This window comes from Bradyrhizobium sp. HKCCYLS1011, from assembly GCF_051167795.1.
Classification (GTDB): Bacteria; Pseudomonadota; Alphaproteobacteria; order Rhizobiales; family Xanthobacteraceae; genus Bradyrhizobium.
On sequence record NZ_JBNPTT010000018.1, the window covers coordinates 1 to 83,110 of the forward strand.

Genomic DNA, 83,110 nt, shown 5'->3' on the forward strand with positions numbered 1-83,110 from the left:
CCAGGGCCGCAACAGCTCCGCCGCGCACGCCTCGCCGCCGACCAGCAGCGTCTTCAGATCCGGCAACGATGTGACAGGCAATGCCGCCAACGCGGCCGGCGGCAGCAGCACCGTGGTGATGCGTTGCGTCAGCAGCAGCTCGCGCAGCGGCTCGCCCGGCATCAAATCGTGCTGGGCAGCCAGCACCAGCGCCGCGCCCACCCGCCAGCTCATCACCAGGTCCCACACCGCCGCATCGAAGCTGAGCGAGGCGAACTGCAGGATCCGGTCGGTCTCCTCCAACGGCAGCTGTGAGAGCTGCGCATCGGCCAGGTTCATGATGCCGCGATGGCTGATCATCACCCCCTTGGGCCTGCCGGTCGAGCCCGAGGTGTAGATCACATAGGCCAGGTGATCGGCATCGACACCGCTCAGGGGCAGTGTGTCCGGCTGCTCGGCAATGAGCGGCCCATCGGCATCGAGCCGCACCAGCCTGGCGCTGGACGCCGGCAGACGCTCCACCACCGCCCGCTGGGTCAGCAGCACCGGGACCCTGGCATCCCCCAGCATGTAGGCCAGCCGCTCGGCCGGATAGCGCGGGTCGAGCGGCAGGTAGGCCCCGCCGGCCTTGAGGATGCCGAGCATCCCGACGACCATGTCGAGCGAGCGCTCCACGCAGAGACCGACGATCACGTCGGGCCCGACGCCAAGTCCGCGCAGATGATGCGCCAGCTGGTTGGCCCGGCGGTCGAGCTCGCCATAGCAGAGCTCCTGATCCCCTAGCACCACAGCAACGGCATCGGGCCGGCGTGCGGCATGCGCGGCGAACAGCTCATGCAGGCAGACATCCTGCGGATAGCTCGCCGCCGTCGCGTTCCAGTCCACAATCAGCTGCCGCCGTTCGGCTTCGCTCAGCAGTTCAAATTCGGACAAGCGCCGATCCGGCGCCTGGACGACTTCGTCAAGAAGTCGCATGAAATGGCCGACCATGCGCTCGATCGTGGTGCGGTCGAACAGATCGGTCGCATATTCGAGAGAACACGCGATGCCGGACGGCCCCTCATGCACATACAGCGTGAGGTCGAATTTCGTCGTCAGATGCACTTCGTCGGCGTCGATCCGGCTGACGCTGAGATCCGGCAGCTCCAAGGATTCGAACGGCATGTTTTCGAACGACAGACAGGCCTGGAACAATGGCTGCCGCGATAGGTCCCGTTCCGGCTGCAAAGCGTCGACAAGCTTCCCGAACGGAAGATCCTGGTGCGAGTACGCCCCGAGCGCAGTCTCCTTAATGCGACCGAGCAGATCCTTGAACGTGGGATTGCCGGACAGCTCGCAGCGCATGACCAGCATGTTGACGAACATCCCCGTCAGGTCTTCCAGCTCCGGCCGCGAACGACCTGCAACCGGAGACCCGAGAAGAACGTCCTGCTGACCGCTGTAGCGGGAAAGCAGCAGTGACAAGCTCGCGAGGAAAACCATATACAAGGTCGCATCCTCGCAACGCGCCAGCGCCGTCAGCTGCGCGGGCAGCTGACCCGAGATGACGAATGGAACTGTCGCGCCGGCAAAGGACTGTACAGGCGGCCGCGGCCGATCGGTCGGCAACTCGAGTATCGTCGGCGCATCGGCAAGCCGATTTCGCCAATAGTCGATGTACCGTCCGAGAACGTCGCCATCGAGCCAGCTGCGCTGCCACAGCGCATAGTCGGCGTATTGAACGGTAAGGCTCGGCAGCGATGCAGACTGCCCGTCCATCTCGGCGCGATAGAGCAGCCCAAGCTCCCGAAGCAGCACGCGTAGCGACCAGCCGTCCGAGACGATGTGGTGCATGTTGATCAGCAAGACATGCTCGCGCTCGCCCAGCTTGACGACCATCGCCCGCAGCAACGGTCCGGTGCGAAGATCGAAGGGCTGCTTGGCGTGATCATTCATCAGCAGCCGCAACTCGACTTGCTGCTCCTCGCTTTCCAGCGCAGAAAGATCGATAAGCGCGATTCCGAAAGGTTGCGCCTCCTCGATCACTTGAGCGCCATGGCCATCCACCAGCTCAAAGTGCGTTCGCAGGTTCTCATGGCGGCGCACGATCTCGGAGAAGCCGTGCTCCAAGACAGACACATCCAAGACGCCCTCAAGTCGAAGCGCGCCGGCCATGTTATAGGCCGCTCCCACGCTCTCGACCTGATCGAGAAACCAGAGCTGTTCCTGAGCGAATGATAAAGGAAGCGGCCGAGGCCGCGCCGCAGCGACGAGTGGCGGAGCAATCAGCCCTGTCTGCTGCCGTTGCGCCTGATCGAGCTTCACCGCCAGCATCCGGATCGTCGGCGCTTCGAACACGGTACGCAGCGGCAGGGCCGACTGGAATGCGACATTAATCCGGGCAATCAATTGCGCCGCGATCAAGGAATGGCCGCCCGATGCAAAGAAATTATCGTCGACGCCAGGACCTTCCACCTGCAGCACGTCGCACCAGATCGCGAATAGAAGCTCCTGCACGGCACTTGCGGGCGCCGCGCGCTGATCCCCTGACGACGCGGTCGGCTCCGGCAAGGCGTCACGGTCGATCTTCCCGTTCGCCGTCAGCGGCAGGGACTCGAGCATGACGATATGCGAAGGCACCATGTAGTCCGGGAGCGAGCTTCTCAAATGCTGTCGCAGCGCATCTGCAGAGACCGCCTGATCCGCAGTTGCGGCTACGTAGGCAACCAGTTGCTTGCCGGTGATGCCCTCGCGTGCCAAGACCGTTGCTTGCGCGACCCGATCATGCTGCCGCAATGCCGCTTCGATCTCACTCAGCTCGATGCGGAAACCGCGGATCTTCACCTGTCCGTCGCGTCGCATCAGATATTCGATGCAGCCATCGGCACGGCGGCGCACGATATCGCCGGTCGCATAGAGGCGCCCACCCGGCTGGCCAAACGGATCAGGAATGAATTTTTCGGCCGTCAGAGCCGGCCGTCCCCAATAGCCATGGGCGAGGCCTGCGCCGCCCACATAAAGCTCGCCAGCCACGCCAAGGGCGACGGGCGCAAGCGCGGCGTCGAGGATGTAGCAAGTGCTGTTGGCAATCGGCCCACCGATGGGAACCGTCCGCGCGTCTGCGGCGACGGCGCTCACCTCCATCCAGGTGCTCACGGTCGTGCCCTCGGTGGGCCCATACAGGTTCAACAGTCTCTGCGGCGCTCCTCGCGCAAGCACCGCGCGTACGGCGTGCGGGTTCGCCGCTTCGCCGCCGAACAGCACGTCCCGCACCTGCGCGAAAACATCGGGGACCTCCTGCGCCAGGCCGTTGAACAGCGCCGTGGTCACGAACACGACATCGAGACGTCGCTCCCTGACCACCGTCGCCAGTCTGGCCGGTGCGAGTGCCGTCTCCCGATCAATGACAACGATGCTGCAGCCGTTGAGCAGCGCGCCCCACAATTCGAACGTCGCGGCATCAAAGGACGGGCTGGATAGATGGCTCACCCGGTCGCCCGGCGAGAAACCGATATAGTTGGTCCCGGTCACCAGGCGCGCAATGGCCCGATGCGGCACAGCGATGCCCTTGGGCACGCCGGTCGAGCCCGACGTGTACATGATGTAGGCCACCGCCTCGGCGCCAAGTGCAGCCGGAGGCTTCGCCTCGGTGTAGGGCGCGTCGGTCGTATCTAGCAACGGCAGCCCGGCCTGCGCGAATCCGCCGGGAGCAACGACGACTGCGGTCAGGCCGGCATCCTTGGCCATGAACGCCAGTCGGTCCTCCGGGTAGTTCGGATCGAGCGGCACATAGCAACCGCCCGCCTTCACGATCCCGATCATGCCGGCGATCAGGCCGGCGGAGCGTTCGCCGGAGAGACCGACGGCAGCGCCAAGCCCCACCCCGAGCCTGGACAACCCGACTGCGATGCCGTTGCTCCAGGCATTGAGCTCGCGATAGCTGATCACGCGCGTGCCATCGTCCACCGCGACCGCATCCGGACGGCGCGCGACGTGATCGGCAAAGATCTCGTGCAAGCCCCGATCATCCGGATAGGGTCGTGTCGTGTTGTTCAGTTCGACAACAAGCCCACGGCGTTCCAACTCGCTGAGCAGCGGAAGATCGCGGATCCGGCAATCGGGATCGGCAACGATCGCATCCAACAACTGATGAAGGTGGCGTCCCAGCCGCTCGATCGTGCTCCGATCGAACAATTCGGCCGCATATTCGATCGCGACGTCGAAGCTGTGTTTCGCATCATAGGCGTGGACAGTCAGATCGAATTTAGTTTGCTTGTTCTCGGCGGGGATCGGCGTGAGCTGCAAGCCGGGAATGACGAGGCCCTCGAACGGCGCCTGTTGGAGCGCAAACATGACCTGGACCAGCGGATGGCGGGCCATCTCGCGGTCCGGCTGAAGCGCCTCGACGAGTCGTTCGAATGGCAAGTCCTGATGGGCATAGGCGTCGAGCACCGTGGTCTTGACCTGTCGCAACAGGTCTCTAAAGCTCTGACGGCCGGAGCAGTCTGCGCGCAGCACCAGGATGTTGGCGAAGAAGCCGATCAGATCCTGGAGTTCGTGGCGACGCCGGCCGGCGACCGGCGAGCCGATGAGAATGTCCGACTGACCGCAGTAGCGCGACAGCAGCAGCTGAAATGCAGCCAGCAGCACCATGAAGAGAGTGGCATTTTCTTCCCGCGCCAGGTTCCGAAGTGCTGATACGGTCGGTCGCGAGACCGAAAACCAATGATGGGCGCCGGCAAGGGTTGCCCCTGATTGCCGTGGCCGATCGGTTGGCAGATCAAGCTGGGGAGGCGCGCCTGCCAGGCGCTCCGTCCAATAGGAGAGCTGTCGTTCGAGCACATCGCCGCAGAGCCACTGCCGTTGCCAGATTGCGTAGTCAGCATATTGCACCGGCAGCGGTTCGAGCGGGGACGGCTTGCCCGCGCGGAAGGCCTGGTAGAGCGTGGTGACTTCGCCAATCAGCACCTCCGACGACCAAGCATCGGAAATGATGTGATGGACGGCGAGCAGCAGGAGGTGACGTTCAGGCGCAAGACGGATCAACCGGGTGCGGAACGGCGGCGTCGCGCTGAGATCGAACAGTTCAGCGGCATGGTCGCGGCGTTGGCGATCCGCTTCCGCGCTCTGCATATGCACAGGAAGACGTGACAGGTCGACGAGGTCGAGCCGATACGACGTTGGAGGCTCGATGACCTGGATCCCGCGCCCCCTGACGGTCTCGAACCGGGTCCGCAAGATTTCGTGGCGTCGAACGATTTCGGCCAGGGCCAGCTCGAGGGCTTTCGTATCGAGCGTGCCTTCCAGCCGAATGGCGACCGCGATGTTGTATGAGGATCCTACGCCGCCGAACTGCTCGAGAAACCAGAGGCGTTCCTGGGCAAATGACAACGGCAATTCGCCCGTGCGTTGAGATACGATCGGCGGTAGCTCGCTGCCCAGCGAGCGGACTTCTTCGAGGAATGTTGTGATTTCCTGCTGGCGTGCGCGGATTTCGGCGATCCGTTCCCGTGTCATCACGCCCCGAGGTGCGCGGTAACGCACCTGACCGTTCTCGGACCAAATCTGGACACCGTCGCGCCGCAGCACGGAGAGCAGATTTTCGATCATCAGATGATTCCTTCCTCGAGCTCCGCTTCGACCACCGACGGCCGCGCATTCGCCCAACCGAGCACGTCGACCCGGTCGGCAAGCTGGCTGAGAGTCGCGGTCTCGAACATCGCCCTGAGCGGCACTGTCACCTGCAACTCCCTTTGCACGCGGGCGATCGCACGTGTCGCTGACAGCGAATCACCGCCGAGCGCGAAGAAGTTGTCGGTGACGGAGATGTGGTCGCGCTTGAGCACCTCACGCCAGATCGCAGCAAGGGCTTCTTCCGTGGCGTTGCGTGGCGCGATGATCTCTGTGCTGCCCTGCCAATCGGGCGCCGGCAGCGCGTTGCGGTCGAGCTTGCCGTTCGGCGACAGCGGCAGGCGGTCGAGCCTGACGATCGCCGACGGCACCATGTGATCCGGCAGCATCTGCTGCAGATGCCGGCGCAGTGCGTCCGCCTCGAACGGCGCCTCGGCGCATATCGTCACATAGCCGACCAGCCGGCGCTCACCGCTGTCCTCGCGCACCACCACCGCCGCCTGCTCGACAGCTTGATGCGCCGACAGCGCCGCCTCGATCTCACCGAGTTCGATGCGGAAGCCGCGCAGCTTCACCTGATGGTCGATGCGGCCGAGATAGTCGAGCGCGCCGTCAGGGCGCCAGCGCGCCAGATCCCCGGTGCGGTACAGACGCTCGCCGGATGCGAACGGATTTGGCACGAAGCGCTCGGCGGTCAGCGCGGGTCGTCCGAGATAGCCGCGGGCGACACCGATCCCGCCGATATAGAGCTCGCCGGCTACGCCGATCGGAACCGGCTCCAACCGATGGTCCAGCACATAGAGCTGGATGTTGCTGATCGGACGGCCGATCGGCACCTGCGTCGCTGCTGGATCAAGCCGGCACCGCCAGGCGCTGACATCGACCGCTGCCTCGGTCGGGCCATAGAGGTTGTGCAGCCGGCACGAGGGGAGCAGGCTGAGGAAGCGGTTCTGCGTCTCCACAGCCAGCGCCTCGCCGCTGCAGATGGTGTCGCGCAGACTGCCGCAGCGAGAGAGATCCGCCGCCTCCAGGAACGCCTGCAGCATCGACGGCACGAAGTGCAGGATGGTGACGCCGGTCTGGTCGATCAGCTCAGCCAGATAGGCCGGATCCTGGTGGCCGCCGGGGCGCGCGATCACCAGCTCGGCGCCGTGCGCCAAGGGCCAGAAGAACTCCCACACCGAGACGTCGAAGCCGAACGGCGTCTTCTGCAGCACCCGGTCGTCAGACGTCAGTCGATAGGCGTCCTGCATCCAGGCCAGCCGGTTGACGATGCCGCGATGGGCGTTCATCACCCCCTTGGGCTTACCCGTCGAGCCGGAGGTGTAGATCACGTAAGCGAGGTTGTCGGGAGAACAGTCACTTACCGGTGCTGTCTCCGGATGACGCGCGATCTCCGGCCAGTCGGCGTCGAGCTGAAGCACGGTCGCCTCGCTTGCTGGCAGACGGTCGATGAGCCTCTCCTGCGTCAGCAGCATCGGCGCCTTGGCATCATCGAGCATGTAGGCCAGCCGCTCGGCCGGATAGCCGGGGTCGAGCGGCAGGTAGGCCCCGCCGGCCTTGAGGATGCCGAACAGCGCCACCACCATCTCGAACGAGCGCTCGGCCAGGACGCCGACCACGACATCGGGGCCGACGCAGAGCTGCTGCAGATGATGCGCCAGCTGGTTGGCGCGGCGGTCGAGCTCGCCGTAGCTGAGCGTTGCGTCCTCGAAGCGCAGCGCGATCTTCTCCGGCGTCCGTGCCGCCTGGGCCGCGAACGGCGCATGCAGCAGGCCTTGCGGGGTGTTCGCCGCGGTGGCGTTGAACGCGCTCACCACCTGATGCCGCTCGTCCTCGCCGAGCGGCGACAGCGCCGCCACCGGCCGCGCGGGATCGGCGACGATCTCGCCCAGCAGCCGCGCAAAATGGCCGGCAAGGCGCGCGATCGCGTCGCGATCAAAGCGGCCGGCGTCGTACATGATCTTCATCGTCGGCGCTTCGCCAATGGCGACTTGCAGCGCGAGTGGATAGTTGATGCGATTGACCGCGCGGATCATGTCCATACGGATAGCCCGCTCTCCACCTCCTGCCGACATCTCGTCCGGGTAGTTCTCGAACACCGCGATGCTCTCGAACAGCCGCGTTCCAGCTGGCACCTCGCTCCAGCGCTGCACCTCCGCAAGCGGGCTGTACTGATAGTCCGTCAGCTCAGTCTGCCGCGCCTGGATGCCGCGCAACCAGTCTTTCACTAACCGCTCACTCGGTAGCGCGACGCGCAATGGCAGCGTGTTGATGAAAAGCCCGACCGTGCGCTCCACCTCAGGCAGATCAGCCGGACGACCCGATACGGTGACCCCGAACACGACATCGCTGCTGTCGCTGTAACGACCGAGCAGCAGCGCCCACACCCCCTGCACCACCGTGTTGATCGTCAGCCGATGCCGGCGCGCGAAACTCTCCAATGCGTCGATGCCGACCGGCAGCTTCTTGTCATGCTCGGCGTATCGATCCTGGTCGGACGCCACGTGCGACACATGACCGAATCCCAGAGCTGTGGGTGCCTCAAAACCGGCGAGCCGCTGGCGCCAATAGGCTTCGGCTACCGCCATGTCCTGCCGCTGCAGCCAGGAGATGTAGTCACGGAATGGAGGCACCGGCGTCAGCTGCGGCTGCTCGCCCCGAGACAGCGCAGCATAGACGGCGAAGACCTCATTCAGAAGGATGGGGATCGACCAGCCGTCGAAGAGAATGTGATGACAGCACCACAGCAGACGGTGGTCTTGATTCCCAACCCGGCCGAGCGACAGGCGCATCAGCGGCGGACGCGCAAAATCGAAAGGTCTGGTGTCTTCGGTCTCCAGAGCCGCGAGCTGCGCCTCCTGCTCAACCGCAGAAAGGCTGCGCCAATCATAATAGGCGAACGGCAGCACCGCCTCGCGCAACACCACCTGCAGCGGCACCGTCAAATCCTGGCCGACAAAGGCTGAGCGCAGCACCGTGTGGCGCGCGACGACAGCTTCCCACGCGCGGCGGAATGCGTCGACATCAAGCTGGCCGACAAGACGGCAACTCAGCGTCGTGACATAAGTCCGCGACTCCGGCTCATAGAGGCTGTGGAACAGCATGCCCTGCTGCGTCGGCGTCAGCGGATAGATGTCTTCGACCAGCGCATCATCGCCGGCGGCCCGACGGACGCGCTCCAGATCGGCATCGGAGATGTCGCCGATCCGGAAGCCCGGCCGGAGGTCAGCCGCTTCGCGCGGCGATGCCAGCGCAACCTCGTCAGGCGCAGATGCAGGGGCCGACGACGCGGCCGCGGCAGCAAGCGCCGCAATGGTTTGGTGCTCGAAAATCTGTCGCGAGGTCAGCTTCAGTCCCGCCCGGTTGGCGCGAGCCACGACCTGGATGGATTGGATCGAGTCCCCGCCGAGCTCGAAGAAGTTGTCGTCGACGCCCACCTGATCGAGTTTCAGGATGTCGCACCAGATCGACGCCAGGATCTGCTCGCTCGGCGTGCGCGGCGCGACGAGCCGGCCGATCTCGGGCCGGCCTTCCGGCGCCGGCAGCGCGATGCGATCGATCTTGCCGGCCGGTGTGAGCGGCATGGCCTCGAGCGTTACGATCGCTGCCGGCACCATGTGATCCGGCAATCGGCGCTGCAGCGCGTGGCGCAGACGCTGACCGAGCCGGTGAGGCAGCGCTGCCGCGCCGGGATCATTGGCGTGAGCGCGATCGGGTCGGCGCAGCAGCTGCGGCAGCTGGATGGGTACTGCACTCCGGCTGCGCTCGACGAAGACAACATCGAAGCCACCATCCGGCGACGCCGATGTCCAGCTCACGCGCACATCATAGCCGTGCTGTTCACCGAGTGCCCAGAAGGCTTCGGGATCCTCACCAACCAGCATAAGATCCGCCTCGACAGCCGACAGCGTGGCAAGCCTGGAACCAGGTTCGCGGGATTGCAGCCATTGCAGCTGGGCCAGGTGCTGCGCCAGACGCCGGTTCGGCACCCGCAGCAACGCGATGCTCGCGGGACGTGGCCCGCCAAGCATGGCGGCAAGCTCGGCGAGCGAACTCGTCGTCCAGTCCAGCGATTGCGCTGGCGGCTGGGGCATCTCGCCCCCGATATGCAGTATGACGTCGTAGCGATAACGGGTGAGCTCGTTATCGAATTGTCCGCGCTTGAGCAGGACCTCGACTGCCGAGATCCTCGGAATGTCATCTTGCAGCGCCAAGAAGAACGCCGGGTCGATCGCGAGCTCTGTCTCCCGCTTTGCCGCGTTCGCGGCACGAGTCATGATCTCCTCGGCGCGGGAGCTTGCGCTCGCACGCGCGATCTGGATCGAGGCATGAAACGCGGTCAATAGACCGAAATGTCTGATATCGCCGACGAAGATCCGGCCACCGCCGGTGACCAGGGACGAAGCACCGGCGAGCACCTCGCGCAGATAGTTTGCATCCGGAAAATATTGCGCGACCGAATTGATGATGACGGTGTCGACCGACGCCGGCACCATGTCCGACAGCGCGGTCGCCTCGCGCTGGGCCAGTTCGACATGAGCGAGCTCGCTCCGCTGTTTGGCCCACGCTCGCAAACTGCCGATTGCCGCCGCGGAAATATCGGTGCCGCGATAGACGCGACTGATCGGCGCCAGGTGCTGTAGCAGAAGGCCAACGCCGCAGCCGATTTCGAGGACTCGTTCAGGCTGCAATGCAGCGATACGCTGTACGGTGGCCGTGAGCCACTCGGCCATCTCCGGCTCGGGAATCGGCGCGCCGGTGTAGCTGTTGTTCCAGCCGACGAAGCTTGGCGCCTTTGCCTCCGGTGTCACGCCATAGGTCTCGTCGAACAACGTCTGCCACTGGGCGACGCTGTCGTTGCCGTCTGCCGTGTCCTGGTGCCGTCGCTCGGCTTTGAGCCGCTGAAGGTCGGGCACCACATAGGCGACGAGCCGCTTGTTGCCTGGCGCGTCCTCGCGCGCAATCACCGCGGCCTGCTTGACACAAGGCTCCGATTGCAGGGCCGCTTCGATCTCACCAAGCTCGATGCGGAAACCGCGCAGCTTGACCTGGTGATCGAGGCGTCCAAGAAAATCCAACTCGCCATTGGCGCGCCAACGCACGAGATCGCCCGTCCGGTACAAGCGTTCACCGGGAGAAGAAAATGGGTTCGGCACAAAGCGCTCGGCGGTCAGACCAGGGCGGAACAGATAGCCGCGCGCCAATCCAGCCCCGCCGATATGGAGCTCACCGGGCACGCCAACTGGAACCGGCTCGAGATGCGCGTCGAGCACATAAACGCGAGCGTTCGCCAACGGACGGCCGATCGGCGGCGTCCGCTGGTCGCCCACGCAGGGGAACACCGTGGTACAGACGCTTGCCTCTGTCGGTCCGTAAGCATTGAGCACGACGCGCTCGCCAAGCCAGGGCGAGATCAGTTCGCCGGTGCAGGCTTCACCGCCCACGAGCAGCGTCTTCAAATGCGGCAACGCTTCCCGCTTCAGCGCTGCCAGCGCGGAAGGCGGCAGCAGAACGGTGCCGATCCGTTGCTGCTGCAGAAGCGCGGCCAATGGTTCGCCCGGCAGCATCTCGTGACGATCCGCGATCACCAGCGCGCCGCCGGTTCGCCAGGTCATCAGCAATTCCCAGACGGCTGCGTCGAAGCTGAGGGATGCAAACTGCAGGACCCGGCTTCCTGGTGCGATCTGCAACGGGGCGAGCTGCGCCTCGGCCAGATTCGCCGCGCCGGCATGCGGAATCATGACGCCCTTCGGCTGTCCGGTGGATCCCGAGGTATAGATCACATAGGCCAGATCGGCAGGGTCGACGACGGCGGCCGGCGCATCGGTCGGCAGGCGCACAATATCGGGCCAGCTCTCGTCGAGACACATGAGCTTGGCATGGTCGGGCGGAATCCGATCGACCAGCGCGCTCTGCGTAAGCACCAGCGGTACCTGCGCATCGGCAATCATGTATGCAAGCCGCTCGGAGGGATAGTTGGGATCCAGCGGCAAATAGGCCGCGCCCGCTTTCAGGATGCCGAGCACCCCGACCACCACATCGAACGACCGTTCGAGGCAGAGTCCGACGATGCTGTTGGCGGCGACCCCAAGCTTGCGGAGATGGCGGGCCACCTGATTGGTCCGGCGGTCGAGCTCGGCATAGCTCAACTCCTCGCCGCGGCAGATCAGCGCAGGCGCGTTCGGCGTCCGCCTCGCCTGGGCAGCGAACAGCTCGTGCAAAGTCGGGTAAACCGGCTGCGTCGCGGTCGTCGAATTCCAATCGACCAGAATCTCTTGGCGTTCCGCGTCCGACAGCAACCGCAATTGCGATAGCCGTGCCTGCGGATCGGCGACAGCACCCTTGAGCAACTGCATCAAGTGGGATGCGAACCGCCCCGCTGTCGAGGCATCAAACAGATCGGTCGCATAGACGAGCGACCCGACCAGCCGACCGTCCACCTCCGTCATCGCAAGCTCGATGTCGAACCTCGCCGCGATCTCCTCATCATCGAAGCGTTCGACCTCAAGGCCGGGAAGCGTCATCTGTTCGAGCGAGACGTCCTGCAATACGAAGACGGTCTGGAAGATCGGCTGCCGGCTGAGGTCACGCACCGGCTGCAGGGCGTCGACGACCTGCTCAAATGGAAGATCCTGATGGGCATAGGCGCCAAGCGCGGTCTGCTTGACACGTTGCACCAGGGCCCGAAACGATGGATCATCCGCGAGATCGCTCCGCAGAGCCAACATGTTCACGAAGAATCCGATCAGCTGCTCGGTCTCGACGCCTACACGTCCAGCGATTGGACTTCCTACAACAATGTCGTTTTGGCCACTCCATCGCGCCAACAGCGCCTTGAAGCCCGCGAGCAGCACCATGAACAACGTCGCGCCTTCACGCCGCGCCAATACAGTCAGCGCGCTGGTGAGCTCGCGATCGAGCACAAACTGATGCTTCGCGCCGCGGAAGCTTTGCGCGGCCGGGCGCGGCCGATCGGTCGGCATCTCTAAGCCCGCCGGAGCGTCCGCGAGCCGCTCGCGCCAATAAGCGAGTTGCGGCTGCTGCACGCGCGTCGCCACCCATTGTCGGTGCCAGACGGCATAGTCCGCGTAGTGAATCGGCAGCTCAGCCAGAGGCGAGCCACGGCCTGACGAATATGCGCCGTAAAGTGCTGCGAGCTCGCGGAACAGCACACCGACGGACCAGCCGTCAGAGATGATGTGGTGCATCGACAGCGCCAGGACGTGATCCTGCGCGTCGAGGCTCAACAGTGCGACACGCAGGAGACGATCACGGGTGAGATCGAATGGCTCCTCCATCAGACCGCGTGTTCGTTGCTTAGCTTGAGCATGCCCAACCGGCTCGGCAACAAGATCAATGCGCCAAGGCGGATCGATCTGCTGGCTGGCCGTACCATCTCGCATCACGATGCGGGTACGGATGGCTTCGTGTCGCCGCACGACCTCGGTCAGCGCCGCCGATAGCGCAACGGGATCCAACGCACCCGTCAGACGGACCGCCAGACCGATGTGATAGGCCGGCCCTAGCCGGCCCAGGCGGTCCAGGAACCAGAGCCGCTCCTGCGCAAAGGAAAGAGGCAGCTGCAGCTCGCGCGAAACCGTCGGAATGCGGTTCGACAGATGCTCCAGACTACGCCTCACCTTTCGTCGCAACAGCTCCCTTCTTCTATCTTTAGTTGTATTTATTGACGTAGTCTCGGGAGAAATCTCGTGCGTCGACAAGTCCATTGGTCGTCTGCTCCTAAGCTCGGATACTCGGCCTGACGCGCCGTCCGCGCGGCAACGGCTCAAGCATTGGCTGTCATATGAGCGATCACGATCTCAGATCATCATCGCCGGCGGTGGTCTTGCGCTCCTGCCCCTCGGCGCAGTCGTTCTCGTCGTTCGATGTAACGCCGAGAAATCGAGTGCACCGGTCAATCAGACCGCATGTGAGCCTATCTCGCGCGCGACATCTTCGTCGCCCATCCGAGCCACCTCGTCGGCGAGGCGCTGCACGGCATCCGCGTTGGCCCAAAGCGGAGAACCACGCAGCCGCACGCGCAGTGCCTCCGCCAGATCGGCGCAGCTGCAGTCCTGCCACAGCATTCCAGGGTCGATTTCGATCATGAAATCGCTCTCGAGTCTGCTCTTGATTTTCATGAGTCCGAGCGAGGTCACGCCCAAGGACATAAGCGTCTCGCGGCGATCAAGATCATCGATATTGACTCCGATCAGATCGCCGAGGACTTGAGCCAAGTAATTCTTGATCGATCGGATCTGATTCGCTTCTCCCTGCTCCCTCAGCTCGAGCAACAGTTCGATCGCGTCGATTTGATCGCCCTTCATCGATGCGAGTTCATCCTCACTGCGCCACTCCGCACGGATCGGCAACGATCCATCGAGCAGCATCTCGCGAGTCCTGGACCTTTGGATCTTGCCGCTCGATGTTTTCGGAAGCGCACGGTGACGCGTCAACACGATGCGGTCGAGGTCAATTCCGCTGCTGGCGGAAATGGCCGCCCGCACGTTCTCCAGAAGAGATTCAGCGTCGCCCACCGCCCGCTTCGGCTCCTCGATCACCAGCACGGCGCGCTCGGTCACCTGATCGGATAAAGTAAAAGCGGCGGCTTCCGCAATTTCGGAGGCGGTATCGCGGGCCTTCGTTTCGAGATCCTGCGGATAAAGATTTTGGCCGCGAATGATCATGACGTCCTTGATGCGGCCGCTCACGTAGAGCGCTCCGTCGCGCATGAAGCCGAGGTCACCCGTTCGCAAGAACGGCCCCTCTCCGGTGGCGAGCCGGGCTTCGAACACGCGCGCAGTCTCCTCCGGGTTACGCCAATAACCGGGTCCCGTCGTGGAGCCGTCGATCCAGATTTCACCGACATTGTCAGGCGCGCAGCGCTGCCTCGTCTCCGGATCAACGATCAAAATGCGGTGTTCGGGCGACGGTACGCCGCAGGAGGGAACGCTATACGCATCGTGCTGATCCCGGGCCGGCATCAAGCTATGTTGCCGGATAGCCGATGATGAAACGACGGTGGTGGTCTGCCCTATTCCGACCGGGCCGCCGGACACCAGCAGCGTTGCTTCTGCGAGACCGTAAAACGGGCACATCGATTGAGGCCTCAATCCATAACGACCGAAGCGGTTCGCAAAACCGTTCATGGTCTGCGGCTTGATCGGCTCGGCGCCACACCCTGCAACAGCCCAATGACGCAAATCGAGACCGGCGCACTCCTCTTCCGAAATCTGACGAAGACACAGATCATAGGCGAAGTTCGGCGCGATACTGACGGTCCCGCCATACTGCGAGATCGCCTCGAGCCATCGCACCGGACGGGCGACGAACGCCGCCGGAGGCATCAGGACCGACGTGATGCCGTTATAGATGGGCGTGCAGAGTCCGCCGAACAGGCCGAGATCATGGAAATGCGGGACCCAGCTGACCCAGACCGACTGATTATCCAGCGCAGTTTGCCTGCCGAGCAAGAAGGCGTTCCGTGCAGCGTTCCCATGCGTCACCGTGACGCCGCGAGGAATTCCGGTCGAACCTGAGGTGTATTGCAGGACGCAGACCTCGTCCGGCGACGGCATAACCACGTCGTCGCTGTGAACCTCGTCGGCCGGAAGGAGATCGGTTACAAACATCTCGATCGCACAATTCAGCTCGGACAGGATGCTGCCGATCCGCGGCTCCAAATGCGATGACGTCAGGATCGTGGTCGGCTCAGCATTATCGATCAGCGCTGCGATGATCTGACTGCTTCCCGACCTTCGAGGCGGGCTCAACGGCACAGCAATCGCCCCGGCGTAAAGCGTAGCGAAGAATGCAACTACGAAGTCGAGACCAGGCGGGTAGATCATCAACACGCGATCACCGCGACCAATGCCTCTCGCTCTCAAACTGCTCGCTATTCGGACAGCAGCGAGATCGAGCTCAGCAAAATTGAGATCGATCCGTGCCGACGACACAGGAAGGAAGCGTAAGGCAAGCCGTTCTGGCGCATGGCGCGCGTTCCATCGTAGTGCCTCGACTATCGTGACCGCATTGCTCGAATCCATCATCGGCATGTACTCCCGGCCGAAATCCTCGATGATGCCTGCCACCCTCTGATGGCAGGCACGATTCATCGCCTCGATCACCGCCGGAGACGGCGACCGACAAACGTCGTGATTTGACAGAGCGCGCTGAGATTGGCTGCGACCAAATGCACCAGCGCAGATGTCGGCTTTACGCAGCCTACGCAGCAACCCCGCTCTCGGGACTTCCGATTTGGAACGGGACCGAGACCTTCACGCTGGAAACTCTTCTCGAGGATCCGACGGAACGGGTCGCAACACGATTAGGAGGATATGTCACCGCGTGACTGCTCCCACATTTGGGACACCACCAGCCGTACTCATGATTAATCCTCCATCTTGACGGCACTATTACGCACGACGCGCATCACCATTCAGGTTTACGCAAAGTGCGCAAAAATCACATTTTTACTACTCGACTCTTGATTGTATCTCTTGCGACCGGATGTCACATCCCGCGCTCTGCACCCTCGGCCATACGCTTGCGCAAGCTCAACGGCCTCATGTCGGTCCAGACATCTTCAATATATTGCAGGCATTCCGCCTTAGGGCCGCGCTTGCCGACTTCCCGCCAGCCGGCCGGAACCGCCTTCTCCGCGGACCAGATCGAATATTGTTCTTCGCCGTTTATGACAACGAGATAGATCTCTTCGTTTGACTCGCTCTGCATGGGCATCGGAACATCTCACTCTTATTGCCGACCTAAACCGTTGATCGAAAGATTCGCGCTGCCAAGAACCGGCGGCGCGATTAGTTAACACCACGCGCTCACATTGACCCTAACAAATGTACAAATTGGTGGCACGCGCGATCATATCGCCGTGTTTTGATGATCTAAGTACGATTCTAACGATACATCTGCAGGTTGCTTGCATGTATTTCGTAATAAGAAGCAGTTGGATCATGCAAATTGATCTGCAAGCGATCTTACTATCGATGCGACAACTCAATGACGACGGAACAAATGTCGGCGGCGAGATGATGTGGACAAGAGCAGAAACGAAGCATTGGAGAACTCATGCCGGTGTTTGATGCAGAGTCTTCGAGACGAACAACACCAATGCACGTTCGCCTCTATTGTTTCCCGCATGCAGGCGGAACCGGAAAATTATTCCGCAGCTGGCAAGATCAGTTGCAGCCTGGCATCGAAGTTTGCGCAGTCGAATATTCCGGACACGGAACCCGGATCAACGAACCGCTGCTCGACACCATTGGACAACTCGCGCAATCGACCGTCGAGGAGATCGGTCGCTGTCGGAGCGGATCATTTGCGCTGCTCGGTCACAGCATGGGAAGCCTCGTTGCGTTCGAGACATGTCATCTGCTTGCAGAGCGACGTCTGCCGATGCCATCGCTGCTCATTGTGTGCGGCCATCGTGCACCAAGAGTTCCACGCTTGTCCGCGGCGACGCATGACGCGCCCGACGCCGAATTCCTCACGCATCTTCGTGAACTCGGGGCCACGCCTCCAGAGGTGTTTGGTACGCCAGACCTGCTCGAATTGATGCTGCCGATCTTGCGCAGCGACTTCCGCGCCTGTGAGACCTATCAGCCCCCGAATCGTCCGCGCCTGTCGGTTCCGATCGCAGCCTATGGCGGATTGAGGGACAAGGAGACAAGCAAAGAGGCGCTGCTCGCCTGGGGCGAGCAGACGACGGGCCGGTGCACGGTACGCATGTTTCCAGGTGATCACTTCTTTATTGGCGACAGCGCTGGGAATGTCGTCCTGCCCTTGAAGCGAGATCTGCTGGAAGCTGTTGCAGCCGAGCAGCACAGCCACTGACGCCAGGCGCGGGCCGAACGCACACTGTGCCATTGTTGAACCCGATCGGGCGCATGTCGTTATCGACATTGTGTTGCTTTAAACCCGAGATCGGACCTCGACATCGATGAGCAGAAGCCGGCGACCGCCACACGACAGCCAAGCGGCTCGCCTGTGGCCCCTGCTCGCCGTCAACTTCTTCATGGCCGACATGCAGTCGGGCATCGGTCCCTTCCTCGGCGTATTTCTGATCGAGCGCGGCTGGACCAGCGGCTTGATTGGAACCGCGATGAGCATCGGCAATGTCGCCGGCATGCTGATCACCACGCCGATCGGCGGCTTCATCGATGCCTCCCGCCACAAGCGCGCCTGGGTGATCGTGCCGGGAATGGCCGTGGTGCTGGCCTCCTCCGTGATCTTGCTGTCGCAAAACTTCTGGGCCGTCGCCGCCTCTCAAGTCGCAACATCGCTCGCCGGCGCAGCGATTGTGCCGGCCGTGACCGGCATTACGCTCGGCATGGTCGGACAGAAGGGCTTCAATCGGCAGAACGGCCGTAACCAGGCCTTCAACCACTCCGGCAATATGATCGGCGCGGCGGCGTCCGGGCTGCTCGGCTGGCAGTTCGGCTATTTCTGGGTGTTTGCGCTGTCGGCGCTGTTCGGCGCCATCACGGTCGCATGCGTGCTCTTGATCCAGTCGAGTTCCATCAACGATCGTGCGGCGCGCGGCAGCAAGGAAGACGACCCGGAGAGCCACCCCAGCGGGCTGACGGTGCTGCTTCGGCATAAGCCGCTTCTGGTGCTCGGACTTGCACTGGCGGTCTTCCATCTCGGCAACGCCGCGATCATGCCGTTCTTCGGCATCTCGGCGGTTTCCGATGGCAAGGCGAATGGTCCGGGCTTCGTCGCCACGACGATCGTGATCGCGCAAGGCGTCATGGTCGTCGCGTCGATCGTCGCGATGCGCGTGGCGGAAAAGCGCAATTATTGGCTGATCATGCTGGTGTCGTTCCTCGTGCTGCCGCTGCGCGGCATCCTCGCCTATCTGCTCAATGGCTGGTGGGGCGTGGTGCCCGTCGAAATCCTCGACGGCGTCGGCACCGGCCTGCAAAGCGTCGCCGTCCCCGGCATGGTAACGCGCTCGCTCTATGGAACAGGCCGGGTGAATCTCGCGCAAGGTGCTGTCATCACCGTCCAAGGCATCGGCGCCGCATTCAGTCCGGCACTCGGCGGCTGGGTGGCGCATTGGATCGGATATTCGTCGACATTCCTGGTGCTCGGCGCCCTCGGTCTGCTCGCGACGCTCGTTTGGGTCGTGCTGGGCGCCGCGGTCAAACAGTATTAGCCACGAAGCCAGTGATGTGCTCATTCAACTGTGAGCACGATCTTGCCCTGGATGTGCCCCTTGGCGGCTCGCTCGTGCGCCTTACGGGCATCCGCGAGTGGGAATGTGCTGTCGATGGCGACGCGGATGGTGCCGTCATCGAGCACGCGAGCTACTTCCGCAAGCTGCGCGCCGCTCGAACGCACCTGGGTTGCCGAAACCGTCACACCGAGCTTCGCCGCCTCCTCGCCGTCGGAGAAGCCAAGTGGGAAGATCGGAAACAATGCGCCGCCGCGCTTGAGCGTGCGCAGGAAACGCCCGGTCGTCGGGCCGCCGACAGCGTCGATGACGAGATCGACGCTACGGACAACGTTCTCGGGATTGGTCTTCGTATAGTCGATGAATTCGTCCGCACCGAGATCGCGCAGGAACGCGTCGTTCTTGCCTGATGCTGTCGCGATCACGCGCGCGCCCCTCCATTTGGCGATCTGCACGGCGAAATGCCCCACGCCGCCCGCGGCCCCGTTGACCAGCACAATCCTATCCCTAAGCGGCACCGGCTCATGCCTGTTCGGCTGCAGCGGGTTCGGCTCATTGTGCCCGAGCGCAATCATGAACTGCCACGCGGTGAGCAGCGACATCGGCGCCCCCGCGGCGTGGACGTGATCGATGCCGACAGGCTTCCGCGCCACCTCCGACGCCGGCACCGTGACGTACTCGGCATACGCTCGGCTGTCCCCGGCAAGGCCTCTGGGAAAGCGGACCATGGCGTAGACCTCGTCTCCGACGGAGAAGTCCTTCACGTCATCGGCAACCGCCTCGACGACGCCCGAAATGTCGGTCCCCAGAATGACGGGAAACTGCACCGGCGGCCGCCACTCCGGCGGAAGCATCTTGTAGCCGTCGCGCAAGTACCAATCGGGTGGATTGAGGCCGACCGCATGAACGCGAACGCGGACCTCACCTGACCTCACGTCGGGGATCGGTGCATCTTCATAGCGCAGCACGTCAGGGCCGCCGAATTCATGCTGTCGGATGGCCTTCATCATGCGTGCCGGCATCGCTTTGTCCTTCCTCGAAACTGTGATACTCCGAGCGGAGCACTGCTCCATATAAGCGGAGCACTGATCCGATTGTCAAGAACGCCCATGAGAGCCGACGCGAAAAAGAACTATGACCAGCTGCTCGCCGTCGCCCGCGCGGTCGTGGCCGAGCAAGGGGCCGACGCATCGCTGCGCGACGTCGCGCGGCGAGCCGGCGTCGGGCTCGGCACGCTGTATCGTCACTTTCCGACGCGGGAGGCGCTGCTCGAGGCCTTGCTGCGCACCAATTTCGACGCGCTGGCTCAGCGAGCGGACGAGCTTGAACGGTCTGATGATTCCGGGAGCGCGCTGGTGACGTGGCTGCGCGAGGCGGTCGCGACGACGCACAATTGCAGCGGCGCGATCGCCCTGATGGTGGCTGCGATTTCCGACGAAGGCTCCGCGCTTCATGCCTCCTGCGTCAGCCTGCGCGCGGCCGGCACGCGGCTTCTTGTCCGTGCGCAAACCAAAGGCGCGGCACGCTCCGACATGGACGGCAACGACCTGTTCGCGCTGATCAGTGCCCTGGCGTGGCTCGCCGACCAGCCCCCGCTGGTGCCGCGCGCGGATCATCTGTTCGAGATCATTTCGAGCGCGATCCTGGTGAAGGTCTGAGCCCTTGCGAAATCGAGCGCCGGGAACGATGCTTCGCGCAGCTCGATCAGCAAAAGGGATTCGTTCATGTCCGTCGACACACAGGCCGCCACTGACCGCCTCATGCGCTTTCTCGCCGTGGAAGGCGTGAGCGGACGGGAGGCCGCGATCGGACGCGAGCTCACCGCGGCTCTGAAGGAAGCCGGCGTGCCGGGCAAGGCGATCCGGCTTGACGACGCCAACAGCCGCATTCCCCTGCCGACCGAGACTGGCAACCTGATCGTCGACCTGCCCGGCCGCGGCACCATGCACAACCAGCCGCGGATCATGTTCATGACCCACATGGACACCGTGCCGCTGTGCGCCGGCGCCAAGCCGAAGATCACCGGCCGGAAGATCGTCAATGAAGCCAAGACCGCGCTCGGCGGCGACAACCGCTGCGGTTGCGGCATCCTCGTGACGCTCGCGGCCGAGCTTAGCAGGCAGAAGCTCGATCATCCGCCGATCACGCTCCTGTTCTGCGTGCGCGAGGAGACCGGGCTGTGGGGCGCCCGCCATGTCAACACCGACGACCTCGGCTCGCCGGTCATGGCCTTCAACTTCGACGGCAGCTCCGCCTCCGGCGTCACCATCGGCGCCGTCGGCGCCGATCGCTGGCAGGTCGAGATCTTCGGCCGCGCCTCCCATGCCGGCGTCGCGCCGGAGCGCGGCATCAGCGCGACCATGATCCTTGCGCTCGCGCTCGCCGAGGTGAAGGCCGGCGGCTGGTTCGGCAAGGTGGTGAAGGGCAAGGGTCAAAGCGCCAGGACTGGCACCAGCAATGTCGGCCCCGTCACCGGGGGCGAGGGCCGCCCCGCCGGCGACGCCACCAATGTCGTCACCGACTACGTGCATGTGCGCGGCGAGTGCCGCAGCCACGATGCGAAGTTCTTCAAGGAGATCACCAAGGCCTACAAGACCGCGTTCGAGAACGCCGCCAAGCGCGTCACCAACAGCGATGGCAAGTCCGGCCGCGTCAAGTTCAAGGCCGAGACCGACTACTATCCGTTCCGCATGAAGGAGAGCCTGCCCGTGGTCAAGCGCGCGATGGCGGCGGTGTCCGATGTCGGCGGCACGCCGACGCTGCGCGCCGGCAATGGCGGGCTGGATGCGAACTGGATGGTACGCCACGGCGTCCCGACCGTGACCTTCGGCACCGGACAGAACGAGCCGCACACGATCGACGAATGGATCAATCGTGACGAATATGAGCGGGCCTGTGCGCTGGCCTTGCGGCTCGCGACGATGGGGTGATACGGCGCGGACGTGGTGGGATGGCGCAACAGCACCGCGGGAGTCCGTCACGACGACTTCAGGCCCCTCTCTCCAGCGTGTCAACCAGCAAGCATGGCTCAGCGAGCTCGCGGCTTGCTGCGCCCGAGTTTGGCGATGAGTTGACCCCTCCTTCGAAGAAGAGGCGCAGGGAAGACCGGGTATCGGCTGATACCCGCGGTCCGCGTGCAGCAAAAAAAAGCACGCGGCAGAACCACAGGTCAGCCCAACAACCGGCCTTCCCTGCGCAATGGTTTGAACAGCTTATACGCGCTCTCCCCGGGGACCGGCTGTCTTGCCCCCGTCATCGACGGATCATCACCGCCAACTTGGCATCAGCACCGGGATGCCAGGACCACGCGACTTCGCCGTCGCATCGATCTGTTTCGTCGGCGTGAATAGATCACGCTGCAGAGCAATGCGCCCATCGCATCACCGGCTCGACGTTCGTGACGATCGCGAAGCGCCCCTCTTGCGAGCCGAGACGCGCGAGAATGTGAACTTGATTTGCCCGACGAGGCAAGCCGCACACCCTGCGACAGACTGGCACGACGGGCAATTCGGGCATGACGCGCATGCGCGGATTGCCCGTCGGGCAGCTCGCCTTCCATTCCAGTTCGAGCCCCTTGAGCTCACCTACCCAGGCCGAAACCAACTGCACAAACTAATAGCCCTCGATCGTGAGCGTCGGCATCCCCGGCGTTACGGCTGAGCACGGGCAGTCAAAGCGTTCCAGGCCGTGAGAGAGTCCATGTAGTCCCGCCAGTGTGCGATCTTGCGGTCTTCGATCCTGATGATCGAGCAGAACCGATTGTCGTATGTCGCGCCGTTCGCGAGAATTGTCCCATGGACCTCATATTCGATGACAACCACGGCTCCATCGCCGGTCTTGTGGACCACCAGCTTGTCGGCTGATCGGAGCGCGACGTTGGCGACATAGCCGGCGAATGCCGTCATCAGGTCAGCCCTCCCCTTGATGATCCGAGGCCAGCCTGGAATGTCGTAGAGCACCTCGTAGATGGTCTCGTCGGTCAGGATGTCGAAGAAGTGCTCGCCATCCACGAGATCGCCGAGGGCGCCTCGAACAAGATCGAAATAAGGGGCGGCAGGCTTGTAGGCAGCGTATTGCGAGTTCGGCATCTGACCCCAATTTGCGAAGTTGCTTACGATTGAGAGAGCAACATATAGATCGGAAGCGAATTTCGAAAAAGCTGGCACTTCGCGCGTTCAGTCGCTTTCCGCGAGGGAAGCGTCGAACAACGCTGGACCAGAAGGCAAGCGGCAGAGCACATGAATGGACACACGCAAATGTCGGCCCCGTCACCTGCGGCGAGGACCGGCCGGCGACGTCGCCAATGTCGTCACGACGACGTGCATGTGGCTTGCCGCAACATACGGCGCAGAGGCTCGCGCGGCATTCCGGTAGGCCTTGGGCGAACGGCCGGTCACACGCTTGAAGGCATTGCTGAAGGCGCTCTCGGACGTGTAGCCGAGCGACCGGGCGAGAACGGCCACCGGGGTGGTCTCCTCTCGCAGGGCACGTTCGGCAAGGCGCATGCGCCATTCAGTGAGATAGGTCAGTGGTGCGGCGCCGGCCACGCTCCTGAAGTGGAACGCGAACGTCGTTCGCGACATGGCGCAGGCTTTGGCGAGCTCGTCGAGATGCCAGGAGCGGCCGGGATCACCATGCATCAGGCGAAGGGCGGGAGCGATGCGTGGGTCGGCCAGCGCCCGCAGCCATCCGGCCGGCATGGGGCCGGAGGTCTTCAGGTGGGCACGCAAAATCTGGATGAAGAGGAGCTGAGCGAGCTGCGCCGATGCGAGCTGCGCGCCGGGCAGCTCGGCCGTCCGCTCTTCAACAAGCTGGTCGAGAAGCCATCGGAAGGCAGTCGCCTGCGGTGACGCTGCGGCGACGTGAATCCACGGCGGCAGCACACCAGCCAGCAGTTGCCCGCTCGCCGGATCGAGCAGAACGTGGCCACCGATTTGAGCGAAGTCGTCACCATCGCCCACTTGTGCCGTGGTCCTGCCGGCGCCGGAAAACAGCTCCATCGCGTCAACGGGCGTGACAGACGGATCGCTCGCCAGGACGAATGACCGCTTCGCCGTCAGCAGGCCGACATCGCCGGTTTCGAAATGAATCGGCTCGGCCTCGCCTTCGATGCTGACATAGCAACTGCCCTTCACGACCGCGAAGAACTTGATCTTGTCCGGCGCCGGAAAGCGGACGGCCCATGCGCCTCCGGCCGAGAAACCTCCGGTCAGCAGCGATGCGGCATTCGTGAATTTGAGGATGTCGGAGAAGGGGTCAGCGCTCACTCTCGCACTCTCGCGCAAGTCATGCGGACTTTCAAGCATTCACAATCCGGCCGTGCGGCCCTAGCTACGCAACGCTTCGTCCTTGGGAGATCGACATGAACGACAATGTGGTCCTCGTCACCGGCGGCACTGGATTCATTGCGCAGCACTGCATTCTGGCGCTGTTGAGCGCGGGCTACCGGGTGCGGACCACGGTCCGTTCACCGGCGCGTGAAACGGAGGTGCGCGGGAATCTGCGCCTTGGCGGCGCCGAGCCGGGCGATCGTCTGTCGTTCGTCACAGCCGATCTCACCGCGGACCGAGGTTGGGCGGAGGCCGTCGCCGGATGTGCGTATGTGCTGCACGGCGCCTCGCCGACCCCATCGGGCGATCAGGTCCGCGAGGAAGATTGGATCAAGCCTGCGGTCGACGGCAATCTGCGGGTGCTGCGCGCCGCGCGCGACGCCGGCGTCAGGCGCGTGGTGCTGACCTCCGCCTTCGGTGCGGTCGGGATCGGACATCAGCCAAGTCATCGGCGGCCGTTCGACGAGAGTGACTGGAGCGATCTGACGGGCAATGTCGCGCCCTACCAGAAATCGAAGACCCTCTCCGAACGTGCGGCCTGGGACTTCATCGCGCGCGAAGGACGTGAGCTCGAACTGTCCGCCATCAATCCGGTCGCGGTGCTCGGCCCTGCGCTGGGTGCGGACTACTCCCACTCCATCAGGCTGATCAAGAATCTGATGGATGGCCAGCCGGGATGCCCGAAGATCAATTCCGGCTTTGTCGACGTGCGGGACGTGGCGGACCTGCACCTAAGCGCGATGACGCATCCTGCCGCGAGAGGTGAGCGCTTTCTTGCGATCTCCGGCGAGAGCATGTGGCTGGTCGATGTCGCAAAGGTGCTGCGACGTCGCATGGGAGCTGCTGCCGGCAGGGGTTCGACGCGGGTGTTGCCCAACTGGGTGGTACGCCTCGCTGCCCGCCGCGATCCGATGATGAAAGGGATCCTGCCGACGCTCGGCGTGAACATGAACGCCACCAGCGAGAAAGCCATGCGTTTGCTCGGCTGGACTCCGCGTTCCCCGGAGGACGCCATCGTCGCGACCGCCGAGAGCCTGGTTCGGCTCGGCCTGCTGCGCAGTTCGAAACAGGCCGCCTAGTCGATCAGCGAAACCGCATTGCGGACCCGCGACACATCCTGACCGAGACACGATGACACGATTGAGAGCATGAGAGAGACCATGGAAGCCGGTATCACGACTACATTCGAGCAGACGGATTTCGCAGGGATCAACACCAGGATCATCAATCCGGAGACAAGCCCGTTCACGATCCTGGACATGACGATCAAACCGGGCTTCGGCGCGCCGGCGCATATCTCGGCGACCGAGGACAAGCTGTTCATTGTGCTGGAGGGAACGCTGAAATACCTGATCGGCGACTGCACGGACGTCGTCGAGCCCGGCGCCCGCGTGCAGGTCCCCAAAGGGGTCGTGCACGGCTTCACCAATGTCGGAGCTACCGATGCCCGGCACATCCTCGTCTCGACGCCGCGACGGCACGAGGAGTTTTTCCGCGATCTCCGCGACATTCCCGAGCCGCGCGACCAGAATATGCACCTGTTGCCTGCCATCGCCGCACGCCACGACCAGCGGATCGTCGGGCCTCTGCCATGATATGACCCACGTCTCGCATCGACTGGTCACCTAACAAACAACATTGAACGCGTGGGCCTGCGCGCTGCGCTCAGTCCCTCCGCCGGTCCTGCTGCTCTTCGCAGGTTATGGCGTCGGGCGCCTCCCGGGACCTGGACGCGCGGCCAGCTACATCGAAACGATCTGCCTGAGCCTCACCGTCTTCCTGCTGATGGTGCCGACCGTGACCGAGACGCTGCGGCGCGTACCGGACGGACATCCGCTGGTGACCGATCCGAAGTCGCCGCTGCTGCTAGGTGCGCAGGCCGCGCTTCTCGTCGTGCTCATCGTCGGAGTGACGGCGCAGCTCGTCGACTCGCGCAAGCGGAACAAGGCGGCGGCAAACAAGATGCAGCCCTTCCGTGGCCGCTTGCCTGCCGATTTCAAAATTTGACAGGGACGAGAGCAATAGCCGATAGCCTCCAGTCCGTCCCGGCGGCAAGCGTCGCCGGCGACCTGCCGCGCGTCAGTCGCCCGATACGGACAGCCCCGCGAGAAGCGGAGCATACGTGGTGAGCCTGCGGGATACGAACTCAGTGAAGAACCGCACACGCTTCGTCTTGCGTGTCTCCCCCTGGGTGAGAAGCCAGAGCGTTCCGTACATGTGGAGGTCGGTGCCGGGCACCCTCACCAGAAGGGGATCTGCATCGCCAACGAAACACGGCAGTGTCGTCATCCCGATCCCTTGCCGTACCGCAACGAGCTGGGCCTCGGCGTCCGTGGTCCTGAACGGAACCCCGGTGGCGCGAACCTCACCCTCGCGGACCCAGTCCGGGATTCCATGAATGCTTATGACGACCCACCGAATGGGATCAGGCGCGCCCGCACGCCACGCGGCCAGTCGATCGCGGGACATGTAGATGCCGCCGAACAGCTCCGGCCCCTTCAGGCCGTGAAGATTGAGCGGCAGGGTTTTGCGGTCGTAGACGACGCGGATCGCGACGTCGGCCTCTCGGTTGGTCAGATTTGCCAGTTCGCCGGACGACAAGATTTCCATCTCGATGTCCGGATGCAGACGCGCGAAATCGGCGAAGTCCGGCATGAGCAGGTGTGTCGCGAGGGGCGGTGCCAGCGTCACCCGCAGAAGCCCGCGCACGCTCTGGTCGCGCCCGAAGACGCGCGTCTCCAACTGGTGCGACGACGCTTCCATCTGGTCCGCGAACTCGAGGACCTCCTCGCCCGCGGCCGTCAGGCGGTAGCCCGAAGGCAGCTTCTCGAACATATGCGCCCCGAGGCGTTCCTCGAGCTGGGCGATGCGTCGCAGCACGGTCGAGTGGTTCACACCGAGGCGCTCGGCGGCAGCCCGCACCGAGCCTCCGCGCGCGACGGCAAGAAAGTAGCGGACGTCATCCCAGTCAATCATGGTGCAATTTGGCACCGCGCGGTGCCCCTTCCAAAGCTCGTATCCAACACATTGACCAGCATCTCGTCTGTGGGTGGCACGGGCGGTGATCATAGCCAATGCCGACAAGCGCGGCTCAATTCCGAACGACGGATGCCGATCGTCGCCGCTGATGTCAGTCGTCCAGCCGGATCGATTTAGCACCACCGGTGTGCGCGCTTCTGCACTCAACACCTGACGCCGGCAGATCTACGTCGAGGTTCTCGGGGGCTTCCCCGAACGACCAAAGACGGAGCCTGAAGGAAAGTCATGGGAAAGCTTGAGGGTAAGGTTGCAGTCATCACGGGTGGATCGAGCGGCATGGCGCTGGCGAGCGCCAGGCGGTTCGTTGAAGAAGGCGCCTATGTTTTCATTACGGGCCGGAGGCAGGAGGCACTCGACGGAGCCGTCAGGCTGATTGGCCGCAACGTGACCGGCGTGCGTGGCGACGCGGCCAATCTCGACGACCTCGACCGGCTGTTCGACACGGTCAAACGGGAAAAGGGCAAGATCGACGTCCTGTACGCGAGCGCCGGCACGGGCGAGGCCGTCCCACTGGGCGAGATTACCGCGCAGCATTTCGATGCGGCGTTCGGCCTGAATACGCGCGGCACGCTGTTCACGGTTCAGAAGGCGTTGCCGCTGTTCAACGATGGCGGATCGATCTTCATGACCGGGTCAGTTGCTTCGGTGAAAGGTTTTCCCGGCTATGGCGTGTATGCGGCGAGCAAGGCGGCGTTGCGCTCATTCGCACGCACGTGGCTCAACGAACTGAAGGGCAGGAATATCCGGGTGAACGTGCTGAGCCCGGGGCCGATCGCCACACCGATGCAGGACCAAGTTCTCACCGAGGAGGCGAAGCGGATGTTTGAATCCCTGATCCCGCGGGGAAAGATGGGTCGTCCTGAGGAAATTGCGGCGGCCGCGGTGTTTCTCGCGTCCGACGATTCCAGCTTCGTGAATGGGGTGGAGCTGTCTGTCGACGGCGGCTTCTCGGCCATCTGACATCGCACCTGATCGCGGGACGTGGCTGAGCGTTCGCGGCAGGACGTCGACGCGTGAATTCAGGAATTTGAAGCGATGCCGCGCATCGCTTCGGTGGCGCTCGGAAGATCTCGCGAAGGTCACCATGCATCGAAACGGATAACCCCCGCCATTGAAGGCCGGGGGAACGTATCAACACGGATCGGAGACGTATCATGAGCTATGCGATTGTAGGATTCGGTGCGGTCGGCCAGGCCCTCGCCCGCGCCTTCGCCCGTAAGAACATCGAGGTGGCCGTCGCGAGCCGCCGGCCGCCCGAGGCGTTGGCGCCGCAGGCTCGGGCGATTGGACCCACAGTCATCGCCAAGTCGCTGCGGGATGCGCTCGGGGCCGACACAATCATCTTGGCGCTCCCTTTCGGGGAGCATCGCGAGGTTGCGAAGGCCCTGCCGAGCTGGAAAGGCAAGACGGTCATCGACGCGATGAATACGTTTGGAGTCTTCCCTGAGGAGCTGGACGGTCTCCCGTCCTCCGCCTTTGTCGCGAAGGCGTTCACCGGCGCCAAGCTCGTGAAGGGCTTCAATCACCTGGTTGCGGCCACGCTGGCTGCCGATCCGATCGTCGAAGGCGGCCACCGCGTCGTCTTTCTGTCTGGTGACGACGACGACGCGATCGCCCCCGTGGTGGCCTTGGCCAAACAACTCGGCTTCGCACCCGTCAAGCTGGGAAAGCTCAACGAGGGCGGCGCGCTGGTGCACGCACGCGGCCGCACTTGGGGCCAGCTCATCTTCCAGGATATGTTTAAGAAGGAGCAGTGATCGAAGGCGTATGGACGCTGTTCGAAGGGCGGGAAGCCGCGCGACGGAGCGGCAGATCCGTAGGTCGCTTAACTCGTAGGATGGGTTGAGCGTCAGCGAAACCCATCGAGACCAATCATTCAGCTGATGGGTTTCGCCTTTCGGCTCAACCCATCCTACATACTCAACATCACCACTTGGTTGGCCGTTACTTGTGGCCTTCGTCCCAACGGAATGAAATGGTGGATTCCTATCGGCTGAGAACGATGTGGGTCGCGTGCTCGGTCGCCTGGTGTTCGGTGACGCGGTAGCCAAGCGCCGGCAGATCGATCCCAGCAAACATCGCTTCGCCTTGCCCAAGCACGACCGGGGACAATGCGAAATGCAGTTCGTCAATTAGTCCGGCGAGAAGATATTGGCGCACCGTCTCAACGCCACCGCCGATCTTCACGTCGCGACCATTGGCCGCAAGCTTCGCCTGCTCCAAGGCCTCCTCAATCCCGTTGGTGACGAAGAAGAAGGTGGTGCCGCCTTCCATCTCGATCGGATCCCGCGGATAGTGCGTCAGCACGAAAGTCGGCGCGTGGTAGGGTGGGTTGTCGCCCCACCAGCCCTTCCAACTGTTGTCCGGCCAGGGACCGCGGATCGGCCCGAACATGTTGCGGCCGAGGATAAAGGCGCCGAACCCATCCATTGAACGGTGTGCGTAAGCCTGATCGATGCCGTCCGAGCCTCCGCTTTCGCCGATCATTGCCCGGAACATGCGTGTGCCGAATATCCACTCATGCAACTCCCGCCCACGCTTGCCGAGCGGATTTTCAAGGCTTTGCTCCGCCCCCGCTCCGAAGCCGTCGAGCGAGATCGAAAAGCCTGCGACGCGCACCCTCGTCATAATTTCCTCACTGATTGTTATTCACAACCAGTTGCTGGATACCAAGACTGCTCCTATATCGCAAGCAGTTTTCTGGAGTCCGCCATGCTTGCCCACCGCTCGGGGTGTCCCATCAATCTGACGTTGGAAACGCTGGGCGACCGGTGGAGCTTGATCGTCATTCGTGACTTGATGTTTGGAAATCGCCGCCACTTCCGCGAGTTGCTCACGCAATCGGAGGAAGGGATCGCCTCGAATGTCCTTGCCGACAGGCTAAGACGTCTTGAGAACGCGCGCCTCATCTCTCGCCGCGACGACCCAACCCATAAGCAGAAAGCGATCTACAGCCTGACAGAACCCGCCATTCAACTTGTCCCTTTGCTCGCCCAAATGGGCGCCTGGGGCCGGCGCCACACACCGGTCTCAAAGGAACTCTCCGTGCGCGCGCAGATCCTCGAAGAAGGCGGCCCGAAGCTTTGGTCGAAGTTCATGGAGGAGCTACGGCACCTCCATCTGAGTGCGCCGCGACCCAAGGTTCCGGTATTCGCTCAGCTGCAGTCCGCCTATGAAGCTGCGATGGCGGAAGCGCGATCACATCGCTGATGCGCTGCGCGCGAAGCAGAATTGAGGCGATCGACGACTACCGCTGAGATAACACCGCCTTTCATACGCTGTGCTATCCGATCTTACTTCGCAGTACGCCCCGTCACTCCCACTCGATCGTCCCTGGCGGCTTTGACGTCACGTCATACACCACGCGGTTCACGCCCTTCACCTCGTTGATGATGCGCGTGGCAGTGCTGCCCAGAAACTTCATATCGAACGGATAGAAGTCCGCGGTCATGCCGTCGGTGGAGGTAACGGCGCGCAGGCCCACGACGTAGTCGTAGGTGCGGCCGTCGCCCATGACGCCGACGGTCTTGACCGGCAAGAGCACCGCGAAGGCCTGCCAGATGGTGTCGTAGAGGCCGGCCTTGCGGATCTCGTCGATATAGACCGCGTCGGCTTGGCGCAGGATGTCGAGCTTCTCGCGTGTGATGTCGCCGGGGCAGCGGATGGCGAGGCCCGGGCCTGGGAACGGATGGCGGCCGACGAAGATTTCGGGGAGGCCGAGCTCGCGGCCGAGCGCGCGCACCTCGTCCTTGAACAATTCGCGCAGCGGCTCGACCAGCTTCATGTGCATGCGCTCGGGCAGGCCGCCGACATTGTGGTGCGACTTGATGGTGACCGATGGCCCGCCGGTGAAGGAGACGCTCTCGATCACGTCAGGATAGAGCGTGCCTTGCGCCAGGAAATCGGCGCCGCCGATCTTCTTCGCTTCCGCATCGAACACGTCGATGAAGAGCCTGCCGATCGTCTTGCGCTTCGCTTCGGGATCGGTGACGCCGGCGAGCTCGCCGAGGAAAAGTTTTGAGGCATCAACATGCACCAAGGGGATGTTGTAGTGATGCCGGAACAGGTCGACGACGGTCTCGGCCTCGTTCAGGCGCAAGAGGCCGTGATCGACGAACACGCAGGTCAGCTGGTCGCCGATCGCCTCATGGATCAGCACGGCGGCGACGGCTGAGTCCACGCCGCCGGAGAGGCCGCAGATCACCCGGCCCTTGCCGACCTGGGCGCGGATCTTCTCGATCGCCTCCTCGCGGAAGGCGCGCATGGTCCAGTCGCCGGAGAGGCCGGCGACCTTGCGGACGAAGTTGCGGATCAGCCTGGCGCCATCGGGCGTGTGCACCACCTCGGGGTGGAACTGCATCGCGTAGAACTTGCGCGCATCATCCGCGATCACCGAGATCGGCGAGCCCTGCGCCTTCGCCACGCCACGGAAACCGTCCGGCAACCTGGTGACGCGGTCGCCATGGCTCATCCAGACCTCGTAGCGGCCGCCCTTCTCCCAGACGCCCTCGAACAGCGCGCAATCATCAGTGACCTCGATGGTGGCGCGACCGAACTCGCGATGATGGCCGCCCTCGACGGTGCCGCCAAGCTGCTGCGCCATGGTCTGCTCGCCATAGCAGATGCCGAGCACGGGGACACCGGCGTTGAGGATCGGCAGCGGCACCGAGGGCGCGTTGTCGTCGAGCACCGAGGCCGGGCCGCCGGAGAGGATCACGGCCTTCGGCTTCATCTCGCGGAAGGCGGCCTCCGCCTTCTGGAACGGCACGATCTCGCAATAGACGCCGTCTTCGCGAACCCGGCGGGCGATGAGCTGGGTGACCTGGCTGCCGAAATCGACGATCAGAATCTTGTCATGCGCCGAGGCCACGTGGAGCGTCGGATCGCTGGAATCTTGGGGGGCTGTCATGACAAGGAGGTACGCGACGACAGCCCGCCCCGCAACCCTCTCCGCCGCAGTTGCCGTGCCGTCCCCGAATTTTGGGCGAGGCCGGTCGCCTGGGTCCGCAAGCTCGCTGCCGGCGCTATTTCAGCGCGCCAACCCAAAGAGGTATTATAAAACCAGCAAAGATGGAGGCGGACAGCACCGCGGCGGCCAGCTTGATCGCGAGGTTGGCCCAGAACGACACCGGCCCGCTGTCGCGATAGCACCAGACGTCATTGTCCCATTCGTCCTTGGTGGTGCGGATCCTGCCGGTCGCGAGCGCGCGGACCATGGCGGACACGGACCAATAGATCAGCCACGCGAAGATCAGCGTGACCCCGATCGCGAGAAGCGCCAGCAGGACATGACCTCGCTCATCCATCACGCATTGCTCCATGGCCAGAGGGAAGCGCCGTCGTCACCCGCGCAGGCGGGTGACCCAGTATTCCACCACTTTCCGTGAGCGCCGAGGCGCTGCGGCGTACTGGATACCCCGCCTTCGCCTTCGCGGGGTATGACCGCCTCTGATTATCTAGCTCTTCTTCAACACTGCCACCATGGAGCTATCGACGGCCGTCAGGACCGAACCGGACTCCCGAGCTGAAGAGAAAAACAATATCGCGATTTCGGGCTCGTCGCTTCGCGCCGCCCCGGAATGACGATGCCAAGGGATGAGCGCGCCTCGAAATGACACTGCTGTATGGCTACGAAGCCGTCATACCCGCGAAGGCGGGGTATCCAGTACGCCGCGGCCTCTCGGTCAACCGCAAATAGCGGTGGAATACTGGGTCCCCCGCCTGCGCGGGGAACGACAGCGAGGGTGGATTACGGCCGCCTCTTCAAAACCGAGACGAAGAACCCGTCGGTGCCGGTGCGGCGCGGGGTCATCAGCCAGCCCTCGGGCGAGGCCAGCGCGGCAGCTGCGAAATCCTCCGCCTTGTCCCACAACACGCCGGCGGTCTGCTCCGGCGGCTGAACCGCGAACTCTGGGTGCCGCGCGATGAAGCTGCGGACCTGCTCGCCGTTCTCAGGGTTCAGCACCGAGCAGGTGATGTAGGCGATGCGGCCGCCCGGCTTCACCATGGCGCTTGCACGCTCAAGCACTTCGGCCTGGTCCTTCAAGCGGATTTCGAGCGCACCGGGACGCATGCGCCATTTGGCATCCGGGTTGCGGCGCCAGGTGCCGGTGCCGGTGCAGGGCGCGTCGATCACGACCAGATCGGCTGAGGCCTTGATGTCGGCAAGCGGCTCCTCCTCGCCTTTCGGGGAGCGGACCTCGGCATTGTGGACACCGGCGCGCGACAGCCGCTCATGGATCGGCGCCAGCTGCCGCTTGTCCTGATCGGTCGCGATCAGCCGGCCCTTGCCCTGCATCATCGCCGCGAGCGCCAACGTCTTGCCGCCGGCGCCGGCACAGAGATCGATCACCTGCTCGGCGGGCTTCGCCGCCGTGAATAGCGCCGCGAGCTGCGAGCCCTCGTCCTGCACCTCGATGTGGCCCTTGATGAAGTCCTCCTCGGCATGAACGCCGGGATTGCGGGCGTCAGCGCCAAGCTCGATGCGCAGGCCGATCGGCGACCACGGCGTCGGCCGGGCATTGAGATGAGAGAGCGACTTCAGCACCTTCTCGCGCCCCGCCTTCAGCGTGTTGACGCGGAGATCCAGCGGCGCCCGGCTGGCCATGGCGGCGGCCTCAGCTGCGCGGTCGTCGCCGAACACGGCGGCGAGATAGGGATCGAGCCATTCGGGATAATCGCCGGCGACATGCGGCGGCGCGCTCACAGGCGTGCGCGAGGCCAGCGCGGCACGCTCGGCGTCGGTCAGGGGCGCCGGCGCAAAGCGGCCACCGTCGCACAAGGCCTCGATGGTCGGCACGTCGAGCCCGCGCTCGACCTTGAGCATGCCGAGCACGCGCGCGCGCGGGCTGTCGTCCTCCATCACGTAGGCGCTGGAGGCGCGCCGGCGCAGCACGTCCCACACCAGGCCGGCGATGGCGGCGCGATCGCCGGAGCCGGCGAAGCGGTGGCTGGTGCCCCAATCCTTCAGAGCCTTGGCCGCAGGCGCGCGCTGCGCCTCGATGGTGTCGATCAATTCGATGGCGGCGGAGAGCCGGGCTGCAGGCGTCATTCAAGGTGGTCCAGTGCTAGATCAGGAGAAGAATCTTGAGGGCGAAATACAGCCACATCGCCAGCAACACCAGGGCCGACGCAACCCAGGCCAGCGACCGCTCGCGGCCGCCATCCTTGGTGCCGCTGACCAGCCCGGCATGGGCGAAGCGGGTCACCACGAACACCCAGGACAATAGTACGATGACCAGATCCGCATGGCGCAGCGGCAGCGCCAGCGCGATCAGGGCGTAGAACAGCGTCGGCAGGCCGAACTCGTCGCCGGCGTCCGCGGGCCTGGCGCGGCCCCGGGTCCAGAACAGAAGCGCGAAGGTGAGCCCGACCTCGACGAAGACGGGCAGCAGAACCATGGTGAGTGACATTGCAAATCCCCCTGGGAAGGTGTGTGGCCCGGCATGCCGGGCCACCCGTGATTGAACCGGTTCCCAAGCGACTCCCGACAAGCCTCCGCGGTTCCCGCGTTTTTTGCCTTGCGCTGAACTTTCACATCAAGTGTGGCTCAGGCCTTATCCGGCCCGACCCGAACCAGCTGCTTGCCGAAATTGGCGCCCTTCAACAGGCCCATGAAGGCGTCCGGCGCATTTTCCAGGCCTTCCGTCACGAACTCCTTATACTTGACCTTGCCGTCGCGCACCCAGCCCGACATGTCGCGCAGGAAATCGCCATGGCGCGCGGCGAAGTCAGAGACGATGAAGCCGCGGATGGTGAGGCGCTTGGTCAGCACCGTGCGCATCAGGGCGCCGGCCCATTTCGGCGCCACCGACTGGGTGTCGTTGTACTGTGCAATCAGACCGCAGACCGGAATCCGCGCGAAGGCATTCAGCAAAGGAAACACCGCGTCGAACACCGCACCGCCGACATTCTCGAAATAGACATCGATGCCGGCTGGACAGGCGTGCTTCAATTTCGCGCCGAGATCAGGATCCCGGTGATCGATGCAGTTGTCGAAGCCGAACTCGTTCTTCACGTAGTCGCATTTGTCCTTGCCGCCGGCGATGCCGATGGCGCGTGCGCCCTTGATCTTGGCGATCTGGCCGACCGCCGAGCCGACCGCGCCGGAGGCGGCCGCGACCACCACGGTCTCGCCCGGCTTGGGCTGGCCGATGTCGAGCAGGCCGGTATAGGCGGTCATGCCGGGCATGCCGAGCACACCGACGGCGGTCGAGATCGGCGCGAGTGCAGGATCGATCTTGCGCAGGCCGGTGCCATCCGACAGCGCATGCGTCTGCCAGCCGGCGCGCGACAGCACGATGTCGCCCTTGGCGAAGTTCGGATTGTTGGAAGCGATGACTTCGCTCACGGTGCCGGCTTCCATGACGCCGCCGACCGGCACCGGCTTGGCATAGGATGGGCCATCGCTCATGCGCCCGCGCATATAGGGATCGAGCGACAGCCAGATCGTGCGCAAGAGCACCTCGCCCGCACCCGGCTCGGGCACCGCGCAGTCTTCAAGACGGAAGTCGCTGGGCTTGGGTTCGCCGACCGGACGCGATGCGAGAATAATGCGCTTGGCTTGGGCCATTGTTGTTTCCTCCGCTGGGGTTTCGTGGCGGTCACGGTAGCGAAGCGGATCCTTATTAGGAAGCCGTCATTCCGGGGCGATGCGAAGCATCGAACCCGGAATCTCGAGATTCCGGGTTCACGCTTCGCGTGCCCCGGAATGACGGCGCAGATGGCGCTCCGTGCCTTACGCCCCGCCCGGATAGTTCGGGCTCTCGCGGGTGATGGTCACGTCATGGACGTGGCTTTCGCGCAGGCCCGCGCCGGTGATGCGGACGAACTCGGCCTTCTCGTGAAACTCGTTGAGATCCTTGGCGCCGACATAGCCCATGGCGGCGCGCAGACCCCCGGCGAGCTGATGCATGACGTTGCCGACCGGGCCCTTATACGGCACCTGACCCTCGATGCCTTCCGGTACCAGCTTCAAGGTATCCTTGATGTCCTGCTGGAAATAGCGGTCGGCCGAGCCGCGCGCCATCGCGCCGACCGAACCCATACCGCGATAGGCCTTGTAGGAGCGGCCCTGCCACAGGAACACTTCGCCGGGCGTCTCGTCGGTGCCGGCGAGCAGCGAGCCGACCATGGCGACGTCGGCGCCGGCGGCGAGCGCCTTGGCGAGATCGCCGGAATATTTGATGCCGCCATCGGCGATGACCGACACGCCGGCCTTCTTCGCCGCCTCCACCGATTCCATGATCGCGGTGAGCTGCGGCACGCCGACACCGGCCACGATGCGGGTGGTGCAGATCGAGCCAGGGCCGATGCCGACCTTGACCGCGTCCGCGCCGGCATCGATCAACGCCTGCGCGCCGTCACGGGTCGCGATATTGCCTGCGATCACCTGCACCTCGTTGGACAGCCGCTTGATGCGGTTGACCGCCTCCAACACCCGCGAGGAATGGCCATGGGCGGTGTCGACCACCACCAGATCGACACCGGCATCAATCAGCCGCTCGGTGCGCTCGAAACCGCCCTCGCCGACCGTCGTGGCGGCGGCCACGCGCAAGCGGCCTTGCGAATCCTTGCAGGCCAGCGGATGCGCCACCGCCTTCTCCATGTCCTTCACGGTGATCAGGCCGACGCAGCGATACTGCTCGTCGACGACGAGCAGCTTCTCGATGCGATGCTTGTGCAGGATCTTCTTGGCCTCGTCCTGGCCGACGCCCTCGCGCACCGTGACGAGGTTCTCATGCGTCATCAGCTCGGAGATCTTCTGGCGGGGATCGGTGGCAAAACGGACGTCGCGATTGGTGAGGATGCCGACCAGCTTGCCGGGGATGCCCTTGCCGCCGCCGACCACCACGGGAATGCCGGAGAAGCCATGGTCGTTCATCAGCGCCAGCGCATCGGCGAGGGTCGCGTCCGGGCCAATGGTGAGCGGGTTCACCACCATGCCGGATTCGAACTTCTTGACCTGCCGCACCTGCGCGGCCTGGCCTTCGGGATCGAAATTGCGGTGGATGACGCCGACACCGCCGGCCTGCGCCATCGCGATCGCCATCTTGGCCTCGGTCACTGTATCCATGGCGGAGGCCATGATCGGAATGTTCAAAGGGATCGCCCGCGTCACGTGCGAGCGGATATCGACCTCGGAGGGAAGCACGTCCGACAGGCCCGGCTTGAGCAGCACGTCATCGAACGTAAAGGCTTCGCGAAGTCCCTGGACGGTCGCCATCGTCAACTCCTTGTCTGCGGCTGCTGCCGCCTGCGAATTCGGATGAGCGCCACTACCGGCGAACCCTGCGGCCCGCCGTCGAATCGATGCCCATCAATGGGGTTGACGCGGGTCGATAGCATGGGCCTGTGACGAATCAAAGGGCCGTGCGGCCGGAATCCCGCAAATGCGGGCCGGAGAGGCCGCTCGCGCCCGGCGCACTGAAATCCAGGCGTGCAGTGGAACAAAATATCACGGGACGCTTGATTCCGAGACGGAAGTTTCAGGTCAGCAAGGCCGGCCCGCTGCTTCGCCCGCGCGAGGCCATGCCGACAGCGCAATGGTGCCCACCGCGGCACGGTGATAAGCCCGCCCTGCCCGCCGCCCCTCGTCCCCGTCAAGCCCGACCTTTGATGAATAAGCAACGCGTCATCCCGCTGATCGTCGCCGCCGCCCTGTTCATGGAAAACATGGACTCCACCGTGATCGCGACGTCGCTGCCGGCGATCGCGGCCGATATCGGCACCAGCCCGCTGACGCTCAAGCTCGCCATCACCTCCTATCTGCTCTCGCTTGCCGTCTTCATCCCGGCGAGCGGCTGGACCGCCGACCGGTTCGGCGCGCGCAAGGTCTTCAGCCTTGCGGTGGTCGTCTTCATCCTCGGCTCGATCGGCTGCGCGCTGTCGCAGTCGGTGTCGAATTTCGTGTTCGCCCGCATCCTGCAAGGCATCGGCGGGGCGATGATGACCCCGGTCGGGCGTCTTGTCCTCTTGCGTTCCGTCGACAAGAGCGCGCTGGTCGGCGCCATGGCCTGGGTCACGGTTCCCGCGCTGATCGGCCCCGTCATCGGACCGCCGCTCGGCGGCTTCATCACCACCTATTTCTCCTGGCACTGGATCTTCTTGATCAACATCCCGATCGGGCTTGCCGGCATCGCGCTGGCGCTGCGCGTGATCGCCCCGATCAAGAGCGACAATCCCGAACCGTTCGACCTCTACGGCATGGTGCTGGCGGGCATCGGGCTTGCGGGCATTGCATTCGGTCTCTCGGTGGCAGGCCTCAACCTGCTGCCCTGGTCGGTGGTCGCAGCCCTGATCGCAGTCGGCGCCATCTCGATGACGCTCTACGTAATGCATTCGCGCCGCACCAATTCGCCGGTGCTGGACTTCTCGATGCTGCGCCTGCCGACCCTGCGTGCCAGCCTGATCGGCGGCTTCATGTTTCGCCTCGGCATCGGCGCACTGCCGTTCCTGCTGCCGCTCCTGATGCAGATCGGCTTCGGCCTGTCTCCGTTCCAGTCGGGCCTCGTCACCTTCGGCTCATCGGCGGGCGCAATGGGAATGAAGGCCCTGGCGGCGCGCATCATCAAGGCTTTCGGTTTCCGCCATCTGATGACGATCAATGCATTGATCTCCTCGGTCTTCCTTGCAGCCTGTGCGTTGTTCACACCGCACACACCCCTGCTTTTGATCCTGATCATCCTGGTGGTCGGCGGCTTCTTCCGTTCGCTGCAGTTCACCGCGATCAACACCGTGGCCTATGCCGAGGTCGAGACCGCACAGATGAGCCGCGCGACCACGCTGACCGCCGTCGGCCAGCAACTCGCGCTATCGGCGGGCGTCGCGGTCGGCGCGTTTTCGGTCGAAACGACGATGTGGCTGCACGACGCGAGCGAACTCAGCGCCTCGTCCTTTGCGCCGGCCTTTGTCGTGGTCGCAATCATTTCCGCGCTGTCGTCCATCCTGTTCTGGCAGATGCCCGACGACGCCGGCAGCGAGATCTCGGGCCGCAAGGTCGCGGCCATCGCAAGCCGCAAGGGTGCCGAGAAGGGCGTGGAGAAAGCCGCCACCAAGTCGGCGTCCGAGACCACGCAGGACGCGCGGGATCAAAGGCTGGGATGAGGCGGACGATGGCTGCCCTGCCGTCGCCCGACAATCGATGACGCGCCCCCCGAATTGGTCTCGCGCGATTGCGCTCGTTAGAAGCTGCGCCAGCTCATTCCGCGCATCGTTACTCTTCGTTCAGTTCTCCAGGTTAGAGGTATCGTGGTCGGCACAGGACATCCGAACTCCAAATGCCGCGCGTGAAGTCCGCGAGATCAAAGCAAACTAGCGACAATCTTCGCCAAATTATTCAGGCTTCGTTGATGCTACGCGTTCGCCAGGCGCGGCCCAAATCTCGGGTCGGGCCTGTTCGCGTTATGCCAGTAAGCATCGCTTAACGGGTGATCCCCATAGTCTGAGACCTGCCGAGAGTGACCGGCGGAGGGGGATAGTTGATTGCCTTCTTCGATCCGCGATTTCGGGAAATGCAGAGAAGCGTGTCTCCCGCAGGAACGGCAAAGAGGGTGAAGATGATCCTACGCGGCTTGCTGCTGCGCTTCGCAAGAGATCGTGAGGCCAACGTCGCCATCATGTTCGCGCTCATGATGGTGCCGACCATCTATCTTTTGGGCATGGCGCTCGACTACACGCAGGCTGTGCGCAGGCAGGAGCAGTTGGACGCGGCCGCGGATGCGGCAGCCATCGCGTCTGTTCGACCGGCGATGCTGACCCAGACCAGCGCCACGGTCGTGCAGAATACAGCGGCGACCGTGTTTGCGGCGAAGGCCAATATTCCCGGCCTGGTCTCCGTACCGGTGCCCACCGTGACGGTCACTGATTCCGGCCTGCAGCGGACCATCCAGGTTTCCTACACCGCGCAGTCCATCAACAATTTTCCATCCTTCCTGGGAGCAGCGGCTTGGCCGCTCAAGGGCTCGGCAACGGCCATGGCCTCGAGCGCGCCCAACATGAATTTCTATCTGCTGATGGATGACTCGCCGTCGATGGGAATCGGCGCGACTGCGACCGACATCAGCAACCTTATCGCCGCCACCTCCTCCACTTACCAGAAAGCATCGTCTTCGCAGAATTGCGGCTTCGCCTGTCATGAAACCAATATCGCGCACGACGGTGGGACCAAGGATAACCTCGCGATCGCACGGGCTAACAATATCACCTTGCGGATCGATCTCGTGACGAGTGCCGTCAACCAGTTGCTCAATTCGTGGTCGAACTGCCCACAGTCGGGCGTTTCGGGGGGCGTCATGCAGTGCATGTCGGCCCTGAACAATACCACCTATCAAGCGGCGCTCTATACGTTCGACTTGGGTTTGAACACGCTGGCGTCATTGACCACCCCGACGTCGGCTGGGACCAAGGTTTCCAGCATTGCGCTGATGCCGGTCGTTTACCAGAACTGCGTCGTTACGACGACCAACTGCAAGACCGACAACGGCACAGATATCGTCAAGGCGCTCACGAGCCTCAACAACCTCATGCCGACGCCCGGCCTTGGCAGCAACACGTCAGGAGACACGCCACAGGAGGTGATCTTCCTTGTCACCGACGGCGTCGAAGACAAGATCTCCTCAACTTGCCCCAACGGCACCTTTGCTGGCAACAGTCGATGCCAGCAGCCGCTCGACACGTCGATCTGCACGACCATCAAGAACCGCGGCATCAAGATCGCGATCCTCTACACGGAGTACCTACAGCTCAAAACTCCTAATATCCCGGTGACGGACAACTGGTACATGAGCTGGATAGACACCTACGACGAGCCGACTTCCGCAACCGGCACCATCGCAAAGAACCTGCAATCATGCGCCTCGTCAGGATTCTTCTCCGACGTTCAGACCGGCGGCGACATCTCGACGGCGCTGACCAATCTCTTCATCAAGGTCGCATCAAGCACGGCCAGCCTCGTGCAGTAGGATCAGCCCATGACTGCATCGGACCTCACAACAGAGAAGAGGCGTGGCAAGAGCTGCGCCGCCTTCATCAGAAACAGCAAGGGCGCCACCGCCGTCGAATTCGCGCTGATTGCCGCGCCGTTCCTTGCTCTCATCATCGCGCTATTTCAGACGTTCCTGGTGTTCTTCGCTCAGGAGTTGTTGGAATCGGTAGTGATTCAATCCGCGCGCCTCGTCAAGACCGGGCAGGTGCAGGCGCAGAATTGGGATCAGACGACATACAAGCAACAGGTCTGCACCAAGATCCGCATCTTCTTCAACTGCAGCGGCTTGATGGTCGACTTGCGAGTTGCCAATGCGTGGTCGACAGCTGACACGTCATTGCTCACGCCGACCTATGACAGCAATGGAAACGTCAACAATATGCAATTCAATCCCGGCACGGCCGGCGATATCGTCGTTCTCCGGGTGATGTACATCTGGCCGGTCATGCTGGGACCGCTTGGTTTCAACCTCTCGAATATTTCCAGCGGCAACCGGCTGATCATGGCCACTGCCGCCTTCCAGAATGAGCCGTCCTCTTAAGGAGTTTACTATGCTCGCCGGCCTGTCATTCCGTATGCGGGACTTCCGGACCGACGTCAGAGCGGTGGCGGCCACCGAGTTCGCCATCGTGCTCCCTTTCATGCTGGTGCTTTTCCTCGGCGGCGTCGAATTCGGGAACGGGCTGGCCATCAACGTCAAGGTCAGCGAAACGTCGCACAGCGTCGCCGACATGGTTGCCCAGAACACGCAGGTCGCTGGGACCCGGATGCAAGCCATTCTAGGGGCTGCGACGGCAATCATGGCGCCCTATCCGACTACGGACAGCAACGGCTCGCTCATGACGGTCACGGTGTCCGAAGTCTCGACCGACAGCAATGGCAACGCGACCGTGCAATGGAGCGAGTCAACAAGTTCGACCGGCTCGAGGCCTGTCGGTCAGACAATGACACTGTCCGCGTTCACGTCAAACACCACACCGGTCAATGCCAATATCTCGCTGATCCTGGCCGAGGTCTTCTATACCTACAAGCCCAATCTCGGCTACGGAATCATGGGCAACGTGACTCTGTCCGACAGCTATTATCTGTTTCCGCGCTGCTCGACCAACAGTCCCACCTCGTCAAGCTTTCCCTATTACGACGTCAAATACAGTAGGACCTTGACGACAACCTGCACCTGCATCCAGCATCTGCAGCAGAAAAGCTGCTAGCGCGAGCGGCTACTGCGCCACTCGAAACTTTCCACCGTCGACCTTGATCAGGAAGGCGGAGCGCTCGTCGTAGCCGTTGTGATCGGTCGGGCTCATGTTGGAGAGCCCGTTGTTGAGATAAACGTCCTTGCTGTGTTCGAGCGCGTCGCGCAGCGCCGCGCGAAGCTCCGCGGTTCCCGGAGACGCAGCCTTGAGCGCGACGGGAATGGCCCGCTTCAACAGCGCCACGGTATCCCACAGATGCGCGGCGAAGATGTTCGGTTTGCTGCCGTTCACAGCCTGGTAGGCTGAGACGAATTCTTCGGTGGCGCGCCGGAACGGGCTGTCGGCGGGAAGATCATCCGCGATCGAGAAGGCCTCGCCGGCGAACACCGCGCCCTCCACATTCTCCTTGCCGAGGTTGACGAACTCCTGGGTGGCGACACCGTGGGTCTGGAATATCTTGCCCGCGTAGTTGCGCTCACGCAGCGCCTGCTGCGGCAGCACCGCCGGCGTGCCTGCGGACGCGATGAAGACCGCCTCCGGATTGGTCGAGATCACCTTGAGCGCCTGGCCCGTCACGCTGGTGTCGGCGCGCGCATAAACCTCATGCGTGGTGATCGAAAGCCCCAGCTCAGGCGCCAGCCGGCTGATCTCCTGATAGTAGCCTTCGCCATAGCCGTCGGAGACGCCGATATAGCCGAGCGTCTTGATGCCGGATCGGGCGATGTGCTTGAGAATGGCCTTGGCCATGAGGTCGTCGTTCGGAACCACCTTGAAGGCCCATTTGCGCTTGTCGTCCATCGGCTGCACGATCGCGGTCGATGCCGCCATGGACAACAGCGGCGTTTTGCTTTCGAGCGCGACGTCCAGCATCGGCATGGTCACGGGGGTCAGCGAGGAGCCGATGAGAACGTCGACGCGATCCTGGATGACGAGGCGCCGCGCGTTCTGCAGACCCTTCACGCTGTCCGACTCGTCGTCGAGCACGATGTAGGTGATGGTCTCGCCCGCGATCTCCTTTGGCAGCGCAGCAACGGTCTTGAGCTGCGGCTGGCCGAGCGCCGATCCGGGCCCCGTCGCAGACACGACAATACCGACCTTGATCTCGGCTCGGGCGCACGACGCGCCAAGCGCGATTGCTGCGAGCATGCATAGTCCAGCCAGACCGAGCCGCATGGCGGTTCCTCCCCGTTCGCCTGCCGCTGTCGGCGCGTTGATGTGGCCAGCGCTTGCAAGCGGCCCAGGCTAACCGGTCCTGGCTGCCCGCGTCTGTCCCCGTGGATGGTGACATCCCGGGCTGGCCCGCGCTTCCAAGCGGCCATCGTTGCTGCTAGCCTTCGCTCAAACGATCCATTCGGGAGGAAGAGGCATGGAAGCTCAAGGAGCTTTCATCGATGCGGCCGGCGCGGTCAGCCCGGTCGTTCTCGCCATTGGGCAGAGCTCGTTTCCGCAAGTCCTGATCGAGGCGCTCGGTGCCGTGGCCAATGTCGGCCACTGCATGGTGTTCGCGTTCGACGACGAGCGTTCGGCGCGCTGGGCCCTGAGCGTCGGCAATATCGGCATCGGCCCCGACCTCGGGGCCGCCTATTCCGAGCATTTCCACGTCGCCGACCCGAACCGGGATGCGATCTTCGCCGCCAAGTCGGGCTGCCGGCACATCATGCTGCCGAGCTTCGCGCGCCGCATGTACGCGAGAGACTATCGGAAGCAGTTCTTCGAAAGCTCCGAGATCGTCGACAAGGTGGCTTGCGCGATCTGGGCAGGGAGCGCCTGCTACTACGTCAATTTCTACCGGACCGCCCCCCAAGGCTGCTTCCGCGCCGACGAGCGGCAGCGCCTCGGAACGGTAGCTCCCCTGGTCAGCGCAGCCGTGGCGCGGCATTTCCAGACCGATGCTGCTACGGCAGATCCGGCCCAGAAGCTGGCAGCGCTGTTTGCGGCACATGAGCCGCTCGCCAGTCTGACCTCGCGCGAGAAGGCGGTCTGCCTGCGCATCCTGTCCGGCTACAGCTCCGAAGCCATCGCGACCGATCTCGGCATCAGCCTGAACTCGACCTTCACCTATCGCAAGCGCGCCTATCAGAAGCTCAACATCGCCTCGCAGAACGAACTGTTCGGGATCGCGCTGCGGCTGATGGCGAGCCCGCCTCCGCTCAATTGAGACATGCTGTCCCCAATCACGGGGACAGACGACGTAAGCATTGCGGCTTACCGTCACCCGGGTCAGACCGGAGGCCTGCCTGTGAGCACAGCTCCCCAGATCGATATCGACGTCGCCGCGTTCTGGGCCGACCCCTACCCTGCGCTGGCACAGATGCGGCGGGAGGCACCGATCGCCTTCGTGCCGCAGCTCGGCAGCACCCTGCTCTGCAGCCGCGACGACATCTTCGTCTCGGAGAAGCAGATCGACGTGTTCAGCTCGCATCAGCCGGGCGGGTTGATGAACCGGCTGATGGGCCACAACATGATGCGCAAGGACGGCGAGGCGCACATGGCCGAGCGCAAGGCGATTGCGCCGGCGGTTTCGCCCAAGGCCGTCCGGCTGCACTGGCTGCAGCAGTTCCAGGCGCACGCCGATCGCCTGATCGACGCGATGGATCCGTCTGAAGACGTCGACCTGGTGCGGGACTTTGCGATGCCGTTCTCGGCCGAGTGCCTCAAGCTGATCACCGGCCTGACCAATATGCGATTTCAGGACATGAATGCGTGGTCGCAGGCCATGATCGACGGCATTGCCAACTACACCGGCGATGGCGCGATCGAAGCGCGCTGCCACGCCGCCACCGCCGGCATCGATGCCGCGATTGACGACATGCTGCCAGTGCTGACCAAGACCCCGGACGCGAGCCTGCTCGGCGTGATGCTGGCCTCCGGCATGCCGATCGAGAGCGTGCGCGCCAACATCAAGCTTGCGATCAGCGGCGGCCAGAACGAGCCGCGTGATGCCATCGCAGGCACCGTCTGGGCGCTTCTCACCCACCCCGATCAGCTGGCGCTGGCGCGCGAAGGGCATGTGCCCTGGATCCAGGCCTTCGAGGAATATGCCCGTTGGATCTCGCCGATCGGGATGTCGCCGCGCCGGATCGCAAAGCCCTGGATCATCCGCGATGTCGCCTTCGCGCCGGAGGAGCGCGTGTTCCTGATGTTCGGCTCGGCCAACCGCGATGAGACGCACTTTGCCGATCCCGACAGGTTCGATATCCGCCGCGACACCTCCAAAAGCATCGCCTTCGGTGCCGGTCCGCACTTCTGCGCCGGCGCCTGGGCGTCACGGGCGATGATTGCGGACGTCGCGCTGCCGATCCTGTTTGCGCGGCTGAAGAACCTGCGCATCAGCGAGACCGAGCCGGTCCGCATCGGCGGCTGGGCCTTCCGCGGGCTGTTGAACCTGCCAGTGATGTGGGACGAATGCCGGCATTGAGCAGGGTCGGAATATCGCGTCTGCTCGCGCTGCGTGTCCGCAAGTCCGCTACAGCTGGCGCTCCATGGAGACGTCGGAACGTCTGGTCCAGTCACGCTGCTGCCGCACGACTCCGTTATCCAGTGCCCAAGACTAGGCTCTCCAACGGACGTTGATGCTGGCGATCGCCAATCTGCGGCTGATCTCCTTGGGGCGCGCACTGTCCGTCATTTTGCGTGTGGGGACGACGTGAATCAAAGCAAAATCAGTTACTACGCCGAGCTGTTCGTCTACCCGGTCGTCGTGGCCGGCCTTCTGCTTTACGATGTCGAGAGCGACGGCTTTGCATTGCACCCGCGTTGGCTCTTCGCCGCGTTGTGTGGAGCGATGCTCTGGACGCTGGCCGAATATCTGGTGCACCGGTTCGTCTACCATGAAGTCCCCGTCCTGAAGGAGCTCCACGGCATGCACCATGCGCGGCCCTGCGACCTCGTCGGGGCGCCGATCTGGGTCAGCGTGGTTGTTTTCTTGTCATTCTTTGCCGTGGTCGCGCGCTTCGCGGACCTCGAGATTGCAGGCGGGAGCACAAGCGGCCTGATCGTCGGTTACATCTCGTATCTGCTGGTTCACGATGCCGTGCATCGCTGGCAGCTTTCGGAACATTCCTGGCTGCGGAGCTGCCGGCTCCGCCATCTCCGCCACCATCGCGACCCCATTCCCGGCAATTTCGGCGTCGTAACCGGGTTCTGGGACCACGTCTTTGGCACTGTCCTGGCGTCGGGACGCGCACGGCCTCGCGATGCATAGGGCCGCCGCGCTCCTGACGACCTTCTTTCACCGAATTCCGTTTCGGCGCGTCCAGCGCTCGGGAGACGGGGCCAGACGCTCTCGAGCCTGGTCCCGTACTCGGGCCCTTGAGATTCGGCCTTCAGGCGCAAACGACTAATATTTGCTCTCAATACCTCGCGACCAGCGGACCGCCGAACGTGTAGTTCACGCGGACGGTCCCCATGTCGACGTCCTGCTTGATGCTCTGGGTCCGATCGAACCTTCCGAATGTGTTGTAGAGGTTCGAACTGCTGCTACCCATGAAGAGATGATCGTATTCGATCGCAACCGACCAACCCGGCGCAAAGCCGAATTCAGCACCGGTCCCGACCGCACCGCCCCAACGGGTCTCGGTGGCCTGGTCGAACGCAAACCCGGCCGGGAAAGCTCCGACAGGTGTTTGCACCACGCCATTGTACTTGGCGTGGGTAACGGCAGCGCCGCCCTTGAAGTACCAGAGCACATTATTCCAGGCGTAGCCGACCTGGCCGGTGAACAGGCCGAGCGCGTCGATCTTGGTCTGGTTGGCGAACGGGAAGCCGCCAAAGGTCCCGATCGTGCTCGTGTTGGAGCCTTTCAGGTTGGCCCAATCGCCCTGGGCTTCCAGGCCCAACACCCAATTGGTGATCTGCCAGCGATAGCCGATCTGGCCGCCGGCCACAGCACCTGTGGCGTCGTGGCAGCCCACGCTCGGCGCGGTGGGAATCGGGGTGCCCAGCGAATTGGTGAGATTCCAGCAGTTGCGACTGGAGGCACCGCCGCCATTGAGGCCGATATAGAAGCCGCCCCAGTTGTAGATTGGCGCGGCCACCGGCGCCTTGGTGTAGACCTTGGCAGGCAAATCAGCAGCGAACGCCGCGTTGGCAAGACCCACAACCGAGATCATGCCAAACCCAATCACTACAACCCGGCGCATTCCTAGCTCCACCAACGTGAATAAGATAGCAACAAGCGGTAACACGTTGTGACAGAGACTTATGACAAGCGCCATACCAACGCGTGGTCAAGTTCCAATTCTGGAACATGTGTTGCTGAACTCCAACACGCTGGGATGTCGTCCGTCCCCAAACGGGCGATGACTTTGAACCCTGCAGTCAGGCCTTACGCAATGAAAGCTCCTGCCAATCTCGCCGAAAAGCTCACGACGTTCACCGAACGCTTCTCCCCGCGCACGGTGGCGATCTACAACGACAACGACATCATGGTCGCCAAGCTCGAGGGGCCATACCACTGGCACAAGCATGACGACACCGATGATTTCTTCCTGGTGCTGAAGGGCACGCTCGACATCGAGTTGCGGGATCGCACCGTCACGCTCAACCCTGGCGAGGTGTTCGTCGTGCCCAAGGGCGTCGAGCACCGGCCCGTCGCGCATGAGGAGGTGCACATCCTGCTGATCGAGCCAACAGGAACGCCCAACAGCGGCGACAAGGCCACAGCCGCACCGCGCATCCTGGCGTGATGGACAGGCGCCGAACTGCCTGAGTGCACGAAGCTCTCCGACGTTTGAGTTGCGCCCTATTCGTCCGTACTGGAAAATGGGTGCAGCAAAAACGCCGGGGGCTTTCGCAAGTCGGTCCTGTCCACGCGACGGGAGGAATGATCCGGATGCAATGGCTCGGAACCTGGAAAAATCAGTACGGCTCGATATTGCGGATTACGCGTGACGAGACCAGCCAGATTGCTGGTACGTTCGAGACGGCCCTGCCCGACAGCAGCTTTTTCGGTGACGTACGGCCGGTCATCGGCGTTCACACTGGCAATTGCATCAGCTTTGCGTTCTGCACCTCTGACGCGGCAGACGGCGCGATCGCGACTTTCAGCGGCCGGCTGGTCGAAGGGCAGCTGCAGACCGTATGGCTTGTCGTGGCGAACAGGCCGAGCTGGCCGCACGCCGTCATGACCAACGCGGACACGTTCGAACGCGCGTGAGATCCCACCGAGCGGGAAACGGGGCGTGGGTGGCGCAGATATCAAGCGCGCGAACGCGTTGCGCGCTTTTGCGCTGCTACAGCGCAACGATGTCGCCGCTCATCTAGTCGCGGTAGCGACAAAATTCGTCGCCATTCTCGTATTCGTAGCAAATCTTGACGCGGCGATAGGGTCGATCTTCATCGAAGTACCGCGAGCCGCGATCCATATCCTCGTCACCGCGTTGCATCCGCCAGTTCTGACCGGTGGTGCGACGATCCATATCCTGATCCATCATGCGGCCCATGCGGTGCTGGCGCATACGATCCTCATCACGCTGTTGTGTCGTCCAGTCTCGGTTGACCCGCGTGTCTTCGGCACTTTGGCGGTCTCGCTCGCGCGCTTGATCTGACTGCTGGGGTGTGCGTTCCGGTTGGACGGGAGTGGTTTGGGCTTGGCTTGTCCCCGGCGTTGTCTGCGCCTGCTGGGCAAACGCCGCCCCGGAGACAAAACCAGAGGACAGGAACAGGACGGTTGCCGCTGTTGAAACGCGCATGGTTCATCCCTCCACGAGAATGCTGTTCAACCGTGCGGCTCAGGCTTGGTTTCGAAGGAGGTCGCCTGTTTTCGATGTTGCGCCGCAAAGCCTATACGGCCGCAGACCGGAGGGTTGCACGTACTGGAACTGCGAAGGGGCGCCCGCAGGCGCCCCTTGCATCAGGTCCGCCGGGCCTCGGACGTCATTCCAGCTCGATGGCCTGGTAGGTGCCGGTCTCGTCGAGCGCGGTACCCCAGATCTTGTGTGACGCCTGGTGCTCAGCGCGTCCGAATGAAAGCGCGCTGCCGAGGCCGAGATCGATGCTGCGCATCGCTTCCAGCGTGTCGACCAGCCGCTCGGTTTCGAGCGGGGTGGTCTGCTTCAACGCCTGGATCAGGATGCTCGCCGAGATGAAACCCTCGAGTGAGGTGTAGTCCGGCGCTTCGCCGGGGAAGTATTTTGCCAGCGCAGTCTTATAGTCGAGCACGAGGCTGGAATAGCCGGCGACCGATGGAACGCCCTGCGTGACGATGACTCCATCGGTGTATTTCGGGCCGAGCAGCGTCAGCTCGGCGGCGAGCGACGAGGACCCAACGGCCGAGATGTTAGCATAGATCAATCCCGGAACCGCGTCGTGGGTCTTTTCGATGAATTTCGCGGCCGCGCGGTCGGTCGCGATCATGATCACGGCCTTGATCGGCGGCTTGGTCTGCGCCTTCAGCTTGCTGACGGCTTCGTCGACCTCCAGCGTGCCGCGGGGGAAGCCGTAGCGGATGATCGGATCATTGATGCCAAGCGAGCGGAACGCCTTGGCGACGCCGTTGGCGCCGTCGTCGCCGTAAGCATCGTTCTGCGCGAACACAGCGATCTGCTTGGCCGGAATGCGCCGGACTTTCATCAGGTAGTGCACGATTGCCGCGGTCTCTTCGGCGTAGCTCGCGCGATAGTTGAAGACGTAACGGTCGGGCGGATCGTGGCGAACGACGGCCGAGCCGCTATAGGGCGCGAAGAACAGCGCGCGGCGCTCCAGCGCATAGGGGATCGCGACCGCGTTGTTGGCGGTGCCCATGTTGCCGATGAAGCCGAACACCTGATCCTTTTCGTAGAGCTGCGTCATCGCGGCAAGCGTTCGACTGGGATCGTAGGCATCGTCGGCGGCAATCAGCCTCAGCTTGCGGCCGTTGATTCCGCCGGCGTCATTGGCGCGGTTGAACGCCGTCTCGATGCCGAGCTTCATCTGGCGCGCGGGCTCCTTGCGGACACCGGAAAAGGGGATGACGGTGCCGAAACGGATCTCGGTGTCGCTGACGCCGTGCGGAAGGGGTGGCGGCAGTTTGGCGGTGGGCTGCGTCGAGGCCGCGGCGGTCGAGGGTGCCAGCGTGAAGGGGATGACGGGAGCCGCGGACTGCTGCTGACTGAGCGACCGCTCGAGCTCCGCCAATTGCTGTTCCGCCATCTGACAGTTCACCTGCGAGGCAGCCACTCGGCTGCGGCCGTCGGCGATGTATCCGTTGAAGCTGCGGACAAGCAGATCGCGCTCGCCGTTGCTCGACGAGGCCTGGCGGATGACCTCGCCGAACTGGTCGACGATGGTCTGGACGCGTCCCTGCGCAATGTTCTGGCAGGTCGAGGCCTGACCGACGATCGGACCGACGCGAGAGGCGAGATCGCGAACGACATCGGCGGGAGCGGCAAGAGCGGAGCCCACAGGCACCACGAAGCAAGTTCCGAGAAGGAGCACAGACCAGCGAACCGTCATTTGAGCTTTCCGTTTTCTTCTGATTGGTTGGCTATGTTCACTACATCATTCAGATGGCCTGCATATTAAGAACAGGCACATTACCGAAAGCAATCCATTGCGCCGTTGCCGCGGGCTGAACAGGATCGTTACAAATTTGTTGGTCGCAACGTTGCCGGCTGTTTGAGCTCCGTCTTTCAAGACGTCGAACTAACAATGAGCTTGATCGATTGTTACTCAGAATCAGCGGTTTGCCCCGCTGCTTGGCAGTCAGCCTCGCGCGCGGTTCGATAAAATGCCTGCGATAATCAGAAGCGTCCGGTGCTGCTCGCACGCGATCCGAACAAGGGGATTAAGTTCTTCCAGTCTTAACCACCGCTGACGCAGGAAGATACAACGTGCAAGGACGCTTTAAAGGCTAGGTCACCTTGCACTGGAGAGACGCGCCGGCCATCGCGGGCCATCCCAACTGCCTGATGTCGTCGACGTTCATACCACTGTCGCTTCGGCATCTTAGGCTCTCCGAAAGGGATTTGGTTAGGACGCTGGCATGACTCGCATCATCGTCCTGTCGGACATCCACCTGTCGCCGACACATGGCTTCTTCTGGGAGAACTGGTGCGTCGCGCGCGACTTCGCCAACGCGGCGGAGCCCGATGCGGTGATCGTCAACGGTGATCTGGCGATCAATGGACCCGAGAGCGACGCTGAGATTGCCTTCGCCGCGACAGCGCTGACAAAGCTGCACGGGCGTGTCATGGTCCTGCCCGGCAACCATGATGTCGGCGACGAGCCGCCCGGTCAGGACCCCGACCAGATCATCGATGATAACAGGCTCGCGCGCTGGGACCGCTGCTTTGGCGGGGATCGCTGGGCGCTCGATGTCGGAGGCTGGCGCCTGGTCGGCGTCGACGCGCAACTGTTCGGCTCGGGGCTCGCACGGGAAGCTGCGCAGGATCACTGGCTCGACCAGCAGTTGAGCACCGCCGGACGGCCGACCGCGTTGTTCCTGCACAAGCCCCTCTTCCTTGACGATCCGACCGAGGATGCCGAAAGCTCCTCATGCATGGTGCCGCGGGCTCGGGCCCGGCTGCTGGACAGGCTCGATCGCTCAGACGTTCGCCTGATCGTCAGCGGTCACCTGCATCAACATCGCGACCGCATGGTCGGCAACCTGCGGCACCTCTGGGTGCCGGCTGTCGCCTTCGCCGCCCCGCAGGCGCATGGCGGTGACGACCGTTGCGGGCTCACCGTGCTCGATTTCTCGGAAGCCACCGTCGATGTCACCATCGAGCGGCCCGCCGGCCTCGTCTCGCACGATCTCGCTGCGATCAAGGGCCACCGCCGCTATTCGTTCCTGCGCGACATGCCGCCGTCGCCCCCACCGGACGCAGACTGACCGGCGTTTCGGCGCCTAGCCCTTGTTCGGCAGGTTGGTCCGAATGTGCAGCTCGCGCAGCTGCTTGGTCGTTGCCTCCGACGGAGCGCCCATCAACAGGTCGACGGCTTGCTGGTTCATCGGGAACAGCGAGATCTCGCGCAGGTTCGTGGTGCCACAGAGCAGCATCACGATGCGGTCGACACCAGCCGCCATGCCGCCATGGGGCGGCGCGCCGTATTGGAAGGCGCGGTACATGCCGCCGAAGCGCTCGACCACATCCTGCTCGCCATAGCCAGCGATCTCGAACGCCTTCACCATCGCTTCCGGCTTGTGGTTGCGGATGCCGCCGGAGGCGATCTCATAGCCGTTGCAGGCGATGTCGTACTGGAACGCCTTGATCGTCAGCGGGTCCTGGGTCTGCAGCGCGTCCAGGCCGCCCTGCGGCATGGAGAACGGATTGTGCGAGAAGTCGACCTTCTTGTCGTCCTCGTTGTACTCGTACATCGGGAAGTCGACGATCCAGGCGAGCGCGAAGCGCTCCTTGTCGGCGAGGTTCAGCTCGTCCGCCACCTTGTTGCGGGCGAGGCCTGCGAACTTCCAGAACTTGTCGGGATCACCGGCGACGAAGAAGGCCGCATCGCCCTCCTTGGTACCGAGCTGGGTGCGGATCGCAGCGGTGCGCTCCGGGCCGATGTTGTTGGCCAAGGGACCAGCGCCCTCGCCGCCCTCGCGCCACATGATGTAGCCGAGACCAGGCTGACCCTCGCCTTGCGCCCAGGAGTTCATGCGGTCGCAAAAGGCGCGCGAGCCGCCCGTCGGCGCCGGGATTGCCCAGACCTGGTTCTTCGGGTCCTCCAGCATCCGCGCGAACACCTTGAAGCCGGAGCCGCGGAAGTGCTCGGAGACGTCGGCCATCTCGATCGGGTTGCGCAGGTCAGGCTTGTCGGAGCCATATTTGCGGATCGCTTCCGCGAACGGAATGCGCGGGAAGACCTCCGTTACCGGCTTGCCGTCGGCGAACTCCGCGAACACGCCACGGATCACCGGCTCCATCGCCGCGAACACGTCCTCCTGCGTGACGAAGCTCATCTCGACGTCGAGCTGATAAAACTCGCCCGGCAGGCGGTCGGCACGCGGGTCCTCGTCGCGGAAGCACGGCGCGATCTGGAAGTAGCGGTCGAAGCCGCTCATCATGAGCAGCTGCTTGTACTGCTGCGGCGCCTGCGGCAGCGCGTAGAACTTGCCGGGATGGATGCGCGAGGGCACCAGGAAGTCGCGCGCACCTTCCGGCGAGGACGCAGTCAGGATCGGGGTCTGGAATTCGAAGAAGCCCTGCTCCTTCATGCGCCGGCGCATGGAGTCGATGATCGCCATGCGGCGCATGATGTTGGCGTGCAGCTTCTCGCGGCGCAGGTCGAGGAAGCGGTACTTCAGCCGGATGTCCTCGGGATATTCCTGCTCGCCGAATACCGGCAGCGGCAGCTCGTCCGCGGGTCCGAGTACCTCGATGTCGGACACGTAGAGCTCGATCTTGCCGGTCGGCAGCTCGTCATTGTCGGTGCTCTTGTTGTCCGCGCCGGTGGGCCGGCGACGCACCTTGCCCTCCATGCGGACCACCCATTCCGAGCGCAGCTTCTCGGCAAGAGCGAACGCCGGCGAATCCGGGTCCACCACGCATTGGGTGATGCCGTAATGGTCGCGCAGGTCGACGAACAGCACGCCGCCATGGTCGCGGATGCGATGGCACCAGCCGGACAGCCGCACCGTCTCTCCGATGTTGCTCTCGCGGAGCGCGCCGCAGGTATGGGTCCGGTAGCGATGCATGGTCGTCCTGAAAAGGCTGTCGGGGGCAAGGAATCGGCGCAGCCCCTCAGGGGTGCAGCCGGCGCGCGCCGGTTTAGCCGAGCCGGTCCGCTGCGGCAACCGTGCTGCGAAAATGAGCTGGCGCGAGAAAGCTCAGTTGAACGCCCTTTGGGCTCGAAAAGCAGGCGCAGTGCTCCTATCTTTACCGCCATGACCGTGCATTTCCCGTTCCAGAACTCCTATGCGGCGCTGCCGGACAATTTCTTCGCCCGCGTCGCGCCGACGCCCGTGGCCGCCCCGCGGCTGATCAAGCTCAACCGGACATTGGCCGAGGAGCTGCAGCTCGATCCGAAAGAGCTCGAGACGCCTGAGGGCACCGAGATCCTGGCCGGCAAGAGCGTGCCCGAAGGCGCCGATCCGATCGCGATGGCCTATGCCGGGCACCAGTTCGGGCACTTTGTTCCGCAGCTCGGCGATGGCCGCGCCATCCTGCTGGGGGAGGTCGTGGACAAAAACGGCATCCGCCGCGACATCCAGCTCAAGGGCTCCGGTCCGACGCCCTTCTCCCGCCGCGGCGATGGCCGGGCGGCGCTCGGCCCGGTGCTGCGCGAATACATCGTCAGCGAGGCGATGTATGCGATGGGAATCCCGACCACGCGGTCGCTGGCCGCGGTCATGACCGGCGAGGCCGTGTATCGCGAAGGCGCCCTGCCCGGCGCGGTGCTGACGCGGGTGGCTTCCAGCCATATCCGGGTCGGCACGTTCCAGTATTTTGCTGCCCGCCGCGACAGCGAGGCGGTGCGCCAGCTCGCCGATCACGTCATCGCCCGGCATTATCCCGAAATCGGGGCCGCCGAGCGGCCCTACCATGCCCTGCTGGACGCCGTGATCACACGCCAAGCCAGGCTGATCGCACAGTGGCTCCTGGTCGGCTTCATCCATGGGGTTATGAACACCGACAATACCTCGGTTGCAGGCGAGACCATCGACTACGGTCCCTGCGCGTTCATGGACGCCTATGATCCGAAGCAGGTGTTCTCCTCGATCGACGAGTTCGGCCGCTATGCCTTTGCCAACCAGCCCCGGATCGGGCTCTGGAACCTGACCCGGTTCGCGGAGTGCCTGCTGCCGCTGCTCGACGACGACAAGGATACGGCGATCAAGCAGGCCGAGGCCGCGCTCGACGGCTTTGCCGAGCAGTTCACGGCGGCGCATCAGGCCGGCCTGCGGCGCAAGCTCGGCCTGTCGACGGAACGCGAGGGCGACCAACAGCTGGCGCAGGCCTTGTTCGATGCGATGACTGCGGGCCAAGCGGATTTCACCCTCACCTTCCGCCGACTCAGCGACGCCGCGGGCGACAGCGACGACAGCAAGGTGCGGGCCTTGTTCCAGGATCCCGCCGGATTCGACGAGTGGGCGCCGCGCTGGCGGCAACGTCTCGCCGAAGAGCGCCAGACGCCAGACGAGCGGCAGGCTGCGATGCGCGGCGTCAATCCAGCCTTCATCCCGCGCAACCACCGGATCGAGGCGGTCATCGCCGCCGCGGTGCGGGACAACGATTTTGCCCCGTTCGAGGAGCTGATCGCCGTCCTGGCCAAGCCCTACGAGGACCAGCCGGCCTACGCGGCCTATGCCGAGCCGCCGCAGCCGGAGGAGCGGGTGCTGCAGACCTTCTGCGGCACGTAAGGACCCGTTAACCGCGCCTCCACCATCGCGATAGGCGGGCCCAAGCATTTAAGAAACGGTCAACGCCGCCCCGACAATCCTCATGATCTGTCGGGAGAATTGCCGTGGACGCTCTGGTCTTCGAATTCATGGGTTTGGCGATGATCGCGCTCTGCGTCATCGTGCTGGCCGTGCCCTGCGGCCGCCGGTCATCGGGCCGCGTTCTCCACCATTAGCCGTTCCATCTCAGCGATCTTCAACCTGAGCGCGCACGCAACAAGCGCTTTCCGGAGCGCTCGCTGCTGATCCAACCGAAATGCAAGCCCCGAATTCGCGCCAAGGCGCTTGACATATCAGCGCTTTCGGACGACGGCGTAACATAGCCCGTCATGGATCGTTCATGGATTTGATCACCACCACCGCGGACCTTGCAGCCGCCTGTACCCGCCTTGCCCGGCATCCCGTCATCACCGTGGATACCGAGTTTCTGCGGGAAACCACCTATTACCCCCTGCTCTGCGTCGTCCAGTTGGCGAGCGCTGACGAGGCGATCGTGATCGATGCGCTCGCCGAAGGGCTCGATCTGAAGCCGTTCTTCGCGCTGATGGCGGACGAGAACGTGCTCAAGGTGTTCCACGCCGCGCGCCAGGACATCGAGATCATCTGGCACCGTGCCAGCATCGTGCCCCACCCCATCTTCGACACCCAGGTCGCCGCGATGGTGCTCGGTTACGGCGACAGCATCGCCTACGACCAGCTCGTCGAGCGGATCACCGGCCATCGCCCGGACAAGACGCACCGCTTTACCGATTGGTCGCGCCGCCCCCTCACCAAGGAGCAGATCCATTACGCCGAGGCCGACGTCACGCATCTGCGCGACGTCTTCGCGGCGCTTGACGCCGACCTGAAGCGACGAAAACGAAGCGACTGGGTCAGCGAGGAGATGGAGGTGCTGACCTCGCCGCGGACCTACGACTTCCACCCCGAACGCGCCTGGGAGCGGCTCAAGACGCGGGTGCGCAAGCCGAAGGAATTGGCGGTGCTCATGGAGGTTGCCGCCTGGCGCGAGCAGGAGGCGCAGAGCCGGGATGTGCCGCGCAGCCGGGTCCTCAAGGACGATGCGGTCGGCGACATCGCCATCCATGCGCCCACCAGCGTGGAGAAGCTCGGCGGCCTGCGCTCGCTGCCGAAGGGCTTTGAGCGCTCGAAATGGGGCGCGGACATTGTGGCCGCCGTGCAGCGCGGGGTTGCGCGTGATCCCGCCACGCTGCCCAAGCTCGAGAAGCCGCGCAACAATTCCAATGGCGCCGCCATTGTCGAGCTCTTGAAGGTGCTGCTGCGGATGACGTCGGAGCGTCACGCCGTCGCAAGCAAGGTGATTGCAACCGTCGACGATCTCGAGCAGATCGCGCTGGACGACAATGCCGATGTTGCAGCGCTACACGGCTGGCGTCGCGAATTGTTCGGCGAGGCCGCACTCGCGCTGAAGCACGGCCAGCTTGCGCTCGCGATCGAGAAGGGCCGCGTGGTCCGGGTCGACCGCGGCAGCTGAGCGCTGCTGCATGTGCTCGGCCTGCGTGCCCTCAAAGCCGGCGCAACTTCACCCAGTTTATTGCAAACCGTTTCTGCCCAATACAGAGCTCAACAAGGCCTATTCCGGCCTGTTTTCTGTCCCACGCTCGGCTGCGAGCGCCTGCGAAACTTCGACAAGGGCCATTGACAGAATATAGGCGCTGGTAGGTAAGTTGAGCTCACGCGCTTTTTCGATGGCCGCCCGGAGAGTTCGGGCCAAGTCCTTGAGCTCATCCTCTCGGGCCGTCATGACCTTCTCGTTTCTGGAGCTTATGCGTGAGCACAGACGATTGCGAACAGCCGCGAGAGAAGCTGCTGCGCCTGCTGCAGGAAAATCATGCCGATCTGAACGTTGTCGAAGGTCTGCGGTTGATCATCGCCTTCAACAGGATCAAGGAAGCTTCGGACCGGCGCGTTCTGATCGAACTCGCCGAACGGCTTTCGAAGTGAGCACGCCATCCTCAGGTCCACTCACACCGCGATCTGGCCGCTGGCGTCGGTCAAATCGGCGCTTTTCACCACGCCGGCGAAATTGCCGATCACCTTGGTGACGACAAGCTTGTAGGACGCGACGTCGTCGATACCCGGCCTCCGGCAGGCCACGGCATCGCCGACCACCTGATAACGATGGCTGCGATGGAAGCCGTCGACGACGGTCGACAGGATGGTTTCGTCGAGCGAAAAGCCGAGCACGACGCAGCGGATGCTGCGCATATTGGCCATGTATTCGGCATAGCGTGCAGAGCTATAGGCCGACGGCAGCGGATGCTCGAAGGCGAGCTCTCCCGGCTGCGGCTTCAATTCCGCGATCCAATTGGTCAGGTTAGAAGCCGGGTTGAACCAGGCCGCCTGCGCGATCCGCTTCAGATGGATCACCGGCCAGAGATTGTCGCGCCACAGCGTCATCAGTTCGAGGCAACGCGGCATCACCATGTCGCCATCGGCGATCCGATGCCTTCGCCCCTCGGCAAGATATTCGCATTGCAGATCGGCACAGATCAGCACCGGCGGATCGTCTTCGATGCCGCCCGGCAGGTCACGGGGCTGGGTCATGGTCGCGCCACCGCCGCAACGCCGCGCAACGGAGAGGATGGCGGCCGGCTCGCCGACAGGTCGAGCACGCCGGGCCGGTCCCAATCACCTTCGGGACGGATGATCACATAAGGATCGCTGTCGAGCGTGATCGCGTCGTCGCTCGGCTCGAGCTCGAGCACCATCTCGGTGTAGGAAAAGTCGGAGAAGGTCAGCTTGCGATTTTGTCCGAGCGGCTTGGCGCCGAAATGAGCCCAGAAGTCGACGAGGCGATCCTGTGCCTGGCCATAGATCCTGCGGAAGCCCTTGCGCCGAACATAGTCGACGCTTGCCTGTACCAGCTTGAACGAGAGCCGCGAGCGACGATATTGGTGCCGCACCGCGAGCCGTTCGACTTTTGCGAACTCACCGAAGAATCGCACCCGCAGGCATCCCGCCGGCTCCTTGCCGACAAAGCCGATGAAGTGCGCGGCAACCAGATCATTGCCGTCGAACTCCTCTTCCATCGGACAATCCTGCTCGGCCAAATAGACCGCCGAACGGATGGCGGTCACTAACATCAGGTCGTTGGGATCACGCGCGATGCGGACCGATATTGCACGCGGGTGTGGTTCAGGCTGGAGAGAGCTTCTAACGCCGTGCATCTGCGCAACTCCTGATTTGTAACTTCGAGACCGCGACGGACATTGCAATGCGATTCCAGGCCCGCTCGTAGCACCAGAGATCGGGCTGGAAACTCTGTATCGGCTTGAAACATGTTGCGACGAGCCAGTCGCGCCCGGCCTTGGTCGAGGGCTGGGCAAAAACGTCAGCGTTGACGTAGCGCGGCTTTCTCAGGTGCTCCGCAACCTTGCCGTAGCCAGAAATGCCACGCCCGGTGATCGCGCAGGCCCAGATGTAGATAGCCGACACCTCCTCCTTTCCGGCAGCCAGAAACTCAATTTCTGGCTGCGTCAGGCGGATCTCGTCGAGCAGCAACGCGTCATGTCCGCGGTCGTTGAGATAGAGGAAGGCAATCGCACCAAGCAGCTTCCCCTGCCGGCTGAACGTCAGGATGCTCTCAGGATCGAACGCGAAGTAATTGCCGAGGACGTCCGCGGTCATATCGACCCCCGGCACCAGACGATGAGCCATGTCGGCCAGGCCCGGCAGCTCAGCGTACCGCGCGCATCTCACCTCGACATCTGCGTCGATTGGCAGCGAGTCGAAATCATGTCTACCAACCCAAGAGGCTCTTTCCTTAACCGGATCGCGCATCTATCGTCACTCACTCTCTTTGGGTCATACGATAATCGGCAAGGATTTCCTGTATGCAGCAACTATTGCACCGGGGTGCTGCAACGGTGCAGCACCGAACTGATGAGGTTCTGGATGCCTCCTGGGACGATCTGAAGTCGTTTCTGGCCTGCGCCAGATCCAAGAGTTTCCGGAACGCCGCCGAGGATCTGCAGGTCACGAGCACCACGCTCATGCGCAGGATTGACCGACTAGAAGAAAAAATCGGCTGCAAATTGTTCTTGCGTGATCAGAGTGGATTAACCTTGAGCGACGAAGGCGCCGCGATGATGGGTGACGTGGTGGAGATGGAACGCCACGCCTTCAACATCTTCCGCCGCGCCGCCAAGTCTGCGACCGATGTCGCGGGGACCGTGCGCGTCGCCGTCACCGAAGGCCCGGGCAATTTCTGGATTCTTCCGAGACTGATCGATTTTCAGAAGACCTATCGGAAGATCACCGTGGATCTTCGCTGCGCGATGGAGCAGGCCGACGTCGCGCGACTGGAATCCGATATCGCAATTCAGCTTGAACCGCCGACCAACCCCGATCTCATCGTCGCCAAACTCGGGAGATTACACATCTACCCGTTCGTCTCCGAAACGTATCAAAAGCTGTACGGAACTCCTTCCTCCATTTCGGAAATCGGAAACCACAGGATCATCAAGCAGAACGCCCCTCAGGTGGACGACAGCGCCTATGCCCGCATCCTCGGGCTGCCGTCGCTCCAGGGAGTGGTCGGGATCAAGACAAACTCCAGCATCGGGGTTCTCTACGCGGTCGAAAGAGGCGCGGGGATCGGCTTCCTGCCCACATCGTCAATCGCCTTGGGAGCGCCCCTCGTCGCCGTCGATATGGACGGCTTCAAGCATCATGCGGATCTCTGGCTGACCTACCACAAGGAGTTTCGAAACTCCGACCGACACAAGATTGTCATCGATTGGCTCAGGAAGATTTTCGATCCGAAGGCCTATCCGTGCTTTCGGGACGAGTTCATCCACCCGAATGACCTGGTGCCTTTGATGAGCAGTTCGCGAAACAGTTTTGGAATGGCCGGCTACGCCGCCGCCGGATCAATGTAGCCGAATTCACGAGAATTCTGTCCGGCTACCAGCTCACCTCGACGCCGAAGGTGCCCTGGTGCGACTGCAAGGCGGCGCGGAATTTCGCATCGTAGTTCAGATAGAGTCTGGCCGTGTTGCTCAGCGACAGCGATGCGGCAGCACCGGCGTCGGCGCCGTAGCGGCCCTCGCCGAGGCCCTGCAGCGCAATGCTTTGCGTGCCCAGGCTGACGGTGAGCAGGCCGAGATTTTGCGAAAAATTGTCGACGAATTTGCCGTAGGCTGAAAGGTCGAGGAGCCTGCCGTCGATCAAGACGTAGTGCCCGATCTCGGCCCCGACGAGAACGCGGGCGCGCTCCAGCGATGTCCGGCTCGCCGCGAGCGGATCGAGACCGCCGGTTTCCTGGAAGGCACTGCTCGTTGCCCGCGCATATTCGAGCGCGAGTTTCGGAACGATCCGGCTCTGCTCGAAGGTCCAGTAGTAGTCGAGCTCGGTGAGGACGCCGGTGAGGTGGGCGCCATAGCCGGCCGTCGCCGCGCCCAGGCTGGTATCCCGGCGTGAATTGATGTCGCCGACGCCATGCACCAGCGCCACGGCCCAGGTCCATGGACCCCGGTCGACCGAGGCGTTGAAGCCGATCTGCGTGAGGTCGAGACTCGCCGATTGCAACGCCAAGGGCACATCGACACCGGTCCGGCTTTGGTCGACCGAGATCCCGACATTGACGCCCGGCCCCAGCCGCGCACCGATCCCGGCAACTCCGCCCGCCGTGGTCCGGGTATCGCCAACGAAGCTCCCCTGAGCACTGGTTCTGGCCCAGATGCCGTACGCCTCACCCCAGGTGCGAAACTGCGACGCCTCGGCCGCCTCGGATGCGCCGCCCCCGCCCGGATTGGTCCGCAAACCCCTGCCCGCGCCGTTTGTGGCCTGGTTGCCGAGGCGCGCGAGGAAGCTTGAGCCCAGGTCCAACACCGTCTGGTCGGTCGCAAGCGTGGCATTGCTAGCGGTCGGGCTGGGGACAGGGACGGGGGATGGCGACGGGCTTGGGCTGGGGGTCGGAGTCGGCGATGCCGAGACCTCCGCGGCAAAGCCGGAACCGCAGGCCACTATCGCAGCGCAACCAATGGCGGCCGCGGCCAGCCAGCGGGTGCCGGCGCCGATCATCTGAGCCGCTGAGGGCTGCAATCCGCCGCGCATCGATGCTCGTCCGGGCGCAATATCGAAATCTGACAGTTGTGATCCCCCGATTTGCCCGCAGTTCCGCTGGGGGGTCAATTGCTCTCGCCGCCCGGCGGCGGCATTCGCAGCCAATGTGGTTCCCTGGCCACAACCCTCGAAATTGAGCGGTCCGTTGCCCGTCGTCCTCACCTGCGCCCAAATCTTGCTATCGGGCGAAATTCGTGTTGCAATCTCCAGTACAATCGGATCTGGCCGTTCGACTGTGCGTTTCGCGACTTCGGAAATTGAGCAGACTTCGGGAAGCCCGTTTGTGGCGTGGCACGCAACGCGCGTGACCGCGTCTTTTTTTCGTCTAGACGAGGAGACAACGATGCCGATGTACAAAGGCACCGTCAAATGGTTCAACCCAACCAAGGGATATGGGTTCATCAAACCGGCAGGTGGCGACAAGGACGTCTTCGTCCATATCTCCGCCGTGGAGCGCGCGGGCTTGACCACGCTCAATGAGAACCAGGCTGTCGAATACGATCTTGTGGACAGCCGCGGCAAGACGTCGGCCGAGAATCTGAAGGTGTCCTGAGCCGAACTCAGCACGCCATTCGCTTGCACTATCACTTGTGCACGATCACCCGGACGGACCGCGGCGCTCGTCGCGTTCCGAAAGATACTTCATCACCGGATCTGCCGATGCTTCGCATCTGGCCGATCGGTCAAACTTCGCGCGGCCTGCATGCGCCGCCCTGAGTCCTCCCCCGGCTTCGCCCGGGGGATTTTTGTTTAGCCGGCGCGCTCGCCGCCGGACGCTGGCCAGATCAGCGCCTGGCCTTGCGGACCGGCTGTTGCGGTCCTGCAGAGATCCCCCTCCATGCGCACCTGCCCCATCGCCAGCAGCCGCAGGGCTTCGGGATAGATGCGGTGCTCAACCTCGAGTATCCGGGCAGAAAGCATCTCCGCCGTGTCGTCATCGCCGACCGGGACCGCGCCCTGCATCACGATCGGTCCGGCGTCCGTCTCGGGAATGACGAAATGCACGGTAGCACCTGAGATCTTCACGCCGGCACGCAGCGCCTGGCCGTGCGGGTCGAGCCCGGGAAACGACGGCAGCAGCGACGGATGGATGTTGAGCATCCTGCCATGCCAGCGCTGCACGAACTCGGCCGTGAACAGGCGCATGAACCCGGCCAGACAAATCAGCTCGATGCCGCGCTGATCGAGCGCCTGCTGCAGCACGGCCTCGAAACCGGCGCGGTCCTTGCCGAACGGCTTGCTCTCGATCACCAGCGTCGGGACCTTCTGCTCCGCTGCCCATTGCAGGCCCGCCGCATCAGCGCGGTTGGAGATCACCACCGCGACCTCAGCGGGAAAATCGCTCACAGCCGCCGCGCGGACCAGCGCCGCCATGTTCGACCCGCGGCCAGAAATCAGAATCGCGACACGCCGCTTCATGGCTTCACCGCGACAGGTCCAGCTGACCGCTGTAGACGACGCGCTGCTCGCCCTCAGCCGGGATCACTTCACCCAGCAGCGTGACGCTCTCGCCATTGGCTGTGAGAACCTCGCTGACCGCCTTCACTGCGTCCGCCCGCACGATCGCGATCATGCCGATGCCGCAGTTGAAGGTGCGCAGCAATTCCAGCTCGGCAATGCCGCCCTGCTCCGCGAGCCATTTGAACACCGGCAGCACCGGCAGGCGGTTCAGGTCGATCGACACGCCGAGCTGCTTCGGCAGCACGCGCGGAATGTTGTCGGTGAAGCCGCCGCCGGTGATATGGGCCAGACCCTTCACCGCGCCGGTCTCGCGGATCGCCCGCAGGCAAGATTTGACGTAAAGCCGCGTCGGCGCCAGCAGCGCGCCGCCCAGCGTCATTACAGGCGCAAACGGCGCCTGAGCATCGAAGCCCAGGCCGGATTGCGCGACAATCTTGCGCACCAGCGAGAAGCCGTTGGAGTGCACGCCGGACGAGGCGAGCCCAATGACGGCATCGCCCGCAGCGATATCAGCTGATGGTAACAACGTGCCGCGTTCGGCCGCACCGACCGCAAAGCCGCCGAGATCGTAATCGCCATCCTTGTAGAGGCCGGGCATCTCGGCGGTCTCGCCGCCGATCAGCGCGCAACCGGACTCCCGGCAGCCTTCCGCGATGCTCGCCACGATGGAGGCCGTGGTTTCGGGGTCGAGCTTGCCGCAGGCGAAGTAATCCAGAAAGAACAGGGGTTCGGCGCCCTGCACCACGAGGTCGTTGACCGACATTGCGACGAGATCGATGCCGATGCCGGCGTGCAGCCCGGTCTCGATCGCGATCTTGACCTTGGTGCCGACGCCATCGGTCGCCGCGACCAGGACGGGATCCTTGAAGCCTGCGGCCTTCAGGTCGAACAGCCCGCCAAAGCCGCCGATTTCGGCATCGGCACCGGGGCGCGCAGTGGCGCGAACCATCGGCTTGATCAGATCGACCAGGCGGTTGCCGGCATCGATGTCGACGCCCGAATCCGCATAAGTGAGCCCGTTCTTGCGCTCGGCCATGGTAAAAACCCTTAGTTTCGCCCGCTGGTTACGTCGAATTCCGCGCCCGCGCAATGGCTCGCAAGCCATCGATCCCCATACTATGTTGATGCAGCCGGTTCTCCCCGCCTTGAGAATCGGACGATTTGTTCGCAGCCGGGACGCGTGGCGTGACCATTCCCCATTCCCTCCCCAACCTGATCACATTGGGACGCATCCTGCTGGTTCCGATCGTGGTCTGGGCCATTGCCTCCAGCCAGATGGAGATCGCCTTTGCAGTGTTCGTCGTGGCCGGCGTCAGCGACGCCGTCGACGGCTACCTCGCCAAGCATTTCAACCTCCGTTCCGAACTGGGCGCTCTGCTCGATCCGCTCGCTGACAAGGCTCTCCTGGTCTCGATCTTCGTCGCGCTTGGCATTTGGGGTGCCATCCCGCGCTGGATCGTGATCCTTGTGGTCTCGCGCGACATCATGATCGTGGCTGCCGTGATCGTCTCCTGGCTGTTCGACAAGCCCGTTGCGATCCGCCCGCTGATGGTGTCGAAGCTCAACACCGTTGCGCAGGTCGGATTCGCCGGCCTCGTGCTCGCCTCGCTCGGTTTCGGATTTCAGCCGGCTCCCTATGATGTCGTTCTGATGGCACTTGTGACGGTCTTTACGCTCGTCTCCGTGGCGCTTTATCTGGTCGAGTGGGTACGCCACATGAACACCATCGAACCGAGATGAACCACATTTCCCGGAACGATCGATTCGAGACGGAGCAGATCTGACGTGGCCGGCCACACGCCTCCCCGCCAATTGGCGCTGGCATTGCCGCATGCCGAAAGCCTCTCGCGAGACAATTTTCTCGAAGGGCCCGGCAATGCCGCGGGCCTTGCGCTCGTCGATGCCTGGCCGGAATGGCCGGCAAGAGCCATGTTCCTGGTCGGGCCGGACGGATCCGGCAAAAGCCACCTCGCCGCGATCTGGGCCGAACAGGCCGGCGCGCGCTCGCTCTCTGCGCAAGCGCTCGATGCTGCCGCCGTTCCCGGCGCGCTCGCCACCGGCGCGCTGGTGCTGGAGGATCTCAAGGCCGGCGAGATCGACGAGCGCGCTTTGTTCCATCTGCTCAACCTCGCGCGCCAGGACGAAGCGTATGTCCTGATCACAACCCGCGAGGCGCCCGCGTCGCTGCCGATCGCGCTGAACGATCTGCGCTCGCGGCTGCGCGCCATTCCGGCGATCGAATTGCTGCCGCCTGATGACCAGCTGTTTCGGGCGTTGATCGTGAAACTGTGTGCCGACCGGCAGCTGGCCGTCGATGAGACGGTGGTGAGCTATCTCGCGACCCGGATCGAACGCTCCTACGCCGCCGCCCGCCAGGCCGTTGCTCAACTCGATGCCGAATCGCTGCGGCTCGGCCGGCCGGTGACGCGGGCGCTCGCCGGCGAATTGCTGCGAAAACATGATGGGTCGGCGCCTCCCGCATCTTGACGCGGTCTGCCGGGGGAACATCAATGGGCCCGGACGCGTCAACGGATGATCGCCCGCCCTGCCCGCGGCGGTCGGATCCGACTCTTCCTCACAATGGATCGATTTCTCATGGAATCCGCGCAAGCTACTGAAATCAATGAGAAAGAAGCGGTGCCCGCAGCGTCGCTGGAGATCGCAACGCGCCCCGAGCGCTTCATCAATCGCGAACTCTCCTGGCTCCATTTCAATCGGCGCGTCCTGGAGGAATCGGTCAATCCGCGCCATCCGGCGCTGGAGCGGGTGCGGTTCCTGTCGATTTCCGCCAACAACCTTGATGAATTCTTCATGGTCCGCGTCGCCGGCATCCGCGCCCAGGTGCGCGAGGGCATCGCGGAACGCAGCCCTGACGGGCTGACCCCGCTGGAGCAGCTCAAGGTCATCAATGAAAGCGTATCGCAGCTTGCATCCGACCAGCAGGCGATCTGGCGCGATCTGCGCCGCGTGCTGGCCGAAGTCGGCGTGGTGCTGGTCGATGGCCAGGATCTCACCAAGACCGAGCGCCATTGGATCGAGGATCACTTCCTCGCCAACATCTTCCCGCTGCTGACGCCGCTCGCGATCGACCCCGCGCACCCCTTCCCCTTCATTCCGAGCCTCGGCTTCACGGTGGCGCTGCAGTTGATGCGCGTCTCCGACGGCAAGGCGATGAATGCGCTGATCCGCATGCCCGGCAAGCTCGACCGCTTCATCCGCTTCCCCGGCGCCAAGGATGGCGGAGTGCGCCTGATCACGCTGGAGCAGGCCACAGGACTGTTCATCGGCCGGCTCTTCCCAGGCTACACCGTCAAGGGCCAGGGCGCCTTCCGCATCATCCGAGACTCCGAAATCGAAATCGAGGAAGAAGCCGAAGACTTGGTGCGGCTGTTCGAGACCGCGCTGAAGCGCCGCCGCCGCGGGTCGGTGATCCGGCTCGAGATCGAGGCCAATATGCCGGAGGAGCTGCGCATCTTCGTGCAGGACGCGCTGTCCACGACCGACGACGAGGTGTTCCTGGTCGACGGCGTGCTCGCCATGAACGAGCTGTCGCAGCTGACGCGCGTCGACCGCCCCGATCTCGAATTCCAGCCCTATGTGCCGCGCCACCCCGAGCGCGTCCGCGAGCATGGCGGCGACATCTTCGCGGCGATCCGCCAGAAGGACCTGATCGTCCACCACCCTTACGAATCCTTCGACGTCGTCGTGCAGTTCCTGCAACAGGCGGCGCGCGACCCCGACGTGGTCGCGATCAAGCAGACGCTGTACCGCACGTCCAACAACTCGCCGATCGTGCGCACGCTGGCGGAGGCCGCCGAGGCCGGCAAGTCGGTGACCGCACTGATCGAGCTGAAAGCGCGCTTCGACGAAGAGGCCAACATCCGCTGGGCGCGCGACCTCGAACGCGCCGGCGTGCAGGTGGTGTACGGCTTCCTGCAGCTGAAGACCCACGCCAAGCTGTCGATGGTCGTGCGCCGCGAGGGCGGCAGCCTCACCACCTATGTGCATACCGGCACCGGCAACTATCACCCGGTCACCGCGCGCATCTACACCGATCTCTCCTATTTCACCTCCGATCCCGTGATCGGCCGCGATGTGACGCGCGTGTTCAACTACATCACCGGCTATGCCGAGCCGATCGACATCGAGAAGATGGCGGTGTCGCCGCTCACGCTGCGCAAGCGCATCATCGAGCACATCCACGGCGAGATCCATTTCGCCCGGCAAGGCAAGCCGGCCGCGATCTGGATGAAGATGAACTCGCTGGTCGACCCCGACATCATCGATGCACTGTACGAGGCCTCGCAGGCCGGCGTCGTGATCGATCTCGTGGTCCGCGGCATCTGCTGCCTGCGCCCGGGCCTTCCGGGGCTGTCGGACAACATCCGCGTCAAATCCATCATCGGCCGTTTCCTGGAGCATGGCCGCATCTACTGCTTCGGCATGGGACATGGTCTGCCGAGCGCAAAGGCGGCGGTATATATTTCCTCGGCCGACATGATGCCGCGCAATCTCGACCGCCGCGTCGAGGTGCTCTGCCCGATGCAGAACCCGACGGTGCACCAGCAGGTGCTCGAACAGATCATGGTCGCAAACCTCATCGATACCGAACAGAGCTGGCAGTTGTTGCCGGACGGATCGTCAACGCGTATGAAGGCCGCAGCCGGCGAGGAGCCGTTCAATCTGCACAACTACTTCATGACAAACCCAAGTCTGTCCGGTCGTGGAAAGTCGCTCAAGGAATCTTCGCCCCGCCGCCTCACGCGCCGCAAGTGACGTGAACGTCTCGAATCGCGGAAACGTCCTGTGAAGCGGGCCCGCAAGCGAGCGCCGGCGCGGCCCTCAAGCGTCGGCGTCATCGACATCGGCTCGAACTCGGTCCGTCTCGTCGTCTATCAGGCGATGGAGCGCAGCCTCGTCACCGTGTTCAACGAAAAGGCGCTGTGCGGCCTGGGGCGCGAGGTTCAGACCACCGGCCTGCTCGCGACCGATGCCGTCGACAAGGCGCTCACGGCGCTGACGCGCTTCCGCGCGCTGTGCAAGGTGCAGCAGGTCGGGCGCGTCTTTGCGATCGCCACCGCCGCCTGCCGCGACGCCTCCAATGGTCCCGATTTCATCGCGCGCGCCGAGAAGATCTGCGGTGTCAGGATTCAGATCCTGTCGGGTACCGAAGAGGCGCGCTATTCGGCGCTCGGCGTCGTCTCCGGCCTTCACAAGCCGGACGGCGTGGTCGGCGATCTCGGCGGCGGCTCGCTCGAGCTGATCGATGTCCGCGGCCACCAGGTCCATAGCGGCGTGACGCTGCCACTGGGCGGGCTTGCGCTGCAAGACCTCGCAGAGAAATCCCTGAAGAAGGCGGAGCGGATCGTCCGCGACGCGCTGGTCGATCTGCCGCAGCTCGTGGCCGGGCACGGCCGCACCTTCTACGCGGTCGGCGGCACCTGGCGCGCGCTGGCGAAGATTCACATCATCCAGAGCGGCTATCCGCTTAGCGTCATGCACGGCTATTCCATTCCGGCCGCGCCGGCGCTCGACTTTGCCCGCCGCCTGCGCGAGCTCGCGGCTGCCGACATGCTCGCCGATATCGAGGCCGTGGCCGAAGCGCGGCGGCCGCTGCTCGCCTACGCGGCGCTGGTGCTGGAATTCATCATCCGCGTCGCGCGGCCGAAGACCATCGTGTTCTCGACCTATGGCGTGCGGGAGGGCCTGCTCTACGCCAAGCTTTCCGAAAAGGAACGCAGCCTGGACGGGCTGCTCAGCGCGGCCCAGACCTTGAACGAGCTGCTGTCGCGATCGGCCCGCCACGCCCGCGAGCTGATCGACTGGACCGACCGGCTGGTCCGCGTCGCGCACCTCGCCGAGACCGAGGAGGAGAAACGGCTGCGCCACGCCGCCTGCCTGTTGTCGGACATCGGCTGGCGGATGCATCCGGATCATCGCGGCGAAGAAACTTATGGCCTCATCCTCAACGGCAATTTCGGCTCGATCAGCCATGAGGGCCGCATCTTCGTCGCGCTGTCGGTGTTCTTTCGTTATGAGGGCTTTCGCAACGAGGCCGCGCCGCCGCCGCTGATGCGGCGCCTGCCGAAAGACCAGATCGAACGCGCCAGGATTTTGGGCACGGCCTTCCGCGTCGCCCATCTGGTCTCGGCCGCCCGGCCCGGCGTGCTGCCGGCGACTCACTTCCGCACCCGCGGGGACGAGCTGATGCTGGTGTTCGAACATCGCATGGTCGATCTGATCGCCGACCGCGTCGGCGGACGCTTCAAGCAGCTGGCGCGGCTCGTGGGCCGCAACGGTTCGGTGGTGTTGAGTTAGATCTCGATCCACAGCGCTATCAATGCAGGACATGCGAGAGCCCAATTCGACGTGCGATCGCGTTCTCGCGGCATGGTTGCCCGAGTTGCGCTTGTTCTAATCGACCCTCGAACGACGGAGGGCGCAGGGAATGCCGGGTGAAGGCCTCACCCATGGCCCGCCTGCGGAAAAAAATGCAGGCGGCAGGTACCACAGGTGCAGCCGATCAACCGGCATTCCCTGCGCGATGGGCTTACGGCTTACTCCGCGCTCTCCCCGGGGATCGGCTGTTTTGCCCCCGTCATCCGCGCGATGCCCTCGCATCGCAAAGCGATGTCGAGTTGCATCATCGCGAACTTAGCGCCAGCACCGAGGCGCCAGGACCACGCGGCTTCACCGTCCGCAAACCACCGTTCGTCCGCGCCCAGCGAGCGCTTCCGGTGTTTCGCGGCCACCGCCTCCCCGCCTCGCGTGTCGTGACGATCGCGCGCAACGCCCCTCCGTGGTGAGGCGGGATACGTCAGAGAACCACGATTTCTGAAAATAAGAAACAAGAAAATTCTTCGCGGCGGGACTGGACAAGCCGAGTCGCGTTGGAATCGCTGGCGAACTTCGTGTTTTGGCGCGCGCGATCAGGACGAGTTCTTCCCGCTTCCCGCGACCGCGGGTCGGCCGGACCGATCTGCCTGCTCGATCGTCTCGGCCGATAGCGAACACTCCCGATGTGAGGCACGCACCCGTTAGCGAGGAGCCCTCCGCGCGGGCGCAGATCGGATGGTCCGGGGGGCCAGAGCCCGACATGAGCATCTGTCCAAATTCGTCCTACAATCTATAATCGCCGTGCAATGTCCCGCGCTCTCGTCCGTGACGAACGCCCTGGCCCGGTGAACCCATCGGACCGTATCGACAGTATCGACGCGCTCCGCGGCGTCGCACTGCTCGGCGTTCTAGCAATCAATCTGGTCATGGAATTCCGCGTTTCGATTTTCGAGCAGTTCCTGTCCGCCGTGCGGCCTGCAGCTCCACTCGACCGGGCCGTTGAGACTGTTTTGATGCTGGCTGTCGATCTGAAGGCATTTGCTCTCTTTTCCCTCCTTTTCGGGATAGGACTTGCCATTCAATTCGAGCATCTTTCCGAATCTCCACGCCGCGCTGCTCTGTTATTTCGCCGCCTGATCGTCTTGCTGACGTTCGGACTCATCCACCTGTGCCTGATCTGGAACGGCGACATCCTCACCGAATATGCGCTCGCTGGTCTCATTGTCCTGCCGTTTCTATTCGGTCCCCGCTGGCTTCTAGCGGGTGGCGCGGTGGCGTTCCTCGGGGTGTATCTCGCGATGCAGGTATGGCCGCCGGCCGGACTATTTCCCAGCTTCACTTCGATCCAACGCGACGTGCAGGAGGCCAATCAGATTTATGCAACGGGGAGCTTCGCCGATGTATTGGCATTCCGACTTCGCGAAGTCCCACTATTCGTTCCCCTGCACGTGTACATGTTGCCGCGCACCTTGGGGCTGTTTCTGTTCGGTGCGTTCGTTTGGCGATGCGGCGTCCTGCGAACGCCGCATCGGGTGCTCCTGTTCTCGACAGCCGCCGTCTGCATCGGTCTCGGCGCCCTTCTTATCCTTTCAGGTTCGAGCAGCTTCGTCGCGGTCACGGGTATCGGCAGGCTCGCGACGCCCGTCGGCACAATTGCGCTAGCGCTTGGCTACGGCGCGGCGATCCTTGCGATCGCAAACCTGACAAGCGGAAAGGTATTGCTGGGCTGGGCTGTGCCGTTGGGGCGGATGGCGTTCACAAACTACCTCGCCCAATCCTTGATTTTCGGTTGGATTTTCTATGGATACGGCCTTGGGCTGTTCGGTTCGATCGGTGCAGCAAAAGCGCTCGCCATCGGCCTCGCCGTCTACGTCGCTCAGGTATTCTTCAGTGCGTGGTGGCTGGGCCGCTACCGATACGGCCCGGTCGAATGGCTATGGCGAACGCTGATGTATGGCACCATGCAGCCGATGTCGATTGCACCACTCACCAGCTCCATTTAGTGCACGGCCCAAGGTCCGCGGTCTCGGTTGTGTCCAATCAGACTTTTCACACAGGAAGTCACACAGCCGGGGTCAAAGCGGCCTGTCGGTCCCCCGACCGCTTACTTCTGATCGAGGCCCGGAAGCCGACATCGCGGGCGCAGATCGGAAGGTCCGGGACGGGCAGTCCATTCGGCAAGGCCGTTAGCACCGGCTATTTTGAAGTTCTCTTCTTTTTGCTCGCGCCTCTCAACGTAGTTACCGACGTCGCGACTGACCCATCATTCATTTGAAGACAGGTCAATAGATCTACATAGCTCGCTTCGCCTGCGCTTATCGCCTCTCCCTCACACTGGGTCCTGACAGTCGGGGGATACGACGACCAGATCGGACCTAATTGCTCACGCGCGGAGTTCTCGTCCTTCATACACTTGTCGAAGCTTTGAGGTAAGCTCAAACCCATCTCTTTATCGGCCTCGACCGACCCTCTGCAGGTCGCTTCGACGTTGAGTTTGGGGACGGCATCTGAAACGGGCGTAAACATTTGGGTAGCCGTCGCGATGGCCATGACGAACGGATGCATGCGATGTCCTTTCCTTATTAGACTGACCGCAGGCAGCGCTGTATGCGCTGACGTTATCGAGTCCCATTCGGTGGCCGATTGTGCAGCCAGTTCGGGCTTGCGTATCGTTTTGATGTCATTTTCAGTGTAGTTCACGGGGGCGTGGTGAATCCCTCCTTTTCAGAGATTGCGGGTATAGGGATTGGCGACGCGCAATCGTCGCTGACCGGCGATCCAGTATCGATATCGGAATCTTGTCCGGTATCGAGCCTTGTACGTAGAAGCGGTGCAGGCGTCAGAGCCTGCGCCGAACCTTGCGTAAGGCGCCAATCGCAATCAGCCTGTCACCTGGCAGTCCCCACCGTGACGGATTCGTTGATCAGCGACTGATTGCTGATCGCCGTGCAGACTCGTGAAACAGGGTCAGACGATCCCGAGAAGCTGATTTTCTGGACGAAGGGCTTGTCTATCGCAGCTGCAAGCCTCTTTCCATCATCGGAGACCCGGAACAACCTGCTATCCCCCTCGATGGAGAATTGCTGGCCAGCATTTGGCCCCGCATTCAGCATACCGCGAAACGTGCCCGGCTTGACGGTCATGCGATATTCGTGATCTCCCTCGCGCGTGTAAGTGAACGAGTAAGAGATGGTGCCCGCACTTACTGCCGCTCCATAAGGATTGGGTGGCGGAACAATGGTCACGAAGTTCTGCTGCGCCTCACCAGTCCCATCGCCACGGTAAATAACCCGACCTTCGGTCGTGAGCTGGCTGAGGTTGGTATCGCCAATCGGGATCGTGAAGTTGCCGTTACTGTCTTGCTTGAACCCGGCCGGCGCGACGAGGCAGACCTGAGTACCCACAAGATAATAAGTCCCCTTGAGATTGTCGGCAGCCGCTGCACCTGTCACCGTCGATACGACAACAATCGCTGAACAAAATAGCGCAACACGCAACACGCATGGGCTTCCTCCTAAGATAAGCCCCCAAAGTCGTCTAGTTGGCATTGCCAGCCCGAGCTTGACTCATGTCAAAGGATGCCTGCTTTTTAAGTAGCGAGCTACCGCAAGAGTCGAAGAATTGCGGCGAGCTTGGCACGACGAATGGAATTGCTGCGCGCAGCCTTCGCAGACCTCACAAGCCACTTCCACTTCTGCAGAACGGTTAAGTGCAGCGGAGGATCGGAGAGCCTGCGTCGCAATCCTGTTTCCCGCCTCTCGTCAAGTGCAGAAACGCCATACGAGCGAGTCGTCGAGCTGGTTTGCGCTGAACTCGACGTAGTTTCCCGCGTAGGCTCGAAGAGCTCTGTCCGGATATCAGCAGCCCACAACAGCAAGATTGTTCGGCTATCTGGATCACAACAAATTGGACTTGGCTGTTCACGACGTTTCTGACGAGCAGCTTACCCATCCACTTGTTTGCTCTCTTTGTATTTCCGTCAACACACTGCAGTCGGCAGTTGGACCCGTTGCGGACATCAGGCACGTTTCATATAAAAGCTGCTCATCTAAAAGCTGCGAGAAGTGCAGTCCCACTGACCTTTTGGGCCGGGGCGACCATTTGTCGCGCTGTGCCGGCGGGCTGATGCGCACGTCTGCCGCCGGTGGCAAACTCGAACACCCTCACCAGCATGAGAGGAGGATTGCCATGGCCCACGTCGATTGGATGATCAAGGGACCGGAGCTAGCCACCTGCAACTGCGACTGGGGATGCCCCTGCCAGTTCGATGCTCGGCCGACTAGAGGCAACTGCCGCGCGGTCGTCGCCCTGCGGGTGGACGAGGGTCATTTCGGTGACGTCCGGCTGAACGGACTGAAGGCCGCCGCGATCCTTGCCTGGCCAGGAGCCATCCATGAGGGGCACGGCGAAGCCTTGGCCATCATCGACGAGCGGGCCGACACGCACCAGCGCGAAGCCCTCCTGAAGATCCTGGCCGGGCAGGAGACCGAACAGTTCGCGACCATCTTCAACGTTGTTGCGGCGATGACCGAGACCTTTCACGAGCCGCTGTTCGCACCAATCGAGTTTGAAGTCGACCAAGAGAAGCGAAGCGGCCGTGTCTCGGTCGCCGGAATTATCGACGTCAAGAGCGAGCCGATCCGCAATCCTGTCACCGGCGAAGAGCATCGCGCCAAGATCGTGCTGCCGCACGGCTTCGAATATATCGAGGCGGAATTTGCGAGCAGCACGGCAAAGACCACGGGCACGATCGAAAATGAGTGGACCGGACGCCACGCGCATTTCTGTATGCTGCACATGGGGCCAAACGGGATCATCCACTGAGCAGAGGCTTTGAGAGGCCGTGCCCTTGAACTCGTCCTGAGGCGCGAGAGGCTTGTCGCTGCAAGCCTTACGTTTGATCTGCTTCAACCGGCTCTTGAGTAGCTCCTGTGAGTCAAGACCGCTTCAGGTCACAACCCGCCGTTTGGCGTTGGACCGCCGCAGGTCGGCTCTAGCCTGAACAGCCGACCTCGCATCTGGGATGCGGTCGGCCGCGTTGGGCCCAAGAGCGGAATTGATCTGCATCAATCAATTACAGCGCAAGTTTCGAGATGATTGCTGGCGGCCAATTGCCACTCCTGATGCTTCTAATGCGACATTGGGAAGGATCGGCACATGATTGAACCTCACAATCGTGTTGTTCAACTCCGGCGCTTCGGGGGTCCCGAGGAGCTCGAAGTGGTCGACGCTCCCCTGCCGGCAGCAGGTCCGGGCGAGGTGCGCGTCCGCGTGCTAGCCTCGGGGCTTGAGTACACCGATACGCTGATCCGACGTCATGTCTACCCGCAAACTGCAGCCCGGCGCCCACCCTTTGTCATGGGCTATGATGTCGTCGGGGAAATCGATCAGCTGGGTGATGGCGTGAGCGGCTTTCAGCTTGGCGACCGTGTGGCGGACATGACAGTGCTCGGATCGAACGCGACCTATCGCACGCTCCAGGCAAACCACTTGACCCCAGTGCCGGAGGGTCTTGACGTAGCGCAGGCAGCCACGCTGATCCTGAGCTGGATGACGGCGTACCAGCTGCTGCACCGGGCTGGGCAGGTGCAGCCAGGACAGCGCATACTGGTGCATGGAGCTGCCGGTGCAGTCGGTCAGGCGTTGCTCGTTCTCGGCGGCATGGCCCGGCTTCAACTTTGGGGCGCTGCTCATGGAAGGCACGCCACGCTGATCCGCGAACTCGGGGCCACGCCGATCGACTATCAGCGTGAAGACTTCACCCGAGTCCTACCGGGCGGGTTTGATGTCGTATTCGACGGCATCGCGGAGGACGGCTATCGCCGCTCGATTGCGGCGCTCAAGCCCGGCGGCCTGCTTTGCGCCTATGGCTACTCGGCGGGAGTGCAGGGCCAGCGACGCATGCTCACGATGCTGATGTGGATCGCGCGATTGTATCTCTGGAGGTGGCTGCCTGGCGGGAGACGGGCCTTGTTCTACTCCATCAATGCAATGCGGCTGCAACATCCTGAATGGTTTGTGGAGGACCTGAAGCGCCTGCTCGCGCTGCTGAGCAGTGGCGCCATCCAGCCGCGCGTCGCCGAACGGATCTCGCTGGATGAAGTAGCTGAAGCGCATCGGCGCCTCGAAGCCGGCGGTCTCGAGGGCAAGCTCGTGCTGTGCCCGGATTTGTCGTCGCGACACGATCATCGTGCCGCCTGACACGGCAGATACCGACTTACAGCGCCGGCGCCGCGATCAAAGAACGAGACACTCGACTTACACCTTGGGTCACAAGCAGCGCATCGGACTCGATATACCGCATGGATCGCGAAAGAGCGTCAGAGGCGTCACTGCTCGTCGTTCTCTTTTGGGAAGGGCTCTTGCGTTTTGTGGCCCAGGAAGGTGTTCGGGGCGGGGCAGAGCCGAAGCACCTCTCTCGCCCTTTCGACCGCTCTGCTGGACTGTTCAAGCGCAATGTGATCTTGCAGGAGCGGCAATCGATAGATGATATGGCCGTGAGTGCGATGCAGGGGCATAACTCACCCTGGCATATCCGGCACCGCGGATACGTATCATTTGATCTACACGGAACCTGACGGCCCGGCATGGCCGAGGCAAGTCGTTTCTCTGTCGCCCCTCGCACTTCGCAGCATCAAACGCCTCACCCGACCAGCAGCATGGTGACGAGGTGCGTCACCATGCTGCTATCGTCTGTCTTAGGGCAGGACGTTGGTGAAGCCTCCGCCGACGCCGATCCCGTGATTGTTGGACAAAGCGCCGCTCAAGGCCGCGCCACCACCCGGACCGGCCACTGCACCGGATTGACCGATTGACTGACCGATCGAGCTGCCAATGCCCGCACTGAGGCTCCCCGCAGGCGTTGCAACGGCAACCCCGCTCCCCACCGAAGTATTAATGCCATTGGCTGCCGAAGCAGCTGCGGCATTGCCCAACGTTGCAGCACCGGTGAGCGTGGTCACATTACCAAGATTGGCACCGCCGCCAATGGCGAGCGTGGACCCGGCATCAGCCGGCAAGATGCTTCCCACCAGAGCGATGAACGAAATACTCATCAACAGCTTCTTCATTGTGACTTCCCTTTCTTTTCGGTTACTGCCTCGGCGAATGCCGGGGCTGGAGATGCCGCCGTGTGAGACGTTTCACCACCCGCTGGCGCCTTCTTCTTCGGCGTCGAATGGTGAGCGACGTGAGCCCAGACACGGCAGCTTTGCTGGGTCACATCGTAGTCCTTGCAGAGACGGGTCTTGCCGGTTGCCCCTTCCACCAGCCAAATGTCGCCGCCGGTGTAGGCCTGCTCCTCGGACGCTTCTGCCTGCGCGGTGCGAGTGGGGACCTTTGGCGGGGCGCGATAGTCCGGCGCCAACGGCGGCAGGTACTTGACGCAGACCTCCGGCATTGCGCGATAGATGTCCGGGTTGAGGCAGAGCCGCGCGACCGCCGCCTTCTTCAGTCCGAAGCTCCACAAGGTGCGCGCATCGAGCCGCGCCGCGCAGCCGGGATCAGGGATCGTGCTGCCGAAGCTAAAGCCGGTTCCGACAAAGGCCCCGCCGCCGGAAACCGAGCCGAGGCACGTTTCGAGCCCGGCCGCGGCCAAGCCCGGCGCGACAATGCCGGGCACGCTCTTGACCGTTTGCTCGGCCGGCACGTTGCTGTTGGTGGTGATTGCGGCGACGCCGACTCCCGTGCCGCCCTGCCCCGAAATCGCCTGTGCGTTCGAGGCTGACTTGGCAAGGCCGAGGCCCGTTCCCGTCGTCGTCGATGATTGAGCCCATGCAAGTTCGCTCGCCGCCATCGTGATGATGGCAGCCAAAAACAGCTGCTTCATGTGCAGTGCTCCGCGCGCCGGTGAAATGTAAATTCACAAGCCGCCCGCCGACGGCAACACGAAGAAGAAAAAGCTGTTCTTGCTTGCTCACGAGACGCAATGCGTCGGTGAACTCTTCAATGACTAAAATTTATCTCAAATTTTACCATGTTTCATCTGCAGACTTGTTTCGTGGTTAACAGCGGCCGCCATCGCTCGCTAACTAACAGGTTGACGTCAGCCATCGTTCGCGGTGATGACGCCACGCGGTTGATGTCCGCTATAGGCAAAATCGGCCGCTCGGCTCTCGGGTGGCTCGCTTCTGGTTCGGTCCTGTGGGCGAACATCCAAGCGGCATCGGGGAGATCCGCTACGGTCCCGCTGCAAATTTCAGCGTCGTGGTCGATAACGCTCCCTGCGAACTATGCGGGCGGCAAATCGAGGCCGTCGGGCAGCCTGATCCAAAGCACGGTTTGCGCGTCTGGGGAGTGACGAGACAGATGGCCCTTGCCGTGTGTGTCCTCCACCAACACGAACTCGCCCGCAGCGACGTGGCGCACCTCGCCGTCGCTCGTCTCGTATTCGACCGCCCCGGTCAGCCTGACAGTCAATATGCGCGACGGAACTGTGTGCCAATCAACCTGTCGCATGCCGGCAGGGATCTGAGTAAACTCGATGCTCGACGCGAGATAGCGCCCGGACACTTGAAACGGCTTGGCACCGGGAGCAACGGTCAGCTTCGCCGTCATGGGGATTTCCACTTCGCCGAAGTGAGATTCACCGTCCGGGGTGGCGTAGATCCGAAGACACTTCATCAGCTGTCCTTCACTTCCCTGCTCTGGCGCTTCGCCAATAGCGCGAATTTATTCGCATCGCCAGTGAGGCCTGGGCTGTGCAGGCCGCAGCGCCAGCAACAAAGGAGCGAGTCCGCCCGATCCTCAGGAGCGGACGCCGTGACTTTACGCATGTGGCCAGCTCAAGCCGATCCGGACATCACCAGTGAGAGGCCGCGCACCCGCTATCGACGGCGTGCGCAGCTCAACGTTTCTGGTACGGATGGAAGATGTGGTCCTTCGCCTTGACGGCCACATGGCATGCGTGTCCGCAATCTGAGGGGCTGGGATCAGCTGCGAAACTGTCCGATCCGGCATCGTAGTTGAACAGCGCGTATCCCCAGCCGCCGCTTTTCGGAAATCGCTGGCTGTCCTTTTCCATCACGAACGCCTGCGTGAACACGTCGGGCACATCCACGGCGAATGGGGCTTCCGTGCTCTTCTTTGGTTTCCACTGAAGCTTCGCGATCTTGGAGCCATCCGGGAAAGGCTGGCCGTTGCCCGGAACGCCGGCCTTGTACGCCTCGATCATGGTCGGATTGGCGACGATCACCTTGAGGACTTCGTCGGTCCGTGCGGAAGAAACCACCGACCAGTCCTCGTATCCCTTGAAGTCCGAGAACGCGACCCCGTCCGGCGATTTCAGGGCGTATTTGTCCTCGGCGTAAGCGGCCGCGGCGCCGAGCGCTGCCGTGGCTATCGCAATCGAAAGCTTGGTTTTGCGCATCATGGCGGTCCTATCCCAATGGGCGAAGCTGAGCTTATTTGCCTCACGTTTTGAACGTCAATGTCGGCGAGCAGCGTCCGCTGAGCAAGCGGATGAGTCAGAGCCGTGAGGTCGAGACCGTAATGGCCCCTGCCCGGCGCCAATGAGTCCTGAAGTCGCCGGCTGTTATCTGCCGCTGTGTTGTCTTTTGGTCTTGTGAGCTTGCAGGTATGAGGAAGCTCCCTATGCCCGCAGTATTGCTGCGCCGAGTATATTCCAAGGCGGAACCGGGTGATCTGATCCATGTTAGAAAAGCGCTCCGACGAGGATCCCCTGAGCGCGATCGACAAGGGCCTTGCACACGTCCGTTGTCTCGACTTAGCCCGGACCGGGGTCAGCTTGTGCGCGGTAACATCCCGTTAGCTTCGAGGCCTGATGGCGCGTCGCTCGAACGTGAATTCTGGTATGGAATCGCGGCATGAGCAGCTTGTTTGTCATCTCAGCGCGCGAGGCGCCTGTCGCGGTCGTCCTCCGCCGCGGGCCGTCGAAGCAGGTCCTGCTGCTCAAATGGAACCTAACGACCGACAAATTACAGCCGGGTCAGTGGTTCAAGGGACGCATCTATGAACGTCGGTGCGATCTATCGCCGTCCGGAGATTTGTTGATCTATTTCGGGGCCAAATTCAAACCACCGTTCTATTCCTGGACGGCGATCAGTCGACCACCCTACTTCAGCGCTTTAGCGTTGTGGCCGAAAGGCGACACGTGGGGCGGCGGTGGTGTTTTCGATAAGGACCATTCCGTGCGGCTCAATCATTCGCCGGGCCAGGATGATCTCGCGCCGGACTTCTCGCTCCCGAGCAACCTGAAGATCGCTCAGTTTGGCCAGTATGCCGGCCACGGCGAGGACTTTCCGATCCACCATTTCTTGCTTGAACGGAATGGGTGGAAATACTGCGGTCGAACCACAATGGATAGCCCAACCCCTCATTGCGCTTATCCGATCGTGTACGAGAAAAAGATCGACACCGGCCTGACATTGCAAATGCAGATGCGCGGCTCAGGGAAAAGCGGTGGCACCCGGTATCGAACGGATCACATCATCTTTGATAGCGAGGGCAACGAGCTATTCAAGTTGCCGGGCACGAACTGGGCGGATTGGCATGATCGCCATCTGCTGTTTGCCAAAGGCTGCAGACTGTTCCGGCTGCGCAAGGATCGGTTTAGCCAATATCTCAATCATGGCGACCGCGCCCTGAAACTGGTCGCGGATTTAAGTTCGCTGAAGTTCGAAGAACAGGCGCCGCCTCACAAGGCGATGCTCTGGTAGTTGCCAAGAACAATCGCATCGTTAACTAACGCGCCGCAAATGGTGAGGAGAACTGATCGCTAGGCATGAGCTTAGGACGGGCGCGATCGCGAGTTTCTTGCTGAGAGCACCCTTGAAATGGTATACTGCCATCGACTTGGCGCCGGCGTCTGCACTCACCTCTACGAAAACGTACGTCCGCGACAACAGAAAGAATGGACGGCGCTCGCGGCATTGCCGCCGCAGCAATCGCGGCTCAATCTCACCGATCCCAGAGTAGGTTCACCGCCTCGATGAAGATCATTCCGGAGACCAAGGACTTATTTTCGTTAGTATTGCGGACGGACTTCTCGAACGAAGCCGCCTGGCACTTGATTTGCGCAGCGATGCAAGAATCCGTGGAAGGGTATGACGGCGCAGATTTCCGAGCTTATGTGGAATGCATCAGCGACCGGGACTATGAAGGGTTGACTCTTGAACAGCTCATTCCCCTCGCAGCGAACCACTTTTTCATGTTTGTCGTCGATCTAACCTCGCTCACACATCCTGAGCGTCCAATTCTCGTCGTGGATCTGCACGACGAACTCGGCCGCACCTTTCGTGTTATTCCGGCCGAGGTATACTGCGTGCAGAATAATCTCTCCGTTTGGAATATGGGCTTCTGTGAATTCGCGGACAATGTTGATCCAGACGGGATTTTCCGCGGCTTTGATCGGACCGGAGATCGGCCGCTCCCGTGACTGGCTGTCTGGAAAACGCCATACGTCGCATTTGGGCCACACCCGGACGTCAGGCTTGCGGAAGTCCACTCCCCAATCGTGACGTAGGCAGCGAAGCGCTCTAGATTCGATGCCGTCATCTTTTCGCGTAACGCCGGCATTCCTCTCCGCAAGAATGCCCTGGCCTGCCGAGAACCTCACGGGCGCTGAACATGGTCGATGGACCGAAGAACCTCGTCGAGCTGCTGGCGCAACTCAAACATCGGGAGATCACCGACATCGTCGGCGTGGTCGGCCCGCTCGGGGCCTGGGGGTCGGAAATCCCCGGTCGCACGCACAACTTGATGTTCACCCTCGAGCCCTGGCGATATGAGGGTGGCGCGATCCAGGACCGTAAGCTCACGATCCGTGGTGCCGTCAGCGAGGCGACACGTCGTTCGTCCCTGATGCGGGTCAAGGCGTTCGACGTCGTGCGCATTCGCGCCCAGGTCGCGGACGAGAACGCGTTTGGAACGCCGCAAGGCGAACTCGTCGACATCGTCGCGGTGATGTATGACGGCGATGCCGACCTCACGAGCCGTGCGGAGGCGCTGGGCCGGCCCGTCAGGGTCAACGACGACAGGTTCGGCCTGTTCACCCTGGATCGCCGGGTCAACTGGTTCGAGACCACTGCGACCTGGATATCGAACGAGGTCGTCTTGCGCCTCTCGATGTCCGGATGTGACAATGTCGAGCGGCTGATCGCGTTGGCACACGCATTGTGGAACTCTCAGGCCAAATGGGACCAGGCTGTCCGCGCGTGCGCGGTGACAAGCCTGCTTGACCTCAAGAACGAGAACTGGCTTGCGGATGACGAGGAGGAGGTCACCGCCGAAGAGTTCTTCGACAGGATCACACCGCAAGGGATCGTCCTCTATCAGACCGGCCGTTTCGAATTCTCGTGCCATGACGATGATATGTTCGGCGGTCACGACATTGAGGTGATCGGAAACCTGTTTGATGGTGCGCACTCGGCGGATATTCAGTGATAACGTTCTCACTCGCGCATGGTCTTGCCCGCGAACCGGTTGACCATCGAAGACAATCAGCAAGCCTTGGTCGGAGGCTATCCGTCCTCACGCGATCCCTTGCAGTGACCCGAGTTCGAAACGATGTCGCCAAAGCTTCCGCCTGAACCCGCCGACGCCGCCGCACGCCGGGCAGCGAGGCCCGCAATCGTCTATCCCGCCGGCGCGATGCCGCGGCCCGACATGGCCGTACTGGAGGCCGCGCGCGCGACACTGGTGAAGACCGACGAGATCGTGGTGCCGCCGCGCGATGCGCGGACGTTTCGCGTCTCACGCGGCCAGTTTGTCCGCATCGTCAGCATCGAAGGCCCGCAGGTCGGCGATCTCAATCTCTGGAACGCCGACGATCTCGCCGAGCGCTTCTTCAGCGGCAAGACCCGGGCGCTGCACGCCACCCATGTCAGCACCGGCGACCGGCTCTGGAGCAGCATGCCTTATCTCAGGCCGATGGCGACCATCAGCCATGACACGCTCGGCTGGTATGGCTGGGACGCCGATGGCGCCGGCGTGCATGACGTGATCGGCACGCGCTGCGATCCCTACACCAACACGCTGTTGAACGGCCGCGCCTATGACTTCTGCTGCCATTCCAACCTCTCGCGCGCGCTCGGTGCGGAATTGAAGGCCGCGCCTGATACGGTGGAGCACCACGTGCACGACGTGCTCAACGTCTTCATGTGCACCGGCTTTACGGCGGACACGCACCAATATTTCATGAAGGCGAGCCCGGTCCGCCCCGGCGACTTTATCGAGTTCCTGGCCGAGATCGACCTGCTCGGCGCGCTATCGGCCTGCCCCGGCGGCGACTGCAGCGCGACGCATTCGAGCGACGCTGCCGCATGCCACCCGCTCAAGGTCGAGATCTTTGAGCCGGATCGATCGACACTTGCCAACTGGCCGTGGCCGGCGCCGAGCGATTACCATCGCCGCCATGGCGGACCTGACTAGGTTCGATGCCCTCGAAAATTGGTCGGGAATTGCGGGCTACGCGCGAGCATTGCCGCCCAAATGCCCGCGTTGGGGCACGAGCTGCTCTCCGGACCATTTTGACGCGCCACGGCCGGTGGACGGCGATAGCTGCCACCTTGCTGCAGCACGAAAATCGGCAGCCCCGGGGCCAAGTATGGGCCAAGT

At 63.0% G+C, this 83,110-nt stretch carries 66 protein-coding genes and 1 pseudogene; 36 read left to right on the forward strand and 31 right to left on the reverse strand.

Going from position 1 to position 83,110, the window contains the following annotated elements; translation table 11 throughout:
- The 4 genes from ACQR1W_RS38900 to ACQR1W_RS38915 form a co-directional block, all read right to left on the reverse strand.
- On the reverse strand, positions 1-5,568 hold a 5,568-nt coding region (locus tag ACQR1W_RS38900), incomplete at its 3' end, for an amino acid adenylation domain-containing protein (RefSeq protein ID WP_434855724.1).
- Positions 5,568-13,232 carry an amino acid adenylation domain-containing protein gene (locus ACQR1W_RS38905; protein ID WP_434855725.1) on the reverse strand — a complete coding sequence of 2,555 codons (7,665 nt, stop codon included), beginning with the start codon at positions 13,230-13,232 and terminating at the stop codon, positions 5,568-5,570. The genes ACQR1W_RS38900 and ACQR1W_RS38905, both read right to left, overlap by 1 nt.
- 279 nt (positions 13,233-13,511) lie before the next feature.
- Complete coding sequence (locus tag ACQR1W_RS38910; protein WP_434855726.1) at positions 13,512-15,707, reverse strand: AMP-binding protein; 2,196 nt, start codon at positions 15,705-15,707, stop codon at positions 13,512-13,514.
- Between the two features lie 397 nt (positions 15,708-16,104).
- Positions 16,105-16,332 (reverse strand): MbtH family protein, encoded by a 228-nt coding sequence (locus tag ACQR1W_RS38915; RefSeq protein ID WP_434855727.1) that lies wholly within the window; start codon positions 16,330-16,332, stop codon positions 16,105-16,107.
- A 342-nt stretch (positions 16,333-16,674) separates the two neighbouring features.
- Here ACQR1W_RS38915 and ACQR1W_RS38920 point away from each other — a divergent pair, with 342 nt between their 5' ends.
- Both ACQR1W_RS38920 and ACQR1W_RS38925 read left to right on the forward strand, forming a co-directional pair.
- The gene (locus tag ACQR1W_RS38920; RefSeq protein WP_434855728.1) at positions 16,675-17,439 is read left to right on the forward strand and encodes a thioesterase II family protein; all 765 of its coding nucleotides are present in this window, start codon (positions 16,675-16,677) and stop codon (positions 17,437-17,439) included.
- A gap of 106 nt (positions 17,440-17,545) precedes the next feature.
- Positions 17,546-18,763 (forward strand): MFS transporter, encoded by a 1,218-nt coding sequence (locus ACQR1W_RS38925; protein WP_434855729.1) that lies wholly within the window; start codon positions 17,546-17,548, stop codon positions 18,761-18,763.
- Between the two features lie 20 nt (positions 18,764-18,783).
- Here ACQR1W_RS38925 and ACQR1W_RS38930 read toward each other — a convergent pair whose 3' ends face one another.
- Entirely contained in the window at positions 18,784-19,803 is a 1,020-nt protein-coding gene (locus tag ACQR1W_RS38930; protein ID WP_434855730.1) for an NADP-dependent oxidoreductase, read from the reverse strand.
- Positions 19,804-19,890: 87 nt separating this feature from the next.
- Here ACQR1W_RS38930 and ACQR1W_RS38935 point away from each other — a divergent pair, with 87 nt between their 5' ends.
- A complete protein-coding gene (locus ACQR1W_RS38935; protein WP_434855731.1) occupies positions 19,891-20,439 on the forward strand; it encodes a TetR/AcrR family transcriptional regulator in 549 nt (182 codons plus the stop codon).
- Positions 20,440-20,505: 66 nt separating this feature from the next.
- On the forward strand, positions 20,506-21,711 hold the full coding sequence (locus tag ACQR1W_RS38940) for a M20/M25/M40 family metallo-hydrolase (protein WP_434855732.1): 1,206 nt from the start codon (positions 20,506-20,508) through the stop codon (positions 21,709-21,711).
- A 720-nt stretch (positions 21,712-22,431) separates the two neighbouring features.
- Here the strand turns inward: ACQR1W_RS38940 and ACQR1W_RS38945 are convergent.
- Positions 22,432-22,869 (reverse strand): nuclear transport factor 2 family protein, encoded by a 438-nt coding sequence (locus ACQR1W_RS38945; protein WP_434855733.1) that lies wholly within the window; start codon positions 22,867-22,869, stop codon positions 22,432-22,434.
- A 180-nt stretch (positions 22,870-23,049) separates the two neighbouring features.
- Complete coding sequence (locus ACQR1W_RS38950) at positions 23,050-24,048, reverse strand: cupin domain-containing protein (protein ID WP_434855734.1); 999 nt, start codon at positions 24,046-24,048, stop codon at positions 23,050-23,052.
- A gap of 95 nt (positions 24,049-24,143) precedes the next feature.
- Here ACQR1W_RS38950 and ACQR1W_RS38955 point away from each other — a divergent pair, with 95 nt between their 5' ends.
- The 3 genes and pseudogenes from ACQR1W_RS38955 to ACQR1W_RS38965 all read left to right on the forward strand — a co-directional run.
- Positions 24,144-25,190, forward strand: a complete 1,047-nt coding sequence (locus ACQR1W_RS38955) for an SDR family oxidoreductase (protein ID WP_434855735.1) — start codon at positions 24,144-24,146, stop codon at positions 25,188-25,190.
- A gap of 69 nt (positions 25,191-25,259) precedes the next feature.
- Positions 25,260-25,706, forward strand: coding sequence for a cupin domain-containing protein (locus ACQR1W_RS38960; RefSeq protein WP_434855736.1), 447 nt, complete (start codon positions 25,260-25,262; stop codon positions 25,704-25,706).
- A gap of 85 nt (positions 25,707-25,791) precedes the next feature.
- Positions 25,792-26,118: pseudogene (locus ACQR1W_RS38965) on the forward strand (hypothetical protein); the annotation flags it as partial.
- A gap of 72 nt (positions 26,119-26,190) precedes the next feature.
- Here the strand turns inward: ACQR1W_RS38965 and ACQR1W_RS38970 are convergent.
- Positions 26,191-27,087 carry a LysR family transcriptional regulator gene (locus ACQR1W_RS38970; protein ID WP_434855737.1) on the reverse strand — a complete coding sequence of 299 codons (897 nt, stop codon included), beginning with the start codon at positions 27,085-27,087 and terminating at the stop codon, positions 26,191-26,193.
- A gap of 288 nt (positions 27,088-27,375) precedes the next feature.
- Here ACQR1W_RS38970 and ACQR1W_RS38975 point away from each other — a divergent pair, with 288 nt between their 5' ends.
- Together ACQR1W_RS38975 and ACQR1W_RS38980 are read left to right on the forward strand one after the other, a co-directional pair.
- Entirely contained in the window at positions 27,376-28,110 is a 735-nt protein-coding gene (locus tag ACQR1W_RS38975) for an SDR family NAD(P)-dependent oxidoreductase (RefSeq protein WP_434855738.1), read from the forward strand.
- Positions 28,111-28,304: 194 nt separating this feature from the next.
- Positions 28,305-28,907 (forward strand): NADPH-dependent F420 reductase, encoded by a 603-nt coding sequence (locus ACQR1W_RS38980; protein WP_434855739.1) that lies wholly within the window; start codon positions 28,305-28,307, stop codon positions 28,905-28,907.
- Positions 28,908-29,136: 229 nt separating this feature from the next.
- Here the strand turns inward: ACQR1W_RS38980 and ACQR1W_RS38985 are convergent, their stop codons facing one another.
- Positions 29,137-29,778: a dihydrofolate reductase family protein gene (locus tag ACQR1W_RS38985; protein WP_434855740.1), complete on the reverse strand. Its 642-nt coding sequence runs from the start codon at positions 29,776-29,778 to the stop codon at positions 29,137-29,139.
- 84 nt (positions 29,779-29,862) lie between these two features.
- Here ACQR1W_RS38985 and ACQR1W_RS38990 point away from each other — a divergent pair, with 84 nt between their 5' ends.
- Positions 29,863-30,360, forward strand: coding sequence for a winged helix-turn-helix transcriptional regulator (locus ACQR1W_RS38990; RefSeq protein ID WP_434855741.1), 498 nt, complete (start codon positions 29,863-29,865; stop codon positions 30,358-30,360).
- 103 nt (positions 30,361-30,463) lie between these two features.
- Here the strand turns inward: ACQR1W_RS38990 and guaA are convergent, their stop codons facing one another.
- From guaA to guaB, 6 genes are all read right to left on the reverse strand, one after another.
- Positions 30,464-32,059, reverse strand: coding sequence for a glutamine-hydrolyzing GMP synthase (gene guaA, locus ACQR1W_RS38995; protein WP_434855742.1), 1,596 nt, complete (start codon positions 32,057-32,059; stop codon positions 30,464-30,466).
- A 115-nt stretch (positions 32,060-32,174) separates the two neighbouring features.
- The gene (locus ACQR1W_RS39000) at positions 32,175-32,456 is read right to left on the reverse strand and encodes a hypothetical protein (RefSeq protein WP_434855743.1); all 282 of its coding nucleotides are present in this window, start codon (positions 32,454-32,456) and stop codon (positions 32,175-32,177) included.
- Between the two features lie 443 nt (positions 32,457-32,899).
- Positions 32,900-34,201, reverse strand: coding sequence for an RsmB/NOP family class I SAM-dependent RNA methyltransferase (locus ACQR1W_RS39005; protein WP_434855744.1), 1,302 nt, complete (start codon positions 34,199-34,201; stop codon positions 32,900-32,902).
- 16 nt (positions 34,202-34,217) lie between these two features.
- Positions 34,218-34,562, reverse strand: a complete 345-nt coding sequence (locus ACQR1W_RS39010; protein ID WP_434855745.1) for an MAPEG family protein — start codon at positions 34,560-34,562, stop codon at positions 34,218-34,220.
- A 137-nt stretch (positions 34,563-34,699) separates the two neighbouring features.
- Entirely contained in the window at positions 34,700-35,722 is a 1,023-nt protein-coding gene (locus ACQR1W_RS39015; RefSeq protein WP_434855746.1) for an NADP-dependent oxidoreductase, read from the reverse strand.
- Positions 35,723-35,887: 165 nt separating this feature from the next.
- A complete protein-coding gene (gene guaB / locus ACQR1W_RS39020; protein WP_434855747.1) occupies positions 35,888-37,375 on the reverse strand; it encodes an IMP dehydrogenase in 1,488 nt (495 codons plus the stop codon).
- A 392-nt stretch (positions 37,376-37,767) separates the two neighbouring features.
- On the opposite strand from guaB, the gene ACQR1W_RS39025 reads away from it, so the two are divergent.
- The 4 genes from ACQR1W_RS39025 to ACQR1W_RS39040 all read left to right on the forward strand — a co-directional run bounded on the left by ACQR1W_RS39025 (position 37,768) and on the right by ACQR1W_RS39040 (position 42,345).
- Positions 37,768-39,255, forward strand: coding sequence for an MFS transporter (locus tag ACQR1W_RS39025; RefSeq protein ID WP_434855748.1), 1,488 nt, complete (start codon positions 37,768-37,770; stop codon positions 39,253-39,255).
- A gap of 455 nt (positions 39,256-39,710) precedes the next feature.
- Positions 39,711-41,111: a TadE/TadG family type IV pilus assembly protein gene (locus ACQR1W_RS39030; protein ID WP_434855781.1), complete on the forward strand. Its 1,401-nt coding sequence runs from the start codon at positions 39,711-39,713 to the stop codon at positions 41,109-41,111.
- 9 nt (positions 41,112-41,120) lie between these two features.
- The gene (locus ACQR1W_RS39035) at positions 41,121-41,675 is read left to right on the forward strand and encodes a TadE/TadG family type IV pilus assembly protein (protein WP_434855749.1); all 555 of its coding nucleotides are present in this window, start codon (positions 41,121-41,123) and stop codon (positions 41,673-41,675) included.
- Between the two features lie 10 nt (positions 41,676-41,685).
- The gene (locus tag ACQR1W_RS39040) at positions 41,686-42,345 is read left to right on the forward strand and encodes a TadE/TadG family type IV pilus assembly protein (RefSeq protein ID WP_434855750.1); all 660 of its coding nucleotides are present in this window, start codon (positions 41,686-41,688) and stop codon (positions 42,343-42,345) included.
- A 9-nt stretch (positions 42,346-42,354) separates the two neighbouring features.
- Here ACQR1W_RS39040 and ACQR1W_RS39045 read toward each other — a convergent pair whose 3' ends face one another.
- Complete coding sequence (locus ACQR1W_RS39045; RefSeq protein ID WP_434855751.1) at positions 42,355-43,503, reverse strand: ABC transporter substrate-binding protein; 1,149 nt, start codon at positions 43,501-43,503, stop codon at positions 42,355-42,357.
- A gap of 193 nt (positions 43,504-43,696) precedes the next feature.
- Between ACQR1W_RS39045 and ACQR1W_RS39050 the strand changes: the two genes are divergently transcribed.
- The 3 genes from ACQR1W_RS39050 to ACQR1W_RS39060 all read left to right on the forward strand — a co-directional run bounded on the left by ACQR1W_RS39050 (position 43,697) and on the right by ACQR1W_RS39060 (position 46,534).
- The gene (locus tag ACQR1W_RS39050) at positions 43,697-44,488 is read left to right on the forward strand and encodes a helix-turn-helix transcriptional regulator (RefSeq protein WP_434855752.1); all 792 of its coding nucleotides are present in this window, start codon (positions 43,697-43,699) and stop codon (positions 44,486-44,488) included.
- Between the two features lie 81 nt (positions 44,489-44,569).
- A complete protein-coding gene (locus ACQR1W_RS39055) occupies positions 44,570-45,748 on the forward strand; it encodes a cytochrome P450 (RefSeq protein ID WP_434855753.1) in 1,179 nt (392 codons plus the stop codon).
- 228 nt (positions 45,749-45,976) lie between these two features.
- Positions 45,977-46,534: a sterol desaturase family protein gene (locus tag ACQR1W_RS39060; RefSeq protein WP_434855754.1), complete on the forward strand. Its 558-nt coding sequence runs from the start codon at positions 45,977-45,979 to the stop codon at positions 46,532-46,534.
- Positions 46,535-46,682: 148 nt separating this feature from the next.
- On the opposite strand, the gene ACQR1W_RS39065 is transcribed toward ACQR1W_RS39060, so the two are convergent.
- Complete coding sequence (locus ACQR1W_RS39065) at positions 46,683-47,471, reverse strand: outer membrane protein (protein WP_434855755.1); 789 nt, start codon at positions 47,469-47,471, stop codon at positions 46,683-46,685.
- A 192-nt stretch (positions 47,472-47,663) separates the two neighbouring features.
- Between ACQR1W_RS39065 and ACQR1W_RS39070 the strand changes: the two genes are divergently transcribed.
- Entirely contained in the window at positions 47,664-48,017 is a 354-nt protein-coding gene (locus tag ACQR1W_RS39070) for a cupin domain-containing protein (protein ID WP_434855756.1), read from the forward strand.
- A 23-nt stretch (positions 48,018-48,040) separates the two neighbouring features.
- Positions 48,041-48,487, forward strand: a complete 447-nt coding sequence (locus ACQR1W_RS39075) for an avidin/streptavidin family protein (protein WP_434855757.1) — start codon at positions 48,041-48,043, stop codon at positions 48,485-48,487.
- 103 nt (positions 48,488-48,590) lie between these two features.
- Here ACQR1W_RS39075 and ACQR1W_RS39080 read toward each other — a convergent pair whose 3' ends face one another.
- Entirely contained in the window at positions 48,591-49,022 is a 432-nt protein-coding gene (locus ACQR1W_RS39080; protein WP_434855758.1) for a hypothetical protein, read from the reverse strand.
- Positions 49,023-49,206: 184 nt separating this feature from the next.
- A complete protein-coding gene (locus ACQR1W_RS39085) occupies positions 49,207-50,763 on the reverse strand; it encodes an ABC transporter substrate-binding protein (protein WP_434855759.1) in 1,557 nt (518 codons plus the stop codon).
- A gap of 529 nt (positions 50,764-51,292) precedes the next feature.
- On the opposite strand from ACQR1W_RS39085, the gene ACQR1W_RS39090 reads away from it, so the two are divergent.
- The gene (locus tag ACQR1W_RS39090; protein ID WP_434855760.1) at positions 51,293-52,141 is read left to right on the forward strand and encodes a metallophosphoesterase family protein; all 849 of its coding nucleotides are present in this window, start codon (positions 51,293-51,295) and stop codon (positions 52,139-52,141) included.
- Between the two features lie 15 nt (positions 52,142-52,156).
- Here ACQR1W_RS39090 and aspS read toward each other — a convergent pair whose 3' ends face one another.
- Positions 52,157-53,947 (reverse strand): aspartate--tRNA ligase, encoded by a 1,791-nt coding sequence (aspS, locus tag ACQR1W_RS39095; protein WP_434855761.1) that lies wholly within the window; start codon positions 53,945-53,947, stop codon positions 52,157-52,159.
- Between the two features lie 189 nt (positions 53,948-54,136).
- On the opposite strand from aspS, the gene ACQR1W_RS39100 reads away from it, so the two are divergent.
- The 3 genes from ACQR1W_RS39100 to ACQR1W_RS39110 all read left to right on the forward strand — a co-directional run bounded on the left by ACQR1W_RS39100 (position 54,137) and on the right by ACQR1W_RS39110 (position 57,613).
- Positions 54,137-55,612 (forward strand): protein adenylyltransferase SelO, encoded by a 1,476-nt coding sequence (locus tag ACQR1W_RS39100; RefSeq protein ID WP_434855762.1) that lies wholly within the window; start codon positions 54,137-54,139, stop codon positions 55,610-55,612.
- A gap of 379 nt (positions 55,613-55,991) precedes the next feature.
- Positions 55,992-57,143, forward strand: a complete 1,152-nt coding sequence (gene rnd / locus ACQR1W_RS39105) for a ribonuclease D (RefSeq protein ID WP_008969497.1) — start codon at positions 55,992-55,994, stop codon at positions 57,141-57,143.
- Positions 57,144-57,439: 296 nt separating this feature from the next.
- Positions 57,440-57,613, forward strand: coding sequence for a hypothetical protein (locus ACQR1W_RS39110; protein WP_008969495.1), 174 nt, complete (start codon positions 57,440-57,442; stop codon positions 57,611-57,613).
- A gap of 21 nt (positions 57,614-57,634) precedes the next feature.
- Here ACQR1W_RS39110 and ACQR1W_RS39115 read toward each other — a convergent pair whose 3' ends face one another.
- From ACQR1W_RS39115 to ACQR1W_RS39125, 3 genes are read right to left on the reverse strand one after another with little or no spacing between them, the layout of a single operon-like run.
- Positions 57,635-58,216: a cysteine hydrolase family protein gene (locus ACQR1W_RS39115; RefSeq protein ID WP_434855763.1), complete on the reverse strand. Its 582-nt coding sequence runs from the start codon at positions 58,214-58,216 to the stop codon at positions 57,635-57,637.
- A complete protein-coding gene (locus tag ACQR1W_RS39120) occupies positions 58,213-58,839 on the reverse strand; it encodes a GNAT family N-acetyltransferase (RefSeq protein ID WP_008969493.1) in 627 nt (208 codons plus the stop codon). The genes ACQR1W_RS39115 and ACQR1W_RS39120 overlap by 4 nt, the downstream gene beginning before the upstream one ends.
- Positions 58,826-59,452, reverse strand: a complete 627-nt coding sequence (locus tag ACQR1W_RS39125; RefSeq protein WP_434855764.1) for a hypothetical protein — start codon at positions 59,450-59,452, stop codon at positions 58,826-58,828. The genes ACQR1W_RS39120 and ACQR1W_RS39125 overlap by 14 nt, the downstream gene beginning before the upstream one ends.
- A gap of 53 nt (positions 59,453-59,505) precedes the next feature.
- On the opposite strand from ACQR1W_RS39125, the gene ACQR1W_RS39130 reads away from it, so the two are divergent.
- On the forward strand, positions 59,506-60,552 hold the full coding sequence (locus tag ACQR1W_RS39130) for a LysR family transcriptional regulator (protein ID WP_434855765.1): 1,047 nt from the start codon (positions 59,506-59,508) through the stop codon (positions 60,550-60,552).
- Positions 60,553-60,577: 25 nt separating this feature from the next.
- Here ACQR1W_RS39130 and ACQR1W_RS39135 read toward each other — a convergent pair whose 3' ends face one another.
- Positions 60,578-61,729 carry an autotransporter outer membrane beta-barrel domain-containing protein gene (locus tag ACQR1W_RS39135; protein ID WP_434855766.1) on the reverse strand — a complete coding sequence of 384 codons (1,152 nt, stop codon included), beginning with the start codon at positions 61,727-61,729 and terminating at the stop codon, positions 60,578-60,580.
- A 358-nt stretch (positions 61,730-62,087) separates the two neighbouring features.
- Here ACQR1W_RS39135 and ACQR1W_RS39140 point away from each other — a divergent pair, with 358 nt between their 5' ends.
- Complete coding sequence (locus ACQR1W_RS39140) at positions 62,088-62,291, forward strand: cold-shock protein (RefSeq protein ID WP_035981664.1); 204 nt, start codon at positions 62,088-62,090, stop codon at positions 62,289-62,291.
- A 197-nt stretch (positions 62,292-62,488) separates the two neighbouring features.
- Here the strand turns inward: ACQR1W_RS39140 and purN are convergent, their stop codons facing one another.
- Both purN and purM read right to left on the reverse strand, forming a co-directional pair.
- Positions 62,489-63,157, reverse strand: a complete 669-nt coding sequence (gene purN / locus ACQR1W_RS39145; RefSeq protein WP_008969487.1) for a phosphoribosylglycinamide formyltransferase — start codon at positions 63,155-63,157, stop codon at positions 62,489-62,491.
- 4 nt (positions 63,158-63,161) lie between these two features.
- Entirely contained in the window at positions 63,162-64,235 is a 1,074-nt protein-coding gene (purM, locus tag ACQR1W_RS39150) for a phosphoribosylformylglycinamidine cyclo-ligase (RefSeq protein WP_434855767.1), read from the reverse strand.
- A gap of 149 nt (positions 64,236-64,384) precedes the next feature.
- On the opposite strand from purM, the gene ACQR1W_RS39155 reads away from it, so the two are divergent.
- The 5 genes from ACQR1W_RS39155 to ACQR1W_RS39175 all read left to right on the forward strand — a co-directional run bounded on the left by ACQR1W_RS39155 (position 64,385) and on the right by ACQR1W_RS39175 (position 71,538).
- Positions 64,385-64,939, forward strand: a complete 555-nt coding sequence (locus ACQR1W_RS39155) for a CDP-alcohol phosphatidyltransferase family protein (RefSeq protein ID WP_008969485.1) — start codon at positions 64,385-64,387, stop codon at positions 64,937-64,939.
- 45 nt (positions 64,940-64,984) lie between these two features.
- A complete protein-coding gene (locus ACQR1W_RS39160) occupies positions 64,985-65,686 on the forward strand; it encodes a chromosomal replication initiator DnaA (protein WP_434855768.1) in 702 nt (233 codons plus the stop codon).
- 108 nt (positions 65,687-65,794) lie between these two features.
- Positions 65,795-67,975, forward strand: coding sequence for an RNA degradosome polyphosphate kinase (locus ACQR1W_RS39165; RefSeq protein ID WP_434855769.1), 2,181 nt, complete (start codon positions 65,795-65,797; stop codon positions 67,973-67,975).
- A gap of 30 nt (positions 67,976-68,005) precedes the next feature.
- Positions 68,006-69,517 (forward strand): exopolyphosphatase, encoded by a 1,512-nt coding sequence (gene ppx / locus ACQR1W_RS39170; protein ID WP_434855770.1) that lies wholly within the window; start codon positions 68,006-68,008, stop codon positions 69,515-69,517.
- A gap of 824 nt (positions 69,518-70,341) precedes the next feature.
- On the forward strand, positions 70,342-71,538 hold the full coding sequence (locus tag ACQR1W_RS39175; protein WP_434855771.1) for a DUF418 domain-containing protein: 1,197 nt from the start codon (positions 70,342-70,344) through the stop codon (positions 71,536-71,538).
- An 885-nt stretch (positions 71,539-72,423) separates the two neighbouring features.
- On the opposite strand, the gene ACQR1W_RS39180 is transcribed toward ACQR1W_RS39175, so the two are convergent.
- Positions 72,424-73,035, reverse strand: coding sequence for a hypothetical protein (locus ACQR1W_RS39180; RefSeq protein ID WP_434855772.1), 612 nt, complete (start codon positions 73,033-73,035; stop codon positions 72,424-72,426).
- 688 nt (positions 73,036-73,723) lie between these two features.
- Here ACQR1W_RS39180 and ACQR1W_RS39185 point away from each other — a divergent pair.
- Both ACQR1W_RS39185 and ACQR1W_RS39190 read left to right on the forward strand, forming a co-directional pair.
- On the forward strand, positions 73,724-74,359 hold the full coding sequence (locus ACQR1W_RS39185; protein WP_434855782.1) for a DUF1326 domain-containing protein: 636 nt from the start codon (positions 73,724-73,726) through the stop codon (positions 74,357-74,359).
- 333 nt (positions 74,360-74,692) lie between these two features.
- A complete protein-coding gene (locus ACQR1W_RS39190) occupies positions 74,693-75,736 on the forward strand; it encodes a medium chain dehydrogenase/reductase family protein (RefSeq protein WP_434855773.1) in 1,044 nt (347 codons plus the stop codon).
- Positions 75,737-76,233: 497 nt separating this feature from the next.
- On the opposite strand, the gene ACQR1W_RS39195 is transcribed toward ACQR1W_RS39190, so the two are convergent.
- The 4 genes from ACQR1W_RS39195 to ACQR1W_RS39210 all read right to left on the reverse strand — a co-directional run bounded on the left by ACQR1W_RS39195 (position 76,234) and on the right by ACQR1W_RS39210 (position 78,905).
- On the reverse strand, positions 76,234-76,605 hold the full coding sequence (locus ACQR1W_RS39195) for a hypothetical protein (protein WP_008967896.1): 372 nt from the start codon (positions 76,603-76,605) through the stop codon (positions 76,234-76,236).
- Complete coding sequence (locus tag ACQR1W_RS39200) at positions 76,602-77,363, reverse strand: hypothetical protein (RefSeq protein WP_434855774.1); 762 nt, start codon at positions 77,361-77,363, stop codon at positions 76,602-76,604. Before ACQR1W_RS39200 ends, ACQR1W_RS39195 begins: the two co-directional genes overlap by 4 nt.
- 401 nt (positions 77,364-77,764) lie before the next feature.
- Positions 77,765-78,157, reverse strand: coding sequence for a hypothetical protein (locus ACQR1W_RS39205; protein WP_434855775.1), 393 nt, complete (start codon positions 78,155-78,157; stop codon positions 77,765-77,767).
- A gap of 223 nt (positions 78,158-78,380) precedes the next feature.
- Positions 78,381-78,905, reverse strand: coding sequence for a cytochrome P460 family protein (locus ACQR1W_RS39210; RefSeq protein ID WP_434855776.1), 525 nt, complete (start codon positions 78,903-78,905; stop codon positions 78,381-78,383).
- A gap of 454 nt (positions 78,906-79,359) precedes the next feature.
- Here ACQR1W_RS39210 and ACQR1W_RS39215 point away from each other — a divergent pair, with 454 nt between their 5' ends.
- The 4 genes from ACQR1W_RS39215 to ACQR1W_RS39230 all read left to right on the forward strand — a co-directional run bounded on the left by ACQR1W_RS39215 (position 79,360) and on the right by ACQR1W_RS39230 (position 82,924).
- The gene (locus ACQR1W_RS39215; RefSeq protein ID WP_434855777.1) at positions 79,360-80,211 is read left to right on the forward strand and encodes a hypothetical protein; all 852 of its coding nucleotides are present in this window, start codon (positions 79,360-79,362) and stop codon (positions 80,209-80,211) included.
- A gap of 194 nt (positions 80,212-80,405) precedes the next feature.
- A complete protein-coding gene (locus ACQR1W_RS39220) occupies positions 80,406-80,930 on the forward strand; it encodes a DUF6924 domain-containing protein (RefSeq protein WP_434855778.1) in 525 nt (174 codons plus the stop codon).
- Between the two features lie 191 nt (positions 80,931-81,121).
- Positions 81,122-81,937, forward strand: coding sequence for a DUF2262 domain-containing protein (locus ACQR1W_RS39225; protein ID WP_434855779.1), 816 nt, complete (start codon positions 81,122-81,124; stop codon positions 81,935-81,937).
- A gap of 123 nt (positions 81,938-82,060) precedes the next feature.
- A complete protein-coding gene (locus tag ACQR1W_RS39230) occupies positions 82,061-82,924 on the forward strand; it encodes an urea carboxylase-associated family protein (RefSeq protein ID WP_434855780.1) in 864 nt (287 codons plus the stop codon).
- The last annotated feature ends 186 nt before the right edge of the window (positions 82,925-83,110 follow it).

Excerpts from the sequence above, each read along its gene's own strand:
- ACQR1W_RS39205 (WP_434855775.1), bottom strand. The coding sequence starts at position 78,157 with ATGAAGTGTCTTCGGATCTACGCCACCCCGGACGGTGAATCTCACTTC.
- ACQR1W_RS38935 (WP_434855731.1), top strand. The coding sequence starts at position 19,891 with ATGAGAGCCGACGCGAAAAAGAACTATGACCAGCTGCTCGCCGTCGCC.
- ACQR1W_RS39120 (WP_008969493.1), bottom strand. The coding sequence starts at position 58,839 with ATGCACGGCGTTAGAAGCTCTCTCCAGCCTGAACCACACCCGCGTGCA.
- ACQR1W_RS38930 (WP_434855730.1), bottom strand. The coding sequence starts at position 19,803 with ATGCCGGCACGCATGATGAAGGCCATCCGACAGCATGAATTCGGCGGC.
- ACQR1W_RS39115 (WP_434855763.1), bottom strand. The coding sequence starts at position 58,216 with ATGACCCAGCCCCGTGACCTGCCGGGCGGCATCGAAGACGATCCGCCG.
- ACQR1W_RS39010 (WP_434855745.1), bottom strand. The coding sequence starts at position 34,562 with ATGTCACTCACCATGGTTCTGCTGCCCGTCTTCGTCGAGGTCGGGCTC.
- purM (WP_434855767.1), bottom strand. The coding sequence starts at position 64,235 with ATGGCCGAGCGCAAGAACGGGCTCACTTATGCGGATTCGGGCGTCGAC.
- ACQR1W_RS38970 (WP_434855737.1), bottom strand. The coding sequence starts at position 27,087 with ATGATTGACTGGGATGACGTCCGCTACTTTCTTGCCGTCGCGCGCGGA.
- ACQR1W_RS39175 (WP_434855771.1), top strand. The coding sequence starts at position 70,342 with ATGTCCCGCGCTCTCGTCCGTGACGAACGCCCTGGCCCGGTGAACCCA.
- ACQR1W_RS39165 (WP_434855769.1), top strand. The coding sequence starts at position 65,795 with ATGGAATCCGCGCAAGCTACTGAAATCAATGAGAAAGAAGCGGTGCCC.
- ACQR1W_RS38975 (WP_434855738.1), top strand. The coding sequence starts at position 27,376 with ATGGGAAAGCTTGAGGGTAAGGTTGCAGTCATCACGGGTGGATCGAGC.
- ACQR1W_RS39025 (WP_434855748.1), top strand. The coding sequence starts at position 37,768 with ATGAATAAGCAACGCGTCATCCCGCTGATCGTCGCCGCCGCCCTGTTC.
- ACQR1W_RS39005 (WP_434855744.1), bottom strand. The coding sequence starts at position 34,201 with ATGACGCCTGCAGCCCGGCTCTCCGCCGCCATCGAATTGATCGACACC.
- ACQR1W_RS38925 (WP_434855729.1), top strand. The coding sequence starts at position 17,546 with ATGAGCAGAAGCCGGCGACCGCCACACGACAGCCAAGCGGCTCGCCTG.
- ACQR1W_RS38960 (WP_434855736.1), top strand. The coding sequence starts at position 25,260 with ATGAGAGAGACCATGGAAGCCGGTATCACGACTACATTCGAGCAGACG.
- ACQR1W_RS39070 (WP_434855756.1), top strand. The coding sequence starts at position 47,664 with ATGAAAGCTCCTGCCAATCTCGCCGAAAAGCTCACGACGTTCACCGAA.
- ACQR1W_RS38955 (WP_434855735.1), top strand. The coding sequence starts at position 24,144 with ATGAACGACAATGTGGTCCTCGTCACCGGCGGCACTGGATTCATTGCG.
- ACQR1W_RS39100 (WP_434855762.1), top strand. The coding sequence starts at position 54,137 with ATGACCGTGCATTTCCCGTTCCAGAACTCCTATGCGGCGCTGCCGGAC.
- ACQR1W_RS39140 (WP_035981664.1), top strand. The coding sequence starts at position 62,088 with ATGTACAAAGGCACCGTCAAATGGTTCAACCCAACCAAGGGATATGGG.
- ACQR1W_RS38985 (WP_434855740.1), bottom strand. The coding sequence starts at position 29,778 with ATGACGAGGGTGCGCGTCGCAGGCTTTTCGATCTCGCTCGACGGCTTC.
- ACQR1W_RS39130 (WP_434855765.1), top strand. The coding sequence starts at position 59,506 with ATGCAGCAACTATTGCACCGGGGTGCTGCAACGGTGCAGCACCGAACT.
- ACQR1W_RS38990 (WP_434855741.1), top strand. The coding sequence starts at position 29,863 with ATGCTTGCCCACCGCTCGGGGTGTCCCATCAATCTGACGTTGGAAACG.
- ACQR1W_RS39050 (WP_434855752.1), top strand. The coding sequence starts at position 43,697 with ATGGAAGCTCAAGGAGCTTTCATCGATGCGGCCGGCGCGGTCAGCCCG.
- ACQR1W_RS39200 (WP_434855774.1), bottom strand. The coding sequence starts at position 77,363 with ATGAAGCAGCTGTTTTTGGCTGCCATCATCACGATGGCGGCGAGCGAA.
- ACQR1W_RS39125 (WP_434855764.1), bottom strand. The coding sequence starts at position 59,452 with ATGCGCGATCCGGTTAAGGAAAGAGCCTCTTGGGTTGGTAGACATGAT.
- ACQR1W_RS39195 (WP_008967896.1), bottom strand. The coding sequence starts at position 76,605 with ATGAAGAAGCTGTTGATGAGTATTTCGTTCATCGCTCTGGTGGGAAGC.
- ACQR1W_RS38920 (WP_434855728.1), top strand. The coding sequence starts at position 16,675 with ATGCCGGTGTTTGATGCAGAGTCTTCGAGACGAACAACACCAATGCAC.
- ACQR1W_RS38940 (WP_434855732.1), top strand. The coding sequence starts at position 20,506 with ATGTCCGTCGACACACAGGCCGCCACTGACCGCCTCATGCGCTTTCTC.
- ACQR1W_RS38915 (WP_434855727.1), bottom strand. The coding sequence starts at position 16,332 with ATGCCCATGCAGAGCGAGTCAAACGAAGAGATCTATCTCGTTGTCATA.
- ACQR1W_RS39225 (WP_434855779.1), top strand. The coding sequence starts at position 81,122 with ATGGTCGATGGACCGAAGAACCTCGTCGAGCTGCTGGCGCAACTCAAA.
- ACQR1W_RS39040 (WP_434855750.1), top strand. The coding sequence starts at position 41,686 with ATGCTCGCCGGCCTGTCATTCCGTATGCGGGACTTCCGGACCGACGTC.
- ACQR1W_RS39230 (WP_434855780.1), top strand. The coding sequence starts at position 82,061 with ATGTCGCCAAAGCTTCCGCCTGAACCCGCCGACGCCGCCGCACGCCGG.
- ACQR1W_RS39185 (WP_434855782.1), top strand. The coding sequence starts at position 73,724 with ATGGCCCACGTCGATTGGATGATCAAGGGACCGGAGCTAGCCACCTGC.
- ACQR1W_RS39210 (WP_434855776.1), bottom strand. The coding sequence starts at position 78,905 with ATGATGCGCAAAACCAAGCTTTCGATTGCGATAGCCACGGCAGCGCTC.
- ACQR1W_RS39220 (WP_434855778.1), top strand. The coding sequence starts at position 80,406 with ATGGACGGCGCTCGCGGCATTGCCGCCGCAGCAATCGCGGCTCAATCT.
- aspS (WP_434855761.1), bottom strand. The coding sequence starts at position 53,947 with ATGCATCGCTACCGGACCCATACCTGCGGCGCGCTCCGCGAGAGCAAC.
- ACQR1W_RS39035 (WP_434855749.1), top strand. The coding sequence starts at position 41,121 with ATGACTGCATCGGACCTCACAACAGAGAAGAGGCGTGGCAAGAGCTGC.
- guaA (WP_434855742.1), bottom strand. The coding sequence starts at position 32,059 with ATGACAGCCCCCCAAGATTCCAGCGATCCGACGCTCCACGTGGCCTCG.
- guaB (WP_434855747.1), bottom strand. The coding sequence starts at position 37,375 with ATGGCGACCGTCCAGGGACTTCGCGAAGCCTTTACGTTCGATGACGTG.
- ACQR1W_RS38980 (WP_434855739.1), top strand. The coding sequence starts at position 28,305 with ATGAGCTATGCGATTGTAGGATTCGGTGCGGTCGGCCAGGCCCTCGCC.
- ACQR1W_RS39215 (WP_434855777.1), top strand. The coding sequence starts at position 79,360 with ATGAGCAGCTTGTTTGTCATCTCAGCGCGCGAGGCGCCTGTCGCGGTC.
- rnd (WP_008969497.1), top strand. The coding sequence starts at position 55,992 with ATGGATTTGATCACCACCACCGCGGACCTTGCAGCCGCCTGTACCCGC.
- ACQR1W_RS39065 (WP_434855755.1), bottom strand. The coding sequence starts at position 47,471 with ATGCGCCGGGTTGTAGTGATTGGGTTTGGCATGATCTCGGTTGTGGGT.
- ACQR1W_RS39090 (WP_434855760.1), top strand. The coding sequence starts at position 51,293 with ATGACTCGCATCATCGTCCTGTCGGACATCCACCTGTCGCCGACACAT.
- ACQR1W_RS39135 (WP_434855766.1), bottom strand. The coding sequence starts at position 61,729 with ATGCGCGGCGGATTGCAGCCCTCAGCGGCTCAGATGATCGGCGCCGGC.
- ACQR1W_RS39085 (WP_434855759.1), bottom strand. The coding sequence starts at position 50,763 with ATGACGGTTCGCTGGTCTGTGCTCCTTCTCGGAACTTGCTTCGTGGTG.
- ACQR1W_RS38945 (WP_434855733.1), bottom strand. The coding sequence starts at position 22,869 with ATGCCGAACTCGCAATACGCTGCCTACAAGCCTGCCGCCCCTTATTTC.
- ACQR1W_RS39080 (WP_434855758.1), bottom strand. The coding sequence starts at position 49,022 with ATGCGCGTTTCAACAGCGGCAACCGTCCTGTTCCTGTCCTCTGGTTTT.
- ACQR1W_RS38910 (WP_434855726.1), bottom strand. The coding sequence starts at position 15,707 with ATGAATCGTGCCTGCCATCAGAGGGTGGCAGGCATCATCGAGGATTTC.
- ACQR1W_RS39045 (WP_434855751.1), bottom strand. The coding sequence starts at position 43,503 with ATGCGGCTCGGTCTGGCTGGACTATGCATGCTCGCAGCAATCGCGCTT.
- purN (WP_008969487.1), bottom strand. The coding sequence starts at position 63,157 with ATGAAGCGGCGTGTCGCGATTCTGATTTCTGGCCGCGGGTCGAACATG.
- ACQR1W_RS39015 (WP_434855746.1), bottom strand. The coding sequence starts at position 35,722 with ATGGCCCAAGCCAAGCGCATTATTCTCGCATCGCGTCCGGTCGGCGAA.
- ACQR1W_RS39000 (WP_434855743.1), bottom strand. The coding sequence starts at position 32,456 with ATGGATGAGCGAGGTCATGTCCTGCTGGCGCTTCTCGCGATCGGGGTC.
- ACQR1W_RS39190 (WP_434855773.1), top strand. The coding sequence starts at position 74,693 with ATGATTGAACCTCACAATCGTGTTGTTCAACTCCGGCGCTTCGGGGGT.